The 111194-nt window shown below is 63.8% G+C and carries 109 protein-coding genes (1 of these 109 running past the window's edge); 59 read left to right on the top strand and 50 right to left on the bottom strand.

The features are described 5' to 3' along the window. Nucleotides 1-378, bottom strand: the 5' portion of a protein-coding gene (locus ACWGS8_RS23485; protein ID WP_454583150.1) for a DUF2280 domain-containing protein. It extends 51 nt beyond the left edge of the window; only the first 378 of its 429 coding nucleotides appear in the window; it begins with the start codon at nucleotides 376-378; its stop codon lies off the left edge, out of view. A gap of 143 nt (nucleotides 379-521) precedes the next feature. Between ACWGS8_RS23485 and ACWGS8_RS23480 the strand changes: the two genes are divergently transcribed. Next, nucleotides 522-716, top strand: coding sequence for a hypothetical protein (locus tag ACWGS8_RS23480; RefSeq protein ID WP_454583149.1), 195 nt, complete (start codon nucleotides 522-524; stop codon nucleotides 714-716). A gap of 15 nt (nucleotides 717-731) precedes the next feature. Here the strand turns inward: ACWGS8_RS23480 and ACWGS8_RS23475 are convergent, their stop codons facing one another. From ACWGS8_RS23475 to ACWGS8_RS23465, 3 genes are all read right to left on the bottom strand, one after another. Further along, entirely contained in the window at nucleotides 732-1766 is a 1035-nt protein-coding gene (locus tag ACWGS8_RS23475) for a tyrosine-type recombinase/integrase (protein ID WP_454583148.1), read from the bottom strand. 313 nt (nucleotides 1767-2079) lie between these two features. Continuing rightward, nucleotides 2080-2406, bottom strand: coding sequence for a hypothetical protein (locus tag ACWGS8_RS23470; RefSeq protein WP_454583147.1), 327 nt, complete (start codon nucleotides 2404-2406; stop codon nucleotides 2080-2082). Continuing rightward, on the bottom strand, nucleotides 2403-2579 hold the full coding sequence (locus ACWGS8_RS23465) for a hypothetical protein (protein WP_454583146.1): 177 nt from the start codon (nucleotides 2577-2579) through the stop codon (nucleotides 2403-2405). Before ACWGS8_RS23465 ends, ACWGS8_RS23470 begins: the two co-directional genes overlap by 4 nt. Nucleotides 2580-2668: 89 nt before the next feature. Between ACWGS8_RS23465 and ACWGS8_RS23460 the strand changes: the two genes are divergently transcribed. The 3 genes from ACWGS8_RS23460 (at nucleotide 2669) to ACWGS8_RS23450 (ending at nucleotide 4094) form a co-directional block, all read left to right on the top strand. Then, entirely contained in the window at nucleotides 2669-2875 is a 207-nt protein-coding gene (locus ACWGS8_RS23460) for a ribbon-helix-helix protein, CopG family (RefSeq protein ID WP_454583145.1), read from the top strand. 108 nt (nucleotides 2876-2983) lie between these two features. Further along, nucleotides 2984-3283 (top strand): hypothetical protein, encoded by a 300-nt coding sequence (locus ACWGS8_RS23455; RefSeq protein WP_454583144.1) that lies wholly within the window; start codon nucleotides 2984-2986, stop codon nucleotides 3281-3283. A gap of 16 nt (nucleotides 3284-3299) precedes the next feature. Continuing rightward, complete coding sequence (locus tag ACWGS8_RS23450) at nucleotides 3300-4094, top strand: hypothetical protein (protein WP_454583143.1); 795 nt, start codon at nucleotides 3300-3302, stop codon at nucleotides 4092-4094. Nucleotides 4095-4120: 26 nt separating this feature from the next. Here the strand turns inward: ACWGS8_RS23450 and ACWGS8_RS23445 are convergent, their stop codons facing one another. The 5 genes from ACWGS8_RS23445 to ACWGS8_RS23425 all read right to left on the bottom strand — a co-directional run bounded on the left by ACWGS8_RS23445 (nucleotide 4121) and on the right by ACWGS8_RS23425 (nucleotide 10135). After that, the gene (locus tag ACWGS8_RS23445; RefSeq protein WP_454583142.1) at nucleotides 4121-4990 is read right to left on the bottom strand and encodes a hypothetical protein; all 870 of its coding nucleotides are present in this window, start codon (nucleotides 4988-4990) and stop codon (nucleotides 4121-4123) included. 11 nt (nucleotides 4991-5001) lie between these two features. Then, nucleotides 5002-5313, bottom strand: a complete 312-nt coding sequence (locus ACWGS8_RS23440) for a hypothetical protein (protein WP_454583141.1) — start codon at nucleotides 5311-5313, stop codon at nucleotides 5002-5004. Then, the gene (locus ACWGS8_RS23435; protein ID WP_454583140.1) at nucleotides 5303-8662 is read right to left on the bottom strand and encodes a hypothetical protein; all 3360 of its coding nucleotides are present in this window, start codon (nucleotides 8660-8662) and stop codon (nucleotides 5303-5305) included. Before ACWGS8_RS23435 ends, ACWGS8_RS23440 begins: the two co-directional genes overlap by 11 nt. Nucleotides 8663-8972: 310 nt before the next feature. Further along, nucleotides 8973-9488 carry a hypothetical protein gene (locus ACWGS8_RS23430; RefSeq protein WP_454583139.1) on the bottom strand — a complete coding sequence of 172 codons (516 nt, stop codon included), beginning with the start codon at nucleotides 9486-9488 and terminating at the stop codon, nucleotides 8973-8975. Beyond that, nucleotides 9485-10135 carry a hypothetical protein gene (locus tag ACWGS8_RS23425; RefSeq protein ID WP_454583138.1) on the bottom strand — a complete coding sequence of 217 codons (651 nt, stop codon included), beginning with the start codon at nucleotides 10133-10135 and terminating at the stop codon, nucleotides 9485-9487. The genes ACWGS8_RS23430 and ACWGS8_RS23425 overlap by 4 nt, the downstream gene beginning before the upstream one ends. A gap of 513 nt (nucleotides 10136-10648) precedes the next feature. On the opposite strand from ACWGS8_RS23425, the gene ACWGS8_RS23420 reads away from it, so the two are divergent. Both ACWGS8_RS23420 and ACWGS8_RS23415 read left to right on the top strand, forming a co-directional pair. Next, nucleotides 10649-10945, top strand: a complete 297-nt coding sequence (locus ACWGS8_RS23420) for a helix-turn-helix transcriptional regulator (protein ID WP_454583137.1) — start codon at nucleotides 10649-10651, stop codon at nucleotides 10943-10945. Beyond that, nucleotides 10932-11423 (top strand): hypothetical protein, encoded by a 492-nt coding sequence (locus ACWGS8_RS23415; RefSeq protein WP_454583136.1) that lies wholly within the window; start codon nucleotides 10932-10934, stop codon nucleotides 11421-11423. The genes ACWGS8_RS23420 and ACWGS8_RS23415 overlap by 14 nt, the downstream gene beginning before the upstream one ends. Before the next feature lie 191 nt (nucleotides 11424-11614). Here the strand turns inward: ACWGS8_RS23415 and ACWGS8_RS23410 are convergent, their stop codons facing one another. From ACWGS8_RS23410 to ACWGS8_RS23385, 6 genes are all read right to left on the bottom strand, one after another. Next, nucleotides 11615-12085: a helix-turn-helix domain-containing protein gene (locus ACWGS8_RS23410; protein ID WP_454583135.1), complete on the bottom strand. Its 471-nt coding sequence runs from the start codon at nucleotides 12083-12085 to the stop codon at nucleotides 11615-11617. After that, nucleotides 12086-12406 (bottom strand): hypothetical protein, encoded by a 321-nt coding sequence (locus tag ACWGS8_RS23405; protein WP_454583134.1) that lies wholly within the window; start codon nucleotides 12404-12406, stop codon nucleotides 12086-12088. Beyond that, nucleotides 12403-12606 carry a hypothetical protein gene (locus ACWGS8_RS23400; RefSeq protein WP_454583133.1) on the bottom strand — a complete coding sequence of 68 codons (204 nt, stop codon included), beginning with the start codon at nucleotides 12604-12606 and terminating at the stop codon, nucleotides 12403-12405. Before ACWGS8_RS23400 ends, ACWGS8_RS23405 begins: the two co-directional genes overlap by 4 nt. Then, a complete protein-coding gene (locus tag ACWGS8_RS23395) occupies nucleotides 12593-12793 on the bottom strand; it encodes a hypothetical protein (protein WP_454583132.1) in 201 nt (66 codons plus the stop codon). Before ACWGS8_RS23395 ends, ACWGS8_RS23400 begins: the two co-directional genes overlap by 14 nt. Further along, nucleotides 12790-12990: a helix-turn-helix transcriptional regulator gene (locus tag ACWGS8_RS23390; RefSeq protein WP_454583131.1), complete on the bottom strand. Its 201-nt coding sequence runs from the start codon at nucleotides 12988-12990 to the stop codon at nucleotides 12790-12792. Before ACWGS8_RS23390 ends, ACWGS8_RS23395 begins: the two co-directional genes overlap by 4 nt. Nucleotides 12991-13193: 203 nt before the next feature. Beyond that, nucleotides 13194-14507 (bottom strand): tyrosine-type recombinase/integrase, encoded by a 1314-nt coding sequence (locus ACWGS8_RS23385; RefSeq protein ID WP_454583130.1) that lies wholly within the window; start codon nucleotides 14505-14507, stop codon nucleotides 13194-13196. A gap of 363 nt (nucleotides 14508-14870) precedes the next feature. On the opposite strand from ACWGS8_RS23385, the gene ACWGS8_RS23380 reads away from it, so the two are divergent. From ACWGS8_RS23380 to ACWGS8_RS23345, 8 genes are all read left to right on the top strand, one after another. Next, nucleotides 14871-15059: a YodC family protein gene (locus tag ACWGS8_RS23380; protein WP_454583129.1), complete on the top strand. Its 189-nt coding sequence runs from the start codon at nucleotides 14871-14873 to the stop codon at nucleotides 15057-15059. Between the two features lie 214 nt (nucleotides 15060-15273). Next, nucleotides 15274-15711, top strand: a complete 438-nt coding sequence (locus tag ACWGS8_RS23375; RefSeq protein ID WP_454583128.1) for an EF-hand domain-containing protein — start codon at nucleotides 15274-15276, stop codon at nucleotides 15709-15711. A gap of 45 nt (nucleotides 15712-15756) precedes the next feature. Next, nucleotides 15757-16293, top strand: a complete 537-nt coding sequence (locus ACWGS8_RS23370; protein WP_454583127.1) for an RNA polymerase sigma factor — start codon at nucleotides 15757-15759, stop codon at nucleotides 16291-16293. Between the two features lie 119 nt (nucleotides 16294-16412). Continuing rightward, on the top strand, nucleotides 16413-16859 hold the full coding sequence (locus tag ACWGS8_RS23365; RefSeq protein ID WP_454583126.1) for a hypothetical protein: 447 nt from the start codon (nucleotides 16413-16415) through the stop codon (nucleotides 16857-16859). After that, entirely contained in the window at nucleotides 16856-17311 is a 456-nt protein-coding gene (locus ACWGS8_RS23360; protein ID WP_454583125.1) for a periplasmic heavy metal sensor, read from the top strand. The genes ACWGS8_RS23365 and ACWGS8_RS23360 overlap by 4 nt, the downstream gene beginning before the upstream one ends. Nucleotides 17312-17421: 110 nt before the next feature. After that, on the top strand, nucleotides 17422-17700 hold the full coding sequence (locus tag ACWGS8_RS23355) for a GCG_CRPN prefix-to-repeats domain-containing protein (RefSeq protein WP_454583124.1): 279 nt from the start codon (nucleotides 17422-17424) through the stop codon (nucleotides 17698-17700). A 114-nt stretch (nucleotides 17701-17814) separates the two neighbouring features. After that, on the top strand, nucleotides 17815-19308 hold the full coding sequence (locus ACWGS8_RS23350; protein ID WP_454583123.1) for a DUF1800 domain-containing protein: 1494 nt from the start codon (nucleotides 17815-17817) through the stop codon (nucleotides 19306-19308). Nucleotides 19309-19347: 39 nt separating this feature from the next. Next, complete coding sequence (locus ACWGS8_RS23345; RefSeq protein WP_454583122.1) at nucleotides 19348-20607, top strand: DUF1501 domain-containing protein; 1260 nt, start codon at nucleotides 19348-19350, stop codon at nucleotides 20605-20607. A gap of 90 nt (nucleotides 20608-20697) precedes the next feature. On the opposite strand, the gene ACWGS8_RS23340 is transcribed toward ACWGS8_RS23345, so the two are convergent. The 7 genes from ACWGS8_RS23340 to ACWGS8_RS23310 form a co-directional block, all read right to left on the bottom strand. Continuing rightward, on the bottom strand, nucleotides 20698-20952 hold the full coding sequence (locus tag ACWGS8_RS23340) for a GCG_CRPN prefix-to-repeats domain-containing protein (RefSeq protein WP_454583333.1): 255 nt from the start codon (nucleotides 20950-20952) through the stop codon (nucleotides 20698-20700). 152 nt (nucleotides 20953-21104) lie between these two features. Next, entirely contained in the window at nucleotides 21105-24506 is a 3402-nt protein-coding gene (locus ACWGS8_RS23335; protein ID WP_454583121.1) for an acyl-[ACP]--phospholipid O-acyltransferase, read from the bottom strand. A 282-nt stretch (nucleotides 24507-24788) separates the two neighbouring features. After that, entirely contained in the window at nucleotides 24789-26345 is a 1557-nt protein-coding gene (locus ACWGS8_RS23330) for an indolepyruvate oxidoreductase subunit beta family protein (protein ID WP_454583120.1), read from the bottom strand. Further along, nucleotides 26338-28491, bottom strand: a complete 2154-nt coding sequence (locus ACWGS8_RS23325) for a thiamine pyrophosphate-dependent enzyme (protein WP_454583119.1) — start codon at nucleotides 28489-28491, stop codon at nucleotides 26338-26340. The genes ACWGS8_RS23330 and ACWGS8_RS23325 overlap by 8 nt, the downstream gene beginning before the upstream one ends. 106 nt (nucleotides 28492-28597) lie before the next feature. Further along, nucleotides 28598-29080: a MarR family winged helix-turn-helix transcriptional regulator gene (locus ACWGS8_RS23320; RefSeq protein ID WP_454583118.1), complete on the bottom strand. Its 483-nt coding sequence runs from the start codon at nucleotides 29078-29080 to the stop codon at nucleotides 28598-28600. Beyond that, nucleotides 29080-30651: a phytoene desaturase family protein gene (locus tag ACWGS8_RS23315; RefSeq protein ID WP_454583117.1), complete on the bottom strand. Its 1572-nt coding sequence runs from the start codon at nucleotides 30649-30651 to the stop codon at nucleotides 29080-29082. Before ACWGS8_RS23315 ends, ACWGS8_RS23320 begins: the two co-directional genes overlap by 1 nt. A gap of 128 nt (nucleotides 30652-30779) precedes the next feature. Beyond that, nucleotides 30780-31571 carry a cyclase family protein gene (locus ACWGS8_RS23310; protein ID WP_454583116.1) on the bottom strand — a complete coding sequence of 264 codons (792 nt, stop codon included), beginning with the start codon at nucleotides 31569-31571 and terminating at the stop codon, nucleotides 30780-30782. A 119-nt stretch (nucleotides 31572-31690) separates the two neighbouring features. On the opposite strand from ACWGS8_RS23310, the gene ACWGS8_RS23305 reads away from it, so the two are divergent. The 12 genes from ACWGS8_RS23305 (at nucleotide 31691) to ACWGS8_RS23250 (ending at nucleotide 44661) form a co-directional block, all read left to right on the top strand. Beyond that, nucleotides 31691-33265 (top strand): phytoene desaturase family protein, encoded by a 1575-nt coding sequence (locus tag ACWGS8_RS23305; protein WP_454583115.1) that lies wholly within the window; start codon nucleotides 31691-31693, stop codon nucleotides 33263-33265. Nucleotides 33266-33375: 110 nt separating this feature from the next. Next, the gene (locus ACWGS8_RS23300) at nucleotides 33376-34905 is read left to right on the top strand and encodes an ABC transporter substrate-binding protein (RefSeq protein ID WP_454583114.1); all 1530 of its coding nucleotides are present in this window, start codon (nucleotides 33376-33378) and stop codon (nucleotides 34903-34905) included. Nucleotides 34906-34996: 91 nt separating this feature from the next. Next, nucleotides 34997-36004 (top strand): ABC transporter permease, encoded by a 1008-nt coding sequence (locus tag ACWGS8_RS23295; RefSeq protein WP_454583113.1) that lies wholly within the window; start codon nucleotides 34997-34999, stop codon nucleotides 36002-36004. Beyond that, nucleotides 35997-36839: an ABC transporter permease gene (locus ACWGS8_RS23290; RefSeq protein WP_454583112.1), complete on the top strand. Its 843-nt coding sequence runs from the start codon at nucleotides 35997-35999 to the stop codon at nucleotides 36837-36839. The genes ACWGS8_RS23295 and ACWGS8_RS23290 overlap by 8 nt, the downstream gene beginning before the upstream one ends. After that, nucleotides 36836-37714 carry an ABC transporter ATP-binding protein gene (locus tag ACWGS8_RS23285; RefSeq protein WP_454583111.1) on the top strand — a complete coding sequence of 293 codons (879 nt, stop codon included), beginning with the start codon at nucleotides 36836-36838 and terminating at the stop codon, nucleotides 37712-37714. Before ACWGS8_RS23290 ends, ACWGS8_RS23285 begins: the two co-directional genes overlap by 4 nt. Next, the gene (locus tag ACWGS8_RS23280) at nucleotides 37707-38573 is read left to right on the top strand and encodes an ATP-binding cassette domain-containing protein (RefSeq protein WP_454583110.1); all 867 of its coding nucleotides are present in this window, start codon (nucleotides 37707-37709) and stop codon (nucleotides 38571-38573) included. Before ACWGS8_RS23285 ends, ACWGS8_RS23280 begins: the two co-directional genes overlap by 8 nt. Nucleotides 38574-38716: 143 nt before the next feature. Continuing rightward, complete coding sequence (locus tag ACWGS8_RS23275; protein ID WP_454583109.1) at nucleotides 38717-41011, top strand: bifunctional salicylyl-CoA 5-hydroxylase/oxidoreductase; 2295 nt, start codon at nucleotides 38717-38719, stop codon at nucleotides 41009-41011. After that, nucleotides 41008-41781, top strand: coding sequence for an SDR family NAD(P)-dependent oxidoreductase (locus tag ACWGS8_RS23270; RefSeq protein WP_454583108.1), 774 nt, complete (start codon nucleotides 41008-41010; stop codon nucleotides 41779-41781). The genes ACWGS8_RS23275 and ACWGS8_RS23270 overlap by 4 nt, the downstream gene beginning before the upstream one ends. After that, complete coding sequence (locus tag ACWGS8_RS23265; protein ID WP_010913223.1) at nucleotides 41775-42245, top strand: MarR family winged helix-turn-helix transcriptional regulator; 471 nt, start codon at nucleotides 41775-41777, stop codon at nucleotides 42243-42245. Before ACWGS8_RS23270 ends, ACWGS8_RS23265 begins: the two co-directional genes overlap by 7 nt. Further along, on the top strand, nucleotides 42242-43054 hold the full coding sequence (locus ACWGS8_RS23260) for an enoyl-CoA hydratase family protein (protein ID WP_454583107.1): 813 nt from the start codon (nucleotides 42242-42244) through the stop codon (nucleotides 43052-43054). The genes ACWGS8_RS23265 and ACWGS8_RS23260 overlap by 4 nt, the downstream gene beginning before the upstream one ends. Continuing rightward, nucleotides 43054-44202 (top strand): acyl-CoA dehydrogenase family protein, encoded by a 1149-nt coding sequence (locus ACWGS8_RS23255; protein WP_454583106.1) that lies wholly within the window; start codon nucleotides 43054-43056, stop codon nucleotides 44200-44202. Before ACWGS8_RS23260 ends, ACWGS8_RS23255 begins: the two co-directional genes overlap by 1 nt. 63 nt (nucleotides 44203-44265) lie before the next feature. Continuing rightward, nucleotides 44266-44661: a RidA family protein gene (locus ACWGS8_RS23250; protein WP_454583105.1), complete on the top strand. Its 396-nt coding sequence runs from the start codon at nucleotides 44266-44268 to the stop codon at nucleotides 44659-44661. 295 nt (nucleotides 44662-44956) lie between these two features. On the opposite strand, the gene ACWGS8_RS23245 is transcribed toward ACWGS8_RS23250, so the two are convergent. After that, nucleotides 44957-46051, bottom strand: a complete 1095-nt coding sequence (locus ACWGS8_RS23245) for an LLM class flavin-dependent oxidoreductase (protein ID WP_454583104.1) — start codon at nucleotides 46049-46051, stop codon at nucleotides 44957-44959. A gap of 123 nt (nucleotides 46052-46174) precedes the next feature. Here ACWGS8_RS23245 and ACWGS8_RS23240 point away from each other — a divergent pair, with 123 nt between their 5' ends. The 4 genes from ACWGS8_RS23240 to ACWGS8_RS23225 all read left to right on the top strand — a co-directional run bounded on the left by ACWGS8_RS23240 (nucleotide 46175) and on the right by ACWGS8_RS23225 (nucleotide 50278). Beyond that, entirely contained in the window at nucleotides 46175-46936 is a 762-nt protein-coding gene (locus tag ACWGS8_RS23240) for an HpcH/HpaI aldolase family protein (protein WP_454583103.1), read from the top strand. 396 nt (nucleotides 46937-47332) lie between these two features. Further along, entirely contained in the window at nucleotides 47333-48130 is a 798-nt protein-coding gene (locus ACWGS8_RS23235; RefSeq protein ID WP_454583102.1) for an ABC transporter substrate-binding protein, read from the top strand. Nucleotides 48131-48282: 152 nt separating this feature from the next. Further along, nucleotides 48283-48957: an amino acid ABC transporter permease gene (locus tag ACWGS8_RS23230; protein WP_010913215.1), complete on the top strand. Its 675-nt coding sequence runs from the start codon at nucleotides 48283-48285 to the stop codon at nucleotides 48955-48957. 46 nt (nucleotides 48958-49003) lie between these two features. Then, entirely contained in the window at nucleotides 49004-50278 is a 1275-nt protein-coding gene (locus ACWGS8_RS23225) for a cysteine desulfurase-like protein (RefSeq protein ID WP_454583101.1), read from the top strand. A gap of 43 nt (nucleotides 50279-50321) precedes the next feature. On the opposite strand, the gene ACWGS8_RS23220 is transcribed toward ACWGS8_RS23225, so the two are convergent. Genes ACWGS8_RS23220 through ACWGS8_RS23200 form a run of 5 tightly spaced genes read right to left on the bottom strand, consistent with a single transcriptional unit; the run spans nucleotide 50322 to nucleotide 55558 of the window. Next, on the bottom strand, nucleotides 50322-51149 hold the full coding sequence (locus ACWGS8_RS23220; RefSeq protein ID WP_454583100.1) for a dipeptide ABC transporter ATP-binding protein: 828 nt from the start codon (nucleotides 51147-51149) through the stop codon (nucleotides 50322-50324). After that, nucleotides 51146-51997, bottom strand: a complete 852-nt coding sequence (locus tag ACWGS8_RS23215) for an ABC transporter ATP-binding protein (RefSeq protein ID WP_454583099.1) — start codon at nucleotides 51995-51997, stop codon at nucleotides 51146-51148. The genes ACWGS8_RS23220 and ACWGS8_RS23215 overlap by 4 nt, the downstream gene beginning before the upstream one ends. Continuing rightward, a complete protein-coding gene (locus ACWGS8_RS23210) occupies nucleotides 51997-52908 on the bottom strand; it encodes an ABC transporter permease subunit (RefSeq protein WP_454583098.1) in 912 nt (303 codons plus the stop codon). The genes ACWGS8_RS23215 and ACWGS8_RS23210 overlap by 1 nt, the downstream gene beginning before the upstream one ends. Further along, nucleotides 52908-53915 carry an ABC transporter permease subunit gene (locus tag ACWGS8_RS23205; protein WP_038651941.1) on the bottom strand — a complete coding sequence of 336 codons (1008 nt, stop codon included), beginning with the start codon at nucleotides 53913-53915 and terminating at the stop codon, nucleotides 52908-52910. Before ACWGS8_RS23205 ends, ACWGS8_RS23210 begins: the two co-directional genes overlap by 1 nt. Before the next feature lie 44 nt (nucleotides 53916-53959). Next, nucleotides 53960-55558 carry an ABC transporter substrate-binding protein gene (locus ACWGS8_RS23200; protein WP_454583097.1) on the bottom strand — a complete coding sequence of 533 codons (1599 nt, stop codon included), beginning with the start codon at nucleotides 55556-55558 and terminating at the stop codon, nucleotides 53960-53962. A gap of 467 nt (nucleotides 55559-56025) precedes the next feature. Here ACWGS8_RS23200 and ACWGS8_RS23195 point away from each other — a divergent pair, with 467 nt between their 5' ends. Continuing rightward, nucleotides 56026-58047, top strand: coding sequence for a long-chain-fatty-acid--CoA ligase (locus ACWGS8_RS23195; protein ID WP_454583096.1), 2022 nt, complete (start codon nucleotides 56026-56028; stop codon nucleotides 58045-58047). A gap of 16 nt (nucleotides 58048-58063) precedes the next feature. Further along, on the top strand, nucleotides 58064-58894 hold the full coding sequence (locus ACWGS8_RS23190) for a class I SAM-dependent methyltransferase (protein ID WP_454583095.1): 831 nt from the start codon (nucleotides 58064-58066) through the stop codon (nucleotides 58892-58894). Here the strand turns inward: ACWGS8_RS23190 and ACWGS8_RS23185 are convergent. Together ACWGS8_RS23185 and pgi are read right to left on the bottom strand one after the other, a co-directional pair. Further along, a complete protein-coding gene (locus ACWGS8_RS23185; protein WP_454583094.1) occupies nucleotides 58878-59600 on the bottom strand; it encodes an HAD family hydrolase in 723 nt (240 codons plus the stop codon). The two genes, ACWGS8_RS23190 and ACWGS8_RS23185, sit on opposite strands and share 17 nt — an antisense overlap. A gap of 5 nt (nucleotides 59601-59605) precedes the next feature. After that, nucleotides 59606-61249 carry a glucose-6-phosphate isomerase gene (pgi, locus tag ACWGS8_RS23180; RefSeq protein WP_454583093.1) on the bottom strand — a complete coding sequence of 548 codons (1644 nt, stop codon included), beginning with the start codon at nucleotides 61247-61249 and terminating at the stop codon, nucleotides 59606-59608. Nucleotides 61250-61552: 303 nt separating this feature from the next. Here pgi and pdxR point away from each other — a divergent pair, with 303 nt between their 5' ends. After that, nucleotides 61553-63046, top strand: a complete 1494-nt coding sequence (gene pdxR, locus ACWGS8_RS23175; protein WP_010913204.1) for a MocR-like pyridoxine biosynthesis transcription factor PdxR — start codon at nucleotides 61553-61555, stop codon at nucleotides 63044-63046. 192 nt (nucleotides 63047-63238) lie between these two features. Continuing rightward, nucleotides 63239-64828, top strand: coding sequence for a trimethylamine methyltransferase family protein (locus ACWGS8_RS23170; RefSeq protein WP_454583092.1), 1590 nt, complete (start codon nucleotides 63239-63241; stop codon nucleotides 64826-64828). A 17-nt stretch (nucleotides 64829-64845) separates the two neighbouring features. On the opposite strand, the gene ACWGS8_RS23165 is transcribed toward ACWGS8_RS23170, so the two are convergent. The 4 genes from ACWGS8_RS23165 to ACWGS8_RS23150 all read right to left on the bottom strand — a co-directional run bounded on the left by ACWGS8_RS23165 (nucleotide 64846) and on the right by ACWGS8_RS23150 (nucleotide 69581). Continuing rightward, the gene (locus ACWGS8_RS23165) at nucleotides 64846-65244 is read right to left on the bottom strand and encodes a hypothetical protein (protein ID WP_454583091.1); all 399 of its coding nucleotides are present in this window, start codon (nucleotides 65242-65244) and stop codon (nucleotides 64846-64848) included. A 65-nt stretch (nucleotides 65245-65309) separates the two neighbouring features. Further along, a complete protein-coding gene (gene chrA / locus ACWGS8_RS23160; RefSeq protein WP_454583090.1) occupies nucleotides 65310-66701 on the bottom strand; it encodes a chromate efflux transporter in 1392 nt (463 codons plus the stop codon). After that, entirely contained in the window at nucleotides 66698-67516 is an 819-nt protein-coding gene (locus tag ACWGS8_RS23155; RefSeq protein ID WP_454583089.1) for a chromate resistance protein ChrB domain-containing protein, read from the bottom strand. Before ACWGS8_RS23155 ends, chrA begins: the two co-directional genes overlap by 4 nt. A gap of 259 nt (nucleotides 67517-67775) precedes the next feature. Continuing rightward, nucleotides 67776-69581, bottom strand: coding sequence for an IlvD/Edd family dehydratase (locus ACWGS8_RS23150; RefSeq protein WP_454583088.1), 1806 nt, complete (start codon nucleotides 69579-69581; stop codon nucleotides 67776-67778). 149 nt (nucleotides 69582-69730) lie between these two features. On the opposite strand from ACWGS8_RS23150, the gene ACWGS8_RS23145 reads away from it, so the two are divergent. Then, nucleotides 69731-70180: an SRPBCC family protein gene (locus ACWGS8_RS23145; protein WP_454583087.1), complete on the top strand. Its 450-nt coding sequence runs from the start codon at nucleotides 69731-69733 to the stop codon at nucleotides 70178-70180. 16 nt (nucleotides 70181-70196) lie between these two features. Here ACWGS8_RS23145 and ACWGS8_RS23140 read toward each other — a convergent pair whose 3' ends face one another. Further along, complete coding sequence (locus ACWGS8_RS23140; RefSeq protein WP_454583086.1) at nucleotides 70197-71366, bottom strand: Mrp/NBP35 family ATP-binding protein; 1170 nt, start codon at nucleotides 71364-71366, stop codon at nucleotides 70197-70199. 215 nt (nucleotides 71367-71581) lie between these two features. Here ACWGS8_RS23140 and ACWGS8_RS23135 point away from each other — a divergent pair, with 215 nt between their 5' ends. Then, the gene (locus ACWGS8_RS23135) at nucleotides 71582-71959 is read left to right on the top strand and encodes a VOC family protein (RefSeq protein WP_454583085.1); all 378 of its coding nucleotides are present in this window, start codon (nucleotides 71582-71584) and stop codon (nucleotides 71957-71959) included. A gap of 40 nt (nucleotides 71960-71999) precedes the next feature. Here the strand turns inward: ACWGS8_RS23135 and ACWGS8_RS23130 are convergent, their stop codons facing one another. Next, nucleotides 72000-73250: a sensor domain-containing diguanylate cyclase gene (locus ACWGS8_RS23130; protein WP_454583084.1), complete on the bottom strand. Its 1251-nt coding sequence runs from the start codon at nucleotides 73248-73250 to the stop codon at nucleotides 72000-72002. Between ACWGS8_RS23130 and ACWGS8_RS23125 the strand changes: the two genes are divergently transcribed. The 13 genes from ACWGS8_RS23125 to ACWGS8_RS23065 all read left to right on the top strand — a co-directional run bounded on the left by ACWGS8_RS23125 (nucleotide 73249) and on the right by ACWGS8_RS23065 (nucleotide 85310). Beyond that, nucleotides 73249-73425, top strand: coding sequence for a hypothetical protein (locus tag ACWGS8_RS23125; RefSeq protein ID WP_454583083.1), 177 nt, complete (start codon nucleotides 73249-73251; stop codon nucleotides 73423-73425). The two genes, ACWGS8_RS23130 and ACWGS8_RS23125, sit on opposite strands and share 2 nt — an antisense overlap. Continuing rightward, nucleotides 73422-74321, top strand: coding sequence for a LysR family transcriptional regulator (locus tag ACWGS8_RS23120; protein ID WP_454583082.1), 900 nt, complete (start codon nucleotides 73422-73424; stop codon nucleotides 74319-74321). Before ACWGS8_RS23125 ends, ACWGS8_RS23120 begins: the two co-directional genes overlap by 4 nt. A gap of 135 nt (nucleotides 74322-74456) precedes the next feature. Continuing rightward, nucleotides 74457-74936, top strand: coding sequence for a formate dehydrogenase subunit gamma (locus ACWGS8_RS23115; protein ID WP_123168802.1), 480 nt, complete (start codon nucleotides 74457-74459; stop codon nucleotides 74934-74936). Next, nucleotides 74933-76489, top strand: a complete 1557-nt coding sequence (locus tag ACWGS8_RS23110; RefSeq protein WP_454583081.1) for a formate dehydrogenase beta subunit — start codon at nucleotides 74933-74935, stop codon at nucleotides 76487-76489. Before ACWGS8_RS23115 ends, ACWGS8_RS23110 begins: the two co-directional genes overlap by 4 nt. A 10-nt stretch (nucleotides 76490-76499) precedes the next feature. After that, on the top strand, nucleotides 76500-79409 hold the full coding sequence (fdhF, locus tag ACWGS8_RS23105; RefSeq protein ID WP_454583080.1) for a formate dehydrogenase subunit alpha: 2910 nt from the start codon (nucleotides 76500-76502) through the stop codon (nucleotides 79407-79409). A 2-nt stretch (nucleotides 79410-79411) separates the two neighbouring features. Continuing rightward, nucleotides 79412-80242 (top strand): formate dehydrogenase accessory sulfurtransferase FdhD, encoded by an 831-nt coding sequence (gene fdhD / locus ACWGS8_RS23100; RefSeq protein WP_454583079.1) that lies wholly within the window; start codon nucleotides 79412-79414, stop codon nucleotides 80240-80242. After that, nucleotides 80232-80540 carry a formate dehydrogenase subunit delta gene (locus tag ACWGS8_RS23095; RefSeq protein ID WP_019862956.1) on the top strand — a complete coding sequence of 103 codons (309 nt, stop codon included), beginning with the start codon at nucleotides 80232-80234 and terminating at the stop codon, nucleotides 80538-80540. Before fdhD ends, ACWGS8_RS23095 begins: the two co-directional genes overlap by 11 nt. A 116-nt stretch (nucleotides 80541-80656) precedes the next feature. Further along, nucleotides 80657-81862 (top strand): alpha/beta fold hydrolase, encoded by a 1206-nt coding sequence (locus tag ACWGS8_RS23090; protein WP_454583078.1) that lies wholly within the window; start codon nucleotides 80657-80659, stop codon nucleotides 81860-81862. Beyond that, nucleotides 81804-82208 (top strand): response regulator transcription factor, encoded by a 405-nt coding sequence (locus tag ACWGS8_RS23085; RefSeq protein WP_454583332.1) that lies wholly within the window; start codon nucleotides 81804-81806, stop codon nucleotides 82206-82208. The genes ACWGS8_RS23090 and ACWGS8_RS23085 overlap by 59 nt, the downstream gene beginning before the upstream one ends. Nucleotides 82209-82316: 108 nt before the next feature. Further along, on the top strand, nucleotides 82317-82796 hold the full coding sequence (locus tag ACWGS8_RS23080; RefSeq protein WP_019862954.1) for a carboxymuconolactone decarboxylase family protein: 480 nt from the start codon (nucleotides 82317-82319) through the stop codon (nucleotides 82794-82796). Between the two features lie 83 nt (nucleotides 82797-82879). Then, nucleotides 82880-83242, top strand: coding sequence for a nuclear transport factor 2 family protein (locus tag ACWGS8_RS23075; RefSeq protein WP_454583077.1), 363 nt, complete (start codon nucleotides 82880-82882; stop codon nucleotides 83240-83242). Between the two features lie 7 nt (nucleotides 83243-83249). Beyond that, entirely contained in the window at nucleotides 83250-83564 is a 315-nt protein-coding gene (locus ACWGS8_RS23070; protein WP_454583076.1) for a hypothetical protein, read from the top strand. Between the two features lie 336 nt (nucleotides 83565-83900). Continuing rightward, the gene (locus tag ACWGS8_RS23065; RefSeq protein WP_454583075.1) at nucleotides 83901-85310 is read left to right on the top strand and encodes an FAD-binding oxidoreductase; all 1410 of its coding nucleotides are present in this window, start codon (nucleotides 83901-83903) and stop codon (nucleotides 85308-85310) included. A 96-nt stretch (nucleotides 85311-85406) separates the two neighbouring features. On the opposite strand, the gene ACWGS8_RS23060 is transcribed toward ACWGS8_RS23065, so the two are convergent. The 8 genes from ACWGS8_RS23060 to ACWGS8_RS23025 form a co-directional block, all read right to left on the bottom strand. Further along, a complete protein-coding gene (locus ACWGS8_RS23060; protein WP_454583074.1) occupies nucleotides 85407-86834 on the bottom strand; it encodes a gamma-aminobutyraldehyde dehydrogenase in 1428 nt (475 codons plus the stop codon). A 26-nt stretch (nucleotides 86835-86860) separates the two neighbouring features. Further along, on the bottom strand, nucleotides 86861-87676 hold the full coding sequence (locus ACWGS8_RS23055; protein WP_454583073.1) for an ABC transporter permease: 816 nt from the start codon (nucleotides 87674-87676) through the stop codon (nucleotides 86861-86863). Beyond that, nucleotides 87666-88616 (bottom strand): ABC transporter permease, encoded by a 951-nt coding sequence (locus ACWGS8_RS23050; RefSeq protein WP_454583331.1) that lies wholly within the window; start codon nucleotides 88614-88616, stop codon nucleotides 87666-87668. Before ACWGS8_RS23050 ends, ACWGS8_RS23055 begins: the two co-directional genes overlap by 11 nt. A gap of 14 nt (nucleotides 88617-88630) precedes the next feature. Further along, nucleotides 88631-89629 carry an ABC transporter ATP-binding protein gene (locus ACWGS8_RS23045; RefSeq protein ID WP_454583072.1) on the bottom strand — a complete coding sequence of 333 codons (999 nt, stop codon included), beginning with the start codon at nucleotides 89627-89629 and terminating at the stop codon, nucleotides 88631-88633. 198 nt (nucleotides 89630-89827) lie between these two features. Further along, nucleotides 89828-90982, bottom strand: coding sequence for an ABC transporter substrate-binding protein (locus ACWGS8_RS23040; RefSeq protein WP_032933996.1), 1155 nt, complete (start codon nucleotides 90980-90982; stop codon nucleotides 89828-89830). A 216-nt stretch (nucleotides 90983-91198) separates the two neighbouring features. Beyond that, nucleotides 91199-92110, bottom strand: a complete 912-nt coding sequence (locus ACWGS8_RS23035) for a LysR substrate-binding domain-containing protein (protein WP_454583071.1) — start codon at nucleotides 92108-92110, stop codon at nucleotides 91199-91201. 74 nt (nucleotides 92111-92184) lie between these two features. Further along, entirely contained in the window at nucleotides 92185-92802 is a 618-nt protein-coding gene (locus ACWGS8_RS23030) for a DedA family protein (RefSeq protein WP_454583070.1), read from the bottom strand. Next, a complete protein-coding gene (locus tag ACWGS8_RS23025; RefSeq protein WP_454583069.1) occupies nucleotides 92799-93614 on the bottom strand; it encodes a class I SAM-dependent methyltransferase in 816 nt (271 codons plus the stop codon). Before ACWGS8_RS23025 ends, ACWGS8_RS23030 begins: the two co-directional genes overlap by 4 nt. A 73-nt stretch (nucleotides 93615-93687) precedes the next feature. Here ACWGS8_RS23025 and ACWGS8_RS23020 point away from each other — a divergent pair, with 73 nt between their 5' ends. Together ACWGS8_RS23020 and ACWGS8_RS23015 are read left to right on the top strand one after the other, a co-directional pair. After that, nucleotides 93688-94362, top strand: a complete 675-nt coding sequence (locus ACWGS8_RS23020; RefSeq protein WP_454583068.1) for a response regulator transcription factor — start codon at nucleotides 93688-93690, stop codon at nucleotides 94360-94362. A 10-nt stretch (nucleotides 94363-94372) separates the two neighbouring features. Next, nucleotides 94373-95734 (top strand): sensor histidine kinase, encoded by a 1362-nt coding sequence (locus ACWGS8_RS23015; RefSeq protein ID WP_454583067.1) that lies wholly within the window; start codon nucleotides 94373-94375, stop codon nucleotides 95732-95734. Between the two features lie 75 nt (nucleotides 95735-95809). Here the strand turns inward: ACWGS8_RS23015 and ACWGS8_RS23010 are convergent, their stop codons facing one another. Next, a complete protein-coding gene (locus tag ACWGS8_RS23010) occupies nucleotides 95810-96586 on the bottom strand; it encodes a DeoR/GlpR family DNA-binding transcription regulator (protein WP_454583066.1) in 777 nt (258 codons plus the stop codon). 423 nt (nucleotides 96587-97009) lie between these two features. On the opposite strand from ACWGS8_RS23010, the gene ACWGS8_RS23005 reads away from it, so the two are divergent. Both ACWGS8_RS23005 and ACWGS8_RS23000 read left to right on the top strand, forming a co-directional pair. Next, nucleotides 97010-97897, top strand: a complete 888-nt coding sequence (locus ACWGS8_RS23005; RefSeq protein WP_454583065.1) for a phosphotransferase — start codon at nucleotides 97010-97012, stop codon at nucleotides 97895-97897. Beyond that, complete coding sequence (locus ACWGS8_RS23000; protein WP_454583064.1) at nucleotides 97894-100347, top strand: GcvT family protein; 2454 nt, start codon at nucleotides 97894-97896, stop codon at nucleotides 100345-100347. The genes ACWGS8_RS23005 and ACWGS8_RS23000 overlap by 4 nt, the downstream gene beginning before the upstream one ends. Here ACWGS8_RS23000 and ACWGS8_RS22995 read toward each other — a convergent pair. Further along, nucleotides 100344-100976, bottom strand: coding sequence for a class I SAM-dependent DNA methyltransferase (locus ACWGS8_RS22995; protein WP_454583063.1), 633 nt, complete (start codon nucleotides 100974-100976; stop codon nucleotides 100344-100346). The two genes, ACWGS8_RS23000 and ACWGS8_RS22995, sit on opposite strands and share 4 nt — an antisense overlap. A gap of 102 nt (nucleotides 100977-101078) precedes the next feature. Between ACWGS8_RS22995 and ACWGS8_RS22990 the strand changes: the two genes are divergently transcribed. Continuing rightward, on the top strand, nucleotides 101079-101981 hold the full coding sequence (locus ACWGS8_RS22990; protein ID WP_454583062.1) for a phosphotransferase: 903 nt from the start codon (nucleotides 101079-101081) through the stop codon (nucleotides 101979-101981). Nucleotides 101982-102061: 80 nt separating this feature from the next. On the opposite strand, the gene ACWGS8_RS22985 is transcribed toward ACWGS8_RS22990, so the two are convergent. The 3 genes from ACWGS8_RS22985 to ACWGS8_RS22975 form a co-directional block, all read right to left on the bottom strand. Continuing rightward, nucleotides 102062-102535: a DUF805 domain-containing protein gene (locus ACWGS8_RS22985; RefSeq protein ID WP_454583061.1), complete on the bottom strand. Its 474-nt coding sequence runs from the start codon at nucleotides 102533-102535 to the stop codon at nucleotides 102062-102064. Nucleotides 102536-102802: 267 nt separating this feature from the next. Further along, nucleotides 102803-103726: a DMT family transporter gene (locus tag ACWGS8_RS22980; RefSeq protein ID WP_454583060.1), complete on the bottom strand. Its 924-nt coding sequence runs from the start codon at nucleotides 103724-103726 to the stop codon at nucleotides 102803-102805. Nucleotides 103727-103833: 107 nt separating this feature from the next. Further along, entirely contained in the window at nucleotides 103834-105114 is a 1281-nt protein-coding gene (locus ACWGS8_RS22975) for an amidohydrolase family protein (protein WP_454583059.1), read from the bottom strand. A 151-nt stretch (nucleotides 105115-105265) separates the two neighbouring features. On the opposite strand from ACWGS8_RS22975, the gene ACWGS8_RS22970 reads away from it, so the two are divergent. After that, complete coding sequence (locus tag ACWGS8_RS22970; RefSeq protein ID WP_454583058.1) at nucleotides 105266-107020, top strand: ABC transporter ATP-binding protein; 1755 nt, start codon at nucleotides 105266-105268, stop codon at nucleotides 107018-107020. 84 nt (nucleotides 107021-107104) lie between these two features. Next, the gene (locus tag ACWGS8_RS22965) at nucleotides 107105-107545 is read left to right on the top strand and encodes a hypothetical protein (RefSeq protein WP_454583057.1); all 441 of its coding nucleotides are present in this window, start codon (nucleotides 107105-107107) and stop codon (nucleotides 107543-107545) included. A gap of 10 nt (nucleotides 107546-107555) precedes the next feature. Here ACWGS8_RS22965 and ilvD read toward each other — a convergent pair whose 3' ends face one another. After that, complete coding sequence (gene ilvD / locus ACWGS8_RS22960; RefSeq protein ID WP_454583056.1) at nucleotides 107556-109400, bottom strand: dihydroxy-acid dehydratase; 1845 nt, start codon at nucleotides 109398-109400, stop codon at nucleotides 107556-107558. Nucleotides 109401-109595: 195 nt separating this feature from the next. Between ilvD and ACWGS8_RS22955 the strand changes: the two genes are divergently transcribed. From ACWGS8_RS22955 to ACWGS8_RS22945, 3 genes are all read left to right on the top strand, one after another. Then, on the top strand, nucleotides 109596-109940 hold the full coding sequence (locus ACWGS8_RS22955) for an ArsR/SmtB family transcription factor (RefSeq protein WP_454583330.1): 345 nt from the start codon (nucleotides 109596-109598) through the stop codon (nucleotides 109938-109940). A 74-nt stretch (nucleotides 109941-110014) separates the two neighbouring features. Continuing rightward, a complete protein-coding gene (locus ACWGS8_RS22950) occupies nucleotides 110015-110542 on the top strand; it encodes an SRPBCC family protein (protein WP_454583055.1) in 528 nt (175 codons plus the stop codon). Between the two features lie 39 nt (nucleotides 110543-110581). Next, a complete protein-coding gene (locus ACWGS8_RS22945) occupies nucleotides 110582-111052 on the top strand; it encodes a VOC family protein (protein WP_454583054.1) in 471 nt (156 codons plus the stop codon). Nucleotides 111053-111194 lie beyond the last annotated feature (142 nt).

Here is a 111194-nt window from a genome sequence, read left to right as displayed (position 1 = left end):
ACGCCGGCTGGTGTACATGCCGCCTACCTCTTCCGCCGCCTGGCGGAGGATCTTCAGCACCATTTCACTGTTCCCCATCTCCTCGGCTTTGTCGGCCATGCGCTGGAGTGCGCGAAGCCGAACCACACGATGGCTGATGCCGATGGTGGCCGTCTCTCTGAGGAATGCCTCGCGAGCCTGCTCGAAGATCGCCCGCCATTTCGGCGCCAGGTTCTTGCCGGCACGCTTCGTTGGGTCGAAAAACTCGACGCTCTGGCGGCTTACCGAGATCCCGAACTCTTTCTTGACCACCTCGACGACATCCGAAGGCGAGTCGAAGGCTGCGAGCCGTTGCACTACAAGGGCTTTCGCCGCTTCTGGGAGCTTCGCCGTCGCCATGGGTCTCTGCCATTCCGTCAGGTAAGGTCAGGCAAATATGCCATCATTCGGCCCGCGCTGATATAGTCAATGGCGGCTGCGCGCTTGTAGGAACCCACACCCACCACTATGTGCGTGTTTTGAGAGCGGATGGAGATATTTGCGTGGCCAAAATGACTGGCGAAGTGGTTCCAACACCTGAGGCGGACAAGCCTTATAAGGTCGTGATGCGCCATCCCGACAGGTCTATTGCGCAAGAACAGCCCGTGGGTTCGATCGCGGAGGGCGAGACGCTGATTTTAGAAATCGCGGACGAGCTCCAGAAGCTGGCCAGCGAAGGCGGCCACCTCGATCTTTAGCAGAGGCTCGACAGATCAAGATTGCTCTCGAGCGCCGCCGAATACCCGGTCGATGACGGTTCGGTCACGTTCCTCGTGCACGTAGGTCGAGATCAGCAGTTGCTTGGACTTCCAGCGGCCCTTGGCGGCCGTGGTGGCGACGTCGACGCCGTGCCGCACGATCATCTCGGTAGCGAAGCTGTGGCGGCCTGGCTGGTGGGTGCCCAGGTACGGAATGCCGGCCTTCTGGCACGTGCTGCGAATGACCCTGTAGAGCCCGAACCGGTGGCTGAAGCCGAAGACGCGATCGGCGTCGATCGAGCCGCCTCCGGCCACCACCACTGCGGCGGCGCGCATGCTCCGCAACTCGAGCGCCAGTTCGTCAGTGAGGTCGGCCGTGCCGTCGTCGCCGTTCTTCATTTCTCGAAACGTCACGCGCTTTTCGTCGAGGTCGACGTCGCGCCATTCAAGCCGCACGGCGTCGCCGATGCGGGCGCCGGTCTGGAACAGCAGAAGCATAAGCGTGCCGATTCGCGGCACCTCGCAATGTGCCCGGAAGGCATCGATGTAACTGCGGTCGACGGCTTGGCGCGGCGGCGTGTCCGGCCGGCGCGCGTCGCGGTCGCGCTTGCTGAAGCCTTTGATGGTGATCGCGTAGCATTTGCCCGCGTTGGCGGCATGGTTGATGATCGCCTTCGCCGGCGTCACCACCTGCCGATTCCAGGTTGTGTAGGCGGCTCCGGGATAAAGCGCCTTCGCCGCGGCGCGCACGCTGTCGCCGGTCATGGCCGAAATCCGCGTATCGGCGAAATGCTCGAGCAGCGGGCCAATGAAGCGCTCGTCCTTGCCGGCGTCGAGGTAGAGGTTCACCGCCGCGGCGAACGTATAGAGCGACTTGGGATCGGCATGGATGGCCTCGGCGGCGTCGGCCTCGCGCCTTATGCGGATCCTCGTGGCTTCGGCTTCGTCAGCCGTGCCTGTGCTTTCATGAACTCTCGACTTGCCGTCGCGATTGTTGACGGAGCCGGTGAGCCACCAGATGCGGCCTCGCTTGTAGATGGTGAGCGGCATTTTTTTCCCCACAGGAAGAGCTGGTCGAGTTGGCGCGGAGAGATCAGCACCTGCTTGTCGACATGGTAGCAGAGGCCGGCGGCGATCGCCTTCTCGCGCAGGGTCCGGGCTGACATGCGGATGCCGCGCGCCGCGAAGCGCCCGGACCAATTTTCGGGCGGCTCGGCTGACATGAGCACTTCGGGCAGCAGCGCGGCCGCAGCGACGCGCGCGCCGGCCTCCGGCCCGAGTCCTTCGAGCAAGAGAGCGACGCACGCCTCGGCCGTCCTGACGGCCTTCTCAGTGGTAGAGCACTCCCCTAGTACGGGAGTGCTCATGTGCGGCCTCCGAAGTACCCGAGCGCCGCCGCCACCAAGCTTTTCACGATCGGCTCGCCTTCAGCCTCGAGCTCTTGCAGAGCGAGGCGTAACGCCGCCACAGCGCCCTCGTGCGTCGTCGCGGGCTTGCCCCAGGCGCTGAGGACGGCGTCTGGGTCGGCGCAGAGACGGCTGAAGGCCTCGGCCTCCTGCTCCTCGGTCAGGTCTTCCGGCATGTCGTCGTAAGCCTCGCCAGCGAACTGGTAGAGGTTGATGGCCGCCAACAACGGGTCGATCGGCCCAGCCGCGACTGCGGACTTTATTATCGCGACGACGGCCTTCATGACACGCACTCCAGTTCGCGGCGCGCAGCGGCGCCGTCCTTGAAGGGCGGCCGAGGAAAGCGAACCGGGACGATGACCGGCTCGGCGTCGGGATCGCGCTCGCCGCGCGACAGGAAGGCCGCGACGTCCGGGTTTTTCGCGATGAGCGATAGTGATATACGAAGGTAAGCCATGCGAGCCTCCATCAAGGTTCGTTTCGGTTAGGGCCGGTCTGGAAGTTGGCTCTTCCTAACCGGCCTGCTATTGTGTTAACACGGTTTTTATGAAGCAGTCAACAACTGTGTTAACACGGAAAAAGCGTGGCCCTGCACCGACCGGCAAGGGGACGCTGATTGGCGTTCGCCTGCAGCCCCAGATGCTTGCCGCGCTCGACGAGGCCGCCGCGGCGCTTCAAGAGACATCGCGCCCGGAAGTCGTGCGCCGCCTGCTTCGAGAGTGGCTCAAGGAAAATGGCTATCTCCCCAAATAGCGTGTCCGCGATGTAACCAAATTGGCGACATCGTCGCCAATTTTGCCCGGCTTGCGCCCGTGTCGCAGTCGCGCAAGTATACGGCAGGGCACGACTTGGGAGGTTGGGATGCACCGTATCGCGTACACAATTGCTTCGCTGGCTGTATTTTGCGGTGCAGCAGCGGCCGAAGAACGATCGTGCGAAATGCTTTCCCTCGGGATCACCGCCGGCAATTGTCACGACGGAGATATCGCCAAGATCACGGGTGCCGGCGGCAGAGATGTCGCCGAAGTGATTGCCAAATATTGCGACTTCGGTTCGCAAATCCTCACCCTTCCCGACCCTATATCGAGCTTAGCCGGAAGTGATCCGAGATACATGGTGCTCTGCAAGATGCATAAGAGAGAACGCGCTCCGAGCAATTGAAGGCTTGCGCGCTGCAATGCCCAAGAAGGAAATCCATTTCGGCAAGTGTGCGGTCTGCGGCGTTGAGGATCGGCTGACCTTTGAACACGTTCCGCCAGAGGCGGCGTTCAACAAGGGCAGCATGCGGTTCTCTGACATTAATCACTACTTTGACAATGGCCGGCTTACAGGCGAACTTGCCCATCCCTCTGAGATGAGGCATCGGACCAGCCGTCGAGGCGCCGGGCGCTACACACTTTGCCAGCGGTGCAACAACGACACTGGCGCGTGGTATGTCCGGCACTACGTCGAATGGAGCATGCAAGGCATGGAGTTCCGCCTAGCGGGCGGCAGTTCATTGGCGCTCCCCTTTCGGATCTTCCCAGGCGCGGTGGCGAAGCAGATTGCGTGTATGTTTGCCAGCGCATGCGGGCCAGGCATGTTCGAAGCTAACCCTTCGCTTCGGAAGTACGTGCTAGATCGCGATGCGATCGGTTTCGATTCGAAGTTGCGACTGTTTTGCTTCATGACCGACCCTCGCTCTTCGAAGACGCGGCAGGCAGGGATTACAGGGATGTTGAGCTTGGGAGGAGGGCCTTCGCACACCTTCGCCGAGATCAGCTTTCCGCCCTTCGGCTACATTCTAGCCTTCGATTCTGACCCACCCGACCAAGGGCTCACTGACATTACGTTCTTCAGCCATCACCATTGGCGAGCTTATCGAGAGATGCATCTGAAAATGCCGATGCGGGAAATCCATACCTACTTTCCCGGAGACTACCGGACCGGTGCCGAGTGGGCGGATACACTCGAAAGAACAAAGCCGACGTAAGCGGTCCTCCCCCTTCGCCGGCCCGATCAAGGCCCGAAGCTGATCGCCCCGCCGACGAAGGTCTTTGAAGCCGACAAGGTGAAGGTGAAATCGTCAGTCGTGGTTGCGGCGGTCGTCGCGATGTGAGCCGCTGCCGTCGAGGTGTTCGACATCGAAGCAGATTGATCGGAGTCCTCCACCACACTGCCAGCGCCGGTCCAACCTTCTGTCACATTCGCTCCCGTGCCTTGCGCAGCAACGCCCGCGATCAACGCGCCGCCGACCTTGGTCTCGATGTCATTGATGGCGCAGCTTGTGCCAGAGGCGGAGGTCTTCGAGACCTGATCAACCGGCGTGGAGTTCAGCCCCGAGCAGCAGTAGACGTCGAAATTTGCCCTCTCGGCATTTGTGGTCATCACGATGTTTGGCGCCGCGCCGCTGGCGACGATGCCATAGTAGATCTCGAAATAGGTAACGATCGTGGTGAAGAGTTGGATGCGGCCGGGACTCCAGAGAGACAATGCGGTACCGCCGACAGAGACGCCGGTCGTCGTGTAGTTGCCGACGCTCTCGCCGGTGACGATGACCACGACCAACCGGTCGGCAGCTGCGCGCAGGCCGACGATGTGGAAATCATTGTTGGTCTTGAAGCCGAAGCCGACCATGGCAAGCTTGCCCTGCTGGGCGAGCTGTGAAAACTGCGGCGTGTAGCGGAATGTGTATTGCCGACCGGCCGTCACCGTCGCCAGCGGCACGACGAACTTGCCGAATGAGCCGGGCTTGACCTTGCCCTTAACCGTGGTGTTGCCCGAGGCCGTGGTGGTGACGACCGGAGGCTCGACAAAGCCGCCATCAGCATCGCCCGTATTCCCTCCGACCACTATGGCGCGGCCACGTACAGAGGCCCCTGAAAGCATATGTGGTAGCATCAGGCGTGGCCCTTCATTTCTGCCGTCGCGAGCGCCGCAGCGACTCGCCGCTCATTCATGTCGTCGGTCGCACCTGCGACCTCGATCGCGAGCTGCGGCACCCACTCAGCGCGTAGTGTGAACCTATGGACCGAGCCGTCGGGCATGATGAACTGGAAGGCGAGATGGCTGCCATCAGCCGATGCTCCGATGGCGTAGGCAGAGATCTGCGCGTCTTGGAAGCTCCCGAACTGCGCTCTGAATCCATTGCGGCTGCCCTCAACCAGGGCAGCGAACTCGGGTGGCGGCTTCGGGAGCGTTCTATCGACCATTGAGCGACCTCAGTCCTTTCCGGAGCGCCAGCGAGAACCGGCGCTCTATCTCGGCAATGCTGTCATTGCTGACCTGACCACTCCCGCCCTGCACCGTGATTGGTATGTTGAAGCTGATCGGCCGGCTGTCGTTAGCCGCCGCCTTCTGGTTCTGGTTTTCACCCCTCAGAGCCGACATCTGCTGCGGCGTGAAGATCGCCACGGTTTCCTCGGGCGATTTGAAGAACCGGACTTCCTGGCTGTCGCCGGGTGCGATCATGCCGCCGGAGTTGAAGCCATGCGCCTTGTTCGAAGCAGCGAGCGCCTGGGCGTAGACCTGGGCATATTGCGCCGTGCCGGGGGTCAACCCGTTCAGCATGGCGTTGTAGGGGTCGCCGCCGCGCAGGACCGTGGGCGCCGACGGGCCGGCGGCGAACGAACCGGATGGAATGCCGACTGGCGACCCGCCCTTATAAGCAAGATTGGCCGCGATCTGCTGCGGGGTGGCGGCGAGGCCATTCGCTCCATAGCCAACAAGGCCCATACCGCCGATCGCCGAGTAATTCGACATGGCGGACTTCAAAATGCTGGTGTAGGCGGCCACCTGATCAGCGGTATGGCCGCCAGCGTTCAGCCCATTGGAATCATAGAGATCGTTGCCGATCTTGGTCATCGTGCCCGAAGCGCCCGACGAGCCGCCGCTGCTTGCGACCGAGGCCCCCCTGGTGTTGATATCGTCGAGAAGCTGCGCGGTTTTCCGCGTCGAGGCTTCGATGTTCATCAGGACGGTCCAGCCCCGATTGTCGTTGGCTGTCGGCTGGGTGCCGGTGAAGCCCGATTGCGGATTGGCAAGCGCGTCCATCTGGCCCGGCGTGAAGATGCCAACCGTTTCGTCAGGGCTCTTGAAGAACGACACTTGCTGCGTATCGCCGGGATGGATCATGCCACCGCTGTTGAAGCCGGGAGGCATGTCGTCCTCCGCAAATCCTGGCGGGATCACGCCTTTCGTGAAGCCTCCCGGCGGGGCGGTCATCTGCCAGCCGCCGTAGCTCGTGTAGGTGCTACCGCCAGCAGGACCGCCGCTACCGGCGCTGCTGAAGCGCGTGACGCCAACAGTCGACGTTCCGCCACCGTCATAGCCGCCTTGGCTACCGTACCCAGTGCTGGGCACCGAATAGGCCGACATGGATGGGCCTGACTGCTGGCCGCTAACCCCGCCATAGCGCGTCACGCCCACCTGCCCGCCAGGCACATCGTAAAGCGATTGCGTGCCCGACCCGACCTGCTGCGTCTTGACCGTGATGGTGACGGTCTTGTTCGGGATCGTGCGAATGCTGGTCGACAGGTCCTTGACGTTGGAGTTCAGCTGGCGGACCTGCAGCTGGCCATTGACCACCGAGTCGATGAAGGCATTGATCGCCTTCGGATCGCCGCCCATGGCGAGCATCGTCTGGCGGATTTTCTCGATATCGGCGTTGAGGGCTTTCGCCGATTCCCGACCTGCGTCCCACTGCTTGAACAGGTTGTCGATGCCCGAAGCGGCATCCGCGATGGCCTGCCGAGCCCCGGACGTGTTGCTGAAGAACGAGCCGAACACGTCGCTGACCGACTTCTGGCCGGCAGCGGCGAGCGTCTGTTGAAGCTCGGTGGCCTGCTGCTTCATCTGGACGAGGTTCTGCTGCGCCGAAACCAGTTGGCCGAGCTGCGCGCGCTTGGCGTCCTCAAAGGCCTTGGTGACGTTTATCACCTGCTGCGCCATGCCGCCGATCGTGACCGTCACGCCGCTGGCGTTGGAGCCGATGCCGCCGATGGCGTTGCCAAGCCCGGTCGCGCCGCCGATCGACTTGCCGAAGTCGACATTGGCAAGCGCGTCCAAGCCTTCCAGCGCGTGATTGGTCTGGATCCTGTCGACCACATCCTTGGCGAAGTCGCGCAGCGGGTGCCCCTGCATGTCGGCCATCGTGCGGGCGATATTGTCGGCGTTGGCCTTTGCGATCGTTTCGGCGTACGGGTTTGCGATCTTCTCGATCGCATCCTTTGGGGCCAGGAGCAGCGGGATGCTCGCGCCGAACCGGTTCAGTGCAGAGCTGATGCTGTCAATGGAATCGCTGGTCTTCTTAACCAGGAGGTTGAGCGCGTCGATGCCGAAATTCGCAGCCGAGACGAAGACGTTCCCGAGCATGTTGGGGAACTGGCTCCAGATGAACTCAACGTCGTGGTAGGTCGCCACGAAAGAGTTAATGATGACCTCGCCGATATCGACCGCCGCAGATCCAAGCTTGTCGAGAGCATAACTGATCGGCGCCCAGACGGCCGAGATGGCCTGGCCAACGGCGTTGTTCTTGATCACATCGATCAGCGCGACAAAGGTCTCGCCGAATCCGACGGTTCGCCGTTCCGCCTCACTAGCGGCATTCCTGATTTCGAGGAAGCCGCCGATCGCGCCAGTGACGATAAGGCCGACCTTGGCGAATTTTCCGGCGAAGTTGACTGCCATTTCGCCGATCGCTGTCAGAGCGCCTCTCACGCCGCCGGGACCGGAAGCGACATAGCTCAAATGGTTCATCTGCGCTGTCAACGCCTGGAGCGGAGATGCCCCCAACGCAATCTGTTCGGTGAAGCTGCGCACGGCATGGGTAAGCGCCATCATCTGCGAAGCGCCGAGCCCTGCGGCCGCACCGTGGCCCTTCACGGCATCGGTGTGGCCTTTCAGCACGCCGATGGCCGCAAGCGTCTCCTGGCGGTTCCTGGAGAGTGCAGCACCTGCCTCTGTTTCGGAGAGCGCGCCAAGCTGGGTCGCGATGCGCAGTTCGTCCTTGAGCGTGAGATACTGGCGCGTCACCGCAAAGAGCGGATTGTATTTCGCCCTGATATCGTCGAGGGCGACGGCATAGGCCTGCATCTCCGCGGTCGAGGCCGCCGTGCCATCGGCGAGTTTCAGATTGGACGCTGCGGCGAGTGCCCGGTTGGAAGCCGTGAATTGCTGGTTTGCCGACACCGCGCGCTGGATCGAGGAGGCAGCGCTGTTGAATTCGCTGGAGAGCTTGCCGACGGCGGGTGCCGCGCTCGCAGCGCTGGCCTTCACATCGTCGACCGCAGCACTCGCCTTCTCGGCGTCGGCCCCGAACTTGTTCATCGACGCGTCGGCCGTCGTGACCGTGCCGGTCATCTTGGCCAGCATGGCGTTGGTCTGCTCGATCAGAGCGGCGATTTTCGACAGTCCAGCCTCGGAAGCGCCGGTGTTGCCGAGCTTCTTCGACACCTGCTGGTCGAACAGGTCGGCCATCTGCCTGGCCTTGGCGAATGCGGCCTCGAGCGGCGCAAGGTTGCCGCCGATGGAGACTACGACGGAGCCGGCTTGTTCTGGCATTTTCAGGCCTCCTCAATGGCCACTTGCTGGGCGGCGGGCGAGCGCCGCCCAGCTTGTTTTCCTTCTCCATGGAGTTGGAGTGTCCTGACCGAGGCCCGGTCATTTAGCTCCATCAGGACCGCGACCGCGCCCCGGGAATAGAAGATGGAGGTCTTCTGCCAGGTCCGCCGCCTGTCGGTGATTTTTCGGAGTCCGCCGACTGCTCCGCCAGGCCTTGCCTGGGGACCGCGCTGGCAGGCCGATCTCGAGTCACCCCGCCGCGCGATTGGAAGCCGGGACACCAGGATCGAGGGCGTCCAGGCCATTGTTGCTAGGCCTTCTCGGCGAGGTAGCCGTAAGCCGGCTGCGTCGTGGCCAGGTGCTGTGTGTAGAGCTCCGGCCGCTCGCTAAGCATGCGTTCGTACGCCTTGGCGAAGCTCTCGCCGGGGCGCTGCATGTTCTTGGCGATGTCGTCGAGCGATTTCTCGCTCTTCGCGATCGCCGCTGAACGCGCGTCGTCGGCGCGCTTTTCGACAGGGGCCACCACCGGCGCCTTGGCGGAGGCCTCGGCGAGGTCAGGGTGCTCGCTCATCGCCTTCATGATGGCGTCGAGGGGTCGGCAGTTGTCCCGCTTCTGGATCGCGGCGACGGCGGCATCGAAAGCATGGTGAGGATCCATTGCAACTTCCCCCGTTTCCGCCGGGTCTCCGGCGCGTTTGATGATCTTCGCGAACGCCGCCCGGTCAGCGGCCGCGGCCTTTTCGATCTCGATCGCGGCGTTGATGCGCTGCTTCCGCTTTTCGATGCTCTCCTTTTGGAGGGCTTCGTTGAAACTCATGGCGGTCATAGGCCAGCCTTCCTGAGCGTTTCGACCTCGGCGTCGGTCGGGCCTGCCGACTCGTCGACGTCGTCCTCGTCAGGCGCCGAAGGCGCGCCGCCAATCCGTGCACCAAAGTAGCCAGCGTCTGCCTGCTCGAGCGTGCGTGCCCTGGTACCCGAGCCGTTGACGACGCCAAACTCCCCGAGGCCCGCGTGGGCCAGTGCTGAAGCGATGAGGTGCGGGCGGCGCATGGCATGCGAATACCCATCCGGAACCATGCCCGTTTGCCAAACCTCGCGCGCCAGCTCTTGCCGGCGGCGGAGCACCGCTCCCATTTCTGCAGCGAGGACATCGAACCGACGGGCAGCTTCGACGATCTGCTCGCCGATGCGCCGAGCCTCCGCCATGCGTCGCTGGCGGTCTTCCTCCATGGCAAGCTTTGCCGCTTCCTCTTCGAGCCGGAGCGCTTCCTCGAGTGCGACTTCGAACGTGGTGACCTCGCTTCGAAGCGTGCGCTCCTCGTCAGCGATCTCGGCGACTTTCTTGGCGGCCGCCTTGTCGCCGGTCATGGCCGTCAGGGCATACGGCCTAAGCGCCTCGCGAAGTTCGCCCAGGCGCTGGGCGTTCGCTTCAAGGCGTTGGCGGATATCGCCGGATTTGATTGGCTGGTCCATGGCGTCCTTCGCGGGATCGGCGCGCTTCACAGCGGGCCTTTTCGAGTGCCGTCACAAGCGATAGTGGCCTGATTTGTGTCCTATGTCTATTTACAGGCAACGGTTTTTCGCCGAAAGCCCCGGAGAATCTGGGAATGTTTCACGTGGAGCACATATCTTTAGATGATGTGCTACCATATTGGTTACACCTGACACGCCAGGGAGGAGGCACCGATGAATCAGGCTCAGTTCATTCAGGAAGCCCGCCGGCGCGCCGCGCGGCGCCAGCAGGACGGTTTCGAGGATCGAGTGGCATCGAGGACACCGGAAGCGCGGGCGCGCGTTGCAGCGGCCTATGCGAACTTCTGCCGAGAGCACGCTGCCGCGAAGTCCGAACACTCCCGATCAACTGGCCGTAGCCTTGACGTCCGCATCCCTCGATAGTACGTTAACACCGTTAACTGAACTCCGTTAACTCGCTAGCGAGATGACGGGACAACTATCGTAACTGTATCAGCTAGGAAACTCGCCCCTATGATTGGTCAACTCGAAGAGTTGACGCTGCTGGCGCTCATCCGCGCCGGTCCGGCGTCCCATGCAGCAAAGGTGCAGAATGCCCTGGATGAGACCGTTACCAGCGCGCCCCAGTTCGCGGCCACGTTCATCACCCTCAATCGCCTTGTCGAGAAAGGGATGGTTTCTGCCCAGAAGGACGAGAGCGGCGGCCGCGCCAAGCGGCTCTTCACCGTCACCGGCGAGGGTCGCCGAGCTGTCACCGAATGCGCTCGTGCATTCGTCGCCCTTGGAGGGCAAGATCTTGTCCACGCATGACGGTGCCGATGACAAAAACCGAGCACATTTCCGCTTTGGAAAGGCGGTGAGGTTTAAACTAGTCGTTCAGCCGGTGGCCTACGCAATACGCGAAGAGGTCGTATCGGCCGCGCGGGAAAATGCTCGCCTGAGATTGCTAGAGCCCACGCCTGAACTCGAGAGTGCAGAGATGTTGGCAGATCGCGTTGCGGTCTGTTTGCTCAAAGACATCAACGAGACTACCCAGCAGCCCCCGCATGTCCCTTCCGAGGTGGCGCCACCGTCCTCCTTCTGGCTTTCAGCCATGCTGCCGGCCGACACCAGCGACGAGATCATCATCAATATGGAAGAACTCTACCTCAAGAGCTGGCTTCCCCGGCATGGCCGGCGCCGGGCGAACCTGATCTGGCATCTGCAGGTCGCCCAGTTCATTCTCTGGCGCTGGACCTGGCCGATCGTCTCTCTGCTCGGCGCGTTGAAGCTGATCAAGCTCGGCTAGGCGGCAACGTGGCCGCCTCGCGCGCGCACGCGCGCTAGTGTGCAAGGTGTGCAAGTTGCTCCGTCTAAAGCCCGTTTCATCGGTAGCAATTTTGCAACCTATTCTACTTTCTCGGGTGCTGCTTGGCGGAATGTCTTTCAGATTCATCTGGATGTATTTCAGTTTCAACTGAATATATTTACGCAGGCATCTCATTGATTTCGTAGAATCTTTTCGAAATCCTTGTTACCTATTGCCGCCCCGTTCGGAGCAAGGCTGTTACCTATCTTCGAGGCCTGCGCAGCCTTGCGCATGGCGTTTGCATCGGCCCAGGGATCAGGTTCCGGTTGTTGATCGGTAGCATTCTCGTTACCTACGTTCTTGAAGTACGCGCCATCCAGTTCGTTGTAGACGACGCGATAGACGCGTAGTCGGCCATTCATGGGATGTTTGTGCACCGTGATGTAGCCGCGCGACTCGAGCGCAGCTAGCGCTCGCGAGAGGCTTTTGAGGTGACACCCGGCCACACCTGCCAGCCGTGGGTGACCGGCGTAGCAGCCTGTGCCATTGGCCCCGAGGCGATCGTGAGCTGCCACGGCGCCGAGAACGCGGAAATGCTCCGCTGTCAGTTCCTTGTCGCCGAGGGCACGCGCCGGCAATGCCGCATAGACTGGCTTCGACATCTAGGCATCGCTGCCGGGCTGCGGGGAACCCGTCTTGTCGCGGATCACGGCCGGGCCCCAAGCGTCTTTCATCGCCTCTGCATCGGCAAAGGCGAGCTCGGCGCATTCCCACAGGTGACATAGCAACTCGTTGCCGGCCTCATCGGTCATCTCGACGATGAACCAGCCGTCCGGAGCCTCGTCGGTCATCTGCACGAGAAACGGGGCGCCGTCTGGAACACGCTCGACGACGATCTCGCGGGTGGCAGGAATGACGTCGCGCTCGCCGCGCGCCAGGAAGGCCGCGACGCGCGGGTCGACGACCATTTCTGAGAGCTTCATAGCGCCCTCCCCACGACGTGCTCGGCGATGGCGCGAGCCAGCGCCCACGAGAGATTAAACCGTTGATGGAGGCGCAACGCTTGCAGCCGACCGGGGTTGAGGCTATCGTCGGCGCTGTCGACTTTGCCGGGAAGCAATTCGATATTTTGAAAGCCCGTCGCCTGACCCGCGGCGGGTTTTCGCTTTTCAGGGCGCTGCATCGGCGCCTCCTGCTCGGATGGCATTCGCCAGCTTGACCGCAGCACATGCGCCGACGGCATCAAGCGGCGGAAACCGGTCGCGGACCTCGATGACAACGGCGCGCGGCCGCTTGGCCTTCGGCGTCTCAACAATCCAGCGCGCGGCCTCTTGCACCAGGAGATCGGGATCGAGGTCGGTCTGCATCATGCTGCCGCCGCCTTGAGGCTCTCATCGTAGCGATCGAGGTCAGCCTCATCCCAATAGCGGCGACCGCAGATCTTCACGGGCCTGGGAAACTTCGATTCCGGGTCGTTGACCCAGCGCCAGAGCGCCATCTCGCCGATGTTGTTGTATCGGGCACGGACCTGCCTGGCGCCGAGCCACTTTTTCGTTGTCTTCTCCATATCGATGGCACCTCAGTTGTCACTGAGGTCAATCTTTCTCTATCGAAAACAGAAAATGCAACGGGCTTGGCACCAGTGTAACCATTACGGTTACATCCGCGATCTAGATGTAACCAATATGGTTACAGTGCCTGTGGATAACCTATTGGGGTGAGATTTGGACACGTCCAAATCTTTTCATCGCTCACCTTTGATTCTGCCGCTCACTGACGCCTCATGGGCACGACGTTCGCTGCCTCACGCGGCGCGATGATGCTGTCGACTAGGTTCGCCCAGGCAGTGAGCGCCTCGCGCTTCTCGCGCGCGTAGTCGTGACGGTTGTAGATCGCCGCCACGCCCGAGATCTTGCCGGACTTGTGATTTAGAACCGCCTCGACGATGTGGACCGCGACGCCGAGCCGCGCCATGCCCGACGCGGCGGTCCGGCGGAGATCATGTAGCGTCCACGGATCGAGCGTGAGCGCCAGGTCTCCGGTCTCCTTGCGGGCGATTGCCAGCATCGTCTCGTCGATCTTCTTCTTCGCGCGGCTGTACCCCGAGATCGGCGAATCGCCCGTCGTCGAGAGGATGAACCGACCATCCTCTCCGTCTTTCGCTTTCAGGCGAGGAAGCGCCTGCAGGATGCGCGCGACCTGTGGCGTGAGCGGCAGGTTTTGGCGCCGGCCGTTCTTGGTGCGCTCTGGGGGAATCGACCACAGCGGGTCGTCGCCCTCCAGTGTGACCTCCGCCCAAGATCCGGCGGCCACCTCGTCGCGCCGCTGGGCGGTGAGCAGCAGCAATTGCGCCAGCTCGCCGAAGGGCCAGCCCACTACGGCCGTTGCCTGCCAGAGCCACCTAATTTCGTCATCGGACAACACCCGGTCTCGGGCCGTCGGCGGCGCCGGCACCTCGACGTCGCGGAACGGATTGTCGACGACGATCGACTTCGCTGCGAACCATGAGAAGGCCTTCGAGAGCAGAGCGCGAACGCGAACAGCCGACTGGGGTCTGCCCGGCACCGAAACACTTCCCTCGGGAGATCGCCTGCCATGCGCGATCATGTCGACAAGGTCGACGATGTCGTGCCGCGAGATGCTCTGGATTTTTCGGCCGCGCCACCGCGGCTTTACCTCCCGCTCGATAAAGCCCTCGTTTTCATGGACGGTGCTGGCCTTGTTCTTTGCTTTTGCGTGCCGGTCGATGAATTCGCCGAAGGCCTCCTCGACGGTGAGGTTCCGGCGACGCAGCCCACTGCTGCCGTCCGATCGTGGATCGCGCCCCTCTGTAACTTCCCGAAGTTTGGCTTGAGCGGCCTTCCTGGCGTCATGCAGGCCGAGTGCCGGACGCTCCTGGCCATAGTCGCCGATGGCTAATTTCACGTTCTGGGATGCAACCCTGTAGCGGATGATCCACTTCATCACCCGTGGGCCGACGACCAGATAGAGCCCGGCCTGCCCGCCGTCGGCGATTTCCAGCTTCGCCGGCGGCCGCTTCGTCGCCAGGGCGTCGATTTTCTTTTGCGTCAGCGCCACCGCCATCGCGTCCTCCTGGCTTTGGGACACAGATCGGGACACTCACTGGCGCGATAGGTGTCAATTGTTCCCGATATTATCGCTACCAATCAAAGCCCTGTAAAGGCGACTGAAACCGGCACGCTGACCGGGGCGATCGGTAGCCAGCGATTGCCCACAGGAAAGGCTACCACAGAATTCGTAATGATGGGGTCAGGTGTTCGAGTCACCTAAGCGGCACCAGTTCCTTCCCTTCCAGCTGCCTCCGATGGCGCATTCTGTACTTGACCACCGCCCGTGCGGTGGATCGTGCAATGGCTCCCCATATCCGCCATTGTCGAGACTCAGCTTTGGTGGGAAACTCGCGGGCCTCAGCATGGGAGGTCCAAAATGCCTAACACTTTCAAGACCGGAGACGTCGTCAAGCTGAAGTCGGGAGGGCCGAAGATGACGGTCAGCGACGGCGCCGCTTCCGGCATGTATCTGTGCCATTGGTTCAACCGCGAGGGCGATGTCTGGATTCCGCAGCATGCGGGCTTCAAGCCGGACCAGCTGGTGGTCGCCGACCCATCGGCGTAGCCGTTTGCCAGGGGCGGTGGCCGGCCGGCGTGAATTGGGATGACGCCGGATGGGGTGTCATGGCCGCTGCTTTTGGTACCAGCACCGGGGCGGCGTCGCCGAATCAGATGATCGGCACAGGCAACCGACGGATTTCCGTCGTCGCGGCGTTTAACGGTTGAAGCGTGACCATGGCATGGGCCGTGGCCGACGCGCAAACCGGAGACGCCTAAGCATGATACGCCGTTCGATCCTTGCCACTGCCTTGAGCCTGCTGACCGTTGCAGCCCTCGCCCAGACGCAGCCCCCTGCTGCCACGTCTCCTGGCACCACGCCGCCGGCTGCCGCCCCAGCCACGCCAAGGGCCAAGTCCGACATCACGCTGGCCAAGTTCCAGAAGCGGCGGGAGAAGGCGATCATGGCCGCCGACACGGATGGTGACGGCAAGATCAGCCTGCTGGAGTGGGAAGCCTTCCAGGCCAAGCGCAACATCAAGGGCGATGCCGCCAAATCCTTCGCGCGCATCGATTCGAACCATGACGGCTTCATCGACCGCGCCGAGCTCGATGCGTTCTTCGCCACGCGCTTTGCCAGACTGGACAAGAATGGCGACGGCGTTCTGACGGCCGACGAGATGCCAAGCCACAAATCCGCTCCCAAGCCGGAGCAATGACCAAGAGGCCATGACGCGTGATGGATATCGGGAGTGCGCCAGCCGATGAGCGCGGATCCGGACGAGGAGCTGGTTCGTCGGGTCGGTGCCGGCGACCCGGCGGCCGTGCAGACGCTCGTCGCGCGCAAATTGCCGCGCATCCTTTCGCTTGCCGTGCGCATGTTGGGCGACGCGGCGGAGGCCGAGGATGTCGCGCAGGAGACCTTCATGCGCATCTGGCGCCACGCCTCGAGCTGGCGGCGTGGCAATGCACGCTTCGACAGCTGGATCCACCGGGTGACCCTCAACCTCTGCTACGACCGGCTGCGCCGGCGCCGCGAACTGGTGACCGACGATTTGCCGGACGTGGCCGACCCTGCCCGGCTTCCCGACGCTCGCGAAGAGCCACATCGGGTCGAGCAGGCCCTGCAGGCGATCGCGCCACGCCAGCGCGAGGCGATCATCCTGGTCTACTATCAGGAGATGTCCAACATAGAGGCGGCCGCGACATTGGAGATCAGCGTCGATGCGCTGGAGAGCCTGCTTTCGCGCGGCCGGCGGGCCTTGCAGATGATTTTGGCGAGGGACGGCGTCCATGACTGAAAGGAGCGCGACCATGAATGGCGGACATTCACCGTGCCTTGCGGGCGTCAGGCGGGCGCCGGTTGGCCTCGTTTCCAACCCGCGTGGGCACGCGGCACCAAGGGGCAAGGGGAAGAAAGATGGCTGAAGATATCGAGGACGGCCCGGCAATGGACGCCAGGCGTTTCGCGGCGCTGGCCGAAGCCTATGGCGGCAATCTGCGGCGCTGGCCGCAAGCGGAGCGCGAAGCGGCAGCCGCCTTTGCTTCAAGCGAGACAGGCCAGGCCATTTCGCGACGGGCCGACACGCTCGACGCCCTGCTCGACAGTTATGGCGTCGAGCACCCCGGCAAGGCGCTGCACGACACGATCCTGCTGACCGCTGACCGGTACGTCGTCCAGCGCCGGCGTCAGCGCTTCTGGTGGCTGGGGCTGGGGCTCGCCGGCATTGGGCTGGCCGGCGCTATCGCCGGACTGGCCCTGGTGACCGTCGTCACGCCCGAAGTTCAGCCCGACCATTATGTGCTCGACGCCAATGCGACGGCGTTCGGTGATGCGGGGCCCGACACGATCGAGGAAGACCTATGAGCACCAGCCGCAATCTCCTTATCGCATCAGTGGTGCTGAATGTCTTCCTGGCCGGTGCGCTTGCCGGCGGGGCTGTCTGGATGAAACGCGGCAAGCCGGCCCAGGGCTATTCGCTGGAGGCGGCAGGCGGCCGGCTTCCGGACCAGCAGCGCACGATGTTCCGCAAGGCGCTGCGCGAAGTCCGCCAAGAGTCGCGCGAAATCATCCTCGACGGCCAGCAGGCCAGGCGCGATGCAGCGGATTTGCTGCGGCAGCCCGTCCTCGACACGGCGGCCCTGGCGGCCGCCCTGGAACGGGCCCGCAATGCCGACGTCACCGTGCGCACGCGGCTGGAGCAGCGCATCATCGCGTTTGCGGCGGCAGGCTCGGCCGAGGATCGCAGCCTGCTGGCGGAAGGACTCTCAAGGCGCGCCGGGCCGCAGCCGTCGACATCGCCAAAAAAAACCCCGTGACGACCGACGGAAAATGCCGACGGCGCCCGTTTAACGAAATGAAGGGCAAGGTCTGCCGGGCCATCTGGCGCCGACAGGTTTTCAACCTCGGACAATTTCGGAGCATGGTCATGAACTATCTGACAAAATACGCGGTCACCGCCGCTCTCGCGGTCACCGGAACGGCGGCTACCGTCGCGGCATCCTCGGCGATGCCGCTGGCGCCGCTTGCCGCCCCGGCGCTGGTCGAGCACGTCGCGTGGGGTTGCGGGCCTGGCTGGCATCCCAATCCCTGGGGACGCTGCGTCCCGAACCGCGTCGTGGTCTACCCCCGCTACTATTACTGGCATCGCCCGGCCTTCTACGGGTGGCATCCGCACCGTCACTGGCACCGCTGGCATCGCTGGTAAGGCCTCGGGGGCCGACAACTTCGTCGGCCCCACGACCTCAGTTGAACAGGCACGAAACGGCTCGAACGGGCTTCCGGCGCCGTGCACGGGAAGCCCCAGCAATGGAGAGCTGACTTGGCTATCCCGGCCTCCAATTCCCCGCCCGATGCAGCCCCAGATCCAGTGCTCGTCGCTTTCAACCGCTTCGGGCTCGGGGCAAGGCCCGGCGACCGCGACAGGGTGATCCACGACCCGCGCGGCTATCTGAAGGCGGAACTGCGGCAACCCGACATCGCCCTGATCCCGCTCGACGATCCGGCCTATGCAAGCCTGCCGGGCAGCACGCCGGCCATCCAGGCCAGCATGGCGGCAAACTTCCAACGCAAGCTCGACCGCGAGCGCATGGCCGCAACCACGGCGCAGCCAGCAATGGCGAGCGCCCAGGCCACGCCGGAACAGGTTGCGCCTGCCCCACCTGTTCCGCCGCCCGGGCCTCCGGCCAAGCCCGCGCCGCCAATCGAGGCCACGCTGTTTCGCGCCGAAGCCCAGGCGCGCTTCGACAAGGCGTTGCGGGTCGAGGCCGGCTTTGTCGAACGCCTGGTGTATTTCTGGTCGAACCATTTCTGTGTCTCCGTGGCGAAGGACAACATCGTGCGGGCAAGCGCCGGAGCCTTCGAACGCGAAGCCATCCGCCCGTTCGTGCTCGGCCGTTTCGCCGACATGCTGATGGCGGTGGAGCGGCATCCGGCGATGCTCTTCTATCTCGACAACCAGCAGTCGATCGGACCCGACTCCCGCGCCGGCAAGAACCGCCGGCGTGGCCTCAACGAGAACCTCGCCCGCGAGATCATGGAACTGCACACGCTGGGCGTCGGCAGCGGCTATACCCAGGCCGACGTCACCAGCTTCGCGCGCATCCTGACCGGCTGGACGATGGCCGGACGCGAAGGTCGGCTTGGCGAACCGGGCAGTTCCGCCTTCAACCCCAATGCGCATGAGCCGGGGGATGCGGTGCTGCTGGGCAAGACCTATCCGGCCGGCGGCATGGGCCAGGCCGAGGCAGCGCTCAACGATATCGCCAGCCATCCGGCGACGGCGCAGCACATCGCCACGCAACTCGCCCGTCATTTCATAGCCGACGACCCGCCGCCGGCGGCGGTCGCGCGCCTGGCCAAGGTTTTTACCAAGACCGACGGCAATCTCCGGGCATTGGCGGCGACCCTCATCGACATGCCGGAGGCCTGGTCGACGCCGCTGGCCAAGATGCGCTCGCCCTTCGACTATATCACCGCCATCCGCCGGGCGGCCGGTCCGGGTCCGGCAACCGATCCCGGCCAGTCGCTCAACTGGCTCAATGCGCTCGGCGAACCGCTCTGGCAGCCGCCGGGGCCGAACGGCTTTTCCGACCAGGCGGCCAGCTGGGCCTCGGCCGAAGGCATGAAGATCCGCCTCGACATCGCCTGGCAGGCGGCCCGACAGGTCAAGGATATCGGCAATCCCAACGACATGCTCGACGCCGTCATCGGTCCTTCCGCCTCGCCGGAAACGCGGCAAGCGGTCGCCCGCGCCGAATCCAGGCAGCAAGGCCTGGCGCTGCTGCTGATGGCGCCCGAATTCCAGAGACGATAGCGCGCGCGACAGGTCCGGCGCCGACATGGAGACCAAGTCATGAGCCTGCTGTGTGAAATCCCTCATCCGTCCCGCCGCGCCGTACTGATGACCGGCGGCGCGCTGTTTGCCTGGGCCTATCTGCCGCGCTTCGCCCGCGCCGCCGACAATCGCGACCCGCGCCTGATCGTCATCGTGCTGCGCGGCGCGCTCGACGGCCTGTCGGCGGTCGGTCCGGTCGGCGATCCCGACTATGCCGGCCTGCATGGCGACATCGCTCTGTCGCTCGCCGGCCCGCATGCGGCGCTGCCGCTCGATGGTTTCTTCGCGGTCAATCCGGCAATGCCGGTCTTCGCGCGGCTGTTCAGGGACAAGCAAGCCGCGGTGGTGCATGCGGCCGCGACCGGCTATCGCGAGCGCTCGCATTTCGACGGCCAGGACGTGCTGGAAAGTGGATTTGCCGGGCCGGGTCACGTCGCCACCGGATGGCTCAACCGGGCGCTGGAGAGCGTGCCGGCGGGCGACCGCGTGGCGACGCTCGGCGGACTGGCCGTCGGACCATCGACGCCGCTGGTGATCCGCGGTGCCGCTCCCGTGCTCGGCTGGGCGCCGCAATCGCTGCCGGCGCCGGCCGGCGACCTCGCGGCGCGGGTCCTCGATCTCTATCAGCATCGCGATCCGGTGCTGGCGGTGGCCCTGCAAAAGGGACTCGATGCCGACCGCATGGCGCTCGACGACCAGATCGGCGGCAATGTGATGAGGCCGAAGGACGGAGCGATGAAGCCGAGGGGCGGCCTCGACAGCGGCGCCGGCATGCGGCAGGCCGCGCAGGGTGCCGCCAGGCTGATCGCGGCCGATGACGGGCCGCGTGTTGCGGCGCTTGCCTTCGACGGCTGGGACACGCATGTCAACGAAGGCGGCGCGACCGGCCGACTCGCCAGGCTGCTCGGCGGCCTCGACGGCGCCTTCGAGGAATTCGAGAAAGGCCTCGGCGACCGCTGGAAGGACACGGCGATCGTCGCCATCACCGAATTCGGGCGCACGGCGCAGATCAATGGCACGGTCGGCACCGATCACGGCACAGGCACGGTGGTGCTGCTCGCCGGCGGCGCGATCAAGGGCGGCCGCGTCGTCGCCGACTGGCCGGGATTGAAGCCGGCTCAGCTCTATGAACAGCGCGATCTCGCGCCGACCAGCGATGTCAGGGCGGTGTTGAAGGGCCTGCTCGCCGACCAGTTCGGTCTTTCGGCAGCCGTGCTCGGCGACAAGGTTTTTCCGGAGTCGGCGGCAGTGAAGCCTATGCCGGATCTCGTCGTGTGAGAAATAAAGATGGCGCCACAGGAGGCGCCACCTTTTTGGGGAGCCGCCCACGCCACTTCGGACCGGGCGCCACGTCGATCCGCTCCGTGATCACCAGCGGCGGTGCCAGCGATGGTGGTGATGATACCGCCAATGTCCCGGCCGCACTATTATCACGCGACGACGGTTGGGCACACAATTTCCCCACCGGTTCATGTGCCAGCCGGGGCCGCATCTCCAGCCGACGCTTTCGATTGGCAACAAACCGGCGCTCGGCTTGGCCATGGGCAAGGCCTGCGAGCCGACGCTCGACAGCATCAATGTGCCTGCGGCGACGGCAATCGGCAGAATGTATCTGGTGAGCATGATATGACCTCCATGGTTGACATTCCCGAGGACAACATACCACTCGCCCGGCTGAATGCCGGGTGAGTGGTCCAATCACATATCCGTTAGCGGGCTGAGCGCTCGCCAACCGATGCCGCGACTTTCAGCGTGGGATCGTTTCGCGGCCTCGATCAGGCGGCCTCGACCTTGGCGGCCGACGCATCCCGCACCAGTTTGGTCACGCCGGCGAAGTCGAGCTTGCCGGAGCCGAGCACCGGCACTTTCGGGACGACGCGCACTTCGGCGGGAACCATCAGGTCCATGGCGCCATTCGCCTTGGCGAAGGCCAGGAACTCGGCACGTGTGGCGCCGGGAGCCTCGGTGATGAGAATGAGCTTCTCGCCCTTGCGCGCATCCGGCACGGAAGCGACGGCCGACAACGAGCCATTCCACACTTCACCCGCCAGCGCCTCGACGGCCGCGAGCGAGATCATCTCGCCGCCGATCTTGGCGAAACGCTTGGCGCGGCCGCGAATGGCGATGAATCCCCCTTCGTCGATCGAAACGACATCGCCGGTGTCGTGCCAGCCATCCGGCAGCGGTTCGAGCACACCCGGCTTCTCGGCGCGCAGATAGCCCGCCATCACGTTGGGTCCGCGGACATGCAGCCGGCCGCCATCGTCGACACCGGGCACCGGATCGAGGCGATACTCCATGCCGGGCATGATTTTGCCGACGGTGCCGGAGCGGTTGTACATCGGCGTGTTGATGGAGATCACCGGCGCGGTCTCGGTGACGCCATAGCCTTCCAGGATGCGCACGCCGAACTTTTCCATATAGGTCATGCGCGTGGACGCCTTGACCGGTTCCGCGCCGGCAAAACAATAGCGTATCGAGCGGAAGTCATAGGGATGCGCGGTGCGCGCATAGCCGCCGAGGAACGTATCGGTGCCGAAGATGATCGTCGCGTTGGATGCGTAGATCAGTTCCGGCACGATGCGGTAGTGCAGCGGCGACGGGTAGAAGAAGATCGGCACGCCCGAGATCAGCGGCAGCACCGTGCCGGCCGTCATGCCGAAGGAATGGAAGATCGGCAAAACGTTGAACACCTTGTCGCCCGAGTGGAAGTCGATGCGCGAGGCCGCCTGCGCGGCATTGGCCAGTATGTTGCGGTGGGTCAGCACGACGCCCTTCGGCGTGCCTTCGGAGCCTGAGGTGAACAGAATCACCGCCGGATCGTCAGGCTTGCGCGGCGCGCGTGGCGTCGACTTGCGCAACAGGCCGAGCAGCTTGTCCTTGAGACCGATGGTCTTGCGCAGATCGTCGAGCCAGACGATGTCGACCGAGCGACCGATCTCCTCGACCACCGCGCCGAGCTTTGCCTGTTCTACAAACGCGCGGGACGTGAGCACCGTGCGCACCTCGGCCGCCTTGCAGGCAGACAGGATGTTGGCGGCGCCCGCGGTGAAGTTGATCATCGCCGGCACCTTGCCGGCCGACATCACGCCAAGCAGCGTCGCGCAAGAGCCGTTGGCGTTGGGCAGCATGATGCCGAGCGTCTGCTGATCGGCATAAAGGTTCTGGAATTTCTCGCCAAGCACGGCGGCCGCGGTCAGCAGCTTGCCATAGCTCAGCGAGCGGGTGACCGGATCCTGCACGGCGAGCCGTTTCATGCCGCGTTCATTCGCCGTCAGGATGATCTTTTCCAGCACCGTCTTGTCGATGTCCTGAGTGCGGAGGACGAGATCCGACATGACCTGGTAGAGTGCCGAACCCGCCGCGGCGCGGCGCTTGCGGCCCTTCAGTTCCGGCGGCACCTGCAGCTTGACCGGCTCCAGTATGGTCACCTTGACCTTCGGGAACAGCCGGCGGCGCACATGCTGCGACGTCAGCCGCGAGAACGGGCTTTTCTCCAGCCCGTCGATGCGGATCGGCACAACCATCGAGCCGGTCTTGTCCGCCACCATGGCGGCGCCGTCATAGACCTTCATCAGCCCGCCGGTCACGGTGATGCGGCCTTCGGGGAAGATGACCAGCGGATCGCCACCCTGCACGATCTTGATCAGCGCGCGGGTCGACATCGGCTTGGCCGGGTTGAGTGGCAAAGCGCGGGCGAGCTTCATGAACGGCTTCATCCACCAGGCCTGGGCTATGGCGTAGTCGATGGCGAAGACCGGCTCCTCATCGGTCAGCGTCAGCGCCAGCGGACCGTCGAGGAAGCTGACATGGTTGAGCGCCAGGATCGGCGCCTTGCCGGCCGCCTTGAGGTTCTCCATGCCCTCGACCTCCAGGCGCAGGAAGGCGCGGAACAGGATGGAGACGAAATCGCGGAAGGCGTTGGTCGGCAGGAATTTCAGCATCAGCCAGGCGGCGATGGCGTTGGCGGCGGCGAGGCCAAACAGGATGCCGCCGGTGGAAACTTTCGTCTGGATCACGGCGACGATAATGCCACCAACGGTCATGAAGCCGGCATTGACGATGCTGACGGCGGCGACGACACGGGCGCGGCGCGCTTCCGGCGACCAGGCCTGCACGGCGGCGAAGGTCGGCACCACGAGGAAGGCGCTGGCGATGGCCATGGCGGCGAGGTCGATCGCCACGCGGATGGTGTTTGGCCCGGCGAAGAACAGGGCAAGGGTTTGCGCCTTCGGCGAAGGCTGCATGCTCCATATGGTCCAGGCCAAATGCAGGCCGAACAGCGCCAGCAGCGCCGTGCCGACCGGCGCAGGCAGAAGCACGATACGCCCCTGCGACATCCATGCGGCAATCGCCGAGCCGACGGCGATCGAGACGGCAAACACCGCGAGATAGACGGTGACGGCGATCTCGTTGCCGCCGAGCGAATCCTTGATCAAGGTCGGCAGGATCGAAAGCACGATGGCGCCGATCAGCCAGAACCAGGAGGTCATCAGTCCGGCGCGCCAGATGCGCATGTCGGCGCGCAATTCGCTGACCTGGCGCCAGGTCGAGCGGAAGATGTTCTTGTCGATGACAAGGTCAGGTGCTGCCGAACCGGTGGGCGGAATGTAGCGGCTGACGAACCAGCAGCCGACGGCCAAGGCCATCATGATCGGTCCGAACACCGTGACGCCGATGCCGTCGGCCGACACGACGCCGCCGACGATGGTGCCGCCGAGGATGGCGGCAAACGTGGCCGACTCTATCCAGGCGTTGGCCTTGGGCAGTTCCTTGCGCTCGAGGTGATCGGGCAGGATGCCGTATTTGATCGGCCCGAACAGCGCCGAGATGATGCCGAACATCAGCAGCGCCGTCATCAGCACCGGGATCGAAGACAGCGCGATGCCGGCGACAGAGACGGCCGCCGCGGCGATCTCGGCGAATTTCAGCCGCCGGGCGATGAGGGCCTTGTCGAAGCGGTCGGCGATCTCGCCGCCAAGCGCCGACAACAACAGGAAGGGCGCCATGAAGACGGCGCCCGCCAAAGTGACCAGCGAGGCGGCCTGATCGGCGGCCAGCGTGAAGAGGATCAGGAACACCAGTGTGTTCTTGAGGAAATTGTCGTTGAAGGCGGACAGGAACTGCGTCCAGAACAGAGGCGCAAAGCGCCGGGACAACATCAGATGCGTGTTCATGGCGATTTCCATTTGGCGGAACCCTGCCGCTGTGTGCCGGCAGTCCCTGCGGGTTGCAGGCGCTGTTTCGATTTCGATGATAGTCTTGAGCCGGTTAAACTTCCTTGCTGTGCCTGATGTCCATACCGAGGCTTTCGGTTCATCAGAAATGAACATCGTTCATAAACGCATCCTACCACGCTTTGAACATTGTTCAAGCAAAAAATGAACGGCGTTCAAGACTCTTTGAACGGATCGATAGCGGGGGATATCTGTCGGTGTGTCAGGCGACCCCGGGCTGGCTCAGAGCGTCGCCACTGTCTTCAGCGCGCCGTCGAGCATGTCGCCTTTCTCGTCCTTCAGCGCCGCCTCGCGCAGGCGGCGGATCCAGTCGGCGGCATCGTCGCGGCCCTTAAGCATGGGAAGCGCGGAGAGCACGCGGTCGAATTTCGACTGTGCCCGGATATGGGTGTCGCTGTAGCCCTTGATCAGCCGGCGGCAGTTGAGGATTTCGACGGCGAGCGCATAGTCCTCCGGCACATGGCCGAGCGCCAGCGCGTACCAGCGATCGAGATGGGTCATCTCGACCTTGTGGCGCAGCAGGCCGCGGCGCCAGCGGCGCAGGCCGCCGATGAACCACAAAGCGGCGAAGCCGGCAAAGCTGTCCGTGCGGATGCGGCGGCCATGGTTGATGCGGCGGTCAAGGAAGGCGGCAAGCTTCGGCCGGCTTTCGATATAGCTGCCCAGCCCTGCCGGCAGCGTGCCACAGAACTCCTCGATGCGCGGATGAAAATATTCGGTGACCTGCAGGATCGAATCGTCCTTGACGCCGACTTCCATGCGCACGCGCCTGTCACGCGTCGAGCGTGTTTTCAGGTCGGCGACGCGGATCATGTCGTCGTAGCACAGGGCATTGGCGAGATGCTTGGCGCCGGCGATGGACAGCGCATAGGAATGGTCTGCACTATCCAGCGCGACCGCCTTGTCCAGCCGGTCGAGATATTCACGCCCATAGGCGATGTCCTGATAGTCGACGACCTTTCGCAAGCCGCGCAGCGCCATGTCGCGCACCGCCAGGGGCATCAGGTCAATGCGGGCAGCAAGCGCCTGCCAGCCCTGGAGCAGGTTTTGCGGGCCGCTCACGCGCCCCTCGGCGGATTCGACATTGGCCCGCTCTGCCGGTTTCGGCGCAGGTGCCGCCGTGCCACGCGCGCGGTCATAGGCGGCGCCGAAGGCGGCAAGGCTGGCCTTGACGCCACGGCCGCCGGCACCGATCGCCTGCTCATAGCTTTCGCGGGTGAACGGCAGCGCATCGGATCCGGCCAGCGCGCCGAGCAGGCTGGCCGAAATCATCGAACCATTGTCGGCGGCGATCTTTTCCATGTCGAAAGCGATGAAGCGCTTGGACGCGGCTTCCGCCGTCGCGTGCACCTTGGAAGACGAGGCCCGGCCGTCGCCAGGCTCAATCTTCTCTGATACCGCGGCGATGCGGTGCGAGGAAGCGATCAGCGTGGTGCGCTCGGGCGTGACGAAACCGCGGATAATGGCGCGGCCGGCTTCCATCAGTTCGGCGGCGATCAATATGTCGACATCGCCTTGCGAGGGCGACAGCGCGAAGACCGGCAGCCGGCCGGTGTCACGGGCCATTTCGACATAGTAGATGGTGGCACCGGTGCGTTGCGCCACGCCGGCGACCGAGGTCGATTGCGCGACATAGCCATTGCGCTCGGCGACATCGGTGATCCAGTCGGCCAGCACGCCGCCGCCCTGGCCGCCGACCGCCAGCACGGCGAGCTTGATGACGGGCTCATCGTCCTGGGCGCCGACCTTGGCGCGGAATGGCGGGACAGCGTCAAGCATCGGCGAAGGTCAGGCGCCGGCTTTCGCGGCGGCGCTGCAACAGGCTGATCACGGCACGACGCGCGCTTTCCAGGAAGCGATCCCAGCGGCTCGGATTGTGCACGACATCGGCGCGGTAGAAGGATGGGCAGAGCACCGCAGCATCGGCGACCTCGCCGCAATTGCCGCAGCCGACGCAGTTCTGGTCGATCGATGCCACGGGATCGTCGCGCAGCGGATCGTCGAGCGATTTTACCGACAGCGACGGACAGCCCGACAGCCGCATGCAGGCGTGGTCGCCGGTGCAGATGTCCTCGTCGACGCCAAACTTCGGCTTTACCACTCGCTCGCCGCCCTTGATCGCCTTGTCGACCAGCGGCTTTTCGCGGCGCTGGCGGTTGAGCATGCATTCGGAGGAAGCAACGATGACCTTCGGTCCCTTCTCCTCCGTCGTCAGCGCCTCGCGCAGCGTGTCCTGCATCTTGCGGACATCGTAGGTGCGGTCGACATGGCGCAGCCATTTGACGCCCATGCCCTTCACCGCTTCGGTGATCGGATGCTTCGTCGACTTGGTCTTGTTGCCCGCGCGCGATGACAGGATGTCCTGCCCGCCTGTGGCGGCCGAATAGAAATTGTCGACGATGACGATGACGCCGTCATTCTTGTTGAAGACGGCATTGCCGATCGAAGAGGTCAGGCCGTTGTGCCAGAAGCCGCCATCGCCGACGAAGGAGATCGAGCGGCGGTTGGCATCGGGCGAATTGAACGCCGAGGCGGAAGCCGGCCCCAGCCCATAGCCCATGGTTGTGGCGCCGAGTTCGAAGGGCGGCATGATCGAGAACAGGTGGCAGCCGATATCGGAAGCGATGTGGTGCTTGCCGAGTTCCTGCTCGACCAGCTTTGTCGCGGCAAAGATCGGTCGTTCCGGGCAGCCGATGCAGAAGCCCGGCGGACGGCCCGGGACGACGTTGATCAGGTCCGCGGTGTCGATGCCGTCGCCTACCTTGTTGGGCGCGCGCACCTCACCTGGGAGCAGATGCGGCGCCTCGGCGCGCAGGAAGGTACCAATGCCGTCGAGCATGACCTGGCCGGTATATTCGCCGGCCATCGGCAGATATTCCTTGCCGACCAGCCTCGTGCCGCGCCCGGCCTTGTGCAGCATCGCCGCGAAAGCCTGTTCGATGTAGTTGGGCTGTCCTTCCTCAACGACCAGCACCGCCTGCTTGCCCTCGCAGAAGGACAGGAACTCGTCATCGATCAAGGGATAGACGGCGTTGAGCACGTAGAGCGGCACGTCCGTCTCGCCATAGGTGTCGGCAAGGCCGAGACGCTGCAAGGCGCGGATGACGGAATTGTACATGCCGCCCTGCATGACGATGCCGACCGAGCCGTGGTCCGAACCGAAGAACTCGTTGATCTTGTTCTTGGCGATGAAATCGACGGCCGCCGGCCAGCGCTTCGCCACCTTCTCCTTCTCATGCAGGAAGGAGGCCGGCGGCAGCACGATGCGGCCGGTGTCGCGGCGCGGCGCCTCCAGCGCATCGGCGACCGTCATCGGCGGGCGCTTGTTGTCCTTGGCGATGAAGTGGCCGTGGACATGGCAGCAGCGGATGCGCACCTGCAGCATGACAGGCGTGTTGGAGACCTCGGACAGTTCGAAGCCGTCCTCCACCGCCTTGACGATCGACGGCAGGTTGGGGCGCGGGTCGAGCAGCCAGACCTGGCTCTTCATGGCGAAGGCATGGCTGCGCTCCTGCATGATCGAAGAGCCCTCGCCATAGTCCTCGCCGACGATGATCAGCGCGCCGCCGGTGACGCCGCCGGAGGCCAGGTTGGCGAGCGCATCGGAGGCGACATTGGTGCCGACGGTCGACTTGAAGGTGGCCGCACCACGGATGGGATAGTGCACCGAGGCGGCCAGCATGGCGGTGGCGGTGGCTTCCGAGGCGCTCGCCTCGAAATGCACCCCAAGTTCGCCCAGAATATCCTGCGCGTCGGCCAGCACGTCCATCAGATGGCTGATCGGCGCGCCCTGGTAGCCGCCAACATAGCCGACGCCGCATTGCAGCAGCGCCTTGGTGATGGCGAGGATGCCCTCGCCCGCGAATTCCGCGCCGGCGCCGAGCCGCAGCTTTTCGACTTCCTTGGCAAAAGACCGTTCGGCCATTTTTCTGCTCCTTCCGTTACCGCCGGCATCGGCGGCGCGTAGGTCTAGAGTCCTTTTTTATGCATGTCGTTTCCCCAAAACCGGATCCACTTTTGGGCGACATGCATCAGATGTCGTGCTTGCGAATGTTCTTGAGCATCTTCAAAAGCGTGGCGATCAGTGCTGCATATTCGGTATCGTCGATATCGTCGAACATCGCCTCGAAGGCGTCATGCATGGCCGGCCAGGCGCGGGTGAACTCTGCGCGGCCGTCGTCGGTCAGGAAGACATGGCGGATGCGGCTGTCGGTGACGCCCTGCTCGCGCCGCACGAAGCCTTGCCCCTCCAGCGTGTCGAGCGTGCGGCTCAAGGTCGACTGCTCGATGACGGTGTAGACTGAGAGGTCGTTGACGGTGACGCCATCGGTGACCGACAGCACGGCCAGTGTGCGCACCTGCGGAATGGTCAAGCCTTGCTTGCGAAAATCATCGCGCAAGGTGGCATTGTAGCGGCCCATGATGCGGTTCATCAGATAGGGCGCGAATTGCTGCAGGCCGATCTGGCCGAGCGTCGAAATGCGCTGGCGCTTTTCTGTCACCTTCTGCTCCATCACAGCCTCCCCGCCAGGAGAAAGCCGGAGCCGCCGCCAAGACCCGCGCCCGGATGGGTCGAGGCGCCGATATGGTAGAGGTTCTTGATGCCGGTCTGGTGGTTACGGCTGGTCTTGAACGGTCGCCACAGGAAGGACTGGTCGACGGTCGATGACCCCCCATACGGATCGCCGCCGACAAGATTGATGTTCATCGCTTCAAGGTCGGCCGGCGAATAGGCTCGGCGCGCGATGACACTGTCCTTGAGGCCATCGATATGGCTGGCGAGGATCGCTTCAGCGCGGTCGGCATAGGCCTCGCGCATCGGGTCGGTCCACTGCCCGTCAGCTGGGGCCCGCAGCTTGCCGGCGGCATCGCCCTTGATGTGGCGCGGCGCTTCGGGCAGTTGCAGCCACAGGATCGCCTTGCCTTGCGGGCAGCGTGACAGGTCGAGCGCATGCGGCTGGCCGACGCAGATGGTCGGCACTTCCGGCAGCAAGCCGCGCACCGCCTCGTTGCAGGCTTTCGACACACCATCCAGGCCCGGCGTCAAATGCAGCAAGGCCACCTTGCCCAGCCCTTCGCCGCGCCATGCCGGCGGCCTGTCGAGGGCGTAGTGGACCTGGAAATTGCCTTTGCCATAGCGGTATTTCCGCGTTGCCTCGACGTCGTCCCTGGGCGCCTCGCCACCGAGCAGCCGGCCATAAAGCTGCGTCGGCGTGACCGAGCAGATGACGCTCTTCTTCGCATGAACCGTTTCGCCCGAGGCCAGCCGCACACCGGTGGCGCGACCACCAGCCAGGATGACGGAGGCAACATCCGCTTCGGTGGCGATGACGCCGCCGCGCTCGGTGATCAGCGCCTCGAAGGCCGACAGCAGATTCTTCGCCCCGCCCTTGACGATCGGGGCGCCCGCGGCTTCGAGCGCGAAGGCGATTACCTTGGCGATCTGGCCGGAGAAAGCATCTTCCGGTCCAAGTCCGGCATGCAGCACCCAGGGCGCCCAGAGGGCGCGGGTGATTTCGGACTGGTAGGTGCTTTCCAGCCAACCGCGCGCCGGCGCCAACGCCTCGCCGAGGAAGGCCGAAAGGCCACGCGAGCCGCGCCGCCAGGCAGCGCCGGCCAGCAGCTTTGCGGTCGGGTAGGACCACAGGCTGCCGCCCAGCAGGCCGAACAGCAGGCCGGCATTGCGTTCGATGCCGCCGACATCGTCGGCGTGCCGGTCGCCATCACCCGCCGCGATCGCATTGAGGGCGGCGACATTGGCGGCGCGGTCGGTGCTTAGCACCGCATGGCTGCCGTCCGGCCGCAGCACACCGGTCGGCGTGCCGGTGTGGCAGAACTCCAGCCCGTGCCGCGCGAGATCGCCGCCCAGCGCCGCAAAAGCCGGCGAGGTGATGAACAGCACGAAGGTCGTCGCCATCACGTCATGGACGAAGCCGGGCGCAGTGATCTCCTCGGTGCGCATGCAGCCGCCGATGCGGTCGTTGCGTTCGAGGACAAGCACATCAGCACCCTTGCCGCCAAGCATCGCCGCGCAGACCAGCGCGTTGATGCCGCTGCCGACGATGATGTGATCTGGCGCTTTCATTGGTGGTTCCCTGTGGGCAGCGGACAGGCTTGCGAGGTCCGCCCTCTACGGCGCCGTAAAGCGCGAGCGCCGCCAACCTGCCTCCCTATCGCCTCGCCAACCTGCATGATCTTCTCCCGAAGATCTCCTTACTGCCCCGACACCAGCGCCAGTGCGCGGATCGGGCTGCCGGTGCCGTGCTCGATCTTCAGCGGTGCCGCGATCAGGATCGCGCCCTTCGGCGGCAGCTGGTCGAGATTGCAGAGGCTGGCAAGCCCATAGCGATTGGCCTTGTGCATCAGCGTGTGCGCCGGGAACGGCGGCTCCATGCCACCCGCCTTGCCGGCATCGGTGCCGATCGTCTCCGAGCCCCAGCCCTTGATGTCCTTGGCTATCAGGTACTGGATGGCTTCGGCCGTCGGACCGGGCGTATGTGGACCGGTCTCGTTGGCATTGAGGAACTCGGCTTCCGAGCCATTGCGCTTGTACCAGTCGGTGCGCATCACCACCCACTCGCCGGCGTTGATGGCGCCGTGCTTGGCTTCCCACGCCTTGATGTGGTCGACGGTGAGCAGGAAATCGTGGTCGGCGGCGGCTTCCTTGGAGCAGTCGATGACATTGACCGGGCCGACGAAGTTCTGCGCCGGAATGGTGTCGGTGGCGCCGTCCGGATAGTCCTTGCCGGTGATCCAATGCTGCGGCGCATCGAAATGGGTGCCCGAATGCTCGCCGAGCTTCAGCCAGTTCCATGCCCACCACGGACCGTTCTTGTCATAGCGGGAGATCGAATGGATCTCGACCTTCGGCGTGTCGACGGCGAGCTCCGGCGGCAGCTTGATCAGCGGCGTGTCGGGCCCGAGCTGCGCGGAGAGGTCAATCACCTTGATGGCGCCTGACAGCAACTGGCCGGCGACTTCGCCGAGGAGTTTTTGGGTGTCCATGGTCTTCTGTTCCCTCTTTCTGGTGACAATCAAGGCTCGTCTCGGCCCTTAATATCCTACTAGACGAAAACATATGCATCTGCAATTATCTTTAAGCATAAAGGAAATGGGAACGGGGCGTGAGCGAGTTCGACGCCATCTTTGTCGGGGCGGGCCACAACAGTCTGGCATGCGCCGCGCATCTGGCGCTCAAAGGCTGGAAAATCGGGATTTTCGAGCGCAATTCCACAATCGGCGGCACCGTTCAGACCCGTGAATTCACCCTTCCCGGCTTCCGCCACGATTTCGGCGCGATGAATCTGAGCCTGTTTGCCGGCTCTGCCTTCCACCGGAAATATGCAAATGAATTGAAAGCGCAGGGGCTGGAATTCGCTCCGGTCGCCGACTGTTTCGCCAGCGCCTTTCCGGACGGACGCTGGTTAGGCGTCAGCAGCGATCTGGAAAAGACGGCCACGCGCATGGCCGCTTTCTCCACCGCCGATGCCGCGGCATGGCGCAAGCTGGTTGCGGCGTTCCCCGCCGAGGCCGAGCATCTGTTCCGGCTGCTGGGCTCACCGATGAGCGCCCGCGCTCTTGCCGGCACGGCGTGGAACCTGTGGCGCAAGAAGGGTATCGCCGGCGCGCTCGACATGGGAAGGCTGTTGCTGTCCTCGCCCCGCGCGTGGCTGGAGGAGACTTTCGAGTCACCGCATGTGCAAGCGACGCTCGCCACCTGGGGCATGCATCTCGACTTCGCCCCTGACATCGCCGGCGGTGCGGTGTTCCCCTACCTGGAATCGATGGCCAACCAGAGTTTCGGCATGGTGCTGGGCAAGGGCGGCGCCGACACCATCATCCGGGCGCTGGCCGGCATGGTGACATCTGCCGGCGGCAAGATCGTCACCGGCGCCGAAGTGGCGGAGATCACGGTTTCCAACGGCAAGGCGACCGGGGTGCGGCTGGCTTCAGCTGAAACGTATACCGCGACCAGGGCCATCATCGCCGGCGTCGCGCCCAAGGCGCTGTCCGGCAGGCTGCTGCCCGGCGGTTCCGGCAATGCCGGCTTCGACACGGCGATGAAAAAGTTCCGGTACGCGCCGGGCACTATGATGATCCACCTGGCGCTGGACGACCTGCCGGACTGGCGCGCCGGGTCTGAACTCCGGCAGTTCGCCTATGTGCATCTGTCGCCGTCGCTCGACGCCATGTCGCGCACCTATCAGCAGGCAATGGCCGGGATGCTGCCGGACGACCCGGTACTGGTCGTCGGCCAGCCCACCGCGATCGATCCCTCACGCGCGCCGCAGGGCAAGCATGTCCTGTGGGTGCAGGTGCGCATGCTGCCCGCCGAGATAACAGGCGATGCATCTGCCAAGATCGCGCCCGCGCATTGGGATCAGGTCAAGGACGCCTACGCCGAGCGCGTGCTCAACATCATCGAGACCTATGCGCCCGGCCTGCGGAGCAAAATCCTCGGCCGCGCCGTATTCTCGCCCATCGACCTCGAGCGCGAGAACCCGAACCTTGTCGGCGGCGACCAGGTCTGCGGCAGCCATCATCTGGCGCAGAACTTTCTGTTCCGCCCGGCGCGTGGCTATGCCGGCTGGAACACGCCGGTCGGCAATCTGCATCTGACGGGAGCCGCGACATGGCCAGGGGCCGGCACCGGTGCGGCCTCGGGTTTCATGCTCGCGCAACAGCTTGGCGGGAGGTAGGCTCCGACGATTTTATCGAGGCGACGAGAGGCAAGGCGCTGCTGCCCACGAAGCCGGAACCAACGAACGGAATTGCCGCGCAAAGACAATAACCAACAAGGGGAACGACCATGAAAATCAACAGACGCGAATTGCTGGGATACAGTGCCGCGGCACTTGGCGTGGCCGCAGTTGGCCTGCCCGAAATAGCCAAGGCGGCGGCCGGCGAACTGACCATCGCCTACAATGTCAACCTGCCGTCCTGGGATCCGACAACCGGACCTTCGGCTGTCAATCCGACGATCCAGGGCCTCTACCAGTCGGTGTTCGACCAGATCATCCCGCAAAAGCCCGACCTGTCCTTCGCGCCCGGCCTGCTCACCGAATGGGGCTGGAACGACGACCGCACCAAGGTGATGATGACGGTGCGCGAAGGCGTGAAATGGCACGACGGCTCGCCCTTCACGCCCGAGGACGTCGTCTGGTCGCTGCAGCGCGCGGGCGACGAAAAGACCGGCAACCCGATCCAGTTCGTCTGGAAGAACGTCAACAACTTCAAGATCGACGGCAACAAGATATCAGGCGACGTGGTGCAGTTCGACCCGGTCTATTTCAAATGGATGTCGTTCCTGACCGGCTACATCCTGCCGAAGGCCTATTACGAGAAGGTCGGCGCTGAAGGTTTCGAGAAGGCGCCGATCGGCACCGGCCCCTACATGGTGGAAAAATTCGAGCGCAATGCCTTCCTGCGGCTGAAGGCCAATCCGCACTACTGGGGCAGCAAGCCGGCTTTCGAGAATGTGACAATCAAGTTCGTCACCGACGCGGCGAGCCGCGTCGCCGAGATAGAATCCGGCTCCTCGCAGGTGACGCTCGAAATCCCTTACGAGGAATATGACCGGCTGATCGCCAAGGACGGACTGGCCGGCTCGATCAAGAATGTCTCCGACATCGGCATGATCTTCTTCAACAACAAGGACGCCATGCTCGACAAGAATGTCCGCCAGGCGGCCGTCATGGCGGTGGACAAGGAGCTTCTGGTCAAGCGGTTGCTGCGCGGCTACGGCCAGCCGATCGACACGCTGGAAACGCCGGAATACGCCGCCTACGATCCGTCGATCAAGGTCGAGCACAATCCGGAAAAGGCCAAGGAATTGCTTGCCGCCTCCGGTTATTCGACCAAGAAGCCGGCAAAGTTCACCATCCAGACGACCAAGGGCTTCAAGCCCAAGGACTACGAGATGGTGCAGGCGATCGTCGGCATGTGGCGCAAGGTCGGCATCGAGGCCGAGATCGAGGTCTACGAGATCGCCAAGCACTATGAGCTGCGCGCCGCGCACAAGCTGGCGCCGGCGGCGTTCTACAACTGGGGCAATTCCATCGGCGATCCGACCACCTCGACCGGTTTCGCCATGTTCGGGCCCTCGCCGCACTCGTCCTGGAAGACCGACGACCTCGACGCCAAGATCGGCCCGCTGTGGGGCGAAAAGGACGAGGCCAAGCGCATCGCCGGCTGGAAAGCGGTCGACAAGTACATTGCCGAAGAGGCCTATGTGCTGCCGCTCATCCAGTACGCACAGCCGATCGTGCACTCGAGGAAGGTCAATGTCGTGCAGCACATTTCCGGTGCGCTGCTGCCGGCCCTGATGACCCCGGCCTGATATCGGCCTGGAATTGCCGCGCGCCGTCCATAGGGACGGCGCGCATTTTTCTATCAGGCATACGAGCCAGCAGGCTCGTGCAAAGATTTACATGCTGCTGCAACGATTTCTGATCCGTCTTCTGACGATGCTGATCACGCTGTTCGGCGTGGCCGTCGTAGTCTTCGTCGTGATCCGCGTCGCGCCCGGCGATCCGATCGCGATGATGCTGCCGCCAGGCGCGACGGATGATGACATCGCCCGGCTGCGCGCGCTCTACGGGCTCGACAAGACCATCGTGCAGCAATTCTTCATCTGGCTGTCCGGCGTTGTCCGGGGCGATTTCGGCACCTCGATTTCGCTGCGGCAGGACGTGCTTGGCCTCGTCTTCAACCGGCTGCCGGCGACGCTGGAGCTGGCCATCGTCGCGCTGATCATGGCGGTGGCGCTTGGCGGCACGACGGCCGTTCTCGGCGCGCGCGAACGCGGCACGGCGGTCGAAGCCGGCATCGACATCGCCGGCGGTGCGGCACTCTCCATTCCCGATTTCCTTTGGGGCCTGGTGCTGATCCTTTTGTTCGGCGTGCTGGTACCGATCTTCGATATTTCCGGCCGCGTGTCGCCGCAGCTCGACCTGCCCTTCGTCACCCAGTTCTATTTCTTCGAAAGCCTGCTGCGGCTGCGCTTCGACCTGACCTGGGACCTCTTGAAACACATGCTGATGCCGGCGGTGGCGCTGGCACTGCCGTTGGCGGCGATCATCTCGCAGTTGCTGAAGCAGTCGCTGAAGGAAGTGCTCGATCTCGACTACGTCGTGCTGGCGCGGGTCAAGGGTTTTTCCGAGACGGAGGTCATCCTGCGCGAGGCGCTGAAGAACGCGGCACTGCCGACGCTGACGCTGGTCGGCGTGCAGTTCACCTTCCTCATCGGCGGCACGGTCATCGTCGAGCGACTGTTTTCCTATGAGGGCCTCGGCAACATGGCGATCGATGCCGTCATCAACCGCGACCTGCCGCTGATCCAGGGCATCGTGCTGGTCTTCGCGCTGCTGTTCGTGCTGATCAATCTCGTGGTCGACATGATGTACGCGCTGCTCAATCCGAGGCTGCGCCATGGATAGGGCCTCGAGACGCGGACTGAGCCCCAGGCTGTGGCTCGCCGGCGGCTGGTTGCTGCTGGCGCTGCTGGCGGCGATCTTCGCGCCGCTGGTCGCGCCGCAGGATCCGCTGGCGCAGGATCTGATGCTGGAGCGGCTGCCGCCCTTCTGGCTCGATGGCGCCGAGCCCGGCTATTGGCTGGGCACCGACAGCCTCGGCCGCGATCTGTTGTCCCGGCTGATCTTCGGCGGCCGTATCGCCTTCGTCGTCGCTTTCGCGGCGGCCATCGCCGCCTGCCTCGTCGGCTCGACGCTCGGGCTGATCGCGGGCTATTTCGGCGGTTGGGCGGACCGCATCATCTCGCGCGTCGTCGATATCTGGATGGCCTTTCCGCCGGTGCTGTTCGCCATCCTGCTGGTGGCCGTGCTCGGCACCGGCCTCAGCTCCGTCATCCTTGCCATCGCGATCATCGACTGGACACGCTTCTGCCGGGTGATCCGCGCCGAGGCGATGGGCCAGTCGCGCATGGACTATGTCGAGAATGCCCGCATCGCCGGCTATGGCCGCATCGGCATCATGCTGCGTGAAGTGCTGCCCAACGTGGTACCGTCGATCGTGGCGCTGCTGTCCCTGGAGATGGGCATCGCCGTTATCGTCGAGGCGATCCTGTCCTTCGTCAATCTGTCGATCTCGACCGACGATCCGACCTGGGGCAGCATCATCGCCGAGGGCCGGCTGTCGATCCACCAGGCCTGGTGGGTGCTGGTGTTTCCGCTGATCACGCTGATTCTCACCGTGCTGTCGTTCAGCCAGTTCGGAGAAGCGCTGAAGGCGCGTTTCGATCCGGTGCTGCGATGAGCGCCTGTCTCGACATCGCCAACCTCAGCGCCGTGCTGCCGAACGGCCAGCGCGTGCTGCGCTCGGTGTCGCTCTGCGTGCAGCCCGGTGAGGTCCGCGCGCTGGTCGGCGAGAGCGGCGCCGGCAAGACGATGATCGGCAAGGCGGTGCTCGGCGTGCTGCCGTCGAGCGTGCGCATCGTCGAAGGCGACATGCTGCTCGAGGGCGAAGACCTCGGCAGGCTTCAGCCCAAGGCAAGGCGCACGCTGGTGGGCGCACGCACGGCGCTGATCCCGCAGGATCCGCTGACCGCGCTCAACCCGTCGCGCCGCATCGGCGCGCAGATGACCGACCGGCTGGTGCGCATTCTCGGCTGGAGCGGCGAGAAGGCCGATACACGCATCCGGCAGTTGCTGGATGAGGTGCAGATCCGCGACCCCGAGCGCGTGCTGAAGAGCTATCCGCATGAACTCTCCGGTGGCATGCGCCAGCGTGTGCTGATCGCCGCCGCCTTCGCCGCTGAACCCCGGCTGATCGTCGCCGACGAACCGACCACGGCGCTCGACGTCACCGTGCAGAAGCAGATCTTGCGCCTGATCGCCGCGTTGCAGCGCGAGCACGGCACCGCGATCCTGTTCGTCACCCATGATCTCGGCGTCGTCGCCAAGATCAGCCAGAAGGTCTCGGTGCTCTACGCCGGCAAGGTGGTCGAGGAAGCCGACTCGGCCGCGCTCTTCGCCGCCCCTCAACACCCCTATACGCGGGCGCTGATGGCGGCGACGCCGCGCTACACCGACCCTTTCGCCTCGCTGAAGCCAGTGGACGAGGCGGTGCTGGCGGGACTTGCCGCCGAGATCGCCGCGGCCGATCAGGCCTGGAGACGGCCGCATGGCTGAGCCGCTGTTTTCCGTGCGCGGGCTGAAGGTCGCCCTGCCCGACATGACGCGCAAGCCGCTGATCGGCCGCGCACCTTTGGCCGAGATCCTGAAAGGGCTCGACTTCGACCTGGCAAGGGGGTCGGTGACCGGCATTGTCGGCGAATCCGGGTCTGGCAAGTCGACGCTTGGCCGCGCGCTGGTCAGGCTGCTGGAGCCGAGCGCCGGCAGCATCAGCTTCGACGGCCGCGACATCACCCATCTGCCGGAGGCGGAGTTGCGGCCGCTGCGCCGTGACCTGCAGATGATCTTCCAGGATCCGATGTCGTCGCTCAATCCGCGCCGCACCATCGCCAGCATCATCGCCGCGCCGCTGAAGCAGAACGGGCTTGGTGACAATCTGACGACCAGAGTCGCGGAGGCGTTGCAGCGGGTCGGGCTGCCGCAGAGCTTTGCCAGCCGCTACCGCCACGAACTGTCGGGCGGCCAGCGCCAGCGTGTCGGCATTGCACGAGCCCTGGCGCTGTCGCCGAAATTCGTGCTGGCCGACGAGATCGTCTCCGGTCTCGACGTGTCGACGCAGGCGCAGATCCTCACCCTTCTGGAAAAGCTGGCCGCGGAGATGGGCTTGACCGTCGCCTTCATCAGCCACGATCTTTCGGTCATCCGGCGGCTGTGCCGGCAAGTCCTTGTCATGCGCGAAGGCACGATCGTCGAGGCCAGCGCTACCGACGCCTTGTTCGACAATCCCACGCAGGCCTACACGCGCGACCTCATCGCAGCCATTCCGCTACCGGAAATCGACGCCGGCTGGCTGGACGCTCCTGCCGTCGCCGAGGCCGAGACGGTGCTGTGGAGCCCAAAGAACCCGGAGAACTGATGCTTTGGCGCGCGCTTGCGGACCGACACGCAAGCGCGCTGCCCGGCATCGGCACAACGATTTCGACATAAAACTTTAAGCTTGAAATATCCTGTCGCCGGCGCGATACTCACAAGGCAGCGAGCGAAGAGGAGATCGCACAGATGAAGGTTGCGGTTCTCGGCGGCGGCCCAGCCGGACTCTACTTTGCCATATCGATGAAACTCAGGGACGCCACGCACGATGTGACGGTGTTCGAGCGCAACCGCGCCGACGACACGTTCGGCTGGGGCGTCGTGCTGTCGGCCGAAACGCTCGATAACCTCGCCAAGAACGACCCTGTCAGCGCCGTCTGGATCAAGAAGCATTTTGCCTATTGGGACGACATCGCCGTCATCCATGACGGCGTGCGCACGGTCTCGTCGGGCCATGGCTTTTGCGGCATCGGCCGCAAGCGGTTGCTGATCCTGCTGCAGCGCCGCGCCCGCGAACTCGGCGTCAAGCTGATGTTCGAGACCGATATCGCCGATCCCAAGCCTTACATGGAGACCCATGACCTGGTCGTCGCCGCCGACGGGCTGAATTCCAGGGCGCGCAACACCTTTGTCGACATCTTCAAGCCGGACATCGACACCCGCAAATGCAAGTTCGTGTGGCTCGGCACCAACCAGAAATTCGACGACGCCTTCACCTTCATCTTCGAGAAGACCGAGCATGGCTGGGTGTGGGCGCACGCCTACCAGTTCGACAGCGAGACCGCGACCTTCATCGTCGAATGCAGCGGGCAGACCTGGGCTGCCTTCGGCTTCGGCGCGATGTCGCAGCAGGAATCGATCGCGGTGTGCGAGCGCATTTTCGCCAAGCATCTCGGCGGCCATGCGCTGATGACCAATGCCAACCACATCAGGGGCTCGGCCTGGATCAATTTCCCGCGCGTGCTGTGCGAGCGCTGGTCCTACAGGAATCTGGCGCTGATGGGCGATGCGGCGGCATCGGCGCATTTCTCGATCGGCTCCGGCACCAAACTCGCCCTGGAAAGTGCGGTGGCGCTGGCCGAGTATGTGGAAACCGAGCCGGACCTCGACGCCGCCTTCCGCAAATATGAGGATGCGCGGCGCACAGAGGTGCTGAAGCTGCAATCGGCGGCGCGCAATTCGCTCGAATGGTTCGAGGAGGTCGAGCGCTATCTCGGTCTTGATCCGGTGCAGTTCAACTATTCGCTGCTGACGCGGTCGCAGCGCATCAGCCACGAGAATTTGAGGCTGCGCGATGCCGAATGGCTGGGCGGCGCGGAGGAATGGTTCCAGCGCCAGGCGGGTGCCGGCGGCAACAGGCTGCGCCGGGCGCCGATGTTCGCGCCGTTCAAGCTGCGCGACATGAAGCTGCAAAACCGCGTCGTCGTTTCGCCGATGGCGCAGTACAAGGCCGTCGACGGCTGCCCGACCGACTGGCATTTCACGCACTATGCCGAGCGCGCCAAGGGCGGCGCGGGGCTCGTCTATATCGAGATGACCTGTGTCAGCCCGGAAGGCCGGATCACGCCCGGCTGTCCCGGCTTCTACGCGCCCGAACACGAGGTCGCCTGGAAGCGGCTGGTCGATTTCGTGCACTCCGAGACCGAAGCCAAGATCTGCGCCCAGATCGGGCATTCCGGCGCCAAAGGCTCGACCCGGCTCGGCTGGGAAGGCACCGACGTGCCGCTGGCCTCGGGCAACTGGCCTGTCATGGCGGCATCGGCTGTCGCATGGTCGCCCGAGAACCAGGTGCCGAAGGCGATGGACCGCGCCGACATGGATCTGGTGCGCGACCAGTTCGTGGCCTCGGCCGAGATGGCCGATCGTTGCGGCTTCGACATGCTCGAGATCCACGCCGCGCATGGCTATCTCCTGTCGTCCTTCATCACACCGGTCACCAACCGGCGCACGGATGAATATGGCGGTTCTCTGGAAAACCGCATGCGCTATCCCCTCGAGGTCTTCCGCGCGGTGCGCGCCGCCTGGCCGGCACAAAAGCCGATTTCGATGCGCATTTCGGCCAATGACTGGGTCGGCATCGAAGGCGTCACACCCGCCGACGCGGTCGAAATCGCGCGGCTGCTGCACGAAGCCGGCGTCGACATCTGCGACGTTTCGGCCGGGCAGACATCGGTGTCGGCGAAGCCGGTCTACGGCCGCATGTTCCAGACGCCGTTTTCCGACCGCATCCGTAACGAGGTCGGCATGGCGACAATGGCGGTCGGCAACATCTACGAGCCGGACCATGTCAATTCGATCCTGATGGCCGGCCGCGCCGATCTGGTGGCGCTGGCACGGCCGCATCTGGCCGATCCCTACTGGACGCTGCATGCGGCGGTGACGCTCGGCGACCGGGGTGTGAAATGGCCGGATCCCTATCTGCCCGGGCGCGACCAGATCTACCGGTTGGCCGAGCGTGACGCAGCCGCGGGGCTGAAAGTATGACGGCAGCACCAGCGATCTCCGGCAAGCATGCGCTGGTTACCGGCGGTGGCTCCGGTGTCGGCCGGGCCATCGCGCTGGCACTGGCCAGTGCGGGTATCGACGTGACCATCTGCGGCCGCCGCGAGGCGGAACTCGCGAAGGTGGCCGGCGAAAGCGGCCGTATCTTCGGCATTGCCGCCGATGTCACGAATGAGGCCTCCATGGCCACGCTCCACCAGACGGCGGAAGCGGAGCGCGGCGCCTTCGACATCGTCATTGCCAATGCCGGCATGGCCGGCAGCACGCCGGCGTACAAGACCACGCTGGCCGATTGGCAGAAGACGCTCGACGTCAATTTGACCGGCGCCTTCCTGACGGTGAAGCCCGCGCTGGCCGGCATGGCCGCGCGGAAGACAGGGCGGATCGTGTTCATCGCCTCGACGGCCGGATTGAAAGGCTATGCCTATGTCGCGCCTTACGTGGCGGCCAAGCATGGCGTCGTCGGGCTGATGCGGGCGCTGGCGGCGGAAACCGCGAAATCCGGCGTCACCGTCAACGCTGTGTGCCCGGGTTTCGTCGAGACCGACATGCTGGAAGAATCCATCCAGCGCATCATTGAAAAGACCGGACGCTCGGCCGGCGAGGCGCGGACGAGCCTTGTCTCGACCAATCCGCAAGGCCGTTTCATCCAGCCGCAGGAAGTCGCCGCCGCCGTGCTGTGGCTATGCGGCGATGCGGCGGCATCGATCACCGGACAGGCGATTTCCATCTCAGGAGGCGAAACATGGTAGCCGGCCCCCTGCCCGCACCGTCGGGACCCGGCAAGGACCGACTGCGTCTGTGGATCAGGCTGCTGCGCGCCTCGCGCACGATCGAGGCCGAACTGCGCGAGCGCCTGAAGAAAGAATTCGATACGACCCTGCCGCGCTTCGACGTGATGGCGGCGCTGTACCGCGTGCCGGAAGGCATGCTGATGAGCGACCTGTCGCGCTTCCTGCTGGTCTCCAACGGCAACGTCACCGGCATTGTCGACCGGCTGGTTTCCGAAGGGCTGGTCGCTCGTGCCCGCCGCAATGGCGACCGCCGCACTTCGATGGTGCGGCTGACGGAGGAGGGCACCAAATCCTTTGCCACCATCGCTGCCGCCCATGAGGGCTGGATCGGTGAATTGCTGGGCAAGGTCAGCGAGGAGGATGCCCGCCGGCTGACCGGCATGCTGACCTCGTTTCGCAGCAACTGGGAGGGACGCGAATGACCGGGATGGCTGGGCTGAAGCCGAAGCATTTCCTGTGGGAGGTCGAGGGCAGGATCGCCAAGGTCCGGCTCGACCGGCCCGAGCGCAAGAACCCGCTGACCTTCGACAGCTATGCGGAACTCCGCGACACGTTCCGCGACCTCGTCTATGCCGACGATGTCGACGCCGTGGTGTTTCTCTCCAATGGCGGCAATTTCTGCTCCGGCGGCGATGTTCATGACATTATCGGCCCGCTGGTCAAGATGGACATGAAGCAGCTTCTGGCCTTCACCCGCATGACCGGCGATTTCGTCAAGGCGATGCTGAATTGCGGCAGGCCGATCATCGCGGCCGTCGACGGCGTCGCGGTCGGCGCGGGCGCGATCATCGCCATGAGCTCCGACATCCGTATCGCCACGCCGGAGGCCAAGACCGCGTTCCTTTTCACCCGCGTCGGCCTTGCCGGCTGCGACATGGGCGCCTGCGCGATCCTGCCGCGCATCATCGGCCAGGGCCGCGCCGCCGAACTGCTCTATACGGGCCGCACCATGACGGCCGCCGAGGGTGAGCGCTGGGGGTTTTACAACAGGCTGGTCGATGCGGCCTCACTCGAGGCGGATGCACTCGACATGGCAGCACGCATCGTCTCAGGCCCGACCTTCGCCCACGGCATCACCAAGACGCAGCTCAACCAGGAATGGTCGATGGGTCTCGACCAGGCGATCGAGGCGGAAGCGCAGGCACAAGCGATCTGCATGCAGACGCGCGATTTCGAACGCGCCTACAAGGCATTCGTGGCCAAGGAAAAGCCGGTGTTCGAGGGGAATTGATGGCTGACAAGAGTTTCCTCAACTGGCCGTTCTTCGAAGACCGCCACCGCAAACTGGCCGAGAGCCTGGAAGCGTGGTGCCAGAAGAACCTCCCTGTCGATCATCATGACGTCGATGCTGCTTGCCGCGAGTTGGTGCAAAAACTCGGCCGTGACGGCTGGCTGAAGCCGACAGCTGTCGACACCGCCAATCCCGGACCGCTCGATGTCCGCACTTTGTGCATCACGCGCGAGACGCTCGCGCGCCATGACGGGCTCGCCGATTTCGCCTTTGCCATGCAGGGGCTGGGCACAGGCGCGCTCAGCCTGTTCGGCACGGCGGAGCAGCACCAATGGCTGGCGAAGACGCGGGCCGGCAAGGCGATCTCGGCCTTCGCCCTGTCGGAGCCGCGCTCCGGATCGGATGTCGCCAACACCGAGATGACGGCGACCCGCGACGGCGACAGCTATGTGCTCACCGGCGAGAAGACCTGGATCTCCAATGGCGGCATCGCCGATCTCTACATCGTCTTTGCCCGCACCGGCGAGGCGCCGGGCGCCAAGGGGCTTTCCGCCTTTATCGTACCGGGTGACGCCAAGGGCCTCGGCATCGCCGAACGCCTCGAAGTGATCGCGCCGCATCCGCTGGCGCGGCTGTCCTTCGATCAGGTCCGCCTGCCGGCCTCGGCGCTGATCGGCAAATCAGGCGATGGCTTCCGCATCGCCATGTCGGTGCTCGACGTGTTCCGCTCGACCGTCGGCGCGGCGGCGCTTGGATTTGCCCGCCGGGCGCTCGATGAGAGCATCAGCAGAGTGGCCGAGCGCAAACTGTTCGGCGCACCCATGGCCGAATTGCAGATGGTGCAGGGCCACATCGCCGACATGGCGCTCGACGTCGATGCGGCGGCACTTCTCGTCTATCGCGCCGCCTGGACCAAGGACATGGGAGCCGCGCGGGTCACCCGCGAGGCTGCGATGGCCAAACTGTTCGCCACCGACAAGGCGCAGGAGGTGATCGACAAGGCGGTGCAGCTGCATGGCGGCGACGGCGTCCGCAAAGGCCATATCGTTGAGAGCCTGTATCGCGAGATCCGCGCGCTGCGCATCTATGAGGGTGCCTCCGACGTGCAGAAAGTGGTGATCGCGCGGCAAGTGATGGGCGCGGCCTGACGACGGGAAATTGAAGAGTATTCGATTTTGAGACTTGGTTCTTAGAATACCGGGAGGCTTGAAATGCATGAGATTCTGCAGCCGGGAGGCTGGGCCAAACCGGTCGGTTACGCCAATGGCGTGGCGGCGCGCGGGCGGCTCATCTTTGTCGGCGGACAGGTCGGCTGGAACGGACAGTGCCAGTTCGAAACCGACGACTTTGTCGGCCAGGTGCGGCAGACGCTTGAGAACATCGTGGCGGTGCTGGCGGAGGCCGGCGCGGGACCGCAGCACATCACTTCGATGACCTGGTATTTCACCGACAAGGCCGAATACCTCGCCAATCTCAGGGGTATCGGCGAGGCATATCGCGAGGTGATCGGCCGGCATTTCCCGGCGATGGCCGCCATGCAGGTGATGGCGCTGATCGAGGACCGCGCCAAGGTGGAGATCCAGGCCACAGCCGTTATCCCGGAATGAACGCCCACCGCTTCGTCATCCACGGGCGGAGCAAGGAGCGAAGCGACGCGGCGCAGACCCCTGGAGGTGCTCCGCAGCCTAAGGGATCCATGCCGGGACTCTTATGCGCCGCGACGGTGCAGAATTCTGCTCCGCTGTACCCTCCATCAAGGTCACGGAATGGATCCCAGGGTCTCCGCGACGCCGCTGCGCTCCCGCTCCGCCCGTGGATGACGAAGTTGCGGAGCTTCTGCCAATCTCGAACGATGAGATCCCTGGCTGCTAACAGGCCAACCGATCAAGCCTGCACACGACTCTACCAGAGCCGAAGTCCCGCCTTCCTCAAAATCGGCAGCACGTGGTCGCAGAAATAGGGCAGTTCCCTGGTGTAGTTGACGAAGGAGAGCGCGATGCCCTGATAGCCGTGCCCGGCAATGGCGGCCATGTCGGCGGCGATCGTCTCCGGCGTTCCGATCAAGGGATAGGTGCCGGCGCCGCCGGCGAAACGCTGCCGGTAGCGGTCATAGGCGTGCGGGTCGTGCGACTGCGAGAATTCCTTCTTGCCGGCCATATGGGCATCGACCGCGTCATGGTCGGCCAGATCGACCGCGTAGCGCGTGTAATAGGCTTGCGCCTCCTCCATGGTCGGGCGGCAGACGACATGCGCCACGGTGTAGACGCCGACATCGCGGCCGACCTTGTCGGCCCGTTCGTGGATGTCGGCGACGTGCTTGCCGGCATCGCTCATTTCGGAAAAGGTCGTGAACAGATAATCGCAGCGGGCGGCGGCGAAGTCGCGGCCCGGACCACCGAAAGCGGCATTCATCGTCACCGGGCGCGGAAGCTGCAGACTGGCCGGCCGGCTCACCGCTTCCTTCAGGCGATAATAGGTGCCTTCATAATCGAGCGGCTCGGCCGACGCATAGAGCCTCTCAAGAATCTCGATCCACTCGGCTGCCTGGTCGTAACCTTTCTCGACCAGCGGCGTGCCGAACATGCCGAATTCCTTCGGGTTCCAGCCGCAGACGATGTTGAGGCCGGCCCGGCCCTGGCTGATGTGGTCGACCGTCGCCAGCGCCTTGGCGGCATAGAGCGGATGCACCAACGGCACGTGCACGGTCATGAACAGGCCGATCTGGTCGGTGGCTACCGCCAGAGCAGCCGCCCAGGTGAAGGTTTCGAACGACCATTCGCGCACCTTGTTGCGGCCGCCAAAGCCGCGCCAGCGGGCGATGGGCAGCATGAACTCCAGCCCGGCGCGGTCGGCAATCTCAGCCGCCGTGAGATTGTCCTGCCAGCTTGCCGTCCAGCGTTCCGGCACGTCGGTGATGGCAAGCCCGCCATCGGCGTTGGTCGAGAAGACGCCGAGCTTCAGTTTGTTCGGGCCGTGCAGGGGATGCGCTTTGATCATCTCGGGAACTCGCGGCGGGAGGCCACACGCTAGGCCGGCGTCAAAATATTTCAAGCCTGAAATAGCTTCGCCTCGCCCCCGTTTGCGGATATGAGTTTGGGCCAGATGAAAACGGGGATCGGCATGAGCGAATTTCGCCAGAAATGCATCGGCAAGGCAAACCTCGTCGGTTCGTTTGCCGCCATTCCGCATCCGGTCGCGGTCGAAGTGATGGCGCTGTCGGGCCTCGACTTCCTCTGCATCGACTGGGAGCACGCGCAGATTTCGCGCGACATGATCGAGACCATGGTGCGCGCGGCCGACGTCCATCGCGTGCCGGCGATGGTGCGGGTTCCCGGCCATGCGCCGGAAGCCATCCAGGCGGCACTGGATAGCGGCGCGCAAGGCGTTCTGGTGCCGCGCGTCTCGACTGCCGCGCAGGCGGCGATGGCGGTCAAAGCCTCGCGCTATCCGTCGCTGGGCGAGCGCGGCGTCGGACCCGGCCGGGCCGCCGGCTATGGCTATCGCATTCCCGAATATCTTGCCGGCGCCAACGACAGAACCGTGGTCGCGGTCCAGGTCGAGACAGCGGACGGGCTCGCCAACATCGAAGCGATCGCGGCCGTCGACGGCGTCGACGTGATCTTCGTCGGCCCCGGCGACCTTTCGGTGTCGATCGACGCGATCGGACCGCAAGGCGCCGACAAGCTCAACGTAGCGATCCGGACGATCATTGCTGCCACGATCGCACATGGAAAGACATCAGGCATATTTTGCGCCAGCCCACAGGCCATCGACCGATGGGCAGCCATCGGCGCGAGCTTCTTCGTGCTGGCCAGCGACACGATGTTTCTGGGCGCCGGCGCCGCGGCCAACGCTGCCGCGGCGCGCGACGAATTGGCATAGACAGGCGCGGCCGGACAAAAGGCGTATCGCCGGAGCAACACGCACGCCAAGCTTTTTAAGCTTAAAACTTTCGCCTTGAAATGCGTCCCACTTTGGATAAGCATTCAAGATCGATGACGACGGCCGTGCCGCAGGGGTTGCCGGCCAGTCCATCGTGGTGCTTCGGGGGTTTCAGTCCTTGTCGTTCATGCCGCCCCAGTCATCATCCAGCGCGCGCTCCGCTTTCGACGGCGTGCGCGGCCAAATCCGTGATCCGCATACAGAGACCATCGCCAACCGCGCGCGCAGGTCGCTGCCATGAATTGACGCCCCGCTGGGAGGTGGGACGGCAAGAAACCGTGCGGGGCGAGCCCGCCCGATCAACAACCAGAGGGGATACCCCAGAGGGAACACCAAATGAACCTGACACGTCGCAATCTCATCCTGCTTGCCGCCGCTATCGGCATCGCCGCCGGCCCCGCCACGGCTTACGCCGCGGATGTGCTCAATGTCGGCGCCTACCCGACCAATCCGCCCTTCGAGTATAAGAACGAGAGCGGCACCTTCGAGGGTTTTGAAGTCGACATCGTCAACGAAGCGGCCAAGCGCATCGGCATGACCACCGATATCGCCGATCTCGGCTTCCAGGCGCTGTTCGCGGCCACCACGTCGAAGCGCATCGACGTCGCCATCTCGTCGATCACCATCACGCCCGAGCGGCTGAAGTCGCAGTCTTTCACCCAGCCCTATTATGATTCCGACATGGGCATTGCCACCAAGACCGACAGCGCCATCAACACCGAAGCCGATCTCAAGGGCAAGATCGTCGGCGTGCTGTCGGGTTCGACCGGCGAGAGCTGGGTCAAGGCGCATCAGGAAGCCGACGGCTTCAGCGATGTCAAGGGCTATGACACGCAGCAGAACCTGCTGCTCGACCTCAGCGCCGGCCGCGTCGACGCCGCCGTCAGCGACATTCCGGGCATGGAATACTCCTTCACCAAGATGAAGGATCTGAAGGTCAAGCAGCGCATCAAGACCGGCGAACAGTACGGTCTGATGATGACCAAGGACCATCCGCTGCTCGGCAAGCTCAACGAAGCGCTGACCGCGATGAAGAAGGACGGCACGCTGGCCGCGATCCACAAGAAGTGGTTCGGCAGCGACGCGCCAGCCGAATCCTCGACCGTCAAGGAAATGCCGCTGCCGAAGGCCTGAGCGCAGATGCACTGAAATCGTGCCGGCTTTCCAGGCCGGCACGATTCATTTCCTGCTCCGGCGCCGCTGCCGCACAGACCGTCTCGCCATAAGCGAGGGTCGATTGGTTTTAACTTTGAACACCCTTTGCTCCGGGGTTCGGGAACGCTCCCATGTCGCTGATCGACACCTTCTTCAATCCCGACGTCATCATGTCCAGCCTGCCGGCGCTGCTGCGCGGCTTCCTGAACACGCTGCTGCTCGGCATTCTGAGCATCGGCATCGGCATCCCCATCGGCCTGCTGATCAGCCTTGTGCGGCTCTATGCGCCCAAGCCGCTGCGCTGGCTGGCGGTCGGCTACACCGACATTTTCCGCGCGCTGCCGGTGCTGGTGGTGCTGATCCTGATCTACTACGCGCTGCCCTTCCTCGGCATCCGCCTGTCGTCCTGGGCGTCCGCCGTGACGGCCTTCGCCTTCATCATGTCGGCCTATTCGGCGGAAGTGTTCCGCTCCGGCATCGAGAGCATTCCGAAAGGCCAGTTCGAGGCGTCGCAGGCGCTTGGCCTGCCGTTCCTTTTGACCTTGCGCAAGGTGGTGCTGCCGCAGGCGATCCGCGTGGTCATCCCGCCGATGACCAGCAATTGCGTCTCGATGTTTAAGGACACTTCGCTCGCCTCGACCGTGGCGTTGCCGGAACTCCTGAAGGAAGCGACCAACGCGCAGTCGCTCTATGCCAACCCCTCGCCGCTGATCGGCGCAGCACTGGTCTATCTCATCTTCCTCTGGCCGATGGTGCGTCTTGTCAGCCTGCTTGAAGACCGCTTCAAGACCGAGAAAGCGCGCTGACCCGCCACCGATCAACACCCGCCCAATTCTTCGTAGGAGCCTGCCCGTGAACAAGCATCAAACCGATAATGCGAACGCCTCAGCGTTCCCCGTCGACACCATCCGCACCATGTTTCCCGCCTTGCAACGGGCCGGCGATTTCATCTTCATGGACAATGCCGCCGGCGCGCAGATCCCGCAGAGCGTGCTCGACGCGGTGACCAACCATCTGGTTTCGCACAATGTGCAGCGCGGTGGCCGCTATGGCCGCAGCGTCACCGTCGACCAGTCCGTCGCCGACGCGCGGACAAGCGTGGCGCTGCTGATCAATGCCCATAGCCCGGCGGAAATCTGCTTCGGCATGAACGCCACCTCGTTCATCCGCCTTGTCAGCCTCGGTATCGGCCAGATGCTTTCGGAGCGAGACGAGATCGTCATCACCGACATGGACCACGACGCCAACATCGCCACCTGGCTGGCACTGGAATCCGCCGGCGCCAAGTTCAAGTGGTGGCGTATGCGCGAGGACGGTAATCTGCATGTCGATGATCTGCGCCCGCTGGTTTCCGACCGCACCCGCCTCGTCGCCTGCACGGTGACGGCGCATTCGATCGGCTCGATCGTCGATGTTGCGTCGGTCGCCGAGATCGCGCATGCGGCCGGCGCGGAAGTGTTCCTCGACTGCGTGCATTACGGTCCGCACGGGCTGATCGACGTGCAGGCATGGGATTGCGACTATCTCGTCTGCTCCGGCTACAAGAATTTCTCGCCGCACATGGGTTTTCTCTGGGGCCGCTTCGACACGCTGAAGCGGCTGCCGACTTTCCGGGAGGACTTCATCCCCGACGAGCCGCCCTACAAGGTCGAGGCCGGCACCTTCATCTACGAGAATGTCTCGGGCATGGATGCGGCCGTGCAGTATCTGGAACTGATCGGCCGCAATCTGGCCCCCTCCAACAACCGCTCGCGGCGCGAAAACATCGTCGCCGGCATGGGCGCCATCCGCGACTATGAGCTGCTTTTGGCGCGCGAGATGCTCGCCGCGCTAAAAGGTTGCGGCGCGACCATCTATGGCGTCGCCGACGAGGCCCGCATCAACGAGCGCGTGCCGACCTTCTGCTTCAACATCGGGAGACTGTCACCGCAGCGGATCGTCGAGGAGATGGCCGAGATGCAGATCGGCATCCGCGACGGCCACATGTACGCGCCGCGGCTGATGAAGCGCCTCAATTTGTCGATGGACAGCGGCGCCATCCGCGCCTCGCTGGTGCATTACAACACGGTCGAGGAAGTGCACAAATTCGGCGAGGCATTGCGCGCGATTATCGCAAAGTTGTCGTAGGTTGGGCTTACCCCCACACGGACCTTAGGGGCGCCGCCCGGCTTTAAGCCGCCTTCTTCTTGGCCAGCCTCGCCTTGATGCTTGCCACGTCGGCGCGCGGCGTCGCGGCGAACAGCGTCTTGGTGTAGGCGTGCTTGGGGTCTGAAAAGACCTCGTCGCGCGAGCCATATTCGACCGCTTCGCCGAAATACATCACCATCACGTCGTCGGCGATGTAGCGCACGACGGACAGGTCGTGGCTGATGAAGACATAGGTCAGCTGGAACTCGTCCTGCAGGTCGGCGAGCAGGTTGAGCACCTGCGCCTGAACCGAGAGGTCGAGCGCCGAGACCGGCTCGTCCAGCACCAGCAGGCTGGGGTTCAGCATCAGCGCGCGGGCAATGGCAATGCGCTGGCGCTGGCCGCCCGAGAACATGTGCGGGTAGCGGTTGTAGTGCTCGGGTCCGAGACCGACCTTCTTCAGCATCTTCATGGCGAGGTCGCGCCGTTCCTCGGCCGGCTTGTCGGTGTTGATGAGCAGCGGTTCTCCCAGCACGTCGCCGATCTTCTGGCGCGGGTTGAGCGAGCCATAGGGATTCTGGAAAACGATCTGCACCTTGCGGCGCATCTCCTTGGTCAACCCGCCCCTGGCGATGTCGACCTTGTTGCCGTCGATGAACAGTTCGCCCGACGTCGCCGGATCGATCAGCGTGATGATGCGCGCGAGCGTCGACTTGCCGCAGCCCGATTCGCCGACGATGGCGAGCGTCTTGCCCTTCTCGACACTGAAGGACACGCCCTTCACCGCATGCACGGTGCGCGCGCTGCGGACCAGCCCGCCGCCGACATGGTAGTCGCGCTTGATGTTCTTGCCTTCGACAACAATGGTCATGCGCTGGCTCCCGAGGGCGCCGGCTCGAACAGCATGTCGGAGACGGTCGGCAAGCGATCGCCGACGGCATTTTCCGGTAGCGCCGAAAGCAACGCGCGCGTGTAATTGCTCTTCGGCGATTCAAATAGCGACAGCACGTCGGCCTCTTCCATCTTGCGGCCCTTGTACTGGACGATGACGCGGTCGGCGGTTTCCGCCACCACGCCCATATTGTGGGTGATCATGATCAGGCCCATGCCGTATTTGGCCTGCAGCGAGACCAGGAGATCGAGGATCTGCTTCTGGATGGTGACGTCCAATGCCGTCGTCGGCTCGTCCGCGATCAAAAGCTTCGGATTGCAGGCGATGGCGATGGCGATCATGACGCGCTGGCACTGGCCGCCCGACATCTGGTGCGGGAACGAGTTCAGCCGCTCCGCCGGATCGGCAATGCCGACCTGCTTCAACAATTCGATGGCGCGTGCCCGGCGCTGGGCCTTGTCCATGCCCATGTGGAAGCGCAGCACTTCCTCGATCTGGAAGCCAATCGTGAAGCACGGATTGAGGCTCGCCATCGGCTCCTGGAAGATCATCGACATGTCCTTGCCGACGATCTTGCGCCGCTCGGCCGGGCTCAGCTTCAGGAGATCGCGGCCATTGAAGCTCATGCGGTCTGCTGTGACCTTGGCGGTCCATGGCAAAAGGCCCATCACCGCCAGCATCGACACCGACTTGCCGGAGCCGGATTCGCCGACGATCGCCAGCACTTCGCGCTCGTCGACATGCAGCGACACGCCGTCGACGGCGCGGAAGGAACCGGATGCGGTCTGGAATTCGACGACGAGATTCTGGATGTCGAGCAGCGCCATCACGACCTCCTCAGTTTCGGGTCGAGCGCATCGCGCAGGCCGTCGCCGATCAGATTGATGGCAAGCACGGTGATCAGGATGGCGAGACCCGGGAACGTCACCACCCACCAGGCGCGCAGGATGAATTCGCGCGCCGTAGCAAGCATGGTGCCCCATTCCGGCGTCGGCGGCTGGGCGCCCAGGCCGAGGAAGCCGAGGGCGGCCGCCTCGAGGATGGCATTGGAGAACGACAGCGTGCCCTGGACGATCAGCGGTCCCAGGCAGTTGGGCAGGATGGTGCGAAGCATCAGCCTGAGATGCCCGGCGCCGGCGACCTTTGCCGCCACGACATATTCGCGGCTCTTTTCGGACATCACCGCGGCACGCACCAGCCGCGCGAAATGCGGCTGCAGGACAAGCGCGATGGCCAGCATCGCGTTGAACAGGCCAGGGCCGAGGATGGTGACCATCACCAGCGCCAGCAACAGCGACGGGAAAGCTAGAATGAGGTCCATGACGCGCATGATCGCCACGTCGACCCAGCCGCGGAAATAGCCGGCCAGCAGGCCGAGCGTGATGCCGCCAGCGAGCGCCAGCGAGACGACGACCGCGCCGATCAAAAGCGAGAAGCGCGCGCCATAGAGCAGGCGCGATAGGATGTCGCGCCCGACCGGATCGGTGCCAAGCAGATATTGCGTCGAGCCTCCGGCCTGCCAGGCCGGAGGCCGCAGGAATGCGGTCTTGTCCTGGACGTCGGGTGCATAGGGAGCCAGCAGCGGCGCAAACAGCGCCGCCAGCACCAGCAGAATGAAGACGAACAGGCCGATAACGGCGCCGCGGTTCACCGAGAAATAAAACCAGAAGGTCCTGAGACCGGTGAGGCGATCCGGGTTGCCGGCGGCCATCGGGGCGATTTCGGTCGACTGGCTCATCACGCCGCCCTTATGCGTGGATTGATGACGGCATAAAGCACGTCGACGATCAGGTTCACGGCCATGACGATAAGGGCAATCAACAGCAGGCCAGACTGCACGACAACATAGTCGCGCTTGGATATGGATTCGACCATCCACCTGCCGATGCCGGGCCAGGAGAAGATCGTCTCGGTAAGGATGGCGCCAGCGAGCAGCGTACTAACCTGCAGGCCGATGGTGGTGACCACCGGGATGAGTGCATTGCGCAGAGCATGCACGCCGATGACCCGGGCCGACGAAAGCCCTTTGGCTCGGGCCGTCCGTACATAGTCCTCGCCCAGCACCTCGAGCATGGCGGACCGCGTCTGGCGCGCTATCACAGCCAGCGGAATGGTGCCGAGCACAATTGTCGGCAGCACCAGATGGCGCAATACCGAGCGAAATGCATCCCACTTGCCGTAGAGCAAGGTGTCGATGGTCATGAAGCCAGTGATCGGCTTGAAGAAATACTGCAGGTCGATGCGGCCATTGACCGGTGTCCAGCCGAGATAGCCGGAGAAAAAGATGATGAGCAGCAGGCCCCACCAGAAGATCGGCATGGAGTAGCCGACGAGCGCCGTGCCCATCAGCGACTGGTCGAACCACGAACCGCGCTTGACGGCCGCGAAGATGCCGGCCGGGATGCCGAGCACCATGGCGAAAATCATGGCGAAGAATGACAGTTCCAGCGTCGCCGGGAAGAGCGTCTTGAACTCCTCGAGCACCGGGCGCTTGGACGAAATCGAGACGCCGAAATCGCCGGTCACGACCTCACCGACATAGCGCGTGTATTGCTGCCAGATCGGCAGATTGTAGCCGAATTGCTCCTTGAGCTCTTCGTAACGCGCCGGCGCCACGCCGTGTTCGCCGGCCATGGCAAGGATGGGATCGCCGGGCAGCAGCCGGACGAACGCGAAGGCGCAGATCGTGATGCCGACAAGCGTCGGGATCAAAAGTGCAATTCGGTGGAGGATATATTTTAGCATGATGTAGGGGGCGGCGCTTCATTGCGCCGCCCCGCTCTATAGTCTTATTCGGCCTTGTCAACGCCGTCGAAGCGGTGAATGCCGAGCGGATCCATCTTGAAACCGCTGACATTGTTGCGCACGACCGCATAGACTTGGCTGTGGACCAGCAGGAAGGCGGGCGCTTCCTTGGCGAAGATCACCTGCGCCTGCTCATAGAGTTTGGTGCGCTCGGCCTGGTCGCTGGTCTTCTTGGCCTTCTGGATCAGATCCTCGAAGTCCTTGTCGCACCAGCTCGAGTAGTTCGAGACGCCGATGGCCGAGCAGGCGAACAGGGTGGCGAAGAAGTTGTCCGGATCGCCATTGTCGCCGGTCCAGCCGATCTGGAACGCACCGGGACGGTCCTTCTTCTTGCCTTCCGAGCGATACTTGGTCCACTCGTAGTTGACGATCTCGGCCTTGACGCCGACCTTGGCCCAGTCGGCCTGGATCAGTTCGGCGGCGCGCTGGAAGTTCGGGTTGTACGGGCGAACGCGGTCGGATGCCCAGAGTTGAATTTCCTTCAGACCGGCGTCGGCCAGCACCTTCTTGGCCGCTTCCGGATTGTAGGCGTCGGTCTTCACATCCTTGTTCCACGACCACATGGTCGGCGGGATCAGGTTTTCCGCGGGCGTTGCGCCGGCGTCCTGGAACAGCGACTTGATCAGCGCTTCCCGGTCGATCGCCTGGTTGAGCGCATGGCGCACCTCAGGCTTGTCGAGCGGCGGGATGGTGGTGTTGTAGCTCATATAGCCGATGTTCAGGCCGGCCTGATCCATCAGGGTCACGTCCTTATTGGCCTTGATGGTGGCGATGTCGGCCGGGTTCGGATAGGGCGCGATGTCACATTCGCCGGCAAGCACTTTCTGGGTGCGGGCGGTGGCGTCAGGCGTGATGGCGAAGACGAGATCGTCGATCTTTTCCTTGCCCTTGAAATAATCCGGGTGGGCCGCGTAGCGGATGACGGAATCCAGCTGGTAGTCGACGAACTGGAACGGGCCGGTGCCGATCGGCTTGGTGGAGAAATCGGCCATCTTGCCGGACTTCGCCAGTTGGTCGGCATATTCCTTCGACACGATCGAGGCGAAGTCCATGCCGAGGTTGGCCAGCATCGGCGCGTTCGGCTCGGTCAGCGTCAGCTTAACGGTCAGGTCATCGACCTTTTCCCACTTGGCGACGTATTTCGGCATGTCCATGCCGGTGTAATAGTCCCAGGTCAGGTTCGGCAGATACTTGTCGCCGTTCCAGGGGTTTTCCTTGTTGAACTGGCGATCGAAGGAGAAGACGACGTCGTCGGCGTTGAGATCACGCGTCGGCTTGAAATAGTCGGTGGTCTGGAACTTCACGCCCGGATGCAGGTGGAAGGTGTAGACCAGGCCGTCGTCGGAAATCTCCCACTTGTCGGCAAGGCCGGGCTCGACCTCGGTGCCGCCATGCTTGAATTCAACCAGACGCGAATAGACGGTGCGCGACGAAGCATCGAAGTCGTTGCCGCCGGTCGTGGTACCCGGATCGAAATTGGCGGGCGATGCTTCCGAGCAATAGACGAGCGTCTTTGCATTGGCCATGCCGCCCAGGACGCTTGCGGCCAGCAACGCGGCCGCAAAAGCGAGTTTCTTTTTCATTGAGCACTCCCTGATGTTCTTCCAAGCCCCTCTAGCAGGCTCGCGAAGCGCGCATATAAGCACCGTTTTTCCGGCTTTGGAACACCCCGTTTGCTTACCCCTCGGGAAGCAGGAAAAAAATCCGCGATTTTGCTAAGGAGCAGAAAAAATTAGCAGTTTTTTCCATTCACGAGATTATTAACGACCGCATTTTTTTATTGATCTGGGATCTCACGACATGGACGCCGCGTTCGCCTTCGTCCGATCATCGATACGGAAAGATGCCGGTTCCAAGTGTCGCCGGCGGGAAAGATTTTCGACGGCAAATCTTTCGGCGCCTTGCCGCAAGGGCAAGACTTGCACCGCCGCCGATAGAGGCAATACATAGATGGACATGCTGACGGCAAGGAGGACGTCTCTGTCAATTCGGAGGCGGGCGCGGCATAGGCGACCGAAACGGGCGAACAGGAATTGTCGAGGAGGAACGGGTGGCAAAAGCATCAAAGGCGCCGGTGAAAGCGTCGGCAAAGGCAGGCTCGAAACCAGCCGCCGCCGACGGTCCAGGTAAAGCTGGCGTCAAGACCTCGACCGCCGGCAGAGGCGCAAAGCCTGCCAAGACGGCACCGGTGGCAAAGGCGACCACAGCCAAGGCCGTCGGGAAGCCGGCGGCGAAACCCGCCCCGGCGAAGACCTCAGCGACGAAGACTCCCGCAAAGGCTTCTCCCGCAAAGACCGGGACAACGAAGGCCGCATCGCCAGCAAAGGCAGCGCCGTCATCGAAACCGGCGACAACTGCCACCAAGCGGCTGCCGAAGGCGCTCACGGAACTTGCCGCCGGCCTGCCCGAAAAGCCGTGGCTCAAGAGCTATCCGAAAAATGTCCAGGCCGAGATCGGGGCATTGCCCTACAGTTCGATCGGCGATTTCCTGGTCGCCGCCTGCAAGCAGTTTTCCGCCCAGCCGGCCTTCACCTGCATGGACAAATCCATCAGCTACGCCGATGTCGAGCAGCTGTCGGCGGCCTTCGGTGCCTATCTGCAATCGAAGGGGCTGCAAAAGGGTGCGCGCGTCGCCGTGATGATGCCCAACGTTCTGCAGTATCCGGTGGCGATGATGGGCATCCTGCGCGCCGGCTATGTCGTGGTGAACATCAATCCGCTGTACACGCCGCGCGAGCTGGAGCACCAGCTCAAGGATTCCGGCGCACAAGCCATCGTCATCCTGGAGAACTTCGCCAACACCTTGCAGGCGGTGATCGCCAGGACCGCGGTCAAGCATGTCGTGGTGGCGGCCATGGGCGACATGCTCGGCGGCCTCAAGGGCACGATCGTCAACTTCGTCGTGCGCCGCGTGAAGAAGATGGTGCCGGCATGGTCGCTGCCCGGGCATGTCAAGTTCAACGCGGCGATGAAGGCCGGCGCCGGCCTTGGCTTCAAGCCGGCCAAGGTTGCAGCCGACGATGTCGCCTTCCTGCAATATACCGGCGGCACCACGGGCGTGTCGAAGGGCGCCACGCTGCTGCACAGCAATGTGCTGTCCAACGTCGTGCAGAACGCGCAGTGGATGGAAGACGCCTATACGATCAAGCCGAAACCGGCGCACCCGAACTTCATCTGCGCGCTGCCGCTCTACCATATCTTCGCGCTGACGGTGAACGCGCTGATGGGCATGCAGCAAGGCGCCCGCAACGTGCTCATTCCCAATCCGCGCGATATTCCGGGCTTCGTCAAGGAACTGCAGAAGTATCCGGTCCACATCTTTCCCGGCCTCAACACGCTGTTCAACGCGCTGCTCAACAATGAGGACTTCCGCAAACTCGACTTCAAGCCGCTGGTGCTGACGCTTGGCGGCGGCATGGCGGTGCAGAAGGGCGTCGCCGAACGCTGGAAGGCGTTGACCGGTTGCCCTGTCACTGAAGGCTACGGCCTCTCGGAAACCTCGCCGGTGGCCACCGCCAACAAGTTCAGTTCCGGCGACTTCACCGGCACGATCGGCCTGCCGCTGCCCTCGACGGAAATCGCCATCCGCGACGACGACGGCAACAATTTGCCGCTCGGCGAGGTCGGCGAAATCTGCATCAGGGGACCGCAGGTGATGGCGGGTTACTGGAACCGGCCTGAGGAGACCGCCAAGGTGATGACCAAGGACGGCTACTTCAAGTCCGGCGACATGGGCTTCATGGACGAGCGCGGCTACACCAAGATCGTCGACCGCAAGAAGGACATGATTCTGGTCTCGGGCTTCAACGTCTATCCAAACGAACTCGAGGAGGTCGTGGCGATGCATCCAGGCGTGCTCGAAGTCGCGGCGATCGGCGTGCCGGATGAGCATTCGGGCGAAGTACCGAAGCTGTTCATCGTCAAGAAGGATCCAGCCCTGACCGTGGAAGCCATCACCGCTTTTTGCCGCGAGAACCTGACCGGATACAAGCGGCCTAAATACATCGAGTTCAGGACCGAATTGCCGAAGACGCCGGTCGGCAAGATCCTGCGGCGGGCATTGCGCGCCTGATGCATGTCGCCCAAAAGTGACCTCGGTTTTGGGAGAACGGCATGCATCAAAACAAAGAGCTGAGGCGCAGCGCGCTTTAGTCGGGGAAGATTCCGTCGGCGGCGAGGCGCCGGGTAATGATTTGCCCAGCCGCCACCCGCGCCTCGATCCAGCGGATTTCATCAAGGTGAACATGCGCCTTGTGCCGGTGCCGGCGCTTCCAGAAATCCGGTTCTACACCGCCCACCCCGGCAGCGGGTTGAGACGCCTCGTCGACCCTGAAGACGATATTGATGCGGACGACGATGCGCCGGACCCGCAGCCGCCCTATTGGGCCTATGCCTGGGCAGGTGGTGCGGCGCTGGCACGCCACATCCTCAACCATCCGAAGACGGTGGCGGGCCGCCGCGTGCTGGACCTCGGGGCAGGTTCAGGCATTGTCGGCATCGCTGCCGCCAAGGCCGGCGCAAGCGAGGTGACCGCCGCCGAAATCGACCGCAACGGCGTCGCCGCGATCGGTCTCAACGCGGAGGCCAACCGGGTCAAGATCACTATTGTCGATCGGGATGTCGCCATGGGCCCGCCGCCGGCCGTCGACCTCGTGCTTGCAGGCGACGTGTTCTACGGCCGTGAGGTCGCCCTACGGGTTATCCCGTTCCTCGACCGCTGCCTGGCAGCCGGCATCGATGTATTGGTCGGCGATCCCCGTCGCCATGACCTGCCGCTGTCCCGACTGCGCCTGCTCGCCGAATATCTGGTGCCGGATTTCGGCGACGCAAAAGGCGCCGCGCTGAAGCCGAGCGGCGTCTTTCGTTTCGGGGCCGAGACCGCACCCGAGCTGGCGGGAGCGATCAAACCGTCTCCTTGACCCGGGCCGACAGGAAGTCCGGCAGGTCGGCAACGGAATCGAGAACGACATCGGCAATGCCGGCCAGCGATTCGCGCGTGCCGGTGCCGGAGAGCACGCCCACCGCCAGGCCGCAGCCGCCGGCACGCGCCATTTCGAGATCGTGGCGGTTGTCGCCGACCATGGCGATCTCAGCCGGCTTCAGGCCGGTGAGGTCGCAAAAGGCCTGGATGGTGTCGGGCGCTGGTTTGGGATTGGCCACCGCGTCATAACCATACGCAGCATCGAACAGCTGGGCTACGCCCAGCGTGACCAAGGTCTTTTCCGCGCCGCTGGTGGAATCATTGGTGGCGACGCCAAGCCGGTAGGATCTTTTGTGCAGTGTTGCCAGCGTATCGACGATGCCTGGCAGCGCCACCGCCATCGCCGAGCCCTGCACCGAAGTGATTTCGTTGAAGCGGGCGACGGCCAGCATCTGGTCTTCGTCGGACAGACGCGGGAACCACAGCTCGACGACATCCATATTGGTGCCCGAGGCAAAGATCGAATCGGGCTTGAAGCGGCGGCTGGCGAAATCGAAGCCAGCGGCCGCAAGCAGCCTATCGGCCTTCCAGCGGTCGCCGTCGGAGGCGTCCATGGCCATGAAGTCGGCGACGCCGAGCCAGGTCGCGTTGAAGTCGACAAGTGTCCCGTCCTTGTCGAACAATATCCCCTTGATGTCTGCCAAATCAGTCACTCCGAACCACGCAATTGGTGGATGCGTTCCACAAGGCCTCTGGTCGAGGCGTCCCGGTTTGCGGCGCTTTCCTTGCCTTCCACGACAGGCAGCAGGCCGGTCGCCAGTTCCTTGCCGAGTTCGACGCCCCACTGGTCGAAGGAATTGATGTTGAACAGCGTGCCCTCGACGAAGACGCGGTGTTCATAGAGCGCGATCAGCCGCCCGAAAGTGCGCGGGTCGAGCTTGCGATAGAGGATGGTCACCGAAGGCCGGTTGCCGGAGAAGACACGATGCGGCGCAATCTTGTCGACATCGGCCGGCTTCATGCCCTTGGCCAGCATCTGCGCGCGCGCCTCGTCCAGCGTGCGGCCCTTCATCAGCGCTTCCGACTGCGCCAGGCAATTGGCGAGCAGCAAATCATGCTGGTGCTTGAGCTCCGGCTCATGGCCGACGGCCGCGGCAAGGAACTCGACCGGGATGAAGTCGGTGCCCTGGTGCAAGAGCTGGAAGAAGGCGTGCTGGCCATTGGTGCCCGGCTCGCCCCAGACCAGCGGCCCGGTCGGCGTCGGCACCGGCGTGCCGTCGAGGGTGACGCCCTTGCCATTCGATTCCATGTCGAGCTGCTGCAGATAGGCCGGCAGCCGGGACAGGCGCTGGTCATAGGGGATGACCGCGCGGGCCGGATAGCCGCAGATCACGCGATGCCACCAGCCGACCAGCCCGAGAAGCGCAGGCAGATTCCCGGCGAGCGGCGCGGTGCGGAAATGCTCGTCCATCTCGTGCGCGCCATCGAGGAAGGCGCGAAAATTCCTCGGACCAACGGCGATCATGACGGGCAGGCCGATCGCGCCCCAGACCGAATAGCGGCCGCCGACCCAGTCCCAGAAACCAAAGACGCGGTCCTGCTCGATGCCGAACTTGGCCACCAGGTCGAGCGCGGTCGAGACGGCAGCGAAATGCTTGCCGACCGCCTGCTTGCCGAGCGCCTTCTGAACCCAGTCGCGCGCCGTCTGCGCATTGGTCATCGTCTCGACCGTGGTGAAGGTCTTGGAGGCTACGATGAACAGCGTGGTTTCGGCGGACAGGCCCTTCAGCGTGTCATGAATATGGGCGCCGTCGATGTTGGAGACGTAGTGCGCGCGCGGCCCGTCATGATAAGGCGCCAGCGCCAGCGTCGCCATGGCCGGGCCGAGGTCGGAGCCGCCAATGCCGATGTTGACGATGTCGGTGATCTTCTTGCCGGTGGCACCTAGCGCCTTGCCGGAGCGGATGGCATCGGCGAAGGCGCCCATCGCGTCGAGCACGGAAAGGACGTCGGCCTTGACGTCCTGGCCATCCACCGTGACGCCCTTGCCGCTGAGATTGCGCAGCGCCGTGTGCAGCACGGCGCGGTCTTCGGTGATGTTGATCTTCTTGCCGGCGAACATGGCGGCGCGGCGGCCCTCGAGATCGGCAGCAGCGGCGAGCTTTTCCAGCAGGTCCATGGTGGTTGCGTCGACGGCGCATTTCGACCAGTCGACCAAAAGGTCGCCGTCGGTGGCGGAGAATGTCTGGAAACGCTGTGGATCGGCGGCGAAGGCCTGGCGCATGCTGGCAGGTGCCGCCGAGCGATGATCGCGCAAGGCGGCAAGCTGTTTCTGGAAGGCTGATTTATCCACTGGCGGGGAGCTCCTGGCGTTTTTCGACGTATTTTATCAGACCGGATGTTTCCGGCGCGTGTCGTCGCGACAAACCTATTGAGCCGAATTCCGTGCGGTCAATACGCGGCGATGCCGCATCGCATCACGATGCGATGACACAATGTGTCACTGCGGGCGGCCACGGAGCCCGATTTTGGCTGAAGGATCACTGGCATAAATCCCAACGATCAGAAAAATTGATTGGCGCAACCCCTTGTGCCACCCATACACTCGACTGGTCCAGCCAAACGAAAATTGCTGGCCATCCGAGGAAGATTTCCCATGCCACAGCGCAACGACACGGCCATATGGTCCGGCCTGTTCCGGATTTCGGCCGAATCCGGCCAAACCCTGCAGGCGCAGATCCGCCAGGCCATCGTGGCCGCCATTCTCGACCGTCAGATCGCCGCTTCGATGCCGCTTCCCTCCTGCCGCATCCTGGCCGAGAAGCTGGGCGTCGCACGCGGGACGGTGGTTCTGGCCTTCCAGCAGCTCGTCGACCAGGGCTTCCTGGTGGCGCGCGAGCGGCGCGGCCATTTCGTCAATCCCGACGTGCTGGCAACTCCCGCCAAGCCGCACCAGAAGGCGCCCGACCAGGCCAACGAGATCGACTGGAAGGCGCGCCGGCAGATCGCCGCCAGCGACATGCCGCCGCCGGCCAAGCACGAGAACTGGATCAAGTCGTCCTACCCCTTCGTCTACGGCCAGTTCGATCCTGCGTTGTTCCCGACCGCCGAATGGCGCGAGTGCAACCGCATGGCGCTGGCCGTGCTCGAAATCCGCAACTGGGCGTCCGACATGGTCGATCGCGACGATCCGCTGCTGATCGAGCAGATCCAGGCGCGGCTCTTGCCCAGGCGCGGCATCTTCGCCAATCCCGACGAGATCATCGTCACGCTTGGCGCCCAGAACGCGCTCTACATGCTGGCGTCGCTGCTGATGACCAAGGGCTCGAAGGTGGCGATGGAAGACCCGGGCTACCCCGACGCACGCTCGATCTTCCGGCTTGCGGGCGCCGACATCCAGCCGGTGCCGGTCGACCAGTCCGGCATCGTAACCTCTTCTATCCCCAATGATTCCGGCTTCGTCTTCGTCACGCCCAGCCATCATTGCCCGACCATGGTGCCGTTGTCGGCCGAGCGGCGGCAGGATCTCCTGGCGCGTGCCAACCGGCACAACCAGATCATCATCGAGGACGGCTATGACAGCCAGCTTCTCGACGAGGCGCCGCAGCAGGCACTGAAGAGCCTCGATCGTTCCGGTCGCGTCGTCTATGTCGGCTCGATGTCGAAGACGCTGGCTCCCGGCCTGCGGCTTGGCTACATCGTCGCCTCGGCTGGACTAATCTCGGAGCTGAGGGCACTGCGCCGCTTCATGCTGCGCCATCCGCCGGCCAACAACCAGCGCGCCGTGGCGCTCTTCCTGTCGCTCGGCCATCACGAGGCATTGGTGCGGCGTCTTTCGAGCGCCTTCGACGAGCGGCGCAAGCGGCTGGTCCATGCGATTTCCGCTTTCCTGCCGGAATGGCGCTCGACCGACTCCGCCGGCGGCACGTCGCTCTGGCTGGAAGGACCGCGCGGCACCGATTCCCGCGGTTTAGCTGAGGCCGCGGCCTCGCGCAGCGTGATCATCGAACCGGGGGACCGCTTCTTCGACCGCACCGAAAAGCCTTCGCGTTTCATGCGGTTGGGCATTTCCTCGATCGCGCTGCAGCATATCGAGCCCGGGATCCGGGAACTGGCCACCGCTGCCGGACGCAGGCCTGCCGCCGCCTGATCCACTTACCTGATCCTTTGACCGGAGCCGCACAATCGCGGCTCCATTTCCTTTAGCGCTGGCATATGCAACCACACCGGCTGGCCCATGGTCTGTGCCAATGCCGGCGGCATAGTCGTGGCACAAAGGGGAAGAAGCAGCCGATGGTGGACCAACCGCCGCCCTGTTTCCGAGAAAAGGTGGAGTGCTTCCATGTCAGTGGTTCTTGAAAAGCAGGAAGCGGCGGCGGATCAGCGCTCGCGCCGCTCCGGTGGACGCGAAGCGCGCCGCGCGATGCGGGCAGCGCCGCTCGCCGACGACATCAGGCCGGTGCGCGCAGGCCTCGAGGGCGGCAGCTACGGACCGTTGCGCGGCAACGACCAGGAGCGCATCCACGAGGCGGTGCTGACGCTGCTGGAGACGGTCGGTTTCGCCAATGCCATCCCCTCCTGCATCGAGGCACTGACCAAGGCCGGCGCCACTTATGGCGATGACGGCCGCATCCGTTTCCCGCGCGCGCTGGTGCTCGAGACCATCAAGAAGGCAGCACGCAATTTCACCTTGCACGGCCAGGACCCGAAACACGATATGGTGATCCAGGGCAAGCGCGTGCACTACGGCACGGCCGGCGCCGCCGTTCATCTTGTCGATGTCGAGAAGCGCGAATATCGCGAATCGCTGCTGCAGGACATCTATGACGCCGCCCGCATCGTCGACGGGCTCGACAACATCCATTTCTTCCAGCGGCCGATGGTGCCGCGCGACATTCCCGATCCGCTCGAAATGGACTTCAACACGCTCTATGCCTGCGTGATGGGCACGTCCAAGCATGTCGGCACCTCGTTCACGGTGCGCGAGAACGTGCAGCCGGCACTGGAAATGCTCTATGCCATTGCCGGCGGCGAGGAAAATTTCCGCGCCCGGCCATTCGTGTCGAACTCCAACTGCTTCGTCGTGCCGCCGATGAAATTCGCCGAGGATGCCTGCGGCGTGCTCGAGGCCTGTGTCGAGGGCGGCATCCCGATCCTGCTTTTGTCGGCCGGCCAGGCCGGCGCGACCGCTCCGGCGGCGATTGCCGGCGCCGTGGTGCAGGCCGTGGCCGAAGTGCTGGCCGGCCTGGTCTATGTCAACGCCATCAAGCCGGGACATCCGGCCATCTTCGGCACCTGGCCGTTCGTGTCGGACCTGCGGACCGGCGCCATGTCGGGCGGGTCGGCCGAACAGGCGGTACTGACCGCGGCCTGCGCGCAGATGGCGCAATTCTACGATCTGCCGGGCGGCTCGGCCGCCGGCATGACGGATTCGAAACTGCCCGACATCCAGTCCGGCTACGAAAAGGGCATCACCGACGTGATGGCCGGCCTTGCGGGCTTGAACCTCGTGTATGAATCGGCCGGCATGCATGCCTCGCTGCTCGGCTTCTGCCTGGAAAGCCTGATCATCGACAATGACATGCTCGGCCATTGCCTGCGCTGCGTGCGCGGCATCGAGGTGACAGACGAAGCGCTGTCGATCGACACCATCGCCGAAGTCTGCCTGAATGGGCCTGGTCACTATCTCGGCAACGAGCAGACGCTGCGGCTGATGCAGACGGAGTATTTCTACCCGGCCGTCGGCGACCGGTTTTCGCCGAAGGAATGGAACGAGAAGGGCCGGCCCGACATATTGCAGCGCGCCATCATCGAGAAGAAGCGCATCCTTGCCGAACGCTTCCCGCGCCATGTGCCGAAGTTGCTCGACGACAAACTGCGTGCCCGCTTCGGCGACATGATCAAGCTGCCGCGCGCCAATATGGGCGGCTGAGCCTCTCGTCTGATCAGTCAGTCGGCGCCCAGCGCAAAACGCTCGACGACATCGGCATTGATCAGCTTGGCATGCAGTGCCATCAGCACGATCTGCGCGTCGAAACTGTCGCCGGCTTCCACAGCGGCCTCGATGCGGCGTTCGACGTCCTGCCGCTGCTGCAGGCCTTGCGAGCTCTCAAAGGTTTCCGGACCGGCAATGCAATAGCTGAACAGCCGCGCCACATCCGGATAGGCCTGTGGCGGCGGCTCGTCGGGCCAGCGATCCTTCATCAGATTGACGATTGTGAGTTTCACGCCCTCCGGCACGAGGGCGGGATGCAGGTCGGCGCCGCGCAAGGCGGCGTCGAGCTGCCTCAGATCGCCCGAGCGGCCGAACATGCCGAGAAAGCCGAGGGAAGAGCGTCGTTGCGCCATGATGTTCCAATCCGTTTCCGACCACTTAGGTGGTCGGCAAGCGGAATACAAAGGCAGGCGGAGATCTAGCCACCCACCGCCTGCAGCAACACGCCAGCAAGAGCCGATCCGGCGAGCGTCGGCAGCATGCCGATCTTCAGCTTCAGGATGGCGATCATCGCGGCCAAGGAAAGCAGCGCCGCGCGCCAGTCGATCGACGAAAGCACCGGCACATTCATGCCGAGGCTCACCGCGTGCACCTCACGGAAAACGACGTGCAAGGCAAACCACAAAGCGAGATTCAGGATGACGCCGACAACAGCGGCGGTGATCGCGCCGAGCGCAGCCGACAAGGCCCTGTTGCCGCGCAGGGCCTCGATATAGGGCGCGCCAAGGAATATCCAGAAGAAGCACGGCGTGAAGGTCACCCACAGGGTCAGCAGCGCTCCGAGCGATCCGCCAAGCAACGGGTTCAGCGACCCGGAGTGACGAAAAGCGGCGATGAAGCCGACAAACTGCAGCACCAGGATGAGCGGGCCTGGCGTCGTTTCGGCAAGCCCAAGCCCATCGACCATTTCACCGGGAGCCAGCCAGCCGAAGGACTGGACGGCCGCCTGCGCGACGTAGGCCAGCACCGCATAGGCGCCACCGAAAGTGACGACCGCCATCAGACTGAAGAACCGGCCAATCTCGGTCCACACACTGGCAGAGCCGGTGAACCACCAGATCAGGAGAACCGGTCCGAGCCAGATCGGCAGCCAGATCGCGACAGTGCGCGGCGCATGCCATCTGGTCGGTGTGACATGGGTCAGTTCGCCGCGCTCGAACATCAGGTCGACGGCGCCCTTGATATCGGGACCACCATCCTTGCCGTGCGCCGATCCGGAGAAGAGACCCGGTGCGAGTCGGTCTCCCAGCCATCCTGTCAGGCCGGCGAGCAGGATGATGAGCGGGAACGGCACATTCAACGCGTAGATGGCGATGAAGGCCGCAACCGCGATCGACACCATGGCCGGGTTTTTCAGGGCGCGCCGTCCGATCCGGATCACCGCCTCGATGACGATGGCAAGCACCGCCGCCTTCACTCCGAGGAAAAGCGCCTCGACGAGCGGAATGTCGCCATAGAGCACGTAGAGGCTGCTCAAGATCAGCATGACAAGCGCGCCGGGCACAACGAACAGGATGCCGGCGACAAGGCCGCCGATCGTCCTGTGCAACAGCCAGCCGATGTAAATGGCGAGTTGCTGGGCTTCCGGGCCAGGCAACAGCATGCAGTAGTTCAACGCATGCAGGAAACGCTGTTCCCCGATCCAGCGCCGTTCCTCGACCAGTTCCCTGTGCATCAGGGCGATCTGCCCGGCCGGGCCACCGAAGCTGAGCAGTCCGATCTTCGCCCAGACCTTGACGGCCTCGGCAAAGGTCGGGACAGCCGGCGCCTCGACGTTCCCCGACCGATGTGCAGGCGCAACAGCGCTCATGACGGTTTACCCGCGCTGGGCCAGTTGTGCGTTTCCTCGGTGGCGTCGCGGCACCAGCGGAAGAACGCATCGTAGAGCAGCATGCCTGCTTCCAGTTGTTCCAGATCGTCGCGAAACATCCGCGACAGGCCAAGCGAGACGGCCAGAAAACCGGCGGCCTGGGGCACCAGATCGAGCCTTGCGGTGTCGGCCGCGCGCACGATCGCGGCAAGGCGGTCGAGTGCGGCGGATTCCAGCCCGAATTCCTCGATCATCGTATCGAAGGTGCAGTGTTCACCGCGATGGCTCCAGAACACATTGTCGATGTCGAAAGGCACGGCCCGAAAGCGATCGGCGACAGCAGGCACTTCGGCTGCCTCGACAAACAGGAAGACCGCATGAGGATCGACGAAACGCCGGATCAGCCAGGGGCAGGCGATGCGGTCGACCTTCGGGCGCGCCCGCGTCACCCACACAGTGCGGCCCTTTTCGTCGCGCGGTGGCAATTTGTCGGTGCTGATCAAGAGCCCGTCTGCCTCGCGCCAGGCTTCGAAGCCGCCTTCAAGAGATTCGGCGGGAACCCCCTCATGGCGCAGCCATGCGGCGACGCCTTGCGAGAGTTTTTGACCCCTCTGACAGACGACCGAGACTTGTGTGCCGGCGAAATCGGGCGCCCAGGTCGAAACGGTTTTGAAATCGCGCCGGATCGAGGCCGGCAGCAGGCGCGGATCGGCGTCGAAATCCTCATCGATGCGAACATCGATGATTATTGGGGCTCCCGGCAGGCCGACCAGACGGGACAGTTGCGATACGGTGATAGCGGTTGTTGACGGCATGGCGTCCACCTCCTGATAGAGAAGCTTGGACGCGAACGTTGGGCTGACGCCTCACGGGGTCGTCGCGATGCACCCCTTGCCCACAATGGTGGATTTGTTCGGAGCGCTTGTCAAGGATCGTGACCAGTCTCGACCCTTGGGCGGGATGCGCCGCGCCAAAACGAAAGACGGCTGGCGGCCCGATTGCACGGGCCGCCAGCCGCCGATCCAACATCAGTGATTTTTGCCGGGAATAATCGATGACTATCCCTTGGAATAATCAATGATTGTCCCTTGGCACGCCCCTGGTGTGGGCGACATCCTGGTATTTCACCGCCGGCTTCAGCACCATGCCCTGGTCGAACTGGTCGACCATGCCGCGCTGGATTTCCTGCCACGGCGTCTGGTGCTGCGGATAGTGGTAGCCGCCATTGCCCTGCAGCGCCGCGCGCCGCTTGGCGATCTCTTCGTCGCTGACCAGGATGTTGGCGGTGCCCTTGTTCAGGTCGATGCGGACGCGATCGCCTGTCTTGAGCAGTGCCAGTCCGCCGCCAATGGCAGCTTCCGGCGAGGCGTTGAGGATCGACGGCGAGCCGGACGTACCCGACTGACGGCCGTCACCGATGCAGGCCAGCGCATGGATGCCCTTCTTGATGAGGTAGGCCGGCGGCTGCATGTTGACGACCTCGGCGCCACCGGGATAGCCGACCGGGCCGGCGCCGCGCATGAACAGGATCGTGTGTTCGTCGATGCCTTGCGCCGGATCGTCGATGCGGGCGTGGTAATCCTCCGGCCCGTCGAAGACCATGGCGTTGCCTTCGAAAGCTTCCGGGTCCTTCGGGTTGGAGAGATAGCGCTCGCGGAATTCCGGCGAGATGCCGCTGGTCTTCATGATCGCCGATTCGAACAGATTGCCGCTGAGGTTGATGAAGCCGGCATTGACCTTCAGCGGCTTGTCGACGCTGCGGATCACGTCGGCGTTTTCGACGACCGCCGCCTTGCAATTGTCGCCGATCGACTTGCCATTGGCGGTCAGGGCATCGGGATGCGGCAACAGCCCGCCCTTGATCAGCTCGGCCACCACGGCCGGGACGCCGCCGGCATGATGGTAATCCTCGCCGAGATACTCGCCCGTCGGCTGCAGATTGACGATGAGCGGCACCTTGAGGCCGATCTCCTGCCAGTCGTCATTGTCGAGCGGCACGCCGAGATGGCGGGCAATGGCGTTGAGATGGATCGGCGCGTTGGTCGAGCCGCCGATCGCCGAATTGACGACGATGGCGTTCTCGAAGGCCTTGCGCGTCATGATGTCGGACGGCTTCAAATCCTCATGCACCATGTCGACAATGCGTTTGCCGGTCTCGTAGGCGATCTGCCCGCGCTCGCGGTAAGGGGCCGGGATGGCGGCCGAGCCCGGCAGCTGCATGCCGAGCGCCTCGGCCAGCGAATTCATCGTGGTGGCGGTGCCCATCGTGTTGCAGTAGCCGGTGGAGGGCGCCGAGGAGGCGACGATATCCATGAACTCATCATAGTCGATCTCGCCAGCCGACAGGCGCTGGCGCGATTCCCAGACGATGGTGCCAGAGCCGGTGCGCTTGCCCTTGTGCCAGCCGTTGAGCATCGGGCCGACCGACAGCGCGATGGCCGGGATGTTGACGGTGGCCGCCGCCATGAGCAGCGCCGGCGTCGTCTTGTCGCAACCGATGGTCAGCACGACGCCGTCAAGCGGGTAGCCGTAGAGCACCTCGACAAGGCCGAGATAGGCAAGGTTGCGGTCAAGGGCCGCGGTCGGGCGCTTGCCGGTCTCCTGGATCGGATGGCAGGGGAATTCGAAGGGAATGCCGCCCATCGAGACGATGCCCTCGCGCACGCGCTTGGCGAGCTCGATATGGTGGCGGTTGCATGGCGACAGATCCGAGCCGGTCTGTGCGATGCCGATCAACGGCTTGCCCGACATCAGCTCGGCACGCGTCAGCCCGTAATTCAGGTAACGCTCGAGGTAGAGCGCCGTCATGCCGGGGTTGTCGGGATTGTCGAACCACTCCTGCGAGCGGAATTTTTTCTTCTTGGTGGGGGCGCCGGCCATCACGGTCTCCGTATTTGTATGACAAATCGATATGACAACGCGTCAATGCAAGCAAGGGGCACGCGCGTTCCCAACCCGCACTTTGGTGCGATAGACACAACAGCGCCCCTGCGCTAGGGCTTCGAACCATTGTTTCCGGGAGGTTCTTGATGGCTTTGGTGATCGAAGGCGAGGAACGCATTGCCGCACCCCTGCAAAAAGTCTGGGAAGCGCTGAACGACGCCGAGGTTTTGAAGGCGACCATTCCCGGCTGCCAGAGCCTCGAGATGAAGTCGCCGACCGAGATGGCGGCCACTGTGGTGGTGAAAATCGGGCCGATCAAGGCGACCTTCAACGGCGAGGTGACACTGAAAAATCTCAAGCCGCCGCATTCCTACACCATCCAGGGCGAAGGCAAGGGCGGCATTGCCGGCTTTGCCAAGGGCGGCGCCGACGTGACGCTGACCGAGGATGGAGCGGATGCCACGATCCTCAAATACGCAGCCAAAGCCGAGGTTGGCGGCAAGATCGCCCAGCTCGGCAGCCGGCTGATCGAGTCGACGTCGAAAAAGCTGGCCGGGCAGTTCTTTTCCAACTTCGGCGAGAAGGTCGGCGGCTGACCGTTTCGCTGCGAGGTCACTCGAAAACGATGCTCGGCACCGCCGCTTCGGCCGCGCCGCGTTCTTCATTGACCCTGTCCCAGACCTTGGCGGCGATATCGCGATAGGTTTTGGCCTCGGCGCCATCGGGCTTGGACACCACCACCGGCGCTCCGGCATCCGAGCTTTCGCGGATGCCCATTTCCAGCTGCACTTCGCCGAGGAAGCTGACGCCGAGGCGCTCGGCCTCGCGGCGCGCGCCGCCATGGCCGAAAATGTCGTAGCGCTTGCCGGTGTCGGGCGCGATGAAATAGCTCATATTCTCGACGATGCCGAGCAGCGGCACGTCGACCTTCTTGAACATGTTCAGCCCCTTGCGGGCATCGATCAGCGCCAGGTCCTGCGGTGTCGAGACGATGACGGCGCCGGCCAGCGGCACCTGCTGCGCCATGGTCAGCTGTGCGTCGCCGGTGCCGGGCGGCATGTCGACGACGAGCACGTCGAGCCGACCCCATTCGACCTCGCGCAGCATCTGCGTCAGCGCCGACATCACCATCGGGCCGCGCCAGATCATCGGCGTCTCCTCGTCGACGAGGAAGCCCATCGACATCACCTTGAGGCCGTAATTCTCCATCGGCTTCAGGATCTTGCCGTCGACCGTCTGCGGCCGGCCGTGGATGTTGAGCAGTTTCGGCATGGACGGGCCATAGATGTCGGCGTCGAGCACGCCGACGCGCAATCCGTTGGCGGCGAGGCCAAGCGCCAGATTGACGGCGGTGGTCGACTTGCCGACACCGCCTTTGCCCGAGGCAACCGCGATAATCGCCTCGATGCCGGGCACGCCGCGCTTACCCGAGCTGTGCGAGGCCGGGGCCTGCGGCGCGGGACGCTGCGGGACCGCCGGCGGTGCCGGCCTGGGTGCGGGGCGCGCGGGCACCGGTGCCTCCATGCCGCCGCCCTTCTTCTCCGCCGTCAGTGCGACGACGGCGCCGGCGACACCGGGAATTGCTTTCACCACTCGCTCGGCGGCGGCGCGCAGCGGTTCCATTTCCTGCGCCCTGGCGGCGGGAACGGTGATCGAGAAGAACACTTTCGAATCGGCGATGAAAATCTCCGAAACCATGCCGAGATCGACAATGTTCCCGGTGAAGTCCGGTCCATTGACCGTCTTCAGGCGCTCGGTGACGATTTCCTTGGTAACGGACATGATCTTTCCTCGGCGTTTGGCAATGCAGATAGTGCAGTTTCCAGCGAGAACCAAGCCGTGACGCAAAGGCTTGCCGGCATGCCGCGGAAAACGACCAATGCTGTCGAATTTTGCCGGATGACGCCTCCTTCGGCCGATTGCCGATGGTCAAACGGACCGCGTGCCCTATTTCGGTTGCCTGAACGAGGACACGAAAATCCCGGAAGGAGACGGTCATGCTCGAAAACAACAACGCAACGGCCAATCTCGCCGTCAAGGACCTGGCAAAGGCAAAGGCCTTCTATGAAGGCACGCTAGGCCTCACGCAGGTTGACGACATGGGCGGCGAGCTTGTCGTCTACAAAAGCGGAGACACGCTGATCAACGTCTATCATTCCGAATTCGCCGGAACCAACAAGGCCACGGCGGTGACCTGGACGGTCGGTGACAAAATCGGCAACGTCGTCAAATCGCTGAAATCGAAGGGCGTCGCTTTCGAACATTATGAGATGCCCGGCCTGACGCTGGAGGGCGACATCCATGTCGGCTACGGCATGAAGGTCGCCTGGTTCAAGGATCCGGACGGCAACATCCTGAACCTGGTGGACAAATAGTCGGCGGTGCTTCGCGTCAGCCGGACCGCCGCGGCCCCTTTCACTCGAAGGCGAGTTCCAGACGCCTTTCAGCCTGGGCGACGACCCGGCATTTCGTCTCGAACCTATCCGCGCGGATGGTCAGCACGAACTGGCCGGGAATGTCGGCGCTGTTCGATACGTCGATAGTGGCGCCGCCCTCGCCGAGACTGCGGACCGTGCAGTCGATGGTCGACATGCGTTTGTTGAAAACGATCTGGCCTGCCTTCAGCACCCTGCGCCGCGACGGCGGCTGATCACTCCCGGCGGAATTCCAGGCTGTGATCCGATTGCGGCCGGCGTGCTTCGAGCGGTACATGGCGGCGTCGGCGCGCTCGATCAGTTCCGGCAGGCCGCTGGTCGTCGGATCGAACGAGGCAACACCGAAGCTGGCAGTGACCTGCATCTCTTGTGCGCCGTGCGTGATCCGCATGGCCTCGATGGTGCCGCGCAGCCGCTCGGCGGATTCAAGCGCACCGTTGCGAGCGGTGTAAAGAAGTACCGCGAATTCCTCACCACCGACGCGTCCGAATATGTCGACGTCGCGCAAGGCGGCACCGCATTGCCGGCCCACACCACTCAGCACCTTGTCGCCTGCGGCATGGCCGAAATTGTCGTTAACCGATTTGAAATGGTCGACATCGAAGACGATGCAGGAGAAATCGAAGCGCTGGCGCCGCGCAAGCGCAAATGCCTTGCCGCCCTGATCGATGAAGGCCCGCCGCGACAGCACGCCGGTCAGCGCATCGCTGGAGGCATGCTGGCGCAGCTCCAGCTCATCCATGGCAAGATCGGCAAAATCTTGGAGGATTGCGATGTCGCGGTCGCTGAATTCCCGCGGGATATAGCCGATCGCGCAGACACTGCCGATATTGTGGCCGTCGCGGCTTCGCAAAGGCACGCCTGCGTAGAAGCGGATATGCGGATCGTTCCTGACCATGGGATTGTCGGCGAAACGGGGATCCTTGGTCGCGTCGGTGACGATCAGCGGCTCTTCCTGAAGGATCGTGTACTGGCAGAATGTGACCTTGCGATCGACTTCTTTGATCGCCAGCCCCTCGCAGGCCTTGTACCATTGGCGGTGCCCGTCAATGACCGAGACGATGGCGATCGGGACATCGAAGACCGTCTTGATCAATCGCGTGATGCGGTCGAACGACGCTTCGCGCGGCGTGTCCAGAACATCGAAGCGCTCTACGGCCCGGAGCCGCGCGGCCTCGCGCAGGTCGGCGGCGGTAGGCGCTGGTATTTCCGGCGGATGCTCCTGGAGCATGCGAACCACCTATCTTCGGCGCCCCTGCCGCGATACCCGCATCGACCATGATGGCAAGCCAAATATTATCAATTGGTTATTGCTTGCTGTCGCCATTCACCGCCGCATGCGCGATGATCAATCAACGGCCCTGCCGCGCGATTTCGCGAGGCGAGCCAAAAAGGCTTTGGCATGATCGACAAACTCGAATTCTTTATCGCGCTCGCCAAGGAAGAGCATTTCGGCCGGGCGGCGGAAGCGTGCGGAGTCACTCAGCCCACCCTGTCGGCCGGCATCAAGCAGCTTGAGGGTCAGCTCGGCGTCATGCTGGTCAATCGCGGATCGCGGTTCCAGGGGTTGACGCCGGAGGGCAAGCAGGTGCTGGTCTGGGCGCGCCGCATCGTCGGCGATTCACGGACCATGCGCGAGGAAATGCGCGCGGCGCGCCACGGCCTTTCCGGACGCATCCGCATTGCCGCCATCCCGACCGCGCTCGCCATGGTGGCGCGGCTGACGACGCCGTTTCGCGAGAAAAATCCGGGCGTCACCTTCTCGGTGCTGTCGCGCACCTCGATCGAAGTCTTGTCGCTGCTCGGCAATTTCGACATCGACGCCGGCATTACCTATCTCGACAATGAGCCGCTTGGGCGGGTGACCAGCGTGCCGCTATACGACGAGCGCTATCAGCTGATCACGGCGGTCGGAAACCCCTATTCCGACCGCGACAAAGTGACATGGGCCGAGATCAGCCGGTTGCCGCTGTGCCTGTTGACGCCGGACATGCAGAACCGCCGCATCATCGACCAGCATCTGGCCGAGGCCGGCGTGCAGGTGCGGCCGACGCTCGAATCCAACTCGATGATCGTGCTGTTCTCGCACATCCGTACCGGCAAATGGTCGTCGATCATGCCGCTCAACCTCGCGGAAACATTCGGCTTTTCAGAGCCGATCCGGGCCATTCCGATCGTCGAGCCCGACGCCAGCCACACGGTCGGCCTGGTGGCCGCACCGCGCGAGCCGCACACGCCGCTGGTGCAGGCGCTGCTGGACGAGGCAATGGCGCTGGCAGACGATTTCCGCGCCCATCGCTAGGGTAGAGAATGGCGGCTGAGCGGGCTTGATAGAAGATTTCTATCAAGCGACGGATCAGCTTTATTGATTTCGCTGGTTTCCTCTGTTTTTGTAACGACTTAGCGCTAGAACGCTACCGACCAGGGAGGGCGCTGCATGACGATGCAGCCTGCAAGTACCGAGATCGCATCGCGCACGGCGGCGATTATCCAAGAGCTGAAAGGCCTCGAAGGCCCGCTGCTGCCGATCCTGCACGAGATCCAGGAAGAATTCGGCCATGTGCCGCAGGCGGCACTGCCGGTTATCGCCGATGGGCTGAACCTCTCCAGGGCCGAGGTGCACGGCGTCGTCACCTTCTATCATGATTTCCGCGCTCGGCCGGCCGGGCGGCATGTTCTCAAGCTCTGTCAGGCGGAAGCCTGCCAGTCGATGGGCTCGGATGCCGTCGCCGCCAAAATCAAGCAATTGCTCGGCATCGGTTTCCACGAGACCACCCGCGACGGATCGGTTACACTCGAGCCGGTCTATTGCCTCGGGCTTTGCGCCTGTTCGCCGTCGGCGATGCTTGACGGCGAGGTGATCGGGCGGCTCGATGACGACAAGATCGACGAGATCCTTGCCGAGGTGCGCTCATGATCCCCCGCATCTACATTCCCGGTGATTCCGGTGCGTTGGCGCTCGGCGCCGAAAAGGTCGCCAAGGCCGTTCGTGCGGAACTCGCCGAGCGTGGCATCGAGGCCAAGATCGTGCGCAATGGCTCGCGCGGCGCCTATTTCCTCGAACCGATGGTCGAAGTGGCGACCGCCAACGGCCGCGTCGCCTACGGACCGGTCAAGCCTTCCGACGTCAAGAGCCTGTTCGACAGCGGCTTCCTCACCGGTGGCCACCACAAGCGCTGGCTCGGCGCGCCCGACAAGATCCCGTTCCTCGCCAAGCAGACGCGGCTGACCTTCGCCCGCTGCGGCATCAACGACCCTCTGTCGCTCGATGCCTACAAGTCGCTAGGCGGGCTCAAGGGCTTGCAGAACGCCGTCGCCATGGCGCCGGCCGAGATCGTCAAGCAGGTTACGGACTCAGGCCTGCGCGGCCGCGGCGGCGCCGGCTTCCCGACCGGCATCAAGTGGAAGACGGTGCTGGATACGACGTCCGAGCGCAAATACATCGTCTGCAACGCCGACGAGGGCGACAGCGCGACTTTCGCCGACCGCATGATCATGGAAGGCGACCCCTTCGTGCTGATCGAAGGCATGGCGATCGCCGGCATCGCCACCGGGGCGACCAAGGGCTTCGTCTATATCCGCTCGGAATATCCGCATGCGGTGGCGACAATGAACAAGGCCGTCGAAATCGCTCGCAAGGCCGGCGTGCTCGGCGTCAACGTGCTGGGTTCGCCCAATGCCTTCGACATGGAAATCCGCGTCGGCGCCGGCGCCTATGTCTGCGGCGAGGAAACCTCGCTGCTGAACAGCCTGGAAGGCAAGCGCGGCGTGGTGCGCGCCAAGCCGCCGCTGCCGGCCATCCAGGGCCTGTTCGGCAAGCCAACGGTGATCAACAACGTCATCAGCCTGGCCTCGGTGCCGATCATCATGGACAAGGGCGCCGCCCTCTACAAGGATTTCGGCATGGGCCGCTCGCGCGGCACCATCCCGATCCAGATCGCCGGCAACGTCAAGCAGGGCGGCCTGTTCGAGACCGCCTTCGGCCTGACGCTGGGCGAGATCGTCGACGACATCGGTGGCGGCACGGCCACCGGCCGTCCGGTGAAGGCGGTGCAGGTCGGCGGTCCGCTCGGCGCTTATTTCCCACGCGCGCTTTTCGACACGCCGTTCGACTACGAGGAATTCGCCAAGCGTGACGGGCTGATCGGCCATGCCGGCGTCACCGTGTTCGACGACACGGCCGACATGCTGAAGCAGGCGCGCTTTGCCATGGAGTTCTGCGCCATCGAAAGCTGCGGCAAGTGCACGCCCTGCCGCATCGGCTCGACGCGCGGCATCGAGACCATCGACAGGCTTGCCGCCGGCATCGAGCCGGAAAAGAACCTCGCTCTGGTCACCGACCTCTGCAACACAATGAAGTTCGGTTCGCTGTGCGCGCTGGGCGGCTTCACGCCCTACCCGGTGATGAGCTCGATCACGCATTTCCCCGAAGATTTCAAGCCTGCGCCGGCGCGCGTGGCTGCTGAATAGGAGCTGGCAGATGAACATCAAGGCCGACTTCCCATCGCTGATCGAAGAGATCGACTACGGAACCCCGGAATCGCTGGCGCAAAAGCAGGTCACGCTGAGCGTCGACGGCCGCAGCATCACCGTGCCGGAAGGCACCTCGATCATGCGCGCCGCGATGGAGGGCGGTGTCGATATCCCGAAGCTCTGTGCCACCGACATGCTGGACTCGTTCGGTTCGTGCCGCGTCTGCCTGGTCGAGATCGAAGGGCGCGGCGGCACGCCGGCCTCCTGCACGACGCCGGTCGGTGAAGGCATGGTGGTGCGCACACAGTCCGACCGGCTCGACGCCATCCGCCGCGGCGTCATGGAGCTTTACGTCTCCGACCATCCGACCGGCTGGAACGAGAAGGCCGGCACCGGCGCCAGCGAATTCGACACGGTGGCGAAGTCGGTCGGCTTGACCGAGAACCGCTATGGCGTCGAGGGCCGCAACCACGTCAAGGAAGATGGGATCGCGCCCGGCCATGGCTCGCTGGCGGTCGACTACATCGCCCGCGACGAATCCAATCCCTATTTCACCTATGATCCAGCGCAGTGCATCGTCTGCTCGCGCTGCGTGCGGGCGTGCGAGGAGGTGCAGGGCACCTTCGCGCTGACCATCGAGGGCCGCGGTTTCGAATCGCGCATGGTCGCCGGCATGCATGAGGATTTCATCGCTTCCGAATGCGTGTCCTGCGGTGCCTGCGTGCAGGCCTGCCCGACCGACGCGCTGCGCGAGAAGACGGTGCTCGAGAAGGGCATGCCGGAACGCTCGGCCGTCACCACCTGCGCCTATTGCGGCGTCGGCTGCTCATTCAAGGCCGAGGTGAAGGACGACGAAGTCATCCGCATGATGCCTTACAAGGACGGCAAGGCGAACCACGGCCATTCCTGCGTGAAAGGCCGCTTCGCCTATGGCTACGCCAGGCACAAGGACCGCATCCTGTCGCCGATGATCCGCGAAAAGATCTCCGACCCGTGGCGCGAAGTGAGCTGGGAAGAGGCGATCGCCCACACGGCCAAGGAATTCCGCCGGATCCAGTACCAATACGGCCGAACCTCGATCGGCGGCATCACCTCTTCGCGCTGCACGAATGAGGAGACCTATCTCGTCCAGAAGCTGGTGCGGCAGGGTTTCCGCAACAACAATGTCGACACCTGCGCCCGCGTCTGCCATTCGCCGACCGGCTACGGGCTCGGCCAGACCTATGGCACCTCGGCCGGCACGCAGGATTTCGACTCCGTCGAATTCACCGACGTCGCCGTCGTCATCGGCGCCAATCCGGTTTCTGCCCATCCGGTGTTCGCCTCGCGTCTGAAGAAGCGGCTGCGCCAGGGCGCCAAGCTGATCGTGCTCGATCCGCGCCGCACCGAGATGGTCAAGTCGGCGCATATCGAGGCCGACTATCACCTGCCGTTGAAGCCCGGCACCAACGTGGCGGTGCTGACGTCGCTGGCCCATGTCATCGTCACTGAAGGGCTTTTCGACGAAGCCTTCATCCGCGAACGCTGCGACTGGACGGAGTTCCAGGACTGGGCCTCCTTCGTCGCCTTGCCGGAGAACAGCCCTGAAATCGTCGGCAAGCTTTCCGGCGTCGACCCGGAGCTGATCCGGGGTGCAGCGCGGCTCTATGCCAAGGGCGGCAATGGCGCGATCTATTACGGCCTCGGCGTCACCGAGCACAGCCAGGGCTCGACCACGGTGATGGCCATCGCCAACCTGGCAATGGCCACCGGCAATATCGGCCGGCCGGGCGTCGGCGTGAACCCGCTGCGTGGCCAGAACAATGTGCAGGGCTCGTGCGACATGGGTTCGTTCCCGCACGAACTGCCCGGCTATCGCCACATCTCCGGCGAAGCCGTGCGCGACATCTATGAGAGCCTGTGGGGCGTGAAGCTGGACGACGAACCCGGCCTGCGCATCCCCAACATGCTGGACGCCGCCGTCGACGGCTCGTTCAAGGGCATCTACATCCAGGGCGAGGACATATTGCAGTCCGATCCCGACACCAAGCATGTCGCCGGCGGTCTCGCCGCCATGGAATGCGTGGTCGTGCACGATCTCTTCCTCAACGAGACGGCGAACTACGCGCATGTCTTCCTGCCGGGTTCCACATTCCTGGAAAAGGACGGTACTTTCACCAATGCCGAGCGCCGCATCAACATGGTGCGCAAGGTGCTGGAACCGAAGGCGCGCTATGCCGATTGGCAAGCAACGCAGGAGCTTGCCCGCGCGATCGGGCTCGACTGGAACTACACGCATCCGTCGCAGATCATGGACGAGATCGCCAAGACGACGCCGAGCTTCGCCAATGTCTCCTTCGAGTTGCTCGACCGCGTCGGCTCGGTGCAGTGGCCCTGCAACGAGAAAGCGCCGCTTGGCACGCCGATCATGCATATAGACGGTTTCGTGCGCGGCAAGGGCAAGTTCATCCGCACCGAATATGTGGCGACGGACGAGAGGACCGGGCCGCGCTTCCCGCTGCTTTTGACCACAGGCCGCATCCTCAGCCAGTACAATGTCGGCGCGCAGACGCGGCGCACCGACAACGTCATGTGGCACTCGGAAGACCGGCTGGAGATCCATCCGCACGATGCCGAGAACCGCGGCCTGCGCGATGGCGACTGGGTTCGGCTGACCAGCCGCTCGGGCGAGACGACGCTGCGGGCGCTGATCACCGACCGGGTATCGCCGGGCGTGGTCTACACGACGTTCCATCATCCGGACACGCAGGCCAACGTCATCACCACCGACTTCTCGGACTGGGCGACCAACTGTCCGGAGTACAAGGTGACGGCAGTGCAGGTCGGTGCCTCCAATGGCCCGTCGGACTGGCAGCGCGAGTATGACGAGCAGGCCAGGAACAGCCGCCGCATCGCCTCGCTGCAGGCGGCGGAGTAGTCTTGGCCGCGCGCCGCAAAGCAACGACCGAGATATCGCGGCTGGCGCACCGCGCCAGCGGTACGGCTGTTGCCGACCGCATGGTGCCGGAGGAGACGCCGGTGGCGTTTTCCTTCGCCGGAACCACGCATGCGGTGATGATGGCGAGCCCCGCCGACTTCGAGGATTTCGCGCTCGGCTTCTCACTGACGGAAGGCATCATTGCCGACCCACAAGAAGTCGAAGCGATCGAGGTCGAGGATCATGGCGCCGGCATCGATATCCAGATCCGGCTGAAGGACCAGGCCAACACGCGTTTCCAGGCGCGCCGGCGCAGGCTGGCCGGCCCCGTCGGCTGCGGGCTTTGCGGCATCGAGTCGATCGAGGAAGCGATGCGCTCGGTCGATGCGGTTGGTGCGTCAAAACTTACGCTTGCTGCCGACGACATCGTCCGCTCGGTCAAGCTTTTGTCCAAGGTGCAGCCGCTTCACACCGAGACCGGAGCGGTGCATGCGGCCGGCTTCTATATTCCCGGCAAGGGCGTCGTGATGGCGCGCGAGGATGTCGGCCGCCACAATGCGCTGGACAAGCTGGCCGGCGCGTTAGCCAAAGCCGGCATCGACGGCGCGTCGGGCGCCGTCGTGGTGACGTCGCGCGTGTCGGTCGAAATGGTGCAGAAGACGGCGGCGATCGGCTCGGCCTTCATCATCGCCGTCTCGGCGCCGACCGCGCTTGCCATCCGCACGGCCGATGAGGCCGGCATGACGCTGGTGGCGCTGGTGCGCGGCGAGGATTTCGATGTTTTCACCCACCCCGACCGGGTGGTTTTGGGAGTTGCCCAGCATGTCGCATGACGAAGACCACATCACGAGCACCAGCGAAAAGCTGGTGCGCATGGCCAACCAGATCGCGGCCTTCTTCCATTCCAAGTCGCGCGAGGAAGGTGTTGCCGGCGTCGCCGAGCACATCAACAAATTCTGGGAACCGAGGATGCGGCGGCAGTTCTTCGAACTGCTCGACAGCGGCGAAGGCTTCGACGAACTCGTCGTGGCTGCATCGGCCAGGATCAAGCGGCCGATCACGCCAGCCGAGGCCGATCTCAAGCTCGGGCTCACCCCCTCCCCGGCAGACGTCGCCGCGTCACAAAAGTAGCCGCAGCGGGCGGCCCTGGCATACATTCGCTTTCGCTAAAGTTTGAGCTGCCGCTATCGGCACGGCTCTGCTATGGTTGACGATCAGAAATCGTCAGGCCGGGCGGAAAAAACCTCGTGAGGCCGATCGAGACCCGATATGCCCTCAGTGGCGAGGTGCGGATCGCCTATCAGGTGGTCGGCCAGGGCTCGCTTGATCTCGTCTTCGTCCCGGGCTTCATTTCCAATCTCGACCTGCATTGGGAAGACGAGGGCTATACAAGGCTCTTGCGGCGGCTTTCGGCGTTCTCGCGGCTGATCCTGTTCGACAAGCGCGGCACCGGCCTTTCCGACCGTGTCGATGCGCACAACCTGCCCAGTCTGGAAACGCGTATGGACGATGTGCGCGCGGTGATGGACGCCGCCGGCAGCGGTCGTGCTGCCCTGCTTGGCGCTTCGGAAGGCGCGCCGATGGCAATGCTGTTCGCCGCCACCTATCCCGAGCGGACGCGTGCGCTGGCGCTCTATGGCGGCTATGCGCATTTCCACAAATGGGTGATGCCGGCCGAACGTCTCAACGCCTTCATCGCAATGGCCGAGACGGCCTGGGGCACCGGTGCCACCTTGCCGAATTTCGCGCCGGGCCGGGTCGACGACGCGCATTTTACCCGGTGGTGGGCGCGTTTCGAGCGGCTGTCGGCGAGCCCCACGGCAGCGGCGGCACTGGCGCGAATGAATGCGGAAATCGACGTACGTGGTGTGCTGGCGGCGATCAGCGCGCCGACGCTGCTGATCCATCGCCGCAACGATGCGCGGGTCGATCCAGACGCCAGCCGCTTCCTGGCCAAGAAAATCCCGAATGCGCGGCTGGTCGAGATCCCGGGTCGCGACCATCCGATCTGGACCGGCGATGTCGACCGGGTCGCCGACCTGATCGAGGAGTTCCTGACCGGCGAGCGCTCCGTCGCCGAAGCGGACCGCGTGCTGGCGGCACTTCTGGTGACGCGCATCTACGATACGACGCGTATGGGCGACCGTATGTGGAGCGAACGCAGCGAGCGCTTCCAGGAAACCTGGCGGTTGCTGGTCGGGCGCCATGGCGGCCGAGCGCTGGGTACGCAGGGCGAGATGATGATTTCGCGCTTCGATGGACCGGCGCGCGCCATACGCTGTGCAGCGGCGCTGCGCGAGGCAGCAAGGCATCGGTGTGGCCAGTGCGCAGGGCGTGCATGTCGGGGAGATCGAACCGCGCGGGCCGCCAGTGGGGTTGACGGCCCGCGTGACGATGCAGCTCGCCGCGCATGCCAGCCGGGGCGATATCCTGGCGTCGCGGCTGGTCGCTGATCTGGCAACCGGCTCAGGCCTGCATTTCGAAGACGCCAGCCGGATCACGCTGGACGATCTGGACGAGCCGATGGCGCTGGTGCGGGCAATGTCGGAACAGCATCTGGAGCCTGACTGCCGCGCCAGGACCAAAACGACCGAACCGGCCGTGCTGACGGCGAGGGAAAGCGAGGTGGTGAGCCTGATTGCCGACGGCAAGAGCAATGCCGCGATTGCAGCCGAGCTCAGGCTGAGCGAACACACGGTCAAGCGCCACGTCGCCAACATATTGCTCAAGCTCGACCTGCCGTCGCGAGCGGCGGCTGCGGTATTCTCGGTCCGGCACACTGGCCCGGACGGGCCATGAGAGCCATGGCGCTTTCGGGCGAAGCGGCCAGGCGGATGTAAGCGCTATCAATTCCCCCATGCAGGCCAGGCGGATATCGCCGGAAGGGCACTGCGAACGGAGGATGAAATGCTTAAGTCAAAGCTGAATGTCAGATCGCTTGTGATCGCGGCAGGAATTGGCGCGCTGCTCACGATCTCTCCCGCAAAGGCCGAGGATGCGTCGGCGACAGCCGCCTACAAGGACATCCAGGCGACGCTCGGCTCGGTGCCGGACATGTTCAAGACACTGCCTGACGTCGCCATCGCCGGCGCCTGGGCTGAGATCAAGGGCGTCCAGCTCAACCCGAAAACCGCTTTGGACGGCAAGACCAAGGAACTGATGGGCCTTGCGGTGGCCTCGCAGATACCCTGCCAGTACTGCATCTATTTCCACACCGAGGCCGCCAAGCTCAACGGCGCCAGCGACGAAGAGATCAAGGAGACGATCGCGATGGCGGCGATCGTGCGCCATTGGTCGACGATGCTCAATGGCAGCCAGGTCGATCTCGCGACCTTCAAGAAACAGACCGACGACGTGTTCGCGGCCGTAAAGGCCAAGTCACAGTGACGATCCCGACCCGGCGATGAGTGCCGGGCGACACCTCAAAGCATCAACCGCCCGATCGTGAAGATGGGCATATGGAGGATAAAATGCTGACCAAGACCCAAGCCGTGGATGGCGCGGCGATCAAGAAGGCGATCGAGAGCCGCGATGGCAAGACGCTGTCGAGCTTCTATGCAGACGACGCGCTGGTGCGGGTGATCGACCGCAACAACCCGCCGAGCAAGCCACGCGAAATCCGCGGGCGCGCGGCGATCACGACGTTCTGGGACGATATCTGCAGCCGCGCGATGACCCACAAGGTCGATGCAACCATCGCAGACGGCAACAGCTTGGCCTTTACCCAGGCCTGCGCCTATCCGGACGGCACGAAAGTGTTCGCCGCGGCGATGCTGGAGCTCAAGAACGGGCAGATCGCACGGCAGACCGTCGTGCAGGCCTGGGACGAGTGAGGCGGCCATGTTCAGCGCCAGATGGCAGATCGACGCCAGGTTCGGACACAAGCAGACCGTGCTCGAACTGCTCAAGAAATGGGAACGCGAGATCGGCCCACAGGTCGGTCTCGCCGATCTCGAGTTCCAGATCATGACCGGCTCGATCGGGGCGCGCGAAGCGACCGTCGAGTCTCACCACCAGGTCGAAAGTCTCGCCCAGCTGGAGGCGTTCTTCGCCAAGATCGGCAAGATCGACGCACACGCCAAATGGGGCAAGGAGATAGAGCCTTACGTCGTGTCAGGCACCAGCCTGTGGCAGATTTTCCGTATTGTCGAATAGTTGGATGTCGGATAGCCGCGGCCGGCCCTGGGAGGGGCGACGAATGGAAGGTGGCCGCGAGGCGGCGGCCACCTTGATCATACACCATGCGATCGACGCAAGAGCCACGAGGCGTGGCTCCTATAGTCCCAGCGGCGGCTTCCGGCTGGCCGCCATGGCTCTCCTGGGCCATTCCCCATTGGCCCTTTCGGGCGAAGCAGCGGGGACCGGATCGGTGCAATGTACTGTTCCTTTGCACCATCCAACGCATCCGCCCCGAGGAGGGCGGCACAACGAAACAACAAGATGCGTTGCGCCGACGCGGCATAGTGCTGGCGCAATCAAGGGAGAAAACCGATGACCGACGAAACCCATGCAAAACTGCGTGAAGGGCTGCGCGGGGAACTGATCCTGCGAGACGATGCCGGATACGACGAGGCACGCAAGATCTACAACGGCATGATCGAAAAGCACCCGCTGCTGATTGCCCGGTGCGCCGATGTCGCCGACGTGATCACCGCGGTGAGGTACGCGCGCGACAACGACCTGCTGATCGCCGTGCGCGGCGGAGGGCACAACGGAGCCGGATTGGGAATTTGCGACAACGGCCTCGTCATCGACCTGTCGATGATGAAGGGGATCCATGTCGACCCGAAGACGCGCACCGTGAGGGTCGCGCCCGGCTGCACGTCGGGTGACGTGGACCATGCTACCCATCCTTTCGAACTCGCCGTTCCATTCGGCATCGTCTCGACCACGGGGGTTGCCGGTCTAACCCTCGGCGGAGGGACGGGCTATCTGACGCGCAGATACGGTCTCACCATCGACAATCTTGTCGAGGCCGACCTGGTGTTGGCCGATGGCAGCATGATAAGGGCCAGCAAAAGCGAGAATCCCGACCTGTTCTGGGCGCTGCGCGGCGGCGGCGGCAATTTCGGCGTTGTAACCAGCTTCCTGTTCCAGGCCCATCCTGTGAGCATGATCTTCGGCGGCCCAGTGTTCTGGGAGGCCAAAGACGCTGCCGCCGTCATGCGTGCTTATCGCGACTACCTGCCGGCGGCGCCGGAAGATCTTGGCGCCTTTGTCGGCCTGAAATCCGTCCCCTCGACCGATCCCTTCCCGCGCGAGTATTGGGGCAAGCGCGCCTGCGCCATTATCTCCTGCTACAATGGCACCGAGGAAGACGGACGCAAGGCGATGGCGCCACTGCTGGACATCTTGCCGCCACCGATCTTCAACTGGATGGGCGTAATGCCATACCCGGCGTTGCAGGCGCTATTCGACCCGCTGCTTCCCAAAGGCCTGCAATGGTATTGGAAGGGCGATTTCGTCAAGTCTCTTCCCGACGAAGCCATCGCGACCCATATCGCACAGGCCGCCCACGCGCCGAGCGAATTGTCTCTTATGCATCTTTACCCGATCGACGGCGCCGTGCGCCGCGTCAGCAAGGACGAGACTGCCTGGAACGCACGCGACGCAAGCTGGTCAATGGTCATAGCCGCCATCGACCCCGATCCGGGCAAGGCCGCCGACCTCACCAAGTGGGCCAAAAATTACTGGTCGAGCATCCATCCCCACAATGGCGAAGGCGGCTACGTGAATTTCATGATGGATGACGAAGGCGAAGCGCGCGTGCGGGCGAGCTATGGCGCGAATTACGAGAGGCTGAGCCAGGTGAAGCGGACCTATGACCCCTTCAATGTCTTCCGGGTCAACCAGAACATCAAACCGGCGGCATCGGCCGAGCAAGGCAGGACGGCCGCTTAGACTAGCCGCCGGGCCTCGCTGCCGCAAGCCACGCTGACGACCCTTTTCGATGAGGGGGGCGTCAGCGCCACCGCTGCATTCAGGGCAGATGTCGAACTACCCGTGCGCCACCATCACGTGGCGCACGGCGGTATAGTCCTCCAGCGCATAGAGCGACATGTCCTTGCCGTAGCCGGACTGTTTCAGGCCGCCATGCGGCATCTCGTTGGTCAGCATGAAATGGGTGTTGATCCATGTGCAGCCATATTGCAGGCGGGCCGCCGTCGCCATGGCGCGCGAGACGTCCTTGGTCCACACCGATGACGCCAGGCCGTAGTCGCTGTCATTGGCCCAGTTCACCGCCTCGTCGACTTCCGTGAAACGGGTCACCGAGACGACCGGTCCGAACACCTCGCGGCGCACGATTTCGTCCTCCTGCAGCGCGCCGGCGACGACGGTCGGCTGGTAGTAGAAGCCGGTGCCCTCGCCCGGCCTGCCACCGGTGGTGATCTCGATGTGCTTCAATTCCGAGGCGCGTTCGACGAAGCTCGACACACGCTCGCGCTGGCGGCGCGAGATCAGCGGGCCGATCTCGTTTTCGGTATCGTCCGGCTGGTTGTACCTGATGGTCGAGACCGCAGAGGACAGATCGGCGACGAGCTTGTCGTAGATCTTCTTGCCGGCATAGATGCGACAGGCGGCGGTGCAATCCTGGCCGGCATTGTAGTAGCCGAAGGCGCGCAGTCCGTTGACCACCGCGCCAAGGTCGGCGTCGTCGAAGACGATGACCGGGGCCTTGCCGCCGAGTTCGAGATGCGTACGCTTGACCGATTTGGCGGCCGCCTGCAGCACCTTCTTGCCGGTGGCGACGTCGCCGGTGATCGAGATCATGTTGACCTTGGGATGGTTGATCAGCGCGTTGCCGACGCTGTCGCCGCGGCCGAGCACGACATTGACCACGCCTTCGGGCAGGATGTCGGCCAGGATCCTGGCCAGCTTCAGCGTCGTCAGCGGCGTCTGCTCCGACGGCTTGAAGACGACGGTGTTGCCGCCGCCGATCGCCGGCGCCAGCTTCCAGGCCATCATCATCAACGGGTAGTTCCATGGCGCGATCGAGGCAACGATGCCGATCGGGTCGCGCCGCACCATCGAGGTGTGGCCGGGCAGATATTCGCCGGCGACGACGCCCGGCATCGAACGGACCGCGCCGGCGAAGAAGCGATAGCAGTCGACGATGGCCGGGATCTCGTCATTGAGCACGGCATTGATCGGTTTGCCGCAGTTCAGCGCCTCGAGAGCGGCGAACTCCTTGGCCTCGGCCTCAATGCGGTCGGCGATCTTGAGGAGATAAGCAGAGCGCTGCGCCGGCGTCGTGCGCGACCACGAGACGAACGCTTGCTCGGCGGCCGCCACCGCTGCCTCGATCTGCGCCTGGCTGGCCTCGGGCAGGTTGAGAATGGTCGCCCCGGTCTTCGGATTGAGGATCGGCTCCTCGGTCTCGGCGCCGTTCTCGAATTTCGAGCCGATCAGCATCTGGGTGTCCATGGAGGTCTCTCCCTTGCGAACTGACGTTATTTGCCCGAACCGGCGATCTGGTCGCCGTCGCGGGTGAGGTAATAGGCAAACAGGATGGGCAGCAGCGTCACCAGCACGACGACCATGGCGACGACATTGGTGACCGGGCGCTGGCGCGGGCGGATCAGTTCCTCCAGCATCCAGATCGGCACGGTCTGCTGCTGGCCGGCGGTGAAGGTGGTGACGATGACTTCATCGAATGAAAGCGCGAAGGCCAGCATGCCGCCGGCAAGCAGCGCGGTGGCGATATTGGGCAGCACGACATGGCGGAAGGTCTGGAAACCGTCGGCGCCGAGATCCATCGAGGCCTCGATCATCGAGCCGGATGTGCGGCGGAAACGGGCGACCGCGTTGTTGTAGACGACAACCACGCAGAAAGTGGCGTGACCGAGCACGATCGTCCAGAACGAAAAGGGGACGTCGGCGAGCGAAAAGGCCGAACGCAGCGCGATGCCGGTGATGATGCCGGGCAGCGCGATGGGCAGGATGACCAGCAGCGAGATGGTCTCACGGCCGAAGAATTTCGTCCGTGAGACAGCCGCTGCGCACAGCGTGCCGAGCACCAGCGCGATCGCCGTCGAGATGGCGGCGACGCGCACCGACAGCGACAGCGCCCCCCAGACGTCAGGCCGGTTCCAGGTGACGGCGAACCATTGCGTGGTCAGCCCTGGCGGCGGCCAGACGAAGCTCTTCTCCTCGGTGGTGAAGGCGTAGACGAAGATCAGCAGGATCGGCAAATGCAGGAAGAGCAGGCCGCAGGCAGCGGCGATCTTCAGGCCGAGCGGAGCCGACTGGCCACGGTCAGAGCGCATCGAAAGCCCCCATGCGCTTGGCGCCCCAGAGGTAGAAGCCCATGACGACGATGGGCACCACCGTGAAGGCGGCGGCGAGCGGGATGTTGCCGGCCGTGCCCTGCTGCGAATAGACGGCCTGGCCGATGAACAGGCGCGACGTGCCGATGATCTGCGGGATGATGTAATCGCCCAATGTCAGCGAGAAGGTGAAGATCGAGCCGGCGACAATGCCGGGCAGCGCCAGCGGGAACAGCACGTTGCGGAAGGTCTGGCCGGGCGAAGCGCCAAGGTCGGAGGAGGCTTCGACCAGATTGCCGGGCACGCGCTCGAGGGCCGCCTGGACAGGGAGGATCATGAAGGGCAGCCAGACATAGACGAAGACGATGAAGGTGCCGGTGAATGACACCGACAGCGAGTTGCCGCCGACGACCGGCAACGATAGCCAGGCATCGAGCAGCCACAGCAAATGCAGCTTGGCGAAGAGCCAGGTGAGGATGCCTTCCTTGGCCAGGATCAGCTTCCAGGCGTAGATCTTGACCAGGTAGCTCGACCACAGCGGCAGCATGACGCCGAGATAGAACAGCGCCTTCCAACGGCCACGGGCATAGCGCGCGGCATAGTAGGCGATCGGAAAGGCGACGATGGCCGAGGCCAGCGTGACCAGTGCCGCCATGGTGACGGTGCGCAGGATGATGTCGAGATTGGCGGCCTGCAGCAGGTCGCCATAGGTCTTGAGCGTGAACTGGCGGTTGATGAGGCCGGAGAACTCGTCGATGGAGAAAAAGCTCTGTGCCAGCAGCGCGAAGAGCGAGCCGATATAGACGATGCCAAGCCACAGCACCGGCGGCAAAAGCATGAGCAGCAGAAGCAGTTGCGGCCGGCGCCAGAACAGGTCCGACAGCGCGCCGCGCATGCCGCCGCTGCTGGGTAGGATGGCAGGGGCCGTCGCGCGCGGCATGGTGACGTCGACGCTCATGCCGGCTCATCCATCAGATGCAGGTGCTCGCGGTTGAAGGTGAGCATCACCGCTTCGCCTTCGGCAGGCAGCGCCGTGCCCGCCGGCACCACGGCGTGCAGCTTCAATCCGTCGGCATCGAGCGCCAGCCTGGTGGTGGCGCCGAGATAGTTGGTCGAGATCAGGCGGGCGGCGACGCCTTCGCCGCTTGCGGCGCGGCTGACGCGAATGGATTCAGGGCGCAGACTCCCCCAACGATGCTGGCCGGAATAACGCTGGACGAAATCCGGCGGCAGCACGTTGGAGGAGCCGACGAAATCGGCGACGAAGCGGGTTCTCGGTCGCTGATAAATATCCTCCGGCGTGCCGATCTGCATGATCCTGCCATCGTTGAAGACGGCTACGCGGTCGGCCATCGACAGCGCTTCGCCCTGGTCATGGGTGACGAAGACGAAGGTGATGCCGAGCGCCTTCTGCAGCGATTTCAGTTCCTCCTGCATGTTCTCGCGCAGTTTCAGGTCGAGCGCGCCGAGCGGTTCGTCAAGCAGCAGCACCTTGGGCTGGTTGACCAGAGCGCGGGCGAGCGCGACGCGCTGGCGCTGGCCGCCGGAAAGCTGGCCGGGGCGACGGGCGCCATAGCCTGGCAGCCGCACCAGCGACAGGGCTTCCTCGGCAGCCTTGTGCCGTCCGGCCTTGCCGACGCCCTTGACCATCAACCCGTAGGCGACGTTATCCAGCACATTGAGATGCGGGAACAGCGCGTAGTCCTGAAAGACGGTGTTGACGTTGCGGCGATAGGGCGGCACGCCCTCGGCGCGCTCGCCGAAGATCGAGATCGAACCCGAAGTCGGCTGCTCGAAGCCGGCGATGAGGCGCAGGCATGTCGTCTTGCCGGACCCTGACGGCCCGAGCATGGCGAAGAACTCGCCCGGCACAATGTCGAGATCGACCGCGTCGACGGCGCGAACGCTGCCGAAATGGCGCGAGACTTTCTGGAAGGAGACGGCTGATGTCATGGGCTGTCAGTCTGTTGCCGGTTTGTCTTTGGTCCAGATGGCTCTTGCCGCCCGATTGGCGCGACGCGGCAGTTCACCTCCCCCTCGATGGGGGAGGTCGCGGCGAAGCCGCGGGTGGGGTGATGGCGCGGACCTGCCGGGCAGCGCCCACCCCGACGCTGCGCGTCGACCCTCCCCACAAGGGGGAGGTAAGGGAAATCACCGTCCGCCGATGACGCCGATATAGTCCGACACCCAGCGGTAGTAAGGCACGCACTGGTCGTTCTGGGTGGCGCATTTCGAGACCGGCGTCTTCCAGAACTTGATCTTGTCGAAATTGTCGTAGCCGTTGGTCTTGCAGCCTTCATCGGTCAAGAGCTCGTTGCCCTTGCAGGCGGCGGGCACCACGGGGAGCGATCCGAACCAGGCCGAGACATCGCCCTGCACTTTCGGCGACAGCGAATGTTCGAGCCACATATAGGCGCAGTTTGGATGCGCAGCGTCGGCTTCCATCATGGTGGTGTCGGCCCAGCCGGTGACGCCTTCTTCCGGCACGGTCGAGGCAACCGGCTTCTTGGCGGCGACCAGCGTGTTGACCTGATACGGCCATGAACCGGAGGCGACGACGCCTTCATTCTGGAAATCGTCGACCTGGATGGCGGCGTCATGCCAGTAGCGACCGACCAGCGTGCGCTGGACACGCAGCAGTTCAAGCGCCGCCTTGTACTGGTCCTCGTTGAGTTCGTAGGGATCCTTGATGCCGAGTTCCGGCTTGTGGAACATCAGATAGTTGGCGGCATCGGCGATGTGGATCGGGCCGTCATAGGCCTGGACGCGGCCCTTGTTAGACTTGCCGTCCGGCAGCTTCATCTCCTCGAAGACGACGTTCCAGCTCTTCGGCGCTTCCTTGAACACCTCCGTGTTATACATCAGGATGTTCGGTCCCCACTGATAGGGGACGCCGTAATGCACCTTATCGACGGTGAACCAGGGGGCGTCCTTCAGCCGGTCGTCGACCGTCTTCCAACTTGGGATGAGATCGGTGTTGATCGGCTGCACGCGCTTGCCGGCGACGAGGCGCAGCGAGGCATCGCCGGAAGCCGTGACAAGGTCGAAGCCACCCTCGTTCATCAGCGAGACCATCTCATCCGACGTGTTGGCCGTCTTGACGTTGACCTTGCAGCCGCTCTCCTTCTCGAAGGCGGTGACCCAGTCATAGCCCTTGTCGGTCTCACCGCGCTCGATATAGCCGGGCCAGGCAACGATGTTGACCTGGCCCTCGCCCTTGCCGAGTTCCTTGACCTGGGCGATGGCCTGACCGGAGAAGGTCAGCGCGACCGTCAGCGCCGTGCATGACTTCAGGAATGAATTCATCATCGATCTCCCATTTTGGCGCATGGCCCCAAAACCGCTCCGGTTTTCGCCAGATCACGCGCGGACTGAAAACGTATCAGTTCGTCCTGTGGACCTGATGCCGCTCTGCTGGCGGCTTGGGTCCCTGAAACCGAAGGTGCTTGGAAAATTCCGGTTTCGCAAATTCATTTATCAGAAAGACGATATCGGTTTTTCCGATAGATTGGTACTCCCCAATCAGAGGCGCTGGCGGACCGTCCGCTGCGACTGGGCAAGCCCGATGAAGTCGCGCGCCGCCTGCGGCAGGCCGGAGCCGCGCCGCCAGACCATGCCAACCTGCACCACCGGCAAGGAGCCCGAAATATCGCGCGATTCGATGCGGTCGCCTTCGAGCGACCATGGCCGGTAGACAAGGTCGGGCAGCAGCGCCACGCCGGCGCCGGTGGCGACCAGGCTGCGCACCGCTTCCACCGAACGGGTGCGGAAGGCAACATGCGGCTTGGCGCCGATCGCCGCCAGCAGTTTTCCCGTGTTCTCCTCGATCTCGTCGACGGTGAGCATGATCAGCGGCTCGCCGGCGATATCGCCAATGCTGATGATGTCGGCGCCGACGAGCGAATGGCCAAGCGGCAGCCACAGGCGGTAGGCCGAGACTTCGAGGATTTCCGACTGCAGCGCCGTGCGGTCGCGCAAATTGGAGGTCACCATCACGGCGATATCCAGCTTGCCGCCGATCAAGAGATGTTCGAGATAGTCGCCATTATCCTCGATGGCCGAGACCTCGACGCCCGGATAGGCGCGGCGGTAGCGGGCAAGCAGATCCGACAGCACATAGCCGGCGACCAGCGAGGTGACGCCAAGCTGCAGCCGGCCGCCCACTGCCGCCTGTTCGCCGGAGAAAGAGCGGCGCGCATCGGAGACGTCGGCCAGGATCTTGGTCGCGTGGCGCAGGAATTGATGCCCCTTGTGGGTGATGTTGAGGCCGCGCGGATGGCGCTCGAACAGTTCGACGCCGAGATCGCTTTCGAGCTCCTTGATCGCTTCGGTGACAGACGATTGCGAGATGGAGAGGTTCTGTGCGGCACCCGACACCGTGCCTTGTTCGGCGACGGCGATGAAGAACTGCAACTGGCGGATGGTGAAGGCCATGGCCGGACTAAACACCGGCGGCCGAGCGAAGGAAAGCCGACGGCGGAACTTATCCCATGACCGGAGGCTGGTGCTCAGCCGAGCGCCAGCCTGATGCGCCGCCGCCATGCAGGGCCATAGCGCAATGCAAGCATAAAGACCGTCTCCAGCGCCACGACAATGACGATGATGCGCAAGCCCACCGTGAAGGAATCCTGGCCACTGCCGCGCAAGAGATAGCCGGTCAGGAGGAAGCCTGCATTCCAGATTGTGGCGCCCAGCAGGGTCGCCATCGCGAAGGGCAGCGCCGGCAGACCAAGCGCGCCCGCCGCGATCGGCAGATAGTTGCGCACCGTCGGGATGAACTGCGCCAGCACCGACACCCGTACATGATTGCGGCGATAGGCCTGGCCAAGCTTGCGGTAGGTTGCCGGGCGCAGGAAGACATATCTGCCGACCCGTTCGATCAGCCGGTCGGCACGGTCGAATCCGATCCGGCGGCCAACGCCATACCAGACAAGGCAGCCGGCGAAGGAGGCCAGCGTCGTCACCGCCAGCAGGATCGCCAGCATTGAACTATCCGGCGCCGCCGTCATGCCGAGGAACAGCAGCAGCACATGCGAGGGCGGAACCGGCAATATCTTCTCGGTGAAGGCGAGGCAGAAGACGCCGAACAGGCCGAAGCCGAGAATGGCAGACAACGGACCCGTCATGCGAAGCGCCAGTCATAGGTCCCGAGGGTCTTGATCCTGGCGACGCGATAGACCGTCGCCGGCGGGAAATTGCGAAAGGTATGGCCGACCCGCGTGACCTCGAGATCGAGCCGGTCGAGCAGCGACTGATCGAACGGGCAGCGCCGGCCGAGCGTGAACTGGTAGAGCGCCCCGCCCGGGCGAAGGTTCGCGAAAACACCTTCGAGAATGGCAAGCGTCTTGCGCGGCGAAATCAGGCGGAAGGGCAACCCGCTGACGGCGGCGCCAGCCATCGGCCCGGGGAACAGCGACAGGTGTCGCAGGCCGACGGCATCCATCTCGAAAATCCGGGCGGCGGGAAAGCGGCGCATGAGGAGTGCCGCAAAATCCGGATCGGATTCGATTAGCGTCAAATCCTCCTCCCGCACCCCGCGCGACAACAGCGCCCGTGTGAATGGGCCAGTTCCTGGGCCAAGCTCCAGCACGGGACCCGTCTCGGGGCCGATGTCGCGGGTCATCAAGGAGGCCAGGCTGGAACTGGACGGCGTGACGGAACCGATCCTGAACGGCGCAACGGTCCACGCCATGAGAAAAGACAGGGCATCATGTGCAGGCATAACCAACCTCGATCCGGACTGCAGCGCGGCACCAGTTTGGCGCGGCCGCTTGATTTCGTTTCGGCGTCGGACCCGAACCTGTTGCATGTTCGGGCCCGACGCCTTGACGCCGGCATGGGCGGTTCCAGCCGACTGGCGCTGTTTGCGGTGACTGGATTGCATAGACATTGCGCAATAGGGCGGGTGCAAAGAAAGGACTTGCCGGCCCCGGTCCATTCCGCTTTGCCATGTCTGCGCAATGTTGGCGCGGTAGCGCCCGATGCGATGTGCTCGTTGCGGGGGAGTGTGGATGCGTATTTTGCTGGTCGAAGACGAGCCCGAAATGGTCTCGGCGCTGCGTGCCGCGCTGAAGCGCCACGACATGGTGGTCGATCACGCCTGCACATTGCTTGAGGCGGAAGGCTTCGTTGCCGTCGACAGCTACGACGCCATCCTGCTCGACCGCCAGTTGCCGGACGGCGACGGGCTGTCGCTGGTGCCGAGATTGCGCTCGGCGAAGAACACCACGCCGGTTTTGGTGCTGACGGCCAGGGGCGACACGTCCGACAAGGTCGATGGGCTGGACATGGGTGCGGACGACTATCTGGCAAAGCCGTTCGCCTTCGAGGAATTGCTGGCCCGCTTGCGCGCATTGCTCAGGCGGCCGGCGCCGATGCAGTCGCAATTCATCCGCGCCGGCCATCTGGTGCTCGATGTCGGACATCGCGAGGCGGCAATCCGTGGCGAGCCGCTCAGCCTGCCGCGCCGCGAACTCCTGGTGCTGGAGGCGCTGATGCGGCGCACCGGCCGCATGGTGCAGCGCGAGGCGCTGATGGAAGCGGTGTTCGGACTCGACGACGAGATCCAGTCCAATGCGCTCGACACCCATGTCTCACGCTTGCGCCGCAAACTCGCCGACGCCGATGCCGGGGTGACGATCAACGGCATTCGCGGCGTCGGCTATCTGCTGCGCGAAACGACGTGAGCCTCAAGCGATGAGCCTCAAAGGCCCGCGTTCACTCAAATGGAGCCTGGTGCTGCGCATCGCCTTGCTGCAATGCGCGATGCTGACGCTGATCATCGTCGGCATTCTCGGCGCGTTGCTCGCCACCGGCCTCATTCCGCACGACTATGAGGACGGCACGATGGACGTGCTGGCGGATGCCATGGCGCGCGATGCGGGCGGCAAGCTTATGCTGCGCGAGACCTCGGATCTGACGAAGCTGCGATCCGAAGTACCCGACCTCTGGTTCATCATCCGCGACAAGCAAGGGCAGCGGTTGCAGGAAGGCACGGTGCCGGCCATCTTCCAGCCCTTCGCCGGACTGCTGGACACGATCAGCGACGCGCGTATCGACAATTCCATCGGCGAAAGCGCGCCGCCGGATGCAAAGATCCGCTGGACCGAAACGGGCGCGGGCAACGTCCAGATCTTCACCGGCACCAAGGGCGGGCTTTCGCTGCTGCGCCTGCTGGGACAGGCGCCGCAATTCTTCCTGCAAGGGATATTGCCGCTCGCCGGGCTGATGGCGCTGGCCACGCTGTTCGCGACGCCCTGGGTGGTGCGCGGCGCGCTGTCGGGTCTTGGCCATGCGGCCGCCGAGGCCGCGCGCATCGACATCGACCAGCGCGGCGTGCAGCTGCCGCTGAAGGACGTGCCAAAGGAGGTCACGCCGCTGGTCAAGGCGGTGAACGCGGCCCTGGCGCGCCTGGACAAGGGCTATGAGCGCCACAAGCGCTTCCTGACCGACGCCGCCCACGAGCTCCGGACACCGGTCGCCATCCTCAACACGCGCCTGGCCTCGCTGCCGGCGACACCGGAGCGGGCACGGCTGCTGCAGGACGCGGCGCGGCTGTCGACGCTGACCGACCAGTTGCTCGACCTGCAACGCCTCGACCGGCAGACCTCGCCTTTCGAGAAAGTCGATCTCGTGGCGATCGCGCGCGGCGTCATCGTCGATCTCGCGCCGATGGCGTTTTCGGCCGGATACGAGATGTCGTTCGAGCCGGAACGGGAAACGGTTTTCGCCAACGGCGACCGCACCGCGATCGAGCGCGCGGTGACCAACATCGTCCAGAACGCCGTCGAGCATGGCGGCCGCGCCGGCAAGATCACCGTCAGCGTCTCAGCGCCGGCCGTCATCGAGGTGCGGGACGAAGGCGACGGTGTACCGCCAGCCGAGCGCGAACGGATCTTCGAGCCCTTCTACCGGCTGCGCCCGCAGGATCACGGCGCCGGGCTCGGACTCAACCTGGTGCAGGAAATCATGCAACTGCATGGCGGGCGTATCGATATCCTCGACGGCCAGCCGAGCGGCGCCTGCTTCCGGATGAGTTTTCGCGCTGTGCCCGCCTAAAGCGAGCCGTCTGAACCCGTCCAGGCACGACGCGCGTCAGGCCGACGTGCGCGACCACCAATCGCTGGTCTTCAGTTAAAATCCGGCTTCGCCGCCGGCAATGCTGAGCCGGGCGCCGGCCTGCGCCAGTGCCGCGGCGATGTCGTGCGGCGGCGAACGGTCGGTGGCGAGTTCGGAAAAGCCGTCGAAGCCGCAGACCTGGACAAGGCCCTGACGGCCGAATTTGGTGTGGTCGGTGATGACGAGCGAGCGTTGGCCGCGCGATAGCACCATGCGGGCGAATTCGGCCTCTTCCAGATCATAGTCCATGACACCCGTCACCGCGTCGACGGCGCCGGTGGAGATGACGGCATGGCTGACCGAGAAGCGGCTGACGAACTCGATGGCCGAAGTGCCGAACGCGGCACCTGAATCGCTGCGCAATTCGCCGCCGGCCATATAGACCTTGTTGCCGTTGATGGTGGCCAGCGTGCGGGCGATGTCGGACGAGTTGGTGACGACCGTCAGGCGCCGGTGGCCGAGCAGTTCCCGGGCCAGGAACGAGGTCGTGGTGCCGGTGTCGAGCATGACCGATTCGCCGTCGCGGATGGTCGCGGCAACCATGCGGGCAATGATGCGCTTGGCATCGGCATTCTCGCGCATGCGCCGTTCGAACGGCGCTTCGCCGACCATCGACGGCAGGCCGATGGCGCCGTGCATCTTCAGAACCGAACCGTCGCTGGTGAGTGGCTTGACGTCGCGACGCACGGTTTCCAATGAAACACCCAGCCGATCGGCCAGGCTGGCGATGGTGACGGTTCCTTCTTCCTGCAGCAGCCGCAGGATCTCGCCATGGCGTTTTGAATGGACCATTGGTTTACCGGCTTTCGTCTTTTGGCCGGTTTTAAGGTAATTCAAGCACTTTTAAAGGTATCATCCCGTGCTTTCGGGCAAAACACCCAAAAAAAGTCACATCTTTTTGTTGACAACCGGGCAACCCTGGCGTGAAATTCAGGCATTAGCAGGGGTTAGGAGCTGCAACGGGAGGGCGATGGCAGACCCGCAACTCACTGGCCAGGCGGTCTTGAACGCGTCTGGCGCAAGGAATTTTCAGATCCGCGGGGGCGGATGCCGGGATCAAAATCCTGGCCAAGGGGCTCGTCGGTGCGGTGCGGGATACCGATCCTGGCGTCCCGCACCGACGAGATTATTTGCGTTTCTCCCCGCTCTCGTCGCGCTGTCGATGGCGCCTTGTCGAAGCCCAGCAAACCAGGCCAGCGAACCAGGGATGATCCCGTGATTGCCGAAGATCGCATCCGCGCCCTGCCGTGCTGGACCGGCGCCATCGAGATCGCCCCCCTGCCTGGCGGCCTGAGCAACGCCAATTATGTGGTCAGCGACGCTGCCGGACGGCATGTCGTGCGCTTCGGCCAGGACTATCCCTTCCACCATGTCTTCCGCGAGCGCGAGGTGATGACCGCGCGGGCAGCCCATGCCGCCGGCTTCGCGCCTGCCGTGCACTATTCCGAGCCCGGCATCCTGGTGACGCAGTTTCTCGGCGCCAGAACCTTCCTCGCCGAAGACGTGCGCGCCAATCTCGGCCGTGTGGCGGCTCTGCTGCGATCCTTCCATCGCGAGATGCCGAACCATGTCTCCGGCGCCGGCTTCATGTTCTGGGTGTTCCACGTCATCCGCGACTATGCGCGCACGCTCGAGGAAGGCAACAGCCGCAAGCGCAGCGACTTGCCGCGCCTGCTGACGCTGGCTGACGAGCTGGAGCGGGCGCAGAAACTGCTGCCGATCGTCTTCGGCCACAACGATCTTTTGCCCGCTAATATTCTCGATGACGGCAACAGGCTGTGGCTGATCGATTTCGAATATGCCGGCTTCAACACGGCAATGTTCGATCTTGCCGGCGTCGCCTCGAATGCCGGCATGAGCGACGCGGAATCCTTCGCCTTCCTGACCGCCTATTTCATGAAGGAACCGGACGAAGCGATCCGCCGCTCGCACGCCGCCATGCAATGCGCCTCGCTGCTGCGCGAGGCGATGTGGAGCATGGTGTCGGAACTCTATCTCGACGCGCCCGGCATCGACTACGTCGCCTACACCGAGGAAAATCTGGTGCGGCTCGACGCGGCGCTGGAAAACTACCGGACAAAATACGGGATCCTGAAATCATGACATTGCCCAGCCATGCCGCCATCGTCGTCATCGGCGGCGGCATCATCGGCTGCTCGACGGCCTATCATCTGGCGCGCGACCACAAGGCCGACGTCGTGCTGCTCGAACAGGGCAAGCTGACCTCGGGCTCGACCTGGCACGCCGCCGGCCTGGTCGGGCAATTGCGCTCGTCTGCCTCGATCACCCGCGTGCTCAAATACTCGGTCGACCTCTACAAGGAGCTGGAGGCCGAAACCGGCCTTGCCACCGGCTGGAAAATGACCGGCTGCCTGCGGCTCGCCACCAATGCCGACCGCTGGACCGAGTACAAAAGGCTGGCGACGACGGCGAAGAGTTTTGGCATGGACATGCATCTTTTGTCCCCGGCCGAGGTCAAGGCGATGTGGCCGCTGATGGAAACCGGCGATCTCGTCGGCGCCTCCTGGCTGCCGACCGACGGCCAGGCCAGCCCCTCCGACATCACGCAGTCGCTGGCCAAGGGCGCGCGGATGCATGGCGCCAGGCTCTATGAGAACGTCCGTGTCACCGGCTTCGAGATCAAGGGCGGCCGCATCATGGCCGTGAAGACCGATCAAGGCGACATCGCCTGCGACAAGGTGGTAAACTGCGGGGGACAATGGGCGCGGCAGGTCGGCGCCATGGCCGGCATCAATGTGCCGCTGCAGCCGGTGAAGCACCAATACATCATCACCGAGAAGATCGATGGCCTAGCGACGGACGCGCCGACGCTGCGCGACCCCGACCGGCGCACCTATTTCAAGGAAGAGGTCGGCGGGCTGGTGATGGGCGGCTATGAGCCGAACCCGCAGGCATGGACGACCGATCTCCCCGGCGGCGACGTGCCCAATGACTGGGAATTCCGGCTGTTCGACGACGACTACGACCATTTCGAGCAGCATATGAGCCAGGCGATCGCGCGTGTGCCGGCGCTGGAGACCGTCGGCGTCAAGCAGATGATCAACGGGCCGGAGAGCTTCACGCCGGACGGCAATTTCATCCTCGGCACTGCACCGGAATGCGCCAACATGTTCGTCGGCGCTGGCTTCAACGCGTTCGGCATCGCCTCTGGCGGCGGCGCCGGCTGGGTGCTGGCGCAGTGGGTTGTCGACGGCGAGGCGCCGCTCGACCTGTGGGTGGTCGACATCAGACGCTTTTCCAACCTGCACCGCGACCGGCAATGGGTGCGCGAGCGCACGCTGGAGGCTTACGGCAAGCATTACACGATCGGCTTTCCGCATGAGGAATATGCCAGCGGCCGGCCGCGCATCGTCTCGCCGCTTTACGACAGGCTGAAGCAGCAGCGCGCCGTGTTCGGCTCGAAGCTCGGCTGGGAGCGGCCGAACTGGTTCGCGCCGCAGGGCGTCGAGCCGCGTGACATCTATTCCATGGGCCGGCAGAACTGGTTTTCGGCGGTCGGGGACGAGCACCGGCATGTGCGCGAGAACGTCGGCATCTTCGACCAGTCATCCTTCGCCAAATACGAATTGAGCGGACCCGACGCGGCCAAGGCGCTTGACTGGATCTGCGCCAACGACGTCAGCAAGCCGGTGGGAAGGCTGACCTATACGCAGCTTCTCAACACGCGCGGCGGCATCGAGGCCGACCTGACCGTGGCACGGCTGGCCGAGGAGAAGTTCTACATCGTCACCGGCACCGGTTTCCGTACGCATGATGCCTCGTGGATTAGCGACCATATAGGCGCGGGCCTCGATGCCAGACTGACCGATGTCACCGAGGATTTTGGCACGCTGTCGCTGATGGGACCACGGGCTCGCGACGTGCTCTGCGCGGTGACCGATGCGGATGTGTCGAATGCTTCGTTCCCGTTCGGCCATGTGCGCGAGATCGCCATCGCCGGTCACACAGTTCGGGCGCTGCGTGTCACCTATGTCGGCGAACTCGGCTGGGAACTGCATGTGCCGATCGCGGCGACAGGCGAAGTCTTCGACGCGCTGATGGCGGCCGGGAAGGCGCACGGCATCCGCCCGGTCGGCTACCGGGCGCTGGAATCGCTGCGGCTGGAAAAGGGCTACCGCGCCTGGGGTGCCGACATCACACCCAACGACACGCCGCAGGAAGCCGGGCTCGGCTGGGCGGTCAAGCTCAGGAAGAACACCGATTTCGTCGGACGGCGCGCGCTCGAGACGGTTTTCGGCGCGCCGCTGAAGAAGCGCTTTGCCGGCTTCACAGTCGACAGTCCTGAAATCGTGCTGCTCGGACGCGAGACCATCCTGCGCAATGGCGAGCCGGTCGGCTATCTGACCAGCGGCGGCTATGGCTACACGGTAGGCAAGAACATCGGCTACGGCTATGTGCGCAACGCCGAGGGCGTGAGCGACGATTTCCTCGCCTCGGGCGACTACGAACTGGTGGTCGCGATGGAGCGGACGCCGGCCAGAATCCATCTCGAGCCGATGTTCGACCCGACAGCGGAAAGGGTAAAGGCCTAGTTCACGCGCAGAGCGAGACCGCGGCTGGGCACGGTGTCGGCCTCGCCCGGCATCGAGACGTAAGGGCGCGTTTCCTCGGCACGGGTGACGACGCCTTGTGCTTCGAGTTCAGCGATGCGTGCGGCAAAACCCTGATCCCACAGCGTGTTCTTGACCGTCAGCACGATGATCCCGCCGGGCTGGCAGATGCGGATCAGCTCATCCAACCCTTCGACGCCGACGTGGCCTGAAGTGAAGACACCGGCGGAGACGATCCCGGCATAGGCATTGTCGGCAAAGGGCAGCGTGTCGCCGAGCGCGAGGCAATGCAGCGCGGAATAGACACCCTTGCGGGCGGCCTGGTCCAGCATGCCTTGCGAGATGTCCAACGCCTCGACTTCAGGATAGCCGGCAATATCGAGCCATTCGCCGATGAGCCCGGTGCCCGCGCCGGCATCGAGCAACGGCGCCGCGCCGCGCGGCAAATGGCGGGTCAGCAGAGCCAGACAGATCGTCGGATGACGATAACCGGCAGCCGACATGTCGGCGTCATAGGTCTGCGACCAGCGATCATAGAGTGCGGCCACCTCTTCCGGGCGCTTGGCTGCGTAGGCCGCGCTGAGCGCGCCTTGATGTTTTTTGTCCGCCACTTTTATCCTGTCCACCAATCCATGGGTCTCGCGGGGATGATAGCCAAACGGCGAAAATTGTGGAACCGTTGCGGCGAGAAATTACGGCGTGGGGGCGCAGGCATGATGACAGGCGAGGCGCGGGCAAAGCTGGCCGCCATTCCCATGCTGGCCGGCTATACCGGGCCGCTGGAGCGGCTTGGCGGCCTTACCAATCTCGTGTTCAGAGCCGGCGATCTCTGCCTGCGCATTCCAGGCAAAGGCACCGAGGAATATATCAACCGCGCCAACGAAGCGGTGGCCGCGCGCGAAGCGGCAAAGGCTGATGTCAGTCCCGAGGTGCTGCATGTCGATCTCGCCACCGGGGTCATGGTGACGCGCTACATCGCCGGCGCGCAGACGATGTCGCCGGAAAAATTCAAGACACGACCGGGCAGTCCCGCCCGGGCCGGCGAAGCCTTCCGCAAGCTGCACGCGTCCGGTGCGGTGTTCCCCTTCCGCTTCGAACTGTTTTCGATGATCGACGACTATCTCAAGGTGCTGTCGACCAAGGACGTCACCCTGCCTGCCGGCTATCACGACGTGGTGCGCGAGGCCGGCAGCGTGCGCCTGGCCCTTGCCGCTCATCCGCTCCCCCTTGTCGCCTGCCATTGCGATCCGCTGTGCGAGAACTTCCTCGATACGGGCGAGCGGATGTGGATCGTCGACTGGGAATATTCGGGGATGAACGACCCGCTCTGGGATCTCGGCGACCTCAGCGTGGAAGGCAAGTTCGATGCGGACCAGGACGAAGAGCTGATGCGCGCCTATTTCGGCGGAGAGGCGAGGCCGGCGGAGCGCGGCCGCGTTGTCATCTACAAGGCCATGTGCGATCTGCTCTGGACGCTGTGGGGGCTGATCCAGCTTGCCAACGACAATCCCGTCGACGATTTCCGTGCCTATGCCGACAGCCGCTTCGCCCGCTGCAAGGCGTTGATGGAGACGCCGGAGTTTTCACGGCACCTGGCGGCCGTGCGTATAGGTTAGAGCAATTCCAGTAACTCTACATGAGAGCGGCTCCAGAGCTCCAGAGATCCTGCACAACGCTCAAATTCTTGTTGCCGCGTCTACCTGAAAACCCGCTCTATTTCACCCAACGTCACTGTGTCGTCAGACTTTTTGCAATACCAAATGATCAGCGCGATGGTGCCGATGGGGAACAGTCCTGCAAGGAGTTGATGCCAGCCGCTTCTGTTGATGTCATGCAGCCGGCGGGTGGTCATGGCTAATGTCGGCAGAAGAACGGCAAGATTCCAAATCGATGAGATGATTTCGTTCTTCACAATGGCATCGACTATGACGAGAACGACGCCAACAATGAAAATGAAGAGGTACGAATACCAGAATTCCGAGCGGCTGGCCCTGCCAGAAAAATTCGCATAATTTCGAAAGAAGCTTGAAACGGCTTCACCGAAACTCATCGAAGGCGGCATTTCTCCAAACCGATTCGCACCGGCTGGCGCTGCTCTTAAAACAAACACCAGCGGCAAGCCGATCAGGATCAAAACGATCAGCCAATGCCACATGGAAAAACTGCCCATTGTCGCCCCCTCTATCGTAGTTTTCTTGAGATGCTGATTCTTGCCTCTCCCAAGCAAGAATCAATCCCGTATTGTGCTCAAAAGGCAACGTACACGGCAAAATATCGATGTAAATACCGGGTGTTTTGACCGGAAACTCCAACAATTCCGGGTGATAGCCTTCGGCCGCTAGACGCGGAGCTTCGAAACGGCGGCGTGTGACGTGCTGTATGCTTTGTTAGGCCGCAATCGCGGACGGAAAGCCGTTTCACACTTTCTGGAGCCGCGTCAATTGACGCCCTTCGGCACGTTTTCGGGCGGAACAGTCGTGTCGACCACCTTTTGGCGGTGGAAAATGAACAGGCCGGCCAGCACGATGATGCCTGAGCCGATCAGGATGCGCGGACTGGGAACGTCGCCAAAGAACACCAGCCCGAACACCACGGCCCATAGGAGCAGCGTGTAGTGCAGCGGCGCCAGTGTCGAGGCCGGGGCCAGCTTGAGCGCCCGCGTGATCATCAGATGGGCGCTGCAGGAAACGATGCCGAGCAGCAGCATGGCGCCGAAATCGGGCGCCGAGGGCGTCTGCCAGGCGCCGATCGCCAGCACGCCGCCGACCAGCAGCGTGCCGATCGTCTGCCATGTCACCAGATTGGTGTCGCTGGTGCCGCGCAGCCGCCGGTTGAGGATGATGGCGAAGGCAAAGGCTATGCTGCCGGCGAGCGCGAAGCTCGACGATAGCGAGAACGCGGCCGAGGAGGGCTTCAGCATGATCACCACGCCGCAGAAGCCGAGCAGGATGGCCACCCAACGGCGCCAGCCGACCTTTTCGCCGAGCAGCAGGTGCGAGAGCGCCGCGACATAGATCGGCCCCGCCATGTAGAAACTCATGACGTCGGCAAGCGGCAGATAGACGACCGCGGCATAGAAGAGCGCGGTGTCGAGCGTGGTCATGACGACACGCAAGATCTGCAGTTCAGGGCGTTCCATGCGAAACAGCTTGGCGGTGCCCTGATGCGCGATCATCGGCCCGAGCACGAAGAAGGCGCCGATGGAGCGGATCAGCACCACCTGGCCGACGGAGAAACTGGCGACCAGCCATTTGCCCATCGCATCGTTCAGCGCAAACAGGAAGTCGCCGGCCAGCATCAGAAGAATGCCGGCCAGAAGCACGTTCCTGATCGTGGAACTCTGCGCAACGGGTTGCGTCATGCCGATCCCGATTCCTCCCTCGCTTAGGTCGCGTCGTAGACGCAAGCGGCGGCTTTGACGAGAAGAATCCGAGAAAACGCGAGACCAGAACCGGGAATCGGCTGGGCCTACGTGGCTTTGTGCCTGCGGTTGACCAGTGCCGGCCTGCCCGGGATGGAAAGCCTTGTATCCTGCCGCGTCCGTTCCGCCACCACCTTGCCCCGGGCGATGACGCAAATGCGCTCGGCGCGCAGGCGCAGGGCCTCGATCGGATTGCCGGCATCGAGGACGACGAGGCTGGCGCGCTTGCCTATGGCGAGGCCGAGATGGTCCAGACCCATGATGGCGGCGTTGACGTTGGTGACCATGTCGAAGCACCGCGCCATGTCGGCCGGGCTCGACATCTGCGCGACGTGCAGGCCCATGAAGGCGACGTCGAGCATGTCGGCGGTGCCCAGCGAATACCAGGGGTCGAGCACGCAATCCTGGCCCCAGCCGACACGGATGCCCAGAGCCTGCATCTCCTTGACCCGGGTCAGGCCGCGGCGCTTCGGGAAGGTGTCGTGGCGGCCCTGCAGCATGATGTTGATCAGCGGATTGGGGATAGCGGAAACGCCGGCCTCGGCGATCAGCGGCAGAAGCTTCGAGACATAGTAATTGTCCATCGAATGCATGGAGGTAAGGTGCGAGCCGGCCACTCTGCCCTGCAGGCCGAGGCGTTGCGTTTCATAGGCCAGTTGCTCGATGTGGCGCGACAGCGGGTCGTCGGTCTCGTCGCAGTGCAGGTCGACCATCAGGCCGCGTTTGGCCGCGATCTCGCAAAGCTCGGTCACCGAGCGCGTGCCGTCGGCCATGCTGCGCTCGAAATGCGGAATGCCGCCGACGATATCGACGCCCATGTCCAGCGCTCGGATGGTGTTCTCACGCGCCTTCGGCGAGCGGTAGAAACCGTCCTGCGGAAAGGCCACGAGCTGCAGGTCGATATTGGGCGCGATCGTTTTCTTGACGTCGAGCAAGGCCTCGACCGCCAGCAGCCTGTCGTCGCAGACGTCGACATGGGTGCGGATGGCGAGCAGGCCCATCGATACCGCCCAGTCGCAATAGGCTAGCGCGCGGTCGCGCACTGCTTCATGCGTCAAAAGCGGCTTCAGCTCACCCCATAGCGCAATGCCTTCCAGCAGCGTGCCCGAGGCGTTGATGCGCGGAATGCCATAGGACAGCGTGGCATCCATGTGGAAATGCGGATCGACAAAGGGTGGCGAGACCAGATTCCCGCTGGCATCGACCTCGGTGCGGGCGGAACCCTGCAATTTGGGCTCGATCGCGGCGATCGTCTCGCCGCTGATGCCGATATCGGCAATCCGGCCATCCGGCAGCGTGCCGCCACGAACGATAAGGTCGAAATCCATCTGTTGTCATCTCGCCTGAAGAATCACTTTGCCATCGTGTCCCAAAAGACAGCATGACGCAGCGGTTTCTTTGCAGAAGCCGCCAATGGTTCCATCCGGCGACAACTCCCTCTATAAGCCGCCTTCGTCATTCCGCTTCAAGGATCAGCCTTTGTTTCGTTTCTTCCGCTCGACGGAAAACCAGCGCCTCGTCGCAAGGCTGGTCAAGGAATCGTTCCGGGAGCATATGTTCGGATATGGCGCGGCGATTCTGTCGATGCTGGTGGTGGCCGGCATGACCGCCGCCAGCGCCTGGATCCTGCGCGAAATCACCAATGAATTCGTGATCGACAAGCGGGTCGACCGCGTCAACATGATTGCCGCGGCGGTCGCCGGGATCTTCATCCTCAAGGGCCTCGCCAATTTCGTCCAGGCCTATTTCATGAGCCGGGTCGGCAATGCCATCATCGCCGACCGGCAGCGCAAGATCTACGACCGCATCCTGGCGCAAGGCATCGAATTCTACCATTCGACCTCGTCATCCGACCTGATCACCCGCATGACCAACAATGCCCAGGCGGCACGCAACGTGCTCGACCTGATCGTCACCTCCTATGTGCGCGATCTGGTGACCCTGCTTGCCTTGATTGGTGTCATGGTCTGGCAGCAACCAGTGCTGTCGCTGATCTGCTTCGTCGCCGGGCCTGTGGCCATCTATGGCGTCAACCGCATCCTGAAACGCGTGCGCAAGTTCGCCGCCATGGAGTTCCGCTCGGTTGGCCAGATCATTCAGGTGATGCAGGAAACCGCTGTCGGTGTGCGCGTGGTCAAATCCTTCAACCTCGAAAGCCTGATGCGCAAGCGCATGTACAAGGCGGTGGCGGACGTCGAGGATCGGGCCAACAACATTGCCGCGCTGGAAGCGGTGACCAGCCCGGTGATGGAGACGCTGGCCGGGCTGGCGATCGCCGGTGCCGTCATGGTCAGCGGCCTCCTGGTTCTGCAGGGTGGCCAGATGCCTGGCAACATCATGGCGTTCATCGCGGCGCTGCTGCTCGCCTATGAGCCGGCAAAGCGCCTCGCGCGCGTGCGCATCTCACTGGAAAGCGGCATTGTCGGCGTGCGCATGATGTTCCAGCTCGCCGACGAGCCGCTGACACTGGCCGAGACGCCCGATGCAAAGCCGCTTCGGGCCGGACCGGGCGAGATCCGGTTCGACGCCGTCAGCTTCGCCTACCAGAACGGGCCGCCAGTGCTCGACCGGTTCGACCTGACCCTTGAAGCGGGCAAGATGACGGCGCTGGTCGGGCCGTCCGGCGGCGGCAAGTCGACGATCCTGAACCTGATCATGCGCATGTATGACCCGAACAGCGGCAAGGTGCTGCTCGACGGCCAGGATATTTCCCATGCGACGCTTGCTTCGCTGCGGAAAAAGATCGCCTATGTCAGCCAGGACACGTTCCTGTTTGCCGGCACCATCATGCACAATATCCGGCTTGGGCGGCAGGACGCGACCGACAACGAGGTGATTGCCGCGGCCAAGGCCGCCAACGCGCATGACTTCATCATGGCGCAGGCGAAGGGCTACGAGACCGATGTCGGCGAGAATGGCGGCCTCTTGTCCGGCGGCCAGCGCCAACGCATCTCGATCGCGCGCGCCATGCTGCGCAATGCCGAAATCCTGCTTCTGGACGAGGCGACCAGCGCGCTCGACGCTGAATCCGAGGCGCTGTTCCGCGACGCGCTGCAGCAGCTGACCGAAGGACGCACGACGATCGTCATCGCGCACCGCCTGTCGACCGTGCACCAGGCCGACACGATCGTGGTGCTGGAGGGCGGCCAGGTGGTGGAGAGCGGGCCGCATCGTGCCCTGCTCACGCAGGGCGGGCTTTACCAGAAGCTCTATGAATATCAGCTGATGCCATAGCGGAGTTCGATTATGCGCGGTGCTCGACTCGTGTCCTTGCTACGATGCGTTTTGTTCGGCACCTTTCCCGTACAAACTCCGGCCATGGCTATCGACTACGACAAGGCGCATATGCTCGACGCGGAGAACCTAGCTGAGCAAGGGATAGCAAAGGCATACTATGAGATTTTACCAGAGCTTCGACAGTATCTGAAAAACCCGATCGCGATCGAGGAGAGCATCGACGCGTACGCGACCCGATATGTAGTGCGGGCAGCCGCCCAAGAATTCGTGATATATGCCCCAGATGTGCCGCATAGCGAGCGCAAAAGTTGGGGCACCGCCACCTACGTATTCTTCAAAATCATCAACGACCAACTCGCCAGTTCGGACGTGCGGTTCTTTGCGCTTAATGGCGGAAACGATCTCTTCGGCATCTTCTTGACACCGTCGCAGGCGGAGGATGCAAAGCGACTGCTGCCAACCCGAGCGGATTGGCCCTATCTTCCCAATGCGGAATGGCCTTGGTACGGCCAGTATCACTAGCCTCGGCAGGTCACTCCGGCACGTGCCGCACCGCGCCCTTGTCGGCGCTGGTGGCGAAGGCGGCGTAGGCGCGCAATGCGGTCGTCACCTTCCGCTTGCGCTTTTCCTCCGGCTTCCAGGCCAGGGCGCCCTTGGCTTCCATCGCCGCGCGGCGGCTGTCGAGTTCGGCGTCGCTGACGGCGAGGCGAATGGTGCGGTTGGGGATATCGATCTCGATCGTGTCGCCCTCCTGCACCAATCCGATCGTGCCGCCTTCGGCGGCTTCCGGCGACGCATGGCCGATCGACAGGCCCGACGTGCCGCCGGAGAAGCGGCCATCGGTGACCAGTGCGCAGGCCTTGCCGAGCCCCTTCGACTTCAGATAGCTGGTCGGATAGAGCATTTCCTGCATGCCGGGGCCGCCGCGCGGCCCCTCATAGCGGATGACGACGACATCGCCGGCCTTGATCTCGTTGGAGAGGATTGCCTTGACCGAAGCATCCTGGCTTTCGAATACCCGCGCCGGGCCGGTGAACTTCAGGATCGACTCGTCGACGCCGGCCGTCTTCACGATGCAGCCGTCAAGCGCCAGATTGCCTTTCAGCACGGCAAGACCGCCATCTTTCGAGAATGGCGTTTCCGCCGAACGGATGACACCCTTTTCACGATCGAGATCGAGCTCGTCCCAGCGGCGGTCCTGGCTGAAGGCGACCTGTGTCGGCACGCCACCGGGAGCGGCGAGGAAGAAGTCGCGGACGTTCTGGCTGGAGGTGCGGGAAATATCCCAATGGTCGAGCGCCTCGCCGAGGCTGGCGGTGTGCACCGTCGGCAGGTCGCGGTTGACCAGGCCGGCATTGTCGAGCTGGCCGAGGATGGCCATGATGCCGCCGGCACGGTGGACGTCTTCCATGTGGACGTCGGACTTTGCCGGCGCCACCTTGCACAGCACCGGAACCCGCCGCGACAGCCGATCGATGTCCTCCATGGTGAAGTCGACCTCGCCCTCATGGGCGGCGGCCAGGATGTGCAGCACGGTGTTGGTCGAGCCGCCCATGGCGATGTCGAGCGTCATGGCGTTCTCGAAGGCGCCCTTCGAAGCGATGCTGCGCGGCAGTGCGGTTTCGTCATCCTGTTCGTAATAGCGCTGGGCGAGGTCGACGACGAGATGGCCGGCCTCGACGAACAGCCGCTTGCGGTCGGCATGCGTCGCCAATGTCGAGCCGTTGCCCGGCAGCGACAGGCCCAGCGCCTCGGTCAGGCAGTTCATGGAATTGGCGGTGAACATGCCCGAGCAGGAGCCGCAGGTCGGACAGGCCGAGCGCTCGATGACCTTGACGTCCTCGTCGGAGATCTTGTCGTCGGCGGCCGCGACCATCGCGTCGACCAGGTCGAGCGCCTGCGTCTTGCCGGCCAGCACCACCTTGCCGGCTTCCATCGGCCCGCCGGAAACGAACACGGTCGGGATGTTGAGGCGCAGCGAGGCCATCAGCATGCCGGGGGTGATCTTGTCGCAATTGGAGATGCAGACCATGGCGTCGGCGCAGTGGGCATTGACCATGTATTCGACGGAATCGGCGATCAGCTCGCGCGACGGCAGCGAATAGAGCATGCCGTCATGGCCCATGGCGATGCCGTCGTCGACGGCGATGGTGTTGAACTCCTTGGCGACGCCCCCGGCTTTCTCGATCTCGCGCGCCACCAGCTGGCCGAGATCCTTCAAATGGACATGGCCCGGCACGAACTGGGTGAAGGAGTTTACCACGGCGATGATCGGCTTGCCGAAATCCGAATCCTTCATGCCGGTGGCGCGCCAAAGGCCGCGGGCGCCGGCCATGTTGCGGCCATGGGTGGTGGTGCGGGAGCGATAGGCAGGCATGTTTTTTCCTTGGTGGCTGGCCGCAGCCGAGGAAGAGCGCGGCGGAGCTGAATCTGGATCGCAGGCGTTATAGACGCCATAGGTTGGTCTGGCCACAATTTTGCAATGCGCCACGAAATCCGGATGGACGTTGACGAGCGGTGCTCGCTTGTATATAGCCAATCAGGTATATACCCTTTTGGCTATGGACATCCGATGAACCAACTGGACGCCACTTTTGCCGCACTCGCCGATCCGACGCGCCGCGCCATCCTGGCCCGGCTCATCCAGGGCGAAGCATCCGTGATGGAACTCGCCGAGCCCTTCGCGATGAGCCAGCCCTCGATTTCCAAGCACCTCAAAGTGCTGGGAAACGCCGGGCTGATTTCGCGTGGCCGCGACGCGCAGCGCCGGCCGTGCCGCCTCGAAGCAAAACCGCTGGCAGAGGCCAATGACTGGCTGGAGCGTTATCGAAAGATCTGGGAAGGCAACTTCCAGCGCCTCGACGCGTTGCTCGGCGCGATGAAGGCCGAGAAAGCCCCCGACAGTACCGACCAATAGCCCGAAAAAGATCGCTGCCTGTGTCGGATCACCGGCCTGCCGCACGTCCTTTGGCAAACATAAGGAGGACCATCATGAGCACCACAACCTTGCCCGGTTCGACCGTCGCCACGCTGACGGTGACCACGCCCAGCGACCGCGAGGTCCAGATCACCCGCATCTTCGATGCGTCGAGGCCGATGGTCTTCGACTGCTGGACGATACCCGAGTTGCTGAAGGGCTGGCTGCACGGCCCCGATGGCTGGCGGCTGGCGATCTGTGAAATCGACCTCAGGGTTGGCGGCGCCACGCGCTACGTCTGGCAGCATCGCGATGGCCGAAGCATGGGCATGAGCGGCGCCTATCGCGAAATCGTGCGTCCAGCCAGGATCGTCGCCACCGAACTGTTCGACGAGGACTGGACCGGTGGCGAAACCGTGGGGACCGTGGTCTTCACCGAACAGGCTGGAAAAACGCTGCTGACGCAGACGGTGCTCTACGTCTCGCAAGCGGCCCGCGACGGCGCGCTCGGCACCGGCATGACCCGCGGCATGGCCGAGAGCTATGCCCAGCTCGACGCCTACCTTGCTTCCCTGCAGGCCGCCGCCAAGGGCGCCGCCTGACCCTTCCTTCATCCCCAAGAGAAAATGAGGAGAAAGACCATGCAGAAGATCACCACCTTCCTGTGGTTCGACGGCCAGGCCGAACAGGCGATGAACCACTACATGTCGATCTTCAAGAATTCGAAGGAGCTGAGTGTGACTCGTTGGCCCAAGGGCCACGCTGATGAGGGCAAGGTTCTGGTGGCCTCGTTCGAACTCGACGGTGTCCCGTTCCTGGCGCTCAATGGCGGACCACAATACAAGTTCACCGAGGCGATCTCCCTGTCCATCGACTGCAAGACGCAGGCAGAAGTCGATCATTTCTGGACCAGGCTTACGGAGGATGGCGGCGAACCAGGACCCTGTGGCTGGCTGAAGGACAAATTCGGCGTTTCCTGGCAGGTCGTGCCGGAACAGCTGCCGCGCCTGCTGCAGGATCCCGACCGGGCCAAGGCCGGCCGGGCGATGAATGCGATGATGCAGATGGGCAAGATCGACATCGCCAAGATCGAAGAGGCGGCCAGAGGCTGAGAGTTGCGTGATCTTCCTTCTCCCCCTTGTGGGCAGGGGAATCGCATATGACGATTTTGCGCTTGAAGTTGATTTGAGAAGGGATTCTTTGGGAAGGCAGTCCACTGAGGAGTGACTGCCATTTCCAGCCTTGAGAGCTATT

It is taken from the genome of Mesorhizobium sp. 43Arga (assembly GCF_053714255.1).
This window is presented reverse-complemented; position numbering and strand designations above follow the sequence as displayed.

What these genes read in the sequence shown, in the direction of transcription:
- ACWGS8_RS23475 (WP_454583148.1), bottom strand. Translation starts at nt 1,766, where the DNA reads ATGCCGCTCACCATCTACAAGCGAGGCCGCATCTGGTGGCTCACCGGC.
- ACWGS8_RS23470 (WP_454583147.1), bottom strand. Translation starts at nt 2,406, where the DNA reads ATGAAGGCCGTCGTCGCGATAATAAAGTCCGCAGTCGCGGCTGGGCCG.
- ACWGS8_RS23465 (WP_454583146.1), bottom strand. Translation starts at nt 2,579, where the DNA reads ATGGCTTACCTTCGTATATCACTATCGCTCATCGCGAAAAACCCGGAC.
- ACWGS8_RS23460 (WP_454583145.1), top strand. Translation starts at nt 2,669, where the DNA reads ATGAAGCAGTCAACAACTGTGTTAACACGGAAAAAGCGTGGCCCTGCA.
- ACWGS8_RS23455 (WP_454583144.1), top strand. Translation starts at nt 2,984, where the DNA reads ATGCACCGTATCGCGTACACAATTGCTTCGCTGGCTGTATTTTGCGGT.
- ACWGS8_RS23450 (WP_454583143.1), top strand. Translation starts at nt 3,300, where the DNA reads ATGCCCAAGAAGGAAATCCATTTCGGCAAGTGTGCGGTCTGCGGCGTT.
- ACWGS8_RS23445 (WP_454583142.1), bottom strand. Translation starts at nt 4,990, where the DNA reads ATGCTTTCAGGGGCCTCTGTACGTGGCCGCGCCATAGTGGTCGGAGGG.
- ACWGS8_RS23440 (WP_454583141.1), bottom strand. Translation starts at nt 5,313, where the DNA reads ATGGTCGATAGAACGCTCCCGAAGCCGCCACCCGAGTTCGCTGCCCTG.
- ACWGS8_RS23435 (WP_454583140.1), bottom strand. Translation starts at nt 8,662, where the DNA reads ATGCCAGAACAAGCCGGCTCCGTCGTAGTCTCCATCGGCGGCAACCTT.
- ACWGS8_RS23430 (WP_454583139.1), bottom strand. Translation starts at nt 9,488, where the DNA reads ATGACCGCCATGAGTTTCAACGAAGCCCTCCAAAAGGAGAGCATCGAA.
- ACWGS8_RS23425 (WP_454583138.1), bottom strand. Translation starts at nt 10,135, where the DNA reads ATGGACCAGCCAATCAAATCCGGCGATATCCGCCAACGCCTTGAAGCG.
- ACWGS8_RS23420 (WP_454583137.1), top strand. Translation starts at nt 10,649, where the DNA reads ATGATTGGTCAACTCGAAGAGTTGACGCTGCTGGCGCTCATCCGCGCC.
- ACWGS8_RS23410 (WP_454583135.1), bottom strand. Translation starts at nt 12,085, where the DNA reads ATGTCGAAGCCAGTCTATGCGGCATTGCCGGCGCGTGCCCTCGGCGAC.
- ACWGS8_RS23405 (WP_454583134.1), bottom strand. Translation starts at nt 12,406, where the DNA reads ATGAAGCTCTCAGAAATGGTCGTCGACCCGCGCGTCGCGGCCTTCCTG.
- ACWGS8_RS23400 (WP_454583133.1), bottom strand. Translation starts at nt 12,606, where the DNA reads ATGCAGCGCCCTGAAAAGCGAAAACCCGCCGCGGGTCAGGCGACGGGC.
- ACWGS8_RS23395 (WP_454583132.1), bottom strand. Translation starts at nt 12,793, where the DNA reads ATGATGCAGACCGACCTCGATCCCGATCTCCTGGTGCAAGAGGCCGCG.
- ACWGS8_RS23390 (WP_454583131.1), bottom strand. Translation starts at nt 12,990, where the DNA reads ATGGAGAAGACAACGAAAAAGTGGCTCGGCGCCAGGCAGGTCCGTGCC.
- ACWGS8_RS23385 (WP_454583130.1), bottom strand. Translation starts at nt 14,507, where the DNA reads ATGGCGGTGGCGCTGACGCAAAAGAAAATCGACGCCCTGGCGACGAAG.
- ACWGS8_RS23380 (WP_454583129.1), top strand. Translation starts at nt 14,871, where the DNA reads ATGCCTAACACTTTCAAGACCGGAGACGTCGTCAAGCTGAAGTCGGGA.
- ACWGS8_RS23375 (WP_454583128.1), top strand. Translation starts at nt 15,274, where the DNA reads ATGATACGCCGTTCGATCCTTGCCACTGCCTTGAGCCTGCTGACCGTT.
- ACWGS8_RS23370 (WP_454583127.1), top strand. Translation starts at nt 15,757, where the DNA reads ATGAGCGCGGATCCGGACGAGGAGCTGGTTCGTCGGGTCGGTGCCGGC.
- ACWGS8_RS23365 (WP_454583126.1), top strand. Translation starts at nt 16,413, where the DNA reads ATGGCTGAAGATATCGAGGACGGCCCGGCAATGGACGCCAGGCGTTTC.
- ACWGS8_RS23360 (WP_454583125.1), top strand. Translation starts at nt 16,856, where the DNA reads ATGAGCACCAGCCGCAATCTCCTTATCGCATCAGTGGTGCTGAATGTC.
- ACWGS8_RS23355 (WP_454583124.1), top strand. Translation starts at nt 17,422, where the DNA reads ATGAACTATCTGACAAAATACGCGGTCACCGCCGCTCTCGCGGTCACC.
- ACWGS8_RS23345 (WP_454583122.1), top strand. Translation starts at nt 19,348, where the DNA reads ATGAGCCTGCTGTGTGAAATCCCTCATCCGTCCCGCCGCGCCGTACTG.
- ACWGS8_RS23340 (WP_454583333.1), bottom strand. Translation starts at nt 20,952, where the DNA reads ATGCTCACCAGATACATTCTGCCGATTGCCGTCGCCGCAGGCACATTG.
- ACWGS8_RS23335 (WP_454583121.1), bottom strand. Translation starts at nt 24,506, where the DNA reads ATGAACACGCATCTGATGTTGTCCCGGCGCTTTGCGCCTCTGTTCTGG.
- ACWGS8_RS23330 (WP_454583120.1), bottom strand. Translation starts at nt 26,345, where the DNA reads ATGCTTGACGCTGTCCCGCCATTCCGCGCCAAGGTCGGCGCCCAGGAC.
- ACWGS8_RS23325 (WP_454583119.1), bottom strand. Translation starts at nt 28,491, where the DNA reads ATGGCCGAACGGTCTTTTGCCAAGGAAGTCGAAAAGCTGCGGCTCGGC.
- ACWGS8_RS23320 (WP_454583118.1), bottom strand. Translation starts at nt 29,080, where the DNA reads ATGGAGCAGAAGGTGACAGAAAAGCGCCAGCGCATTTCGACGCTCGGC.
- ACWGS8_RS23315 (WP_454583117.1), bottom strand. Translation starts at nt 30,651, where the DNA reads ATGAAAGCGCCAGATCACATCATCGTCGGCAGCGGCATCAACGCGCTG.
- ACWGS8_RS23310 (WP_454583116.1), bottom strand. Translation starts at nt 31,571, where the DNA reads ATGGACACCCAAAAACTCCTCGGCGAAGTCGCCGGCCAGTTGCTGTCA.
- ACWGS8_RS23300 (WP_454583114.1), top strand. Translation starts at nt 33,376, where the DNA reads ATGAAAATCAACAGACGCGAATTGCTGGGATACAGTGCCGCGGCACTT.
- ACWGS8_RS23295 (WP_454583113.1), top strand. Translation starts at nt 34,997, where the DNA reads ATGCTGCTGCAACGATTTCTGATCCGTCTTCTGACGATGCTGATCACG.
- ACWGS8_RS23290 (WP_454583112.1), top strand. Translation starts at nt 35,997, where the DNA reads ATGGATAGGGCCTCGAGACGCGGACTGAGCCCCAGGCTGTGGCTCGCC.
- ACWGS8_RS23285 (WP_454583111.1), top strand. Translation starts at nt 36,836, where the DNA reads ATGAGCGCCTGTCTCGACATCGCCAACCTCAGCGCCGTGCTGCCGAAC.
- ACWGS8_RS23280 (WP_454583110.1), top strand. Translation starts at nt 37,707, where the DNA reads ATGGCTGAGCCGCTGTTTTCCGTGCGCGGGCTGAAGGTCGCCCTGCCC.
- ACWGS8_RS23275 (WP_454583109.1), top strand. Translation starts at nt 38,717, where the DNA reads ATGAAGGTTGCGGTTCTCGGCGGCGGCCCAGCCGGACTCTACTTTGCC.
- ACWGS8_RS23270 (WP_454583108.1), top strand. Translation starts at nt 41,008, where the DNA reads ATGACGGCAGCACCAGCGATCTCCGGCAAGCATGCGCTGGTTACCGGC.
- ACWGS8_RS23265 (WP_010913223.1), top strand. Translation starts at nt 41,775, where the DNA reads ATGGTAGCCGGCCCCCTGCCCGCACCGTCGGGACCCGGCAAGGACCGA.
- ACWGS8_RS23260 (WP_454583107.1), top strand. Translation starts at nt 42,242, where the DNA reads ATGACCGGGATGGCTGGGCTGAAGCCGAAGCATTTCCTGTGGGAGGTC.
- ACWGS8_RS23255 (WP_454583106.1), top strand. Translation starts at nt 43,054, where the DNA reads ATGGCTGACAAGAGTTTCCTCAACTGGCCGTTCTTCGAAGACCGCCAC.
- ACWGS8_RS23250 (WP_454583105.1), top strand. Translation starts at nt 44,266, where the DNA reads ATGCATGAGATTCTGCAGCCGGGAGGCTGGGCCAAACCGGTCGGTTAC.
- ACWGS8_RS23245 (WP_454583104.1), bottom strand. Translation starts at nt 46,051, where the DNA reads ATGATCAAAGCGCATCCCCTGCACGGCCCGAACAAACTGAAGCTCGGC.
- ACWGS8_RS23240 (WP_454583103.1), top strand. Translation starts at nt 46,175, where the DNA reads ATGAGCGAATTTCGCCAGAAATGCATCGGCAAGGCAAACCTCGTCGGT.
- ACWGS8_RS23235 (WP_454583102.1), top strand. Translation starts at nt 47,333, where the DNA reads ATGAACCTGACACGTCGCAATCTCATCCTGCTTGCCGCCGCTATCGGC.
- ACWGS8_RS23230 (WP_010913215.1), top strand. Translation starts at nt 48,283, where the DNA reads ATGTCGCTGATCGACACCTTCTTCAATCCCGACGTCATCATGTCCAGC.
- ACWGS8_RS23220 (WP_454583100.1), bottom strand. Translation starts at nt 51,149, where the DNA reads ATGACCATTGTTGTCGAAGGCAAGAACATCAAGCGCGACTACCATGTC.
- ACWGS8_RS23215 (WP_454583099.1), bottom strand. Translation starts at nt 51,997, where the DNA reads ATGGCGCTGCTCGACATCCAGAATCTCGTCGTCGAATTCCAGACCGCA.
- ACWGS8_RS23210 (WP_454583098.1), bottom strand. Translation starts at nt 52,908, where the DNA reads ATGAGCCAGTCGACCGAAATCGCCCCGATGGCCGCCGGCAACCCGGAT.
- ACWGS8_RS23205 (WP_038651941.1), bottom strand. Translation starts at nt 53,915, where the DNA reads ATGCTAAAATATATCCTCCACCGAATTGCACTTTTGATCCCGACGCTT.
- ACWGS8_RS23200 (WP_454583097.1), bottom strand. Translation starts at nt 55,558, where the DNA reads ATGAAAAAGAAACTCGCTTTTGCGGCCGCGTTGCTGGCCGCAAGCGTC.
- pdxR (WP_010913204.1), top strand. Translation starts at nt 61,553, where the DNA reads ATGCCACAGCGCAACGACACGGCCATATGGTCCGGCCTGTTCCGGATT.
- ACWGS8_RS23170 (WP_454583092.1), top strand. Translation starts at nt 63,239, where the DNA reads ATGTCAGTGGTTCTTGAAAAGCAGGAAGCGGCGGCGGATCAGCGCTCG.
- ACWGS8_RS23165 (WP_454583091.1), bottom strand. Translation starts at nt 65,244, where the DNA reads ATGGCGCAACGACGCTCTTCCCTCGGCTTTCTCGGCATGTTCGGCCGC.
- chrA (WP_454583090.1), bottom strand. Translation starts at nt 66,701, where the DNA reads ATGAGCGCTGTTGCGCCTGCACATCGGTCGGGGAACGTCGAGGCGCCG.
- ACWGS8_RS23155 (WP_454583089.1), bottom strand. Translation starts at nt 67,516, where the DNA reads ATGCCGTCAACAACCGCTATCACCGTATCGCAACTGTCCCGTCTGGTC.
- ACWGS8_RS23150 (WP_454583088.1), bottom strand. Translation starts at nt 69,581, where the DNA reads ATGGCCGGCGCCCCCACCAAGAAGAAAAAATTCCGCTCGCAGGAGTGG.
- ACWGS8_RS23145 (WP_454583087.1), top strand. Translation starts at nt 69,731, where the DNA reads ATGGCTTTGGTGATCGAAGGCGAGGAACGCATTGCCGCACCCCTGCAA.
- ACWGS8_RS23140 (WP_454583086.1), bottom strand. Translation starts at nt 71,366, where the DNA reads ATGTCCGTTACCAAGGAAATCGTCACCGAGCGCCTGAAGACGGTCAAT.
- ACWGS8_RS23135 (WP_454583085.1), top strand. Translation starts at nt 71,582, where the DNA reads ATGCTCGAAAACAACAACGCAACGGCCAATCTCGCCGTCAAGGACCTG.
- ACWGS8_RS23125 (WP_454583083.1), top strand. Translation starts at nt 73,249, where the DNA reads ATGCGAACCACCTATCTTCGGCGCCCCTGCCGCGATACCCGCATCGAC.
- ACWGS8_RS23130 (WP_454583084.1), bottom strand. Translation starts at nt 73,250, where the DNA reads ATGCTCCAGGAGCATCCGCCGGAAATACCAGCGCCTACCGCCGCCGAC.
- ACWGS8_RS23120 (WP_454583082.1), top strand. Translation starts at nt 73,422, where the DNA reads ATGATCGACAAACTCGAATTCTTTATCGCGCTCGCCAAGGAAGAGCAT.
- ACWGS8_RS23115 (WP_123168802.1), top strand. Translation starts at nt 74,457, where the DNA reads ATGACGATGCAGCCTGCAAGTACCGAGATCGCATCGCGCACGGCGGCG.
- ACWGS8_RS23110 (WP_454583081.1), top strand. Translation starts at nt 74,933, where the DNA reads ATGATCCCCCGCATCTACATTCCCGGTGATTCCGGTGCGTTGGCGCTC.
- fdhF (WP_454583080.1), top strand. Translation starts at nt 76,500, where the DNA reads ATGAACATCAAGGCCGACTTCCCATCGCTGATCGAAGAGATCGACTAC.
- ACWGS8_RS23095 (WP_019862956.1), top strand. Translation starts at nt 80,232, where the DNA reads ATGTCGCATGACGAAGACCACATCACGAGCACCAGCGAAAAGCTGGTG.
- ACWGS8_RS23085 (WP_454583332.1), top strand. Translation starts at nt 81,804, where the DNA reads ATGCAGCTCGCCGCGCATGCCAGCCGGGGCGATATCCTGGCGTCGCGG.
- ACWGS8_RS23080 (WP_019862954.1), top strand. Translation starts at nt 82,317, where the DNA reads ATGCTTAAGTCAAAGCTGAATGTCAGATCGCTTGTGATCGCGGCAGGA.
- ACWGS8_RS23075 (WP_454583077.1), top strand. Translation starts at nt 82,880, where the DNA reads ATGCTGACCAAGACCCAAGCCGTGGATGGCGCGGCGATCAAGAAGGCG.
- ACWGS8_RS23070 (WP_454583076.1), top strand. Translation starts at nt 83,250, where the DNA reads ATGTTCAGCGCCAGATGGCAGATCGACGCCAGGTTCGGACACAAGCAG.
- ACWGS8_RS23065 (WP_454583075.1), top strand. Translation starts at nt 83,901, where the DNA reads ATGACCGACGAAACCCATGCAAAACTGCGTGAAGGGCTGCGCGGGGAA.
- ACWGS8_RS23060 (WP_454583074.1), bottom strand. Translation starts at nt 86,834, where the DNA reads ATGGACACCCAGATGCTGATCGGCTCGAAATTCGAGAACGGCGCCGAG.
- ACWGS8_RS23055 (WP_454583073.1), bottom strand. Translation starts at nt 87,676, where the DNA reads ATGCGCTCTGACCGTGGCCAGTCGGCTCCGCTCGGCCTGAAGATCGCC.
- ACWGS8_RS23050 (WP_454583331.1), bottom strand. Translation starts at nt 88,616, where the DNA reads ATGCCGCGCGCGACGGCCCCTGCCATCCTACCCAGCAGCGGCGGCATG.
- ACWGS8_RS23045 (WP_454583072.1), bottom strand. Translation starts at nt 89,629, where the DNA reads ATGACATCAGCCGTCTCCTTCCAGAAAGTCTCGCGCCATTTCGGCAGC.
- ACWGS8_RS23040 (WP_032933996.1), bottom strand. Translation starts at nt 90,982, where the DNA reads ATGAATTCATTCCTGAAGTCATGCACGGCGCTGACGGTCGCGCTGACC.
- ACWGS8_RS23035 (WP_454583071.1), bottom strand. Translation starts at nt 92,110, where the DNA reads ATGGCCTTCACCATCCGCCAGTTGCAGTTCTTCATCGCCGTCGCCGAA.
- ACWGS8_RS23030 (WP_454583070.1), bottom strand. Translation starts at nt 92,802, where the DNA reads ATGACGGGTCCGTTGTCTGCCATTCTCGGCTTCGGCCTGTTCGGCGTC.
- ACWGS8_RS23025 (WP_454583069.1), bottom strand. Translation starts at nt 93,614, where the DNA reads ATGGACCGGGGCCGGCAAGTCCTTTCTTTGCACCCGCCCTATTGCGCA.
- ACWGS8_RS23020 (WP_454583068.1), top strand. Translation starts at nt 93,688, where the DNA reads ATGCGTATTTTGCTGGTCGAAGACGAGCCCGAAATGGTCTCGGCGCTG.
- ACWGS8_RS23015 (WP_454583067.1), top strand. Translation starts at nt 94,373, where the DNA reads ATGAGCCTCAAAGGCCCGCGTTCACTCAAATGGAGCCTGGTGCTGCGC.
- ACWGS8_RS23010 (WP_454583066.1), bottom strand. Translation starts at nt 96,586, where the DNA reads ATGGTCCATTCAAAACGCCATGGCGAGATCCTGCGGCTGCTGCAGGAA.
- ACWGS8_RS23000 (WP_454583064.1), top strand. Translation starts at nt 97,894, where the DNA reads ATGACATTGCCCAGCCATGCCGCCATCGTCGTCATCGGCGGCGGCATC.
- ACWGS8_RS22990 (WP_454583062.1), top strand. Translation starts at nt 101,079, where the DNA reads ATGATGACAGGCGAGGCGCGGGCAAAGCTGGCCGCCATTCCCATGCTG.
- ACWGS8_RS22985 (WP_454583061.1), bottom strand. Translation starts at nt 102,535, where the DNA reads ATGGGCAGTTTTTCCATGTGGCATTGGCTGATCGTTTTGATCCTGATC.
- ACWGS8_RS22980 (WP_454583060.1), bottom strand. Translation starts at nt 103,726, where the DNA reads ATGACGCAACCCGTTGCGCAGAGTTCCACGATCAGGAACGTGCTTCTG.
- ACWGS8_RS22975 (WP_454583059.1), bottom strand. Translation starts at nt 105,114, where the DNA reads ATGGATTTCGACCTTATCGTTCGTGGCGGCACGCTGCCGGATGGCCGG.
- ACWGS8_RS22965 (WP_454583057.1), top strand. Translation starts at nt 107,105, where the DNA reads ATGGCTATCGACTACGACAAGGCGCATATGCTCGACGCGGAGAACCTA.
- ilvD (WP_454583056.1), bottom strand. Translation starts at nt 109,400, where the DNA reads ATGCCTGCCTATCGCTCCCGCACCACCACCCATGGCCGCAACATGGCC.
- ACWGS8_RS22955 (WP_454583330.1), top strand. Translation starts at nt 109,596, where the DNA reads ATGAACCAACTGGACGCCACTTTTGCCGCACTCGCCGATCCGACGCGC.
- ACWGS8_RS22950 (WP_454583055.1), top strand. Translation starts at nt 110,015, where the DNA reads ATGAGCACCACAACCTTGCCCGGTTCGACCGTCGCCACGCTGACGGTG.
- ACWGS8_RS22945 (WP_454583054.1), top strand. Translation starts at nt 110,582, where the DNA reads ATGCAGAAGATCACCACCTTCCTGTGGTTCGACGGCCAGGCCGAACAG.